This window comes from Bordetella genomosp. 13, from assembly GCF_007679965.1.
GTDB lineage: Bacteria > Pseudomonadota > Gammaproteobacteria > Burkholderiales > Burkholderiaceae_B > Bordetella.
In genome coordinates this window covers 342761-423934 of the sequence record NZ_VEHL01000005.1, presented here as the reverse complement: position 1 = coordinate 423934, position 81174 = coordinate 342761, and the positions used below count along the sequence as shown (strand labels likewise).

General features: G+C 68.5%; 68 protein-coding genes, 6 tRNA genes and 2 pseudogenes (1 of these 76 running past the window's edge). 41 read left to right on the top strand and 35 right to left on the bottom strand.

What is annotated here, in order from left to right; translation table 11 throughout:
* Positions 1 to 195, bottom strand: a pseudogene (locus FS845_RS15215) (hypothetical protein); the annotation flags it as partial.
* 348 nt (positions 196 to 543) lie between these two features.
* The gene (locus tag FS845_RS15210; protein WP_144636733.1) at positions 544 to 1440 is read right to left on the bottom strand and encodes a hypothetical protein; all 897 of its coding nucleotides are present in this window, start codon (positions 1438 to 1440) and stop codon (positions 544 to 546) included.
* Positions 1441 to 1473: 33 nt separating this feature from the next.
* On the opposite strand from FS845_RS15210, the gene FS845_RS15205 reads away from it, so the two are divergent.
* Positions 1474 to 2628 carry a pyridoxal phosphate-dependent aminotransferase gene (locus tag FS845_RS15205; protein ID WP_144636731.1) on the top strand — a complete coding sequence of 385 codons (1155 nt, stop codon included), beginning with the start codon at positions 1474 to 1476 and terminating at the stop codon, positions 2626 to 2628.
* A 24-nt stretch (positions 2629 to 2652) separates the two neighbouring features.
* Here FS845_RS15205 and FS845_RS15200 read toward each other — a convergent pair whose 3' ends face one another.
* Positions 2653 to 3504, bottom strand: a complete 852-nt coding sequence (locus FS845_RS15200; protein WP_144636729.1) for a lytic transglycosylase domain-containing protein — start codon at positions 3502 to 3504, stop codon at positions 2653 to 2655.
* 87 nt (positions 3505 to 3591) lie between these two features.
* Here FS845_RS15200 and FS845_RS15195 point away from each other — a divergent pair, with 87 nt between their 5' ends.
* Positions 3592 to 5136, top strand: coding sequence for a UbiD family decarboxylase (locus tag FS845_RS15195; protein WP_144636727.1), 1545 nt, complete (start codon positions 3592 to 3594; stop codon positions 5134 to 5136).
* A 106-nt stretch (positions 5137 to 5242) separates the two neighbouring features.
* Here FS845_RS15195 and FS845_RS15190 read toward each other — a convergent pair whose 3' ends face one another.
* From FS845_RS15190 to FS845_RS15175, 4 genes are all read right to left on the bottom strand, one after another.
* Positions 5243 to 5653, bottom strand: a complete 411-nt coding sequence (locus FS845_RS15190; RefSeq protein ID WP_144636725.1) for a hypothetical protein — start codon at positions 5651 to 5653, stop codon at positions 5243 to 5245.
* Between the two features lie 3 nt (positions 5654 to 5656).
* The gene (locus FS845_RS15185; protein ID WP_144636723.1) at positions 5657 to 6076 is read right to left on the bottom strand and encodes a phage holin family protein; all 420 of its coding nucleotides are present in this window, start codon (positions 6074 to 6076) and stop codon (positions 5657 to 5659) included.
* 59 nt (positions 6077 to 6135) lie between these two features.
* On the bottom strand, positions 6136 to 6459 hold the full coding sequence (locus FS845_RS15180; protein WP_144636721.1) for a YqjD family protein: 324 nt from the start codon (positions 6457 to 6459) through the stop codon (positions 6136 to 6138).
* A 92-nt stretch (positions 6460 to 6551) separates the two neighbouring features.
* Positions 6552 to 7283: a hypothetical protein gene (locus tag FS845_RS15175; RefSeq protein WP_186332291.1), complete on the bottom strand. Its 732-nt coding sequence runs from the start codon at positions 7281 to 7283 to the stop codon at positions 6552 to 6554.
* Between the two features lie 263 nt (positions 7284 to 7546).
* On the opposite strand from FS845_RS15175, the gene FS845_RS15170 reads away from it, so the two are divergent.
* From FS845_RS15170 to FS845_RS15160, 3 genes are all read left to right on the top strand, one after another.
* Positions 7547 to 8641, top strand: a complete 1095-nt coding sequence (locus FS845_RS15170; protein WP_144636719.1) for a TRAP transporter substrate-binding protein — start codon at positions 7547 to 7549, stop codon at positions 8639 to 8641.
* A gap of 93 nt (positions 8642 to 8734) precedes the next feature.
* Positions 8735 to 9364, top strand: a complete 630-nt coding sequence (locus tag FS845_RS15165; RefSeq protein WP_144636717.1) for a TRAP transporter small permease subunit — start codon at positions 8735 to 8737, stop codon at positions 9362 to 9364.
* Positions 9365 to 9366: 2 nt separating this feature from the next.
* Positions 9367 to 11034, top strand: a complete 1668-nt coding sequence (locus FS845_RS15160) for a TRAP transporter large permease subunit (protein ID WP_144636715.1) — start codon at positions 9367 to 9369, stop codon at positions 11032 to 11034.
* Here FS845_RS15160 and FS845_RS15155 read toward each other — a convergent pair.
* The 5 genes and pseudogenes from FS845_RS15155 to FS845_RS15135 form a co-directional block, all read right to left on the bottom strand.
* Complete coding sequence (locus FS845_RS15155; protein WP_144636713.1) at positions 11027 to 13786, bottom strand: nitrate reductase; 2760 nt, start codon at positions 13784 to 13786, stop codon at positions 11027 to 11029. The genes FS845_RS15160 and FS845_RS15155 overlap by 8 nt on opposite strands.
* A gap of 26 nt (positions 13787 to 13812) precedes the next feature.
* Positions 13813 to 15009 (bottom strand): annotated as a pseudogene (locus FS845_RS15150) (NAD(P)/FAD-dependent oxidoreductase); the annotation flags it as partial.
* A 15-nt stretch (positions 15010 to 15024) separates the two neighbouring features.
* Positions 15025 to 15831 carry an ABC transporter ATP-binding protein gene (locus tag FS845_RS15145; protein ID WP_144636709.1) on the bottom strand — a complete coding sequence of 269 codons (807 nt, stop codon included), beginning with the start codon at positions 15829 to 15831 and terminating at the stop codon, positions 15025 to 15027.
* A gap of 4 nt (positions 15832 to 15835) precedes the next feature.
* On the bottom strand, positions 15836 to 16735 hold the full coding sequence (ntrB, locus tag FS845_RS15140; RefSeq protein ID WP_260986294.1) for a nitrate ABC transporter permease: 900 nt from the start codon (positions 16733 to 16735) through the stop codon (positions 15836 to 15838).
* 1 nt (position 16736) lies between these two features.
* The gene (locus tag FS845_RS15135) at positions 16737 to 18035 is read right to left on the bottom strand and encodes a CmpA/NrtA family ABC transporter substrate-binding protein (RefSeq protein WP_144636707.1); all 1299 of its coding nucleotides are present in this window, start codon (positions 18033 to 18035) and stop codon (positions 16737 to 16739) included.
* 441 nt (positions 18036 to 18476) lie between these two features.
* On the opposite strand from FS845_RS15135, the gene cysG reads away from it, so the two are divergent.
* Positions 18477 to 19874 carry a siroheme synthase CysG gene (cysG, locus tag FS845_RS15130; protein ID WP_144636705.1) on the top strand — a complete coding sequence of 466 codons (1398 nt, stop codon included), beginning with the start codon at positions 18477 to 18479 and terminating at the stop codon, positions 19872 to 19874.
* Between the two features lie 203 nt (positions 19875 to 20077).
* Here the strand turns inward: cysG and FS845_RS15125 are convergent, their stop codons facing one another.
* On the bottom strand, positions 20078 to 21139 hold the full coding sequence (locus FS845_RS15125; protein ID WP_144636703.1) for an alcohol dehydrogenase: 1062 nt from the start codon (positions 21137 to 21139) through the stop codon (positions 20078 to 20080).
* A gap of 272 nt (positions 21140 to 21411) precedes the next feature.
* Between FS845_RS15125 and FS845_RS15120 the strand changes: the two genes are divergently transcribed.
* Positions 21412 to 22719, top strand: a complete 1308-nt coding sequence (locus tag FS845_RS15120) for a PD-(D/E)XK nuclease family protein (RefSeq protein ID WP_144636701.1) — start codon at positions 21412 to 21414, stop codon at positions 22717 to 22719.
* Positions 22720 to 22756: 37 nt separating this feature from the next.
* Here FS845_RS15120 and upp read toward each other — a convergent pair whose 3' ends face one another.
* Together upp and dacB are read right to left on the bottom strand one after the other, a co-directional pair.
* Positions 22757 to 23395, bottom strand: a complete 639-nt coding sequence (gene upp, locus FS845_RS15115; protein ID WP_144636699.1) for a uracil phosphoribosyltransferase — start codon at positions 23393 to 23395, stop codon at positions 22757 to 22759.
* A gap of 845 nt (positions 23396 to 24240) precedes the next feature.
* Positions 24241 to 25656, bottom strand: coding sequence for a D-alanyl-D-alanine carboxypeptidase/D-alanyl-D-alanine-endopeptidase (gene dacB / locus FS845_RS15110; protein WP_260986293.1), 1416 nt, complete (start codon positions 25654 to 25656; stop codon positions 24241 to 24243).
* Between the two features lie 157 nt (positions 25657 to 25813).
* Between dacB and queA the strand changes: the two genes are divergently transcribed.
* The 5 genes from queA (at position 25814) to secF (ending at position 31612) form a co-directional block, all read left to right on the top strand.
* Positions 25814 to 26929 carry a tRNA preQ1(34) S-adenosylmethionine ribosyltransferase-isomerase QueA gene (queA, locus tag FS845_RS15105; protein ID WP_144636695.1) on the top strand — a complete coding sequence of 372 codons (1116 nt, stop codon included), beginning with the start codon at positions 25814 to 25816 and terminating at the stop codon, positions 26927 to 26929.
* Positions 26926 to 28062 carry a tRNA guanosine(34) transglycosylase Tgt gene (gene tgt / locus FS845_RS15100; protein ID WP_144636693.1) on the top strand — a complete coding sequence of 379 codons (1137 nt, stop codon included), beginning with the start codon at positions 26926 to 26928 and terminating at the stop codon, positions 28060 to 28062. The genes queA and tgt overlap by 4 nt, the downstream gene beginning before the upstream one ends.
* Before the next feature lie 262 nt (positions 28063 to 28324).
* Positions 28325 to 28669, top strand: a complete 345-nt coding sequence (yajC, locus tag FS845_RS15095) for a preprotein translocase subunit YajC (RefSeq protein ID WP_144636691.1) — start codon at positions 28325 to 28327, stop codon at positions 28667 to 28669.
* A 60-nt stretch (positions 28670 to 28729) separates the two neighbouring features.
* On the top strand, positions 28730 to 30661 hold the full coding sequence (gene secD / locus FS845_RS15090; RefSeq protein WP_144636689.1) for a protein translocase subunit SecD: 1932 nt from the start codon (positions 28730 to 28732) through the stop codon (positions 30659 to 30661).
* A gap of 18 nt (positions 30662 to 30679) precedes the next feature.
* Positions 30680 to 31612: a protein translocase subunit SecF gene (gene secF / locus FS845_RS15085; RefSeq protein WP_144636688.1), complete on the top strand. Its 933-nt coding sequence runs from the start codon at positions 30680 to 30682 to the stop codon at positions 31610 to 31612.
* Positions 31613 to 31703: 91 nt separating this feature from the next.
* Here the strand turns inward: secF and FS845_RS15080 are convergent, their stop codons facing one another.
* Positions 31704 to 32705 carry an NAD-dependent epimerase/dehydratase family protein gene (locus FS845_RS15080; RefSeq protein WP_144636686.1) on the bottom strand — a complete coding sequence of 334 codons (1002 nt, stop codon included), beginning with the start codon at positions 32703 to 32705 and terminating at the stop codon, positions 31704 to 31706.
* Positions 32706 to 32971: 266 nt separating this feature from the next.
* On the opposite strand from FS845_RS15080, the gene miaB reads away from it, so the two are divergent.
* From miaB to lnt, 5 genes are all read left to right on the top strand, one after another.
* Positions 32972 to 34435: a tRNA (N6-isopentenyl adenosine(37)-C2)-methylthiotransferase MiaB gene (gene miaB, locus FS845_RS15075; protein ID WP_144636684.1), complete on the top strand. Its 1464-nt coding sequence runs from the start codon at positions 32972 to 32974 to the stop codon at positions 34433 to 34435.
* A complete protein-coding gene (locus FS845_RS15070; protein ID WP_144636682.1) occupies positions 34432 to 35463 on the top strand; it encodes a PhoH family protein in 1032 nt (343 codons plus the stop codon). Before miaB ends, FS845_RS15070 begins: the two co-directional genes overlap by 4 nt.
* Entirely contained in the window at positions 35450 to 35932 is a 483-nt protein-coding gene (ybeY, locus tag FS845_RS15065) for an rRNA maturation RNase YbeY (protein ID WP_144636680.1), read from the top strand. The genes FS845_RS15070 and ybeY overlap by 14 nt, the downstream gene beginning before the upstream one ends.
* 66 nt (positions 35933 to 35998) lie before the next feature.
* Positions 35999 to 36889 carry an HlyC/CorC family transporter gene (locus tag FS845_RS15060; RefSeq protein ID WP_144636678.1) on the top strand — a complete coding sequence of 297 codons (891 nt, stop codon included), beginning with the start codon at positions 35999 to 36001 and terminating at the stop codon, positions 36887 to 36889.
* 120 nt (positions 36890 to 37009) lie between these two features.
* A complete protein-coding gene (gene lnt, locus FS845_RS15055) occupies positions 37010 to 38626 on the top strand; it encodes an apolipoprotein N-acyltransferase (RefSeq protein WP_144636676.1) in 1617 nt (538 codons plus the stop codon).
* A 165-nt stretch (positions 38627 to 38791) separates the two neighbouring features.
* On the opposite strand, the gene FS845_RS15050 is transcribed toward lnt, so the two are convergent.
* The 3 genes from FS845_RS15050 to FS845_RS15040 form a co-directional block, all read right to left on the bottom strand.
* A tRNA-Asp gene (locus tag FS845_RS15050) sits at positions 38792 to 38868 on the bottom strand.
* 45 nt (positions 38869 to 38913) lie between these two features.
* Positions 38914 to 38989 (bottom strand) — tRNA-Glu (locus tag FS845_RS15045).
* A 26-nt stretch (positions 38990 to 39015) separates the two neighbouring features.
* Positions 39016 to 39091, bottom strand: a tRNA-Ala gene (locus FS845_RS15040).
* A 322-nt stretch (positions 39092 to 39413) separates the two neighbouring features.
* Between FS845_RS15040 and FS845_RS15035 the strand changes: the two genes are divergently transcribed.
* From FS845_RS15035 to FS845_RS15020, 4 genes are all read left to right on the top strand, one after another.
* A complete protein-coding gene (locus FS845_RS15035; RefSeq protein ID WP_144636781.1) occupies positions 39414 to 40424 on the top strand; it encodes an aldo/keto reductase in 1011 nt (336 codons plus the stop codon).
* A 139-nt stretch (positions 40425 to 40563) separates the two neighbouring features.
* Positions 40564 to 40639: transfer RNA gene (locus FS845_RS15030), tRNA-Ala, on the top strand.
* Between the two features lie 28 nt (positions 40640 to 40667).
* A tRNA-Glu gene (locus tag FS845_RS15025) sits at positions 40668 to 40743 on the top strand.
* A gap of 45 nt (positions 40744 to 40788) precedes the next feature.
* Positions 40789 to 40865, top strand: a tRNA-Asp gene (locus FS845_RS15020).
* 110 nt (positions 40866 to 40975) lie between these two features.
* On the opposite strand, the gene FS845_RS15015 is transcribed toward FS845_RS15020, so the two are convergent.
* Positions 40976 to 41230 carry a hypothetical protein gene (locus FS845_RS15015; protein WP_144636674.1) on the bottom strand — a complete coding sequence of 85 codons (255 nt, stop codon included), beginning with the start codon at positions 41228 to 41230 and terminating at the stop codon, positions 40976 to 40978.
* Between the two features lie 251 nt (positions 41231 to 41481).
* On the opposite strand from FS845_RS15015, the gene FS845_RS15010 reads away from it, so the two are divergent.
* The 3 genes from FS845_RS15010 (at position 41482) to FS845_RS15000 (ending at position 45889) form a co-directional block, all read left to right on the top strand.
* Positions 41482 to 43500 carry a bifunctional metallophosphatase/5'-nucleotidase gene (locus FS845_RS15010; protein ID WP_144636672.1) on the top strand — a complete coding sequence of 673 codons (2019 nt, stop codon included), beginning with the start codon at positions 41482 to 41484 and terminating at the stop codon, positions 43498 to 43500.
* 509 nt (positions 43501 to 44009) lie between these two features.
* Complete coding sequence (gene bioB / locus FS845_RS15005) at positions 44010 to 45029, top strand: biotin synthase BioB (RefSeq protein ID WP_144636670.1); 1020 nt, start codon at positions 44010 to 44012, stop codon at positions 45027 to 45029.
* On the top strand, positions 45020 to 45889 hold the full coding sequence (locus tag FS845_RS15000) for an EamA family transporter (RefSeq protein ID WP_409929301.1): 870 nt from the start codon (positions 45020 to 45022) through the stop codon (positions 45887 to 45889). The genes bioB and FS845_RS15000 overlap by 10 nt, the downstream gene beginning before the upstream one ends.
* Before the next feature lie 201 nt (positions 45890 to 46090).
* Here the strand turns inward: FS845_RS15000 and recQ are convergent, their stop codons facing one another.
* Complete coding sequence (recQ, locus tag FS845_RS14995) at positions 46091 to 47905, bottom strand: DNA helicase RecQ (RefSeq protein WP_144636668.1); 1815 nt, start codon at positions 47903 to 47905, stop codon at positions 46091 to 46093.
* A 137-nt stretch (positions 47906 to 48042) separates the two neighbouring features.
* Positions 48043 to 49242 carry a fimbrial protein gene (locus FS845_RS14990; protein WP_260986291.1) on the bottom strand — a complete coding sequence of 400 codons (1200 nt, stop codon included), beginning with the start codon at positions 49240 to 49242 and terminating at the stop codon, positions 48043 to 48045.
* Positions 49243 to 49470: 228 nt separating this feature from the next.
* On the opposite strand from FS845_RS14990, the gene FS845_RS14985 reads away from it, so the two are divergent.
* Together FS845_RS14985 and FS845_RS14980 are read left to right on the top strand one after the other, a co-directional pair.
* Positions 49471 to 50172: a response regulator gene (locus FS845_RS14985; RefSeq protein ID WP_144636666.1), complete on the top strand. Its 702-nt coding sequence runs from the start codon at positions 49471 to 49473 to the stop codon at positions 50170 to 50172.
* Positions 50173 to 50184: 12 nt separating this feature from the next.
* Positions 50185 to 51570 (top strand): ATP-binding protein, encoded by a 1386-nt coding sequence (locus tag FS845_RS14980; RefSeq protein WP_144636664.1) that lies wholly within the window; start codon positions 50185 to 50187, stop codon positions 51568 to 51570.
* A 39-nt stretch (positions 51571 to 51609) separates the two neighbouring features.
* On the opposite strand, the gene FS845_RS14975 is transcribed toward FS845_RS14980, so the two are convergent.
* Both FS845_RS14975 and FS845_RS14970 read right to left on the bottom strand, forming a co-directional pair.
* Positions 51610 to 52665 (bottom strand): cytochrome d ubiquinol oxidase subunit II, encoded by a 1056-nt coding sequence (locus FS845_RS14975; protein ID WP_144636662.1) that lies wholly within the window; start codon positions 52663 to 52665, stop codon positions 51610 to 51612.
* Positions 52662 to 54002: a cytochrome ubiquinol oxidase subunit I gene (locus FS845_RS14970; protein WP_144636660.1), complete on the bottom strand. Its 1341-nt coding sequence runs from the start codon at positions 54000 to 54002 to the stop codon at positions 52662 to 52664. Before FS845_RS14970 ends, FS845_RS14975 begins: the two co-directional genes overlap by 4 nt.
* Before the next feature lie 279 nt (positions 54003 to 54281).
* Here FS845_RS14970 and FS845_RS14965 point away from each other — a divergent pair, with 279 nt between their 5' ends.
* The 6 genes from FS845_RS14965 (at position 54282) to FS845_RS14940 (ending at position 60619) form a co-directional block, all read left to right on the top strand.
* Positions 54282 to 56042, top strand: coding sequence for a glutamine--tRNA ligase/YqeY domain fusion protein (locus FS845_RS14965; RefSeq protein WP_144636658.1), 1761 nt, complete (start codon positions 54282 to 54284; stop codon positions 56040 to 56042).
* 8 nt (positions 56043 to 56050) lie between these two features.
* Positions 56051 to 56947, top strand: a complete 897-nt coding sequence (minC, locus tag FS845_RS14960) for a septum site-determining protein MinC (protein WP_144636656.1) — start codon at positions 56051 to 56053, stop codon at positions 56945 to 56947.
* A 107-nt stretch (positions 56948 to 57054) separates the two neighbouring features.
* The gene (gene minD / locus FS845_RS14955) at positions 57055 to 57870 is read left to right on the top strand and encodes a septum site-determining protein MinD (RefSeq protein WP_144636654.1); all 816 of its coding nucleotides are present in this window, start codon (positions 57055 to 57057) and stop codon (positions 57868 to 57870) included.
* A gap of 3 nt (positions 57871 to 57873) precedes the next feature.
* Positions 57874 to 58137, top strand: a complete 264-nt coding sequence (gene minE, locus FS845_RS14950; protein WP_144636652.1) for a cell division topological specificity factor MinE — start codon at positions 57874 to 57876, stop codon at positions 58135 to 58137.
* Between the two features lie 282 nt (positions 58138 to 58419).
* Complete coding sequence (locus FS845_RS14945) at positions 58420 to 59385, top strand: tripartite tricarboxylate transporter substrate binding protein (protein WP_144636650.1); 966 nt, start codon at positions 58420 to 58422, stop codon at positions 59383 to 59385.
* Between the two features lie 112 nt (positions 59386 to 59497).
* Positions 59498 to 60619 (top strand): AraC family ligand binding domain-containing protein, encoded by a 1122-nt coding sequence (locus FS845_RS14940; RefSeq protein WP_144636648.1) that lies wholly within the window; start codon positions 59498 to 59500, stop codon positions 60617 to 60619.
* Positions 60620 to 60656: 37 nt separating this feature from the next.
* On the opposite strand, the gene FS845_RS14935 is transcribed toward FS845_RS14940, so the two are convergent.
* Entirely contained in the window at positions 60657 to 61559 is a 903-nt protein-coding gene (locus tag FS845_RS14935) for a LysR family transcriptional regulator (RefSeq protein ID WP_144636646.1), read from the bottom strand.
* A 156-nt stretch (positions 61560 to 61715) separates the two neighbouring features.
* Here FS845_RS14935 and FS845_RS14930 point away from each other — a divergent pair, with 156 nt between their 5' ends.
* Both FS845_RS14930 and FS845_RS14925 read left to right on the top strand, forming a co-directional pair.
* Complete coding sequence (locus tag FS845_RS14930) at positions 61716 to 62576, top strand: TauD/TfdA dioxygenase family protein (protein ID WP_144636644.1); 861 nt, start codon at positions 61716 to 61718, stop codon at positions 62574 to 62576.
* A gap of 67 nt (positions 62577 to 62643) precedes the next feature.
* Positions 62644 to 63624, top strand: coding sequence for a tripartite tricarboxylate transporter substrate-binding protein (locus FS845_RS14925; protein WP_144636642.1), 981 nt, complete (start codon positions 62644 to 62646; stop codon positions 63622 to 63624).
* A gap of 89 nt (positions 63625 to 63713) precedes the next feature.
* On the opposite strand, the gene FS845_RS14920 is transcribed toward FS845_RS14925, so the two are convergent.
* The 3 genes from FS845_RS14920 to FS845_RS14910 form a co-directional block, all read right to left on the bottom strand.
* A complete protein-coding gene (locus FS845_RS14920) occupies positions 63714 to 63935 on the bottom strand; it encodes a glycine zipper 2TM domain-containing protein (protein WP_144636640.1) in 222 nt (73 codons plus the stop codon).
* Between the two features lie 180 nt (positions 63936 to 64115).
* Positions 64116 to 64658: an isochorismatase family protein gene (locus FS845_RS14915; RefSeq protein ID WP_144636638.1), complete on the bottom strand. Its 543-nt coding sequence runs from the start codon at positions 64656 to 64658 to the stop codon at positions 64116 to 64118.
* A gap of 129 nt (positions 64659 to 64787) precedes the next feature.
* Positions 64788 to 65693, bottom strand: a complete 906-nt coding sequence (locus FS845_RS14910; protein WP_260986290.1) for a LysR family transcriptional regulator — start codon at positions 65691 to 65693, stop codon at positions 64788 to 64790.
* Between FS845_RS14910 and FS845_RS14905 the strand changes: the two genes are divergently transcribed.
* The 3 genes from FS845_RS14905 (at position 65692) to FS845_RS14895 (ending at position 68349) form a co-directional block, all read left to right on the top strand.
* Positions 65692 to 66636 carry an NADPH-dependent F420 reductase gene (locus FS845_RS14905; RefSeq protein WP_144636636.1) on the top strand — a complete coding sequence of 315 codons (945 nt, stop codon included), beginning with the start codon at positions 65692 to 65694 and terminating at the stop codon, positions 66634 to 66636. The two genes, FS845_RS14910 and FS845_RS14905, sit on opposite strands and share 2 nt — an antisense overlap.
* 188 nt (positions 66637 to 66824) lie before the next feature.
* A complete protein-coding gene (locus FS845_RS14900; RefSeq protein WP_144636634.1) occupies positions 66825 to 67523 on the top strand; it encodes an NADPH-dependent F420 reductase in 699 nt (232 codons plus the stop codon).
* A gap of 58 nt (positions 67524 to 67581) precedes the next feature.
* On the top strand, positions 67582 to 68349 hold the full coding sequence (locus FS845_RS14895) for an SDR family NAD(P)-dependent oxidoreductase (RefSeq protein WP_144636632.1): 768 nt from the start codon (positions 67582 to 67584) through the stop codon (positions 68347 to 68349).
* A 164-nt stretch (positions 68350 to 68513) separates the two neighbouring features.
* Here the strand turns inward: FS845_RS14895 and ettA are convergent, their stop codons facing one another.
* Positions 68514 to 70187, bottom strand: a complete 1674-nt coding sequence (ettA, locus tag FS845_RS14890) for an energy-dependent translational throttle protein EttA (RefSeq protein ID WP_144636630.1) — start codon at positions 70185 to 70187, stop codon at positions 68514 to 68516.
* Positions 70188 to 70348: 161 nt separating this feature from the next.
* Here ettA and FS845_RS14885 point away from each other — a divergent pair, with 161 nt between their 5' ends.
* Together FS845_RS14885 and FS845_RS14880 are read left to right on the top strand one after the other, a co-directional pair.
* Positions 70349 to 70861: a hypothetical protein gene (locus tag FS845_RS14885; RefSeq protein ID WP_144636628.1), complete on the top strand. Its 513-nt coding sequence runs from the start codon at positions 70349 to 70351 to the stop codon at positions 70859 to 70861.
* Positions 70862 to 71035: 174 nt separating this feature from the next.
* Complete coding sequence (locus FS845_RS14880; protein WP_144636626.1) at positions 71036 to 71629, top strand: M23 family metallopeptidase; 594 nt, start codon at positions 71036 to 71038, stop codon at positions 71627 to 71629.
* Positions 71630 to 71641: 12 nt separating this feature from the next.
* Here the strand turns inward: FS845_RS14880 and FS845_RS14875 are convergent, their stop codons facing one another.
* Complete coding sequence (locus FS845_RS14875) at positions 71642 to 72568, bottom strand: glycosyltransferase family 2 protein (RefSeq protein WP_144636624.1); 927 nt, start codon at positions 72566 to 72568, stop codon at positions 71642 to 71644.
* 105 nt (positions 72569 to 72673) lie between these two features.
* Between FS845_RS14875 and FS845_RS14870 the strand changes: the two genes are divergently transcribed.
* On the top strand, positions 72674 to 73633 hold the full coding sequence (locus tag FS845_RS14870) for a LysR family transcriptional regulator (protein WP_144636622.1): 960 nt from the start codon (positions 72674 to 72676) through the stop codon (positions 73631 to 73633).
* 13 nt (positions 73634 to 73646) lie between these two features.
* Here the strand turns inward: FS845_RS14870 and FS845_RS14865 are convergent, their stop codons facing one another.
* From FS845_RS14865 to FS845_RS14850, 5 genes are all read right to left on the bottom strand, one after another.
* A complete protein-coding gene (locus FS845_RS14865; protein WP_260986289.1) occupies positions 73647 to 74123 on the bottom strand; it encodes a DUF1330 domain-containing protein in 477 nt (158 codons plus the stop codon).
* Positions 74124 to 74135: 12 nt separating this feature from the next.
* Positions 74136 to 74789, bottom strand: coding sequence for a DUF2239 family protein (locus tag FS845_RS14860; protein WP_144636620.1), 654 nt, complete (start codon positions 74787 to 74789; stop codon positions 74136 to 74138).
* A 244-nt stretch (positions 74790 to 75033) separates the two neighbouring features.
* On the bottom strand, positions 75034 to 75162 hold the full coding sequence (locus FS845_RS26840; RefSeq protein ID WP_019936597.1) for a hypothetical protein: 129 nt from the start codon (positions 75160 to 75162) through the stop codon (positions 75034 to 75036).
* A gap of 169 nt (positions 75163 to 75331) precedes the next feature.
* Positions 75332 to 76258 carry a sugar kinase gene (locus FS845_RS14855; protein ID WP_144636618.1) on the bottom strand — a complete coding sequence of 309 codons (927 nt, stop codon included), beginning with the start codon at positions 76256 to 76258 and terminating at the stop codon, positions 75332 to 75334.
* Positions 76251 to 76898 (bottom strand): bifunctional 4-hydroxy-2-oxoglutarate aldolase/2-dehydro-3-deoxy-phosphogluconate aldolase, encoded by a 648-nt coding sequence (locus FS845_RS14850; protein ID WP_144636616.1) that lies wholly within the window; start codon positions 76896 to 76898, stop codon positions 76251 to 76253. The genes FS845_RS14855 and FS845_RS14850 overlap by 8 nt, the downstream gene beginning before the upstream one ends.
* Before the next feature lie 225 nt (positions 76899 to 77123).
* On the opposite strand from FS845_RS14850, the gene uvrA reads away from it, so the two are divergent.
* Positions 77124 to 81174: the 5' portion of an excinuclease ABC subunit UvrA gene (gene uvrA, locus FS845_RS14845; protein ID WP_144636614.1), read on the top strand. It continues 1751 nt past the right edge of the window; 4051 of the gene's 5802 nt are visible here — the first part of the coding sequence; it begins with the start codon at positions 77124 to 77126; its stop codon lies beyond the right edge, outside the window.

Sequence of the window (81174 nt, the reverse complement as noted above, 5' to 3'; positions counted from 1 at the left end):
GTTGCCGCGGCCGGTGTAGCGGAACGCGTTGGCCGCGTCCTCGACGATCTCCTCGCACGCGGCCGCCACGCCGGGCGAATAGGCCAGCGCCAGGTCGCGCTGGTTGGAGAGTTGCTTGGTAGGCGTGACCGAGATCTTTCCCGGGCGGCCATGCTCGTGGTATTCGAGCGCGGCCTTGCGAAAGTTGGCGTCCATGTGGGGCAGGCGTGTCCGACAAGGTTGAAAGGAGGATGCGGCGATTCTTGTCTCGAGTCCGCGCGGGGCATGGGCCGCCTGGCGCGGTTTCCGCAAGGGCGGCACGGGATCCGCCGGGCCGGCACGGAAAAGATGGGCGTCTTGGGTGCGACGCTCGTGAATCTGGCGCTATCTTACTCCCGCCTTTCGTTACGCTTGCGATGCTGCAATGCACTTCGCCGCAAACGGCCTGTGCCTGGGCCGCCGCGTCCGGTGACCGCGATGGACGGGTGGCCGAAGAGCTGCCCGTGCCTTGCAGGCCGCGCCTTGCAGGCCGCACCGTGCAGGCCGCGCCTTGCAGGCCGCCATTCAATACGATCCGTAGAGCCCCGCGGGATCGAAGCATTCGGCGATGCGCAGGTCGAGCCGCCGGGCGGACGATGCCCGGGACGCCGCGTCCGCGTCGCCCGCCGGCGGCCGCGTGCTCGGCAGCGCGTCCGATGAAGGCACGCCGCCAGGTGGCGGCGCCAGCACCGCGCCCTCGACCCACGCCAGCGCCCCGCCATGCCCCAGCAGCAGCTGCGCCAGGTTGACGGCGTGCGGCTCGGCGGGCCGCAACGCATCCAGCCGATACCGGCCCGGCCAACGCGGCGCGGCCAGGCAGGCTGCCGCGTCCGCGCTGCCCGCCAGTTGGAACAGCGCCGGCACCAGCCGCTGCACGGTGGCCGTGCGCAAGGGCCGCACGTCATCCTGGCCGAACGGGCCCAGGCTCTCGGCGCTGCCGTCGGCCAGCAGCAGGTCCAGTTCGCGCACGCCGCTGGCCGCCGTGGCGCCGGTGGGCCAGGCACCCTGCTCGGCCAGCCACAGCGCCAGTGTCTGCATGGGCGGCGCCTCGGCGAATTGCGGCAGGCCGGCCCGGGCCAGGTCGCCTGCCAGGCAGCCCGGCTGGGCGCGCCAGCCGGAGCCGGCACGCGTCAACGCATTCATCGCGGCGGGGTCCACCACCAGCACCGGCGGCAGGGCGCCGTCGCCGTCGATGCGCTGCGCCAGCGCCGTGCCCGCCAGCGCCAGCACGGCGCCGTACTCGGCGCACAGCGCGCGCGCCTGGCGCACGTCGGCCGGATCGCGCGCCGCCAGGCATGCGATGCGCGGCCCGGCGTCTTGCAGCGCGCCCGCGGCCACGCGCGCCAACCGCAGGCGTAGTTCATCCCAGGCCGTGCGGGCCGGCCGTCGTCCAAGCAGGAAAGCACGCCGCGTGGGCTGCATGACTACAATCCTTTTTTCGCCGGGAAACCTTCCATGCCACGCCTCGCCTCACGCACCCAAGACTTCCGGACCTTCCACGTCGTCGAGCTGTTCAAGGAAGCCCAGGCGCTGATGGCGGCCGGCCGCGACATCGTCAGCCTGGGCATCGGCGAGCCCGATTTCACCGCGCCGCCCCAGGTGCTGGAAGCCCTGCAGCGTGCGGCCTCGGCGGGCCAGAGCGGCTACACGGCGCCCGGCGGCTTGATGGCGCTGCGCGAGGCAATCGCCGCATTCTACGCAAGCGAGTTCGGCGCGAACATCCATCCGTCGCGCGTCATCGTCACCGCGGGCGCCTCGGGCGCGCTTGCCCTGGCCTGCGCGGCGCTGGTGAACCCGGGCGCCGAGGTGCTGATGCCCGATCCTTCGTATCCCGCCAACGGCAACTTCGTGCTGTCCGCCGGCGGCCTGCCGCGCCTGATCCCCAGCTCCGCGGCCAAGCGCTTCCAGCTGTCGGCGCAGGACGTGCGCGACCATTGGGGCGCGGCCACGCAGGGCGTGCTGGTGGCCTCGCCCAGCAATCCCACCGGCACGTCCATCGCCCCGGCCGAACTGGCCGAGCTGCTGCAGGCCGTGCGCGAACGCGGCGGCTACGCCATCGTGGACGAGATCTACCTGGGCCTGACGTACGACGGCCAGCCGCGCTCGGCGCTGACGCTGGACGACGACGTCATCGTCATCAACAGCTTCTCGAAGTACTTCCACATGACCGGCTGGCGCCTGGGCTGGATGATCGTGCCGCAGGCCATCGCCGCGACCGTCGAGAAGATGGCGGCCAGCCTGGCGATCTGCGCGCCCACGCTGGCGCAGCATGCCGCCCTGGCCTGCTTCGCGCCGGCCACGCTGAAGATCTACGAACAGCGCCGCGAGGCCTTCCGCCAGCGGCGCGACTACCTCTTGCCGGAATTCGAGCGCATGGGCCTGCCGGTGCCGGCGCGCCCGGACGGCGCGTTCTATATCTACGCCGACCTGACCGCGCTGGGCGTGGACAGCATGGCGTTCTCGCGGCGCCTGCTGCACGAAGCAGGCGTGGCCGCGGTGCCCGGCGTGGACTTCGGCCCGGCGCACGGCGCGCACACCATGCGCTTCTCCTACGCCACCGGGCTGGACCGCCTGCAGGAGGCGGTCACGCGCATCGGCCGCGTGCTGTAGGGACCTGGCGCCGACCGCGCGGGATCAATCTCGCGCCAGCGCGATGCCCGAGGCCAGCGCCAGGCGGCGGCGTTCGGCCTGCACCTTGGCGCCGTAGCCGTTGTCGTCCAGGCCGGACGCGCCGACGTAGCAGGCCAGGCCGCCGCTGACGGAGCCGCGGCGGTCGATGCAGTCGCGCAGGATCGTGGTGCCCACGTGGATGTTGGCCACCGGATCGAGCGCCGTGCCCTTGCGGCCGCTGTCGGCCAGGGCGTCGAACTTGTCCTGGTGCACGCGCGTCATGACCTGCATCAGGCCCTGCGCCCCCACCGCGCTTTCGGCGAAGGGGTTGTAGCGCGACTCGATGGCGATCACGGCCAGCAGCAGCAGCGGGTCGACCCGCTGCTCACGGCCCACGCGATACGCGGTGTTCACCAGCACGCCGGTGGCGTCGTACGCCACCTTGTACTTGCGCGAGATATAGTTGCGCAGCGCTTCCACTTGCGAACCGGACGTGCCGGGCGGTGTGTTGCGCTTGGCTGCCGCGGCCTTGACCGCGGCGGGTTTGTCGTTCCCCAGCGGGCCCAGCAGGCCGGTGGCATTGCTGGCGGGCGCGGCGGGTACCGCCATGGCGACGGCGGTTGCGGCTTCGAGTCCCGTTTCGGGGCTCGGGTCGGACTCCAGAGCGATTTGCGCGGATGTAGGAGCCAGGGCGGTCAGCAAGGCTTTGTGCACCTGCAATGCCTGGTCTCGCAGACCGGGCAACGCGAATCCCATGCTGACCGTGACGATGACCGCGATGCCCAGATATACGGAGCAGATGCGCAGCCATTCGGCCATTTGGCGGTGCACTCCTTGGGCCAGCCGGTGTACGGCGGCCACTGACGCATCGGGCATGACGACCTCCTGCGTAAAGAAGTGAAGAGGTGGATGTTAACCTCTCATCATGGACACATATGTAACCAAATTGCCGGGGCGCCAGCAGTGAAATACCGAGACTTGCGAGATTTCATCGATCAACTGGACAAGCGCGGCGAGCTCAAGCGCATCGCCGCGCCCGTGTCCACGCGGCTCGAGATGACCGAGATCGCCGACCGCGTGCTGCGTGCCGGCGGTCCCGCCCTGCTGTTCGAGAACGCGCGGCACGGCGACGCGCCCGCCGGCATGCCGGTGCTGGCCAACCTGTTCGGCACGCCGCGCCGCGTGGCGTGGGGCATGGGCGCCGAAGACGTCGGCGCGCTGCGCGAGACGGGCGAGCTGCTGGCCTCGCTGCGCGAGCCCGAGCCGCCGCGCGGACTGCGGGACGCGTTCGCCAAGGTGTCCATGCTGAAGGCCGCGCTGTGGGACATGGCGCCCAAGCGCGTGCGCAGCCCCGCCTCCCAGGAGATCGTCTGGGAAGGCAACGATGTCGACCTGTCGCGCCTGCCCATCCAGACCTGCTGGCCCGGCGACGTGGCGCCGCTGCTGGCCTGGGGCCTGGTGATCACGCGCGGGCCCAACGCGCGCCGCCAGAACCTGGGCATCTACCGGCAGCAGCCCATCGCGCGCAACAAGCTCATCATGCGCTGGCTGTCGCATCGCGGCGGCGCGCTCGATTTCCGCGACCACGCGCAAGCGCATCCAGGCACGCCCTTCCCCGTCGCGGTGGCGCTGGGCGCCGACCCGGCCACCATCCTGGGCGCCGTCACCCCGGTGCCCGACACGCTGTCCGAATACCAGTTCGCCGGCCTGCTGCGCGGCTCGCGCACGGAAGTGGCGCAGGCCCTGGGCAGCGAGCTGTCGGTGCCGGCCTGGGCCGAGATCGTGCTGGAAGGCCACCTGCTGCCGTCTGGCGATCCGCGCGCCGTGGCGCCCGCGGTGCCCGACGGCGTCAGCCCGCCGCCCGATACCGGCTACGAAATGGCGCTGGAAGGCCCGTACGGCGACCACACCGGCTACTACAACGAGCAGGACTGGTTCCCGGTGTTCACGGTGGACCGCATCACCATGCGGCGCAAACCCATCTATCACTCCACCTACACGGGCAAGCCGCCGGACGAGCCCGCCGTGCTGGGCGTGGCGCTCAACGAGGTATTCGTGCCGCTGCTGCGCCGCCAGTTGCCCGAGATCGTCGACTTCTACCTGCCGCCGGAAGGCTGCAGCTACCGCCTCGCGGTGGTGTCCATCCGCAAGCAATACGCGGGCCACGCCAAGCGCGTGATGTTCGGCCTGTGGAGCATCCTGCGCCAGTTCATGTACACCAAGTTCATCGTGGTGGTGGACGAGGACATCGACCCGCGCGACTGGAAGGAAGTGGTCTGGGCCATGACCACCCGCATGGACCCGGTGCGCGACACGGTGCTGGTCGACCGCACGCCCATCGACTACCTGGATTTCGCCTCGCCGGTGTCGGGGCTGGGGGGCAAGATGGGGTTGGACGCCACCAACAAGTGGCCCGGCGAGACCGACCGCGAATGGGGCACGCCGATCCGCATGGATGACGACGTGAAGAAACGGGTCGATGCGATGTGGGGCGACCTGGGGCTGTAGATCCCCCGCGAATACGCGCCTGTCCCGCGCGCCTGCGGGACGGGAAAACGGCGACCCTCGCGGGCCGCCGCTCTTGGTTCGGAGACGAGAAAAGCAGCGCCGCGAACTAACGGCGCGACCTGGATGCGGCCTCGTGCGCCGCGACTTCCTTCTCGTGCTTCGCGTTGCGCCAGGTCTTGAACAGCTGCCAGCCTGCCAGGCCGGCGCCCGCCACCTTCAGCAGGCCGCGGCGTTTGCCCCCGCCCATCAGGACGGAGGACACCGTGGAGCTGACGATGGGATAGCGCCGGGCCAGCGACACGGCCTGCCACAGCATGGACGCGCCGCTCTTGGCGCCGCCGCCCGCCATCAGGCCCGCGACGCTGGCGGGCAGCATGCTGCGGATGATGTTGGACGGCGCCAGGTCATGGCCGGTTTCGATAAGGCGCTGGGCCAGGGTTTCACGTTCGAGGGCTGCGCGGGCGCGCAGCATCTCGATGCGCACCTGGCGTTCGACGGCGGGAGTGGTGCGGGCCATGGCTCAACGCTCCTGCGCACGGCCGGGGCCGGGCGCGTCGTAGTCATCGTCGTCGACCCGCACGCGCTCGAGCATGGCCACGTCCTGCTGCAAGGCATCGAGCGTGGCCGCGAAAGGCGCCGGATCATGGACCAGCAGACGGCGCACCGTCATCAGCAGCCCCACGCCGATCAGGGCATACACGCCAGCCAGACAACCGAGCGCCAGATAGCGCTGCTCGGTGGGCCAGACGGCCACGGCAATGGCGATGGTGATCACCAGTACCGCCAGCGTCAGGAACAACAACGAGGCGAACGCCATGGCCAGCAGCTTGACCAGGCGCGACTTCTCTTCGGCCGCTTCAAGGCCGAACAATTCGAGGCGCGTACGCAGCAGTCCGACCAGACTGGACGCCACACCGATGACGGATCTACGCAAACTCATGAGTGGGCCACGGTTGGACACGCGGCCGGCTAGGGCGCCGGCCATGCGCCCCAGCCAGCCTAGCGGCGGCTGATCAGCAAGCCCAACAGCAGGCCGGTCACGCCCGCGATTGAAATGGCTTGCCAGGGATTGTCGTGGACGTAGTCGTCGGTGGCGCGCGCGGCGCGGCGGCCGCGCTCCAGCACGGCGTCCTGCGCGTCGTACAGCGCTTCGCGGGTACGCTTGAGCGAGGCCATGGCGCGGTCGCGCAGTTCGGCGGCCTTGTCGCCGGTCGTGCCGGCGGCTTCACGCAGCAGATTCTCCGCGTCGTTCAGGCTGGTCTTCACGCTGTCGATCAGCTTTTCCTTCTCTTTCGCGACTTCTTCGGATCTTCTCGAAATCATGGCTGGGCTCCTCGTTATGAGTCAAAGGGCAGAATCGATGATACCAGTGGCGTGCGCAAAAGCGGGGACAGCCTTGCTACGGTGTGCTACCGCTACTTCATTTGCGTAATCTCGACGGTGGACTTCAGGTTTCCGGGTTGCTCGATGTCCTGGCGCATCACCATGTCGACCTTCGGGCAGAACCAGTCGGTGACGGTGGTGTTCAGGCCCGGAATGGGCAAGGTCAGGCCCTTGAAGGTGGCCATGGTCGGATCGGTATCGCGCGTGTAGGTGATGGGCCAGCACGAATAGCTGCCCAGCGGCGTGTCCAGGTTCTGGCGCTTGCCCACCCGCTTCTCGCCGATGCGCACGGTGGTGCTGGGGCGGCCGCCCACCGGTGCGTCGCGGCCGATGTTCAGGCGGTAATTGGCGCCGGGCAGGCGCTGGCCCTCGCTGCCGACGCGGTCGTAGGCGAACAGCCCCAGCATGCGCAGGTCGAACTGGCCCTCTTCCTGCGGCTGCTCGCCCGCCTTGTCGTAGCGCACGAACGTGGCCTGCCCGTTCTTCACGGTCATCAGGTAGTCGAGCTTGGACTTGCCGGGCGGCAGGCCCGCGTAGCCGAACGAGGCGGTGCCGGTGATGCGCGCGCGGCACTGGCTGCCGCTTTGCTTGGACACCTCGGCGAACGCCAGATCGGCGCCCAGGGCGATGTTGCCCTTGCCCGTCAACTGCACCTGGCCGCCGTCATGCATGAAGGGAGCGTCGCACACGCCGGCCTGCGCCGTACCGGCCGCGGCGGCCAGCACGAAGGCCACCGGGAAAAAGGGACGAAATGACTTGGTCAACGCCACGGAGACTCCCTGCTGTGTAGAAGGCCGTTCCGCCTCGCGGACGGCTGACCCGATACTACACCCCACGGTCTGGCAAGGGCGTTTCAGAAGCCTTCAAAGACAAGGGTTTACCCGATTCGCTGCGACAGATTTTCTCTATATATTCCAGCCCACAACAAAACAGCCGCCTTTCACCACCCTGAACGTCGGCATAGTGTCTACCACCAACGTCGACATCAAACCGGGCCTACCCAAGCCCTCCAGGAGACTATCCCAACATGCAGCGCCGCTCGTTCCTCAAAAAAGCCACCCTTGGAGCCGCAGCCGGCGGCGCCACCCTCGCCGCGCCGGCCATCGCCCAGGACGCGCCGACCGTCGCCTGGCGCCTGGCGTCCAGCTTTCCGCGCAGCGCCGACGCCATCTACTCGGGCGGGGAAAGCGTGGGCAAGTACGTCTCCGAGGCGACCAACGGCAAGTTCACCATCCGTACCTTCCCCGCCGGCGAGATCGTCCCGGCGCTGCAGGTGCTGGACGGCGTGCAGAACGGCACCGTCGAGGCCGGCCACAGCGCGTCCTATTATTACTACGGCAAGGACCCCGTCCTGAGCTTCGACGCCGCCGTGCCGTTCGGCCTGAACACGCGCCAGATGAATGCCTGGATGCGCCACGGCGACGGCCTGTCGCTGATGCGCGAAGTCTTCAAGACCTACAACATCGTGAACTTCCCCTGCGGCTACTCCGGCACGCAGATGGGCGGCTGGTTCCGCAAGGAGATCAAGAGCGTCGAAGACCTCAAGGGCCTGAAGTTCCGCGTCAGCGCCTTCGCCGGCGCGGTGCTGTCGCGCCTGGGCGTGGTGCCCCAGCAGATCGCCGGCGGCGACATCTATCCCGCCCTGGAGAAAGGCACGATCGACGCGGCCGAATGGATCGGCCCGTACGACGACGAGAAGCTGGGCTTCAACAAGGTGGCTCCGCACTACTATTTCCCGGGCTGGTGGGAAGGCACTCTTCAGGTGTCGCTGTACGTCAACCAGGACGCCTACAACAAGCTGCCCAAGCAGTACCAGGCCGTGCTGGCCCAGGCCTGCGCCGCGGCCACCAACGACATGATCGCCAAGTACGACGCCGAGAACCCGGCGGCGCTGCGCCGGCTGATCGCGGGCGGCGCCCAGCTCAAGCCGTTCCCCAAGTCGGTGCTCGACGCCTGCTATGCCGAGTCGGTCAAGCTCTATGACGAACTGAGCGGCAAGAGCCCGATGTTCAAGAAGGTCTACGAAAGCATGCGCGACTTCCGCGACAACGAACTGCCCTGGTTCCGTGTCGCCGAAGGCAGCTACGACAGCTACATGGGCACCATCAATCGCGGCAAGTAAGCCTCGCCGCGAGGCGCCGCCGTGCCGCGGCGGCGCCTGGTTTCCCCCGCTCATCCCTTCTCCCTTCGTCCGCGACGCGGACCGGATCGCATCATGAACGCCCTGCTTGCCCTCTCCCGGTTGATCGACGCGATCAACACGGCGGTGGGCCGCGCGGTGACGTGGCTGACCTTGATCGTCGTGCTCGTCAGCGCCGGCAATGCCGTCGTCAGAAAAGTCTTCAACACCAGTTCCAATGCCTGGCTGGAACTGCAGTGGTACCTGTTCGGCGCGCTGTTCCTGCTGGCCGCCGGCTACACGCTGCTGCGCAACGAACACGTGCGCGTGGACGTGCTGGCCTCGCGCCTGTCGCGCCGCGCCCAGATCTACATCGAGATCTTCGGCGTCGTCTTCTTCCTGATGCCGGCCTGCCTGCTGATCCTGTGGCTGTCCTGGCCGATGTTCATGGACTCCTATCTCACCAACGAGCAGTCCTCCAATCCCGGCGGCCTGGTCCGGTGGCCCGTCAAGCTGCTGATTCCCGTGGGTTTCGCGCTGCTGGTGCTTGCCGGCCTGTCGCACCTCATCAAATGCGTGGGTTTCCTGATGGGCCGCTGCGCCGATCCGGGCGCGCGCGAAGACGGCGTATCCGCCGAAGAGGCGCTGGCCCAGGAAATTGCCGAGGAGGCCCGCGCGCGCGAAGCCCAGGCCCTCGCCGACGGAAGCGCAGGGAAAGGACGCTGATCATGGAATTCTTCATCGCCAACATGGCGCCCATCATGTTCGCCACCCTGGTGGTGTTTCTGCTGCTGGGCTTTCCGGTGGCCTTCGCCCTGGCCGCCAACGGGATCCTGTTCGGCCTGATCGGCATGGAACTGGGCCTGCTTAACGCCTCGCTGTTCCAGGCGCTGCCGCAGCGGGTATTCGGCATCCTCGCCAACGACACGCTGCTGGCCATTCCATTCTTCACGCTGATGGGCCTGATCCTCGAGCGCTCCGGCATGGCGGAAGACCTGCTGGAGACCATCGGCCAGCTGTTCGGCACGGTGCGCGGCGGGCTGGCCATCGCGGTCGTGTTCGTGGGCGCCATGCTCGCGGCCACTACCGGCGTGGTGTCGGCGTCGGTCATCTCGATGGGACTGATCTCGCTGCCCATCATGCTGCGCTATGGGTACGACAGGCGGCTGGCATCGGGCATCATCGCGGCGTCCGGCACGTTGTCGCAGATCATCCCGCCCTCGCTGGTGCTGATCATCCTGGCCGACCAGCTGGGCCGCTCCATCGGCGACATGTACCGCGGCGCCATCCTGCCCGGCTTCCTGCTGGCAGGCACCTACGTCGTGTACGTGGTGCTGATGTCGTACCTGAAACCGGGGTCGGCCCCGGCGCTGCCCGAGTCGGCCCGCGCCTTCCGCGAGCCGAACGGCCGCCGCGGCGACCGCTCGCTGGGGGTGCTGATGGCCATCTCCGCGTTGTCTGCGTACCTGCTGACGGACCTGATCGAGTCGGAGGCCGCCCCGGTCGACGAGAAGATCGTGCTGTCGCTGCTGATCTGGGGCGCCACCGCCTTCGTCATCGCCGGCACGAACAAGGCGCTGAAGCTGGGCCTGCTGTCCAAGCTGGCGGAGCGCGTCACCTTCGTGATGATCCCGCCGCTGTTCCTGATCTTCCTCGTGCTGGGCACTATCTTCATCGGCGTGGCCACGCCGACCGAAGGCGGCGCCATGGGCGCGGTGGGCGCGATCGTGATGGCCCTGATGCGCGGGCGCCTGAGCCTGGCCCTGCTGAAGCAGGCCATGGACACCACCACCAAGCTGTCCACCTTCGTGGTGTTCATTCTGGTCGGCTCCACGGTGTTCGGCCTGACCTTCCGCGGCGTCAACGGCGACCTGTGGGTGGAACACCTGCTGGTGGGCCTGCCGGGCGGCGAGCTGGGCTTCCTGATCGCCGTCAGCGTGCTCACGTTCGTGCTGGCGTTCTTCCTGGACTTCTTCGAGCTGGCCTTCATCATCGTGCCGCTGCTGGGGCCGGTCGCCGACAAGCTCGGCATCGACCTGATCTGGTTCGGCGTGCTGCTGGCCGTCAACATGCAGACGTCCTTCATGCACCCGCCGTTCGGCTTCGCGCTGTTCTACCTGCGCTCGGTCGCGCCCAAGAGCCGCTATCGCGACCGGGTCACCGGCCAGACCATCGAGCCCGTGACCACCGGACAGATCTACAGGGGATCGGTGCCGTTCATCGTGATCCAGCTGGCCATGGTGGCCGCGGTGATGGCCTTCCCCGGACTGGTGATGCACTACAAGGGCGATGCGCCGGAGGTCGACGCCAGCAAGGTCAAGATCGAGGTGCCCGCGAGCGACTACGGCAGCGGCGGCCTGTATGGCGGCGGCGACCCCGCCGCGGACTTCAAGTAGCGGCTGGCGGCTGCCCGGCATGTCCTGCGGTCCGGCGCTGCAGCATGCGCCGGACCTCGGGCACGCACGAGCCGCAACCCGTGCCGCAACGCAGTCCGGCCTTCAGGCCGTCCAGGTCCAGGCCGGCCGCGATGCCGGCCTCGATGGCGGCATCGGTGACGCCCATGCACGCGCATACGGTGCGCGCGCGCGGCGCCGTGGCGCCGCGTCCCATCAGCAGGCTCGCCAGGCCGGCGGGCGCCAGGCCGCCGTCGGCCCAGGCCAGCATGCCCGCATGGGCGCGCGCGTCGCCCGCCAGCAGGAAGGCATCGGGCCGTCCCGCCCCATCCAGCCCGGCGCGGCGCAGCAGGCCGCGCGCGGGGTCGTCGAAGGCGGCCTGCGGTCGGGCCAGGCGTAGCGCATCCGCCAGTTCGTCCAGCATCGATATATCGGGCACCGCCTCGGCGGCCGCGCGCAGCCGCAGGCCGCCCCCGCCCAGCGCGGACGGCAGCAGCACCGCATAGGGAAAGCGCGCCAGCCACGGCATGAGCGCGCGCCGCAGCGCGGCGGCGTCGCCGCGCACCCAGGCCATCGCCTGCCACGGCAGCGCCGCGGCCGCCACGGAGATGGCGCTGTGCTTCAGCTCTGGCTGGTGCGACACGGGATCGCGCGCCGAGTTGGTCAACGCGTTGACGCCGTCGCCCGCCATGAAACCGCTGCCCCAATGCATGGGCAGGAAGGCATGGCCGGGCAGCAGGCCCGCGTCCGCGCGGGCGGGCAGCACGATGCCGCCGCGCCGGGAACGCACGCGCACCAGAGCGTCCTGCGCCAGGCCCAGGGCCTGCATGTCTTGCGGATGCAGCGAAATCCAGGGTTCCTCCACGTGCTGCACCAGCGTGGTGGACAGGCCCGTGCGGGCCATGGTGTGCCAATGGTCGCGCAGCCGGCCTGTGGTCAGGCGCAAGGGGAACGCCTCGCAGACCGCGTCGGCCACCGGCGCGTGTCCCACGTCGATGAAGCGCGCGCGCCCGTCCGGCGTCGGAAAGCGGCAGTCGCCATACAGCCGCGCCGTGTCGCGGCCCTCGCGCACCGGCCATTGGCGCGGCCCCGCCTCCAGCGCCGCGTAGTCCAGCGCGCTGTAGTCCAGGTCGCGGCCGGCCGTCAGGCGTGCGTGCTCGGCGAACACGTCGGCCTCGCTCGCGTAGTCGAACAACGCGGCCTTGCCGGGCGCGATGCGCGCGGCCAGCCGACGCGCCACGCCGCAGGCCAGCCGCCAGTCGGGCTGCGCGATGCCGGGCGGCGCGATGGCGGCGCGCACGCGGCTGATGCGCCGCTCCGAATTCGTCACGGTCCCATCCTTCTCGGGCCAGGTGGCGGCCGGCAGCACCAGGTCCGCATAGGCCAGCGTCTCCGTGTCGGCGTAGGCTTCCTGCACGATGACGAATTCGGCGGCCCGCAGCGCGCGCCGCACGCGCGCCTGGTCGGGCAGCGACTGCGCCGGGTTGGTGGCCGCTATCCACAAGACCTTGACGCGCCCGTCCAGCACGGCGTCGAACATCTGCAGCGCCGGCAATCCGGGCGCATGCGGCAAGGCGTCCACGCCCCAGGCCGCGGCCACCTCGGCGCGGTGCGCGGCATCGGCGGGGTCGCGATGGCCGGGCAGCAAGGTCGCCATGCCACCCGCCTCGCGCCCGCCCATGGCGTTGGGCTGGCCGGTCAGCGACAACGGCCCGGCCCCCGGCCGGCCGATCTGTCCGGTGGCCAGGTGCAGGTGGATCAGGGCCGCGTTCTTGGCCGTGCCGATGGACGACTGGTTCAAGCCCATCGTGTACAGCGATAGCGCCGCGCCGGCGCGGCCGAACCAGCGCGCGGCCTGCTCGATCTGTCCGGCCGGCACGCCGCAGAGCTGCTGCGCCGTTTGCGGGGCGTATGCCTGCACGCGCGCGCGCAGCGCATCGAAGCCCTCGGTGTGGCGCGCGATGTAGTCGTGGTCGATCAGGTCCTCGCGCACCATCACGTGCAGCATCGCGTTGAACAGCGCGACGTCGCTGCCTGGCGCGATGGCCAGGTGCAGGTCGGCCAGGTCGGCGGTGTCGGTGCGGCGCGGGTCGACCACCACGATCTTCATGTCCGGCCGCGCGGCCCGCGCGGCCTCCAGCCGGCGAAACAGCACCGGATGCGCATAGGCCATGTTCGATCCGGCGATCAGCACCACGTCCGCGTGGTCGAGGTCGTCGTAGCAGGCCGGCGGCGCGTCCGCGCCCAATGTCTTCTTGTAGCCCGACACCGCGCTGGACATGCACAGCCGCGAATTGGTGTCGATGTTGTTCGTGCCCACCAGCGCGCGCGCCAGCTTGTTGAAGACCGCGTAATCCTCGGTCAGCAGCTGGCCCGACAGGTAGAACCCCACCGAATCGGGACCGTGCCGGGCGATGCTCTCGGCCAGGCGCCGCGCGGCCAGGTCCAGGGCATCGTCCAGCGGCAGCTGCGCGCGCGCCGCCTCGCGGTTCGGCCGCCATTCGGCCCCGCGCACGCGGGCCGCGTCGCGCCGCACGGTGTCGGCCAGCGTGCGGCCCTTGCTGCACAGCATGCCGCGGCTGGAAGGATGTTCGGGGTCGCCCGTGACGGACAGCACCTGCCCGGCCTGGGCCTGGACGCGCACGCCGCAGCCCGTGCCGCAATAACAGCAGATCGACGAGACGATGCGCGGATCGCCGCCCGGACCGCCAACGTGCGGCGCCGGCCCGGGTTCCAGGGAGACGACGGCGTTCATGCGGCGCTGGCCTCCCGCGTCGTGTCCTCGCCGTACATCAGCGCATCGCGCAGCGCACCAATGGGCCGGCCTTCGCGGATGAGCCTGAAGTACCACGCGCCGTCGGCGGTATCGCCGTACAGGCAGGCGCCCACCAGCCGGTCGTCCCGCACCACCAGCTTCTTGTAGATGCCGGTGGTGGTGTCCGACAGCGTGATCAGCTCGGCGCCGGCGCAGCCCGTGAAGTCGCCCGCCGAGAACAGGTCGATGCCGGTCACCTTCAGCCTGGTCGACGTCACGCTGCCCGGATAGCGGCCGGTGCCGTGCAGCGCCAGGTGGTTGGCGGCCACGCGCGCCTGCTCGTACAGCGGCGCGACCAGGCCATAACATGCGCCGCGATGGCTCGCGCATTCGCCCACGGCATAAATGCGCGGATCGTAGGTCTGCAGCGTGTCGCTGACCCGCACGCCGCGATCGACCTGCAGGCCGCACTGGCGGGCCAGGTCGGTATCGGGCACGATGCCGGCGGCCATCACGACCAGGTCCGCGGGAATCTCCTGGCCATCGGCGAAGCGCACGCCGCGCACGTGTCCCGCGCCGTCGTCAAGCAGGGCATCGGTCCGCCTGCCCAGCAGGAAGTCCAGTCCTCGCGCCTGCAGGCTGTTCTGCAGCAGCCCGGCCGCATGGCCGTCCAGCTGGCGGTCCAGCAGCGCGGGGCCGAGGTGGACAACCGAGACCCGCATGCCGCGCCGCGCCAGGCCGTTGGCGGCCTCCAGCCCCAGCAGCCCGCCGCCGATCACCACGGCATGCCCGCCGCGCTCGGCCGCGGCGATCATGCGCCGCACATCGCCGATGTCGCGAAAGCCGACCACCCCGCGCAGGTCGCGTCCCGGCACGGGCAGCATCACCGGCCGCGAGCCGGTGGCCAGCAGCAGCCGGTCGTAGGGCGCCCGCGAGCCGTCCGCGCCGTGCACCACGCGGCGCGCGCGGTCGATGCGCACGGCCGGACAGCCCAGCCGCAGGTCGATGCCGTGGCCACGATACCAGTCGAGGTCGTTGAGCACGATGTCCTGGAACGCCTGCTCGCCCGCCAGCACCGGCGACAGCAGGATGCGGTTGTAGTTGGGATGCGCCTCGGCGCCGAACACCGTGATGTCGTACAGGTCCGGCGCCTGCTTCAGCAGTTCCTCCAGCGTGCGCGCGCCGGCCATGCCGTTGCCGATCACCACCAGCCGTTGTCTCATCGCCGCGCCTCCCGGTCAGGCGTGCGCCGCCTGGTGCGCGGGATGCGCATGGCGCCGATACAGGAAGTCCACCACCGCGGCGCGGCACGCCTGGTAGCCCGGGTCGCCGGCCAGCGCCACGCGGTCGCGCGGCCGTGGCAGCGTCACCGGCAGAATGTCGCCGATGGTGGCGGCCGGGCCGTTGGTCAGCATGACGATGCGGTCGGACAGCAGCACCGCCTCGTCCACGTCGTGGGTCACCATGACGACGGTGCTGCGCGTCCTGGCCACGATGCGCAGCAGCTCGTCCTGCAGATGCGCGCGCGTCAGCGCGTCCAGGGCGCCGAACGGCTCGTCCATCAGCAGCACGCGCGGCTCGATGGCCAACGCGCGGGCGATGCCCACGCGCTGCTTCATGCCACCGGAGATCTCGCGCGGCAGCTTGTCGCGCGCCGCCGTCAGGCCGACCAGTTCGAGCGCGGCCTGCGCGCGCTCGGCCAGTTGCGCCCGGCTCTCGCGCGCGCCGTAGACGCTTTCCACCGCCAGGTGGACGTTCTGCAGGCACGTCAGCCACGGCAGCAGCGAATGATTCTGGAATACCATCGCGCGGTCCGGGCCGGGGCCGGTGATCTCGCGCTCGGCGCACAGCAGCACGCCCGACGTGGGCCGGGCCAGGCCGGCGATCAGGTTCAGCAACGTCGACTTGCCGCAGCCGGAATGGCCGATCAGCGTGACGAACTCGCCGGCGTCGACGGTCAGGTCGACGTCGCGCAGCGCCACGAAGGGCTTGCCGCGCGCCGTGAAGACCTGCCCGACGTTCTCGATGCGCAGGGATTTCTGCATGGGATCACTCCTCGTACGTGAAACGGCGCGCGATGCGCAGCAGCGCCAGCTCCAGCAGCAGGCCGACGATGCCGATGACGAAGATGGCGACCACGATGTGCTCCACCTTCAGGTTGTTCCACTCGTCCCACAGCCAGAAGCCGATGCCCGTGCCGCCCGTCAGCATCTCGGCGGCCACGATCACCAGCCACGCGGTACCGATGGACAGCCGCACGCCGGTCAGGATGTAGGGCAGCACGGCGGGCAGCAGCACGCGCGTGATCACCTTCCATTCGGACAGGTTCAGCACGCGCGCCACGTTCAGGTAGTCCTGCGGCACGCGCGCCACGCCGGCCGCCGTGTTGATCACCATGGGCCAGATGGAGCAGATGAAGATGGCCCAGATGGCCGCGGGATCGGCCGCCTTGAACAGCAGCAGTCCCAGCGGCAGCCAGGCCAGCGGCGATACCGGGCGCAGCAGGCTGACGATGGGCGAGGCCATCGCGCCGGCCATGGCATAGCGGCCCATGATGAAACCGGCCGGGATGCCCACCAGCGCGGCCAGCCCGAAGCCCAGGCCCACGCGCCGCAACGAGGCCAGCACGTTCCAGCCCACGCCCTTGTCATTGGGGCCGTTGTCGTAGAACGGATCGGCGAACAGTTGCGCCGCCGCATGCCAGGTCTTGCCGGGCGTAGGGATCTCGGGCACCAGCAGCGCGATGCACTGCCACGTCAGCAGGAAGACGAAAAAACCCGCCAATGCTCCGATGGCCTTGCGGGCGGCGGGTTCGCAGGCCTCGCGCAGGAACGGCGTGCGCGTGGCGGAGGCCGGCGACGGCGGGACTGTGCGGGACGCGTCCGGCGCGGACGGCCCCGGCATCGCCAGGCCTGTGGAGGAAGCAGGATGCGGTACGGTGGTGGACATGTCAGGCCGCCTTTATCTTGAAGCCATCGGCATAGGCCGCGGGATTGCTGCCGTCCCACTTCACGCCGTCGATCAGGGTGGACGCGCGCATTTCGGACGACGGCAGCGCCGCGCCGGCCGCGGCCGCCGCCTGCTTGTACACGTCCAGGCGGTTGACCTGGCGCGCCACCGCCAGGTAGTCGGGATGGTCCTTCAACAAGCCCCAGCGCTTGTGCTGGGTCAGGAACCACATGCCGTCGCTCAGGTAGGGGAAGTTGGCCTGGCCGTCGCCATAGAAGCGCATGGCATGCGGGTCGTCCCACTTCCTGCCGGCGCCGTCGTCGTACTGGCCCAGCATGCGGCCGACGATGCCATCCACCTCGGTGTTCACATACGCCCGGGCGGCGATGGTCTCGGCGGTCTTGCGGCGGTTCTCGGGCGAGGCGTCGATCCACTTGCCCGCCTCCAGGATCGCGGCGGTGACGGCGCGCGCGGTATTGGGGTTGCGCTGCACGAATTCGGACGTGGCGCCCAGCACCTTCTCGGGATGATCCGTCCAGATCTGCTGCGTGGTGCAGGCGGTGAAGCCGATCCTGTCCAGGATGGCGCGCGCGCCCCAGGGCTCGCCCACGCAGAAGCCGTCCATGTTGCCCACGCGCATGTTGGCCACCATCTGCGGCGGCGGCACGGTGATGGCGCGCGCATCGCGCAGCGGATCGATGCCATAGGCGCCGAGCCAGTAATAGAGCCACATCGCGTGCGTGCCGGTCGGGAACGTCTGAGCGAAGGTGTAGTCGCGCTTGTCCTTCGCCATGACCTTCGCCAGCGACTCGCCGTCGCGCGCGCCCGCCTCCAGCAACTTGCTGGACAGGCTGATGGCCTGGCCATTCTGGTTCAGGCTCATCAGCACGGCCATGTCCTTCTTCGGCCCGCCCACGCCCAGGTGCAGCCCGTACACCAGGCCGTACAGCACGTGCGCCATGTCCAGCTCGCCGTTGGCCAGCTTGTCGCGCACGGCGGCCCACGAGGCCTCCTTGGTCGGCACGATCTTCACGCCGTGCTTCTTGTCGAAGCCCATGACCGAGGCCATCACCACCGAGGCGCAGTCGGTCAGCGGGATGAAGCCCACGCGCACCTCGGGCTTCTCGGGCGCGTCGCTGCCCGCGGCCCAGGCGCCTGCGCGCACCAGCGGATCGACGAGCGTCAGCAGGCCCGCCCCCGCGCTCGCACGCGCCGCGCGGACTAGCCAGCGGCGGCGCTGCGGATCCGCGGCCGGCGGAACGAGAGGGAACGTCTCAGGAGGAGTGCGGGAAGCAGGCATCGTCGGGGCTCCGGAAGTAACGCCGCAAAAAAAAGCGTCCCGCACGCCGCGGGCTCTGTCGCCTGCGGCCTTGCGGAACGCCGTTGTTCCTAATGCATTGCAAGAATGGCGGGCATCGCCCTGCCATTGACCATCAAGCAATCGCCATGCCAGTTTTTAGAGGATCGTCTTTTCCTTTGTATTCATGAACTTGCGCGATATGGCCCACGGTCGTCGACGTAGCCGGCCAGGACCGCGCACACAAGCGGTGCCTGGCCGCCGTCGACCCGCACCGTTTTCGTGCGGCATCGCAACAATGCCGACGCCGGCAATCCATTCCCGCCGCGTTAATAGCCAAAGGAAATATCAATCCAATAAATCAGACGTTGTAGGGATGTAGCCAGGCTTTCTATGATCGCGGGTATCCTGCGGGCTGCTGTAGCCCGCCCCTGGTCATTTCCGATGAAGCTCTTTCCGATATTTGCCGACCTGAAGGGCCGGCGCGTGCTGGTGGTAGGCGGCGGCAGCGTGGCCGCCCGCAAGGTCCTCGCGCTGCAAGAAGCGGGCGCCGCCGTACGCGTGGGCGCTCCCGAGCTGGAACCCGCGCTGGCGCAACAGGCGGCCCAGGGCCGCATCGATCACGTATCCGGCCATTTCGCGCCGTCGTGGCTGGACGACGCCTGGCTGGTGGTGGCTGCCACCGACGACCGCGAAGTCAACGCGGCGGTCGAAGCCGCCGCCAACGCGCGCCGCATCTTCTGCAACGTGGTCGACGTGGCCGAGCTGTCCTCTTTCCAGGTGCCCGCCATCGTCGATCGCTCGCCGCTGGTGCTGGCCATCTCGTCTTCCGGCGTGGCGCCGGTGCTGGCGCGCCGCCTGCGCGAGCGCCTGGAATCGCTGCTGGACCACACGCTGGGCCCGCTGGCCGAGCTGGCCGCGCGCCACCGTCCGCGCATCCGCGAGGCCCTGCCCGACCTGAGCCGCCGCCGCCGCTTCTACGACTGGCTGCTGGACGGTCCGGTGGCCGGCTGGCTGCGCCAGCAACAGCCTGTCCAGGCCGAGGCCGAGCTGACCCAGGCGCTGGACCGCGGCTGGCCGCAGGAGGCCGGCAGCGTGGTGCTGGTGGGCGCGGGGCCGGGCGATCCGGGGCTGCTGACGCTGAAGGCGCTGCGCGCCTTGAACGAAGCGGACGTGATCCTGTACGACCGCCTGGCCAGCCCCGACGTGCTGGCGCTGGCGCGCCGCGACGCCGACCGCATCCCGGTGGGCAAGCTGCCGGGCGAGAACCACGACGCCACGCAGGCGCGCATCCATCGCCTGATGGCCGAACATGCGCAGGCCGGCCGCCGCGTGGTGCGCCTGAAGGGCGGCGACGCCTTCATCTTCGGCCGCGGCGGCGAGGAACTGGAATACCTGCGCGAGCAAGGCGTGCGCTACGAAGTCGTGCCCGGCGTCACCGCCGCGCTGGCCTGTGCGGCCTATGCGGGCATTCCGCTGACGCATCGCGACCACGCGCAGTCCGTGCGCTTCGTGACGGCGCATTGCCGCCAGGACGAGGACACGCTGGACTGGAACGGCCTGGCGCGCGGCGGCCAGACGCTGGCGTTCTACATGGGCGTGGGCCAACTGGAGTATCTGTCCGAGCGCCTGGTCACCCATGGCCGCTCGCCCGACACGCCGTTCGCGCTGGTCGAGAACGGCAGCCGGCCCGAACAGCGCGTGGTGACGGGCACGCTGGCCAACCTGGCCGAACGCGCCCGCGCGCACGGGATCCACGCGCCGGCGCTGCTGATCGTGGGCGAAGTGGCGGCGCTGGGGCCGAAGCTGCATTGGTTCGGCGAGTCGCTGGATACGCGGTGACGGTGGAATCGCCCGGCCGCTGAACCGTCGACGCAGTCAGGCCGGGCTTCGTGCCCGGCCTTTTCGTTCCTGCGAAAACGCAGCTCGTGAACAGCGAGCCATGCGCGTCACCAGCGCCGGCCGCCCCATGTCGACACTCGAGAAACGCAGCCCCGCCCCGCGGCATCCCTATCGACACGCCGTTCAGCGGCCTGCCGTCGAATCTACCCCGCCGTCAGCACCGCGCGCCCGACAACCTTGCCGCCACGCAATGACGCCAGCACGCTGTCCGCCTCGGCCAACGGATGGCGCGTCACGGGCATGGGCGCGACCTTGCCGGAGCGCACCAGGTCCATCAGTTCCCGAAGCTCGGCCAGGTTGCCGACATAGCTGCCGATGATGGACAGTGCCTTCAACGGAATCAGCGCGATCGGCCATGACGACCCGCCGCCGAACAGCCCCACGATGACCAGCTTGCCGCCCTTGGCCAGGAAGTCGAAGGCCAATGCCGTGGTGGACGGCGCGCCGACCAGGTCGATCGCGCCCGCCAGCGGCTGGCCGCCCGCGGCCCGGATGATCTGTTGCGCGGCATCGGGCGCCGCGCCGTCGACCGCTGCCAGCGCGCCCGCGTCCAGCGCGGCCTGCCGCTTGGCCGGGTCGATGTCGACCACGATGGCGCCCGCGCCGCCCTGCGCCTTGAGCAGCGTCAGGCACATCAGCCCCAGCCCGCCCGCGCCGAAGACGACGATGGGCCGCTGGGTGTAGGTCGCGGCGCCGATCTTCTTCAGCGCGGAATACGTGGTCAGGCCGGAGCAGGCATACGGCGCGACCTGCGCGGCGTCCAGGCCGCCGATGTCGATCAGGTAGCGCGGATGCGGCACCACGATGTAGTCGGCATAACCGCCCGGCCGGTGGATGCCCAGGCAGGCGGGCGCCGGGCAATGGTTTTCCTGGCCCGACGCGCAGGCCGGGCACGTGCCGCAGCCGATCCACGGATACACCAGATACCGCCCGCCGGGCGCCAGACCCTGGACATCGGGGCCGGCGGACACCACCTCGCCCACGGTCTCGTGGCCCATCGTCAGCGGCAGCGTCACGCCGCGCTCCTTCAGCGACAGCGTGCGGCCCTGGCCCAGGTCGTAGCCGCCTTCCCACAGGTGGATGTCGCTGTGGCACACGCCCGCGGCGCGCACTTTCAGCAAGACCTGGGTGCCTTGCGGCTCGGGCGTGGGCTGCTCCAGCGCCTGCAGCGGTTCACGAAAATCGACAACGCAGTAGCACTTCATCGAAAAGTCTCCTGGCCAGACAAATACCCTGCGACGACTGTAGGACGGGGGAATAAATAAAGTCAACGGCGGGAATATCGGCGCGGTTCCACTGGAAGACAAAGCGCCGCCAAATAGCGCTTGCCAAGCGACATTGCTTTTTAACGCTGCCGTTCTATATTCGCGGACCGACGGCGTTTCGGCTTGGGACTCTTCTTCCATGTCCGAATCGATCGTCGCGAATTCCGAATACGGATAACCCGCCCTCCAGCATAGAGACCCCTCAGCACGCAATGGATACTCAACAAGAAAAATCCAATCTATTCCAGAATCTCGTCAGTGATCCACGCTTCGGCAAGGCAGTGGAGCAACTGAAGAGGTCCAATGACATCTTCAACATCATCTCGCCAACCGAGAACCAGCACTCCGAGATACTGCAATGGCTGTTCAATCCCCGTGAAGGCCATGGCCAGGGCGATGCGATCCTGAAGGATTTCCTCACCGCAGCCTATTGGGCATCGGACGACAATGTCTATGCCAATAAGGAATTCTTTGAGCACTGGACGCCGAGCCGGATCGCCAAGACAGGATTCCACGCCGTGATCCTAGCCCGGGAGCATGTTTTAAGCACCAACAAACGCCTCGATCTCCTGATGATCGACACCACCAACAAAATCATTGTGGTCGTGGAGAACAAACACGGCGCCAGGTTCGGGGACGAACAACTCAAGGAGTACTACGAAGGCGTTGCCAGCGACATCAGGCGGCGACCTGCCTACAGGGATTACTTGACGGCATACATCGCCCTGGATAGAAAATACTCCCAGGCCGCGCGGGAGAATGGGCAGGGAAAGACCTACTCCAATCGCTGGGCGTATCTCGACTATCAATGGCTTGAAGCCGGCGCCCAGCGCGCGGAGCTTCAGATACGCCGTGGCAACCAGTCGGCATCCCTGGTGATCGCGTATTGCCAACGGCAAACGGACTACACGCCGCAGGAAGAAAAAGACCTGGACGACACGCTCGCCTTGCTGGCGCAAGAGTACCGGCCGCTGCTGGAAGATTTCGCGTCGGTCAGACGAAAATCGCTGGCCGACATGACACCGTCGGAGCTGAACGGCGACTTCGGCGAGATATGGACGTTTGCCAACCACCATGCGGAGATCGTCGGCCGGATGTCCGACATGGAGTCGCTGGCGTTCATCGAGACGGGCTTCAAGACACGCCGCCCGGGGCTGAACATTGAGACGGAATACGGCAAGCGCTACATGCGCATGTGGGATCGGGCATGGCAACCCCTGATGAATTCGGAGACTAGCTGGCCTATCTACATATCGACATGGAGAACGCCCAGGTCCAAGCACTCGCCTACCTACGGATTAGCGGCTTATTATTTTCCGCAGCATGCGCACGATGGTTTGGCGAGCCCGCTGCACGATGAACTCTGCACCGCGTTTCCGGAATTGAAGAAATATCGCCAGAATGCTTCTTATCGCACGTTGGGCCAGAGCCGATATCTTTCCGAATCGGAACTCGAAACCGCCTTGGACAAGCTGTATGAGCGAACCGCCGGGGCCATCAAGGCGGCATTGAACAGTTGAGCAGACTGACGGGGGGCGTCCCCTCCCCCCGGGTCTCTCATTCGCTTTTCTGCTTGGTGCCGAAGATGCGGTCGCCCGCGTCGCCCAGGCCGGGGATGATGTAGCCGTCTTCGTTCAGGCGTTCATCGATGGACGCCGTGTAGATGTTGACGTCGGGATGCTTGGCCAGCACGGCGTCGATGCCGACCGGCGCGGCCACCAGCACCAGCGCGCGGATCTCGCGGCAGCCGGCGCGCTTGAGCATGTCGATGGTGGCCAGCATCGATCCGCCGGTGGCCAGCATCGGATCGACGATCAGCGCCAGGCGCTGGTCCAGTTCGCCGACCAGTCGCTCGACGTAGGTGTGCGCTTCTAGGGTTTCCTCGTTGCGGGCGACGCCGACGACGCTGACCTTGGCGCCCGGGATCAGGCTGAGCACGCCGTCGAGCATGCCGATGCCGGCGCGCAGGATGGGCACGACAGTGACTTTCTTGCCGGCGATCTTCTCGACCTTGACGGTGCCGCACCAGCCTTCGACTTCGGCTTCGGTCAGCGGCATGTCCTTGGACGCTTCGTAGGTGAGCAGCGCACCCACTTCCTGCGACAGTTCGCGAAAGCTCTTGGTGCTCAGGTCGGCGCGCCGCATGATGCCCAGCTTGTGGCGGATCAGCGGATGACGAATTTCATGCACAGGCATGACGGGGATCTCCAGGGAATACAAACACGTCTTGTCGCCGCCGGCCGGCGCTTTCTCTGTCTCGGAATATCGTAGCGTGTTCCTGGGGACTGAGGGTGGGGCGGCTGCAGGCGAGCGGGCGGGATGTTAACCCGTTGGTGGAGGGGCCTCTCTCGCCGCTGTCTTGGGCTGTGCTGCGTGACGTTGTCTGCAAGCGTGTGGATGCTGCTTCGAAGCCGTCCTCTGCGCGGGCTTCGGGGCTGTGACGGCCAATTGGAGGAGGGGAAGCCGCGCAGCGGCCGAGGGCGCCTGGTGGCGCGCCCGAGCCCGACGACTTGGCCGGCACGGCCCCGAAGCCCGCGCAGAGGACTCATTCCAGCGTCATGCGACTCGCGTTGCGGCGGCGGCATGCCGATGGCGGTGCGGATTGCGGATGTTTTTTCTCTCTCTTGCACCCACCGCAAGCGTTCTCTCCCCTATTCCACTTGCCGTCCCGCGCCGCAACTCGCGCTGACCTGCATGCGCAGACGGCACGCGTGCCGAGCGACGCAGGACGTGCGATGCGGCCGACGCAATAGGTGAAAAGTTCGTATTCCAGCTGTCGCAGGAGAGAAAAAACAAAGAGAGGCCCACTGCAGTACGGGGCATTTCACGTTGCGCGAACGCCAGCCTCTGCGTGGGGTTCCCGCTCGTGCCGGCCAATTGGAGGAGGGGAAGTCGCCGAAGGCGACCGAGGGCGCCTGGGGGCGCGCCCGAGCCCGACGACTTGGCCGGCACGAGCGGGAACCCCACGCAGAGGCGACTTCAGAACCCAAATACGCCCAACGAAGAACACACCGCCCATGCGAATGCTCACCGAACCTCGCCTAGTTGCGATCCACCAGCCAGGCAATCAACGCATCATCGAACTGCCGTACCGCCCCTGCCTGCTCATGGTTGACGATGCTGACGATCACATAACGCTTGCCGTTGCTTCCCAACACGTAGCCGGCGATGGCGCGGACGTCGCGCAGCGAGCCCGTCTTCAGGTGGGCCATGCCTTCCGCGTCCTTGCCGCGCAGGCGGCGGCGGACGGTGCCGTCCACGCCCGAGATGGCCAGCGACGACATGTATTCGGGCATGTAGGGCGAGGACCAGGCCAGCGTCAGCATCGAGGCCAGGCTCTCGGCCGAAACGCGGGCCTCGCGGGCCAGGCCGGCGCCGTTGTCGATGACCAGTTCCGGCATCTTCAGGCCCTGCGCGGCCAGCAGCGATTGCGCCACCATGTCGCTGCCGGCCACCGTGGCCGGACGGGAGCCGCGCTCGGCCCCCAGCGTCAGCAGCAGCGTGCGCGCCATCACGTTGTTGCTGCGCTTGTTGATGGTGCGGATCACCTCGCCCAGCGGCGCGGAGTCGTGGCCGGTCAGCAGCACCGCGTCGGGCGGCACGCGGCCCGAGCGGACCTGGCCGGTGAACTTGCCGCCCAGGTCGGTCCACAACTGGCGGAACACCGCCTGCGCATACTCGGGCTGCGACAGCGCCAGGCGATACAGGCTGAACTCGCCGCACGAGCCCGCCACCGTGCCGCCCAGGCGCAGCGACACGCCCTGCTGAGTCATCACGGGATCCGTCGTCACCACCGGGGGACCGGGGCAGCGCGCGTCGCTCCATTGCACCTTGCCTTCCACGCGCACGCCGGGCAGCGGCGGGTCGATGTACGGCACCCACTGGCGCGTGGCCGGATCGGGCACGAACAGCAGGCGCACCGCGCCGAAGCCCACCATCAGCGCGTCGGGACTGGCGTTGTAGGCGCGGTCGGGCGCGCCGTCGAAGGCGCCCGGATCGATGGACACCTGGCCGAAGATGCTGCGGTCGATCACCAGGTCGCCGATCTGCTTCACGCCGCGCAGGCGCAGGTCGCGCAGCAGCGTCCACAGGTCCTGCAGCATCAGTTGCGGATCGCCGCCGGCGCGCAGGTACAGCGGGCCGGGCAGCACGCCCTTTGCATCGGGGCGCACGCCGGGATCGGCCAGCAGCTCGGTGCGCCAGATGTAGTTCGGGCCCAGCTCGGACAGGGCCGCCCAGGTGGTGACCAGCTTCATCACCGAGGCGGGGTTGCGCGGCGTGCCCGCGTTGATGGCCGCCAGGCGCGGACCGCCGATTTCCTGCACCACCAGAGACAGCGAGTCGTCGGGCAGGCCGCTTTTCTTCCAGATGGCCGACAGCTCGGGCGGCAGCGCCTGCGCATGCCCCTGTGCCGCCGCCAGGACCAGGCCGGCCGCCGCCAGCCACCGTTTCAACATTCCCGTTCGCTTGACCGCCATACCCGCCGCGCCGCCATGTTCCAGAAAACCGTGAGCATACCGAATCAAGCTTGCGGGCAGCCCACGGCCGGGCTTTGCCGGGCCGGTGGGCGGTGTTTTCGCGCCGTCATACAATAGCGGGTTGTCCCGCGGCCCGATGCCGCGTCAATCTTTTCGGCAGTGCTCTCGCGTGTCCGCCCCGCTCACTCTCTCCGATTTCGACTACGAACTGCCCCCCGAGCTGATCGCGCAGCATCCTGCCGCGCAGCGCGGCGGCAGCCGCCTGCTGCACCTGGATGCCGCCAGCCAGTTGCACGACCGGCAGTTTCCCGACCTGGCCGGCCTGCTGCGCGCGGGCGACCTGCTGGTCTTCAACGACACCCGCGTCATCAAGGCGCGCCTGGCCGGCCACAAGGCCGGCAGCGGCGGCAAGGTCGAAGTGCTGGTCGAACGCCTGGTCGAACCCACTCGCGCCCTGGCCCACGTACGCGCCAGCAAATCGCCCGGCCCAGGCACCGTGCTGCGCCTGGCCGATGCCTTCGACGTCGAGGTGCTGGGCCGCGAGGGCGAACTGTTCGACCTGCGCTTTCCCGCGCCAGTGCTCGACCTGCTGGACGCCCATGGCGCCACGCCGCTGCCGCCCTACATCACGCACGCCGCCGAAGAAACCGACGACAGCCGCTATCAAACCGTCTACGCCCGCGAGCCGGGCGCGGTGGCCGCCCCCACCGCCGGCCTGCACTTCGACGAACCCATGCTGCAGAAACTGGCCGGCATGGGCGTCGAGCGCGCCTTCGTCACCCTGCACGTGGGCGCCGGCACCTTCCAGCCCGTGCGCGTGGAAAACCTGGCAGAACACGTCATGCACGCCGAGTGGTACACGGTGCCGCAGGCCACGGCCGATGCCGTGGCGGCCACCCGCGCCCGCGGCGGCCGTGTCGTGGCCGTGGGCACCACCAGCGTGCGCGCCCTCGAATCCGCCGCCGCCCAGAACGATGCGGCGGCCAGTGCGGCGGCCAGCGCGGCGGCCGGGACTCGACCCATCGAGGCCGCCCAGGGCGATACCCGGCTGTTCATCACGCCGGGCTACCGCTATCGCGCGGTGGACGCGCTGCTGACCAACTTCCACCTGCCCCAGTCGACCCTGCTGATGCTGGTGTCGGCCCTGGCCGGCATGGAACCCATCCGCCGCGCCTACGCGCACGCGGTGGCCCAGCGCTACCGCTTCTTCAGCTATGGCGACGCAATGTTCATCGAAACCCCCCGCCCATGACCGGACTGCGCTACGAACTGCTGGCCACCGACGGCGCCGCGCGCCGCGGCCGCATCACCCTGAACCACGGCACGGTCGAGACACCGATCTTCATGCCCGTGGGCACCTACGGCAGCGTCAAGGCCATGCTGCCGCACGAATTGAAAGAGATCGGCTCGCAGATCGTGCTGGGCAACACCTTCCACCTGTGGCTGCGTCCCGGCACCGACATCATGCAGAAGCATGGCGGCCTGCACGGCTTCATGCAGTGGGACAAGCCCATCCTGACCGACTCGGGCGGCTTCCAGGTGTTCAGCCTGCAGGGCATGCGCAAGATCACCGAGGAAGGCGTGAAGTTCGCCTCGCCCATCGACGGCGCGCGCCTGTTCCTGACGCCCGAAGAGTCGATGCGCATCCAGCGCGCGCTGAACTCCGACGTGGTCATGGTGTTCGACGAATGCACGCCCTACGAGATCGACGGCCGCCCGGCCACCGCCGAGGAAGCCGCGCGCTCGATGCGCATGTCGCTGCGCTGGGCGCGCCGTTCGCGCGACGAATTCGACCGGCTTGAGAATCCCAACGCCCTGTTCGGCATCGTGCAGGGCGGCATGTACGAATCGCTGCGCGACGAGTCGCTGGCCGGCCTGCGCGACATCGGCTTCCACGGCTACGCCATCGGCGGCCTGTCGGTGGGCGAGCCCAAGGAAGACATGCAGCGCATCCTGGCGCACGTGGCGCCGCGCCTGCCGGCCGACGCCCCGCGCTACCTGATGGGCGTGGGCACCCCGGAAGATCTGGTCGAGGGCGTGGCGCGCGGCGTGGACATGTTCGACTGCGTGATGCCCACCCGCAACGCCCGCAACGGCTGGCTGTTCACGCGCTTCGGCGACCTGAAGATCCGCAACGCGCGCTACCGCGACGACACCCGGCCGCTGGACCCGACCTGCGGCTGCCACACCTGCGGCAATTTCTCGCGCGCCTACCTGCACCACCTGCAGCGCGCCAACGAGATCACCGGCGCGCGCCTGAACACTTTGCACAACCTGCATTTCTACCTGGACCTGATGCGCCAGATGCGCGAGGCGATCGCCGAGGGCCGCTTCGACGCCTGGCGCGCCCAGTTCGCCGCCGACCGCGCCCGAGGCATCGATTAGCGCCGATCCGCCCCCGCGAAGGGGGTGCGCGCGCCCTCCGGACTCCTGTCGCGCGGCTGCCAGGCAACCCCGCTACAATAGCCGGCTTGCCCTGTTCAAAGGCTCGCGCGGGGACAGGGCGCGATGAGATGTGGGGACGGTATACCGGGAAAATCCCGGAACCCGGCACGGCCAGGCGCCGTGCCGGCCAGAGTCGGCCTCGAAGCCGGCCGGGCCCGTCACCCGCCAACCCAAAAACACTGATATTTGCAGGAGTACAACCATGTCCGCAATCGACACCGCCGGCCTCGTCCTGGCCCAGGCCGCCGCTCCGGAAGGCAACGCGCTGATGGGCATGCTGCCCATCGTGCTGATGTTCGTGATCCTCTACTTCCTGATGATCCGTCCGCAGATGAAGCGCCAGAAAGAACACCGCAACATGGTGGCCGCGCTGGCCAAGGGCGACGAGGTCGTCACCGCCGGCGGCATGCTGGGCAAGGTGTCCAAGGTCACCGACAGCTACGTCACGGTCGAGATCTCCGACCTGGCCGACAAGCCCGTCGAGGTGATCATGCAGAAGACCTCGGTCACGACCGTGCTGCCCAAGGGAACCATCAAGGCCCTGTAAGCATCTGATCAGGCCCCGTACGCGGGGCCTTTCGTCTTCTTTTCGCATCATTCGCCGGCAATGAACCGCTATCCTCTCTGGAAATACATCACGGTCCTGGTCGCGGTCGTGATCGGCCTGCTCTACACGCTGCCCAACTTCTACGGCGAGTCCCCCGCCGTGCAGATTTCCAGCGCCAAGGCCACCACCAAGGTCGAGCCCGCGCTGCTGGAGCAGATCCAGCAGATCCTGGCCAATGCCAAGATCGAGCCCACCAGCGTGTACTACGAATTGAACGGCACGCTGGGCACCGTGCGCGCCCGCTTCGCGTCCACCGACGTGCAGTTGCAGGCCCGCGATGTCATCGACCACGCCCTGAACACCGATGCCGGCGACCCCCGCTACACCGTCGCACTGAACCTGCTGCCCGCCTCCCCCACCTGGATGCGCTGGCTGGGATTCTTCGAGCCGCGTCCCATGTACCTGGGCCTGGACCTGCGCGGCGGCGTGCACTTCCTGCTGCAGGTCGACATGCAGGGCGCCCTGACCGCCCGCTACGACTCGCTGTCCGCCGACGTGCGCAGCGTGCTGCGCGACCAGAAGATCAACGTGTCCGGCGTCGAACGCGCGGGCATGTCGGTGGTGGCCACCTTCGCCAACGAAGGCGACCGTTCGCGCGCCCATGACGCGCTGCGCAGCCGCCTGACCGAACTGACCTACACCGAGAACAGCGACGGCGGCCGTCCCCAGCTCACCGGCCAGCTCAGCCCCGCCGCCGTCACGCGCGTGCAGGACAATGCGCTCAAGCAGAACATCAACACCCTGCACAACCGCATCAACGAGCTGGGCGTGGCCGAACCGGTCATCCAGCAGCAGGGCGCCGACCGCATCATCGTCCAGCTGCCCGGCGTGCAGGACGTGGCCAAGGCCAAGGAACTGCTGGGCCGCACCGCCACCCTCGAGATCCGCATGGTCGACGACTCGCCGGCCTCGATGAGCGCGCTGGCCAACGGCACCGTGCCCTTCGGCCTGGAACGCTACACCGACCGCAACGGCGGTCCCGTGCTGGTGCGCCGCCAGGTCGTGCTCACCGGCGAGAACCTGCAGGATGCCCAGCCGGGCCGCGACCAGCAGACCCAGCAGGCCGCCGTGCACCTGACGCTGGACAGCAAGGGCGCGCGCATCTTCCGCGACGTCACCCGCGACAACGTCGGCAAGCGCATGGCCATCCTGCTGTTCGAGAACGGCAAGGGCGAAGTGGTCACCGCGCCGGTCATCCGCGGCGAAATCGGCGGCGGCCAGGTGCAGATCTCCGGCAGCATGACCGCCGAGGAAGCCGCCGACACCGCGCTGCTGCTGCGCGCCGGCTCGCTGGCCGCGCCGATGTCCATCATCGAGGAACGCACCATCGGCCCCAGCCTGGGCGCCGACAACATCGCGAAGGGCTTCGACTCCACGCTGTACGGCTTCCTGGCCATCGCCGTCTTCATCATCCTGTACTACCACCTGTTCGGCGTGTTCTCCACCGTCGGCCTGACGATGAACGTGCTGTTCCTGCTGGCCCTGCTGTCCATGCTGCAGGCCACGCTGACCCTGCCCGGCATCGCGGCCATCGCGCTCACGCTGGGCATGGCCATCGACGCCAACGTGCTGATCAACGAGCGCATCCGCGAGGAACTGCGCAACGGGGCCACGCCGCAGCAGGCCATCCACCACGGCTTCGAACGCGCCTGGGGCACCATCCTCGACTCGAACCTCACCACGCTGATCGTGGGCCTGGCCCTGCTGGCGTTCGGCTCGGGCCCCATCCGCGGTTTCGCGGTGGTGCACTGCCTGGGCATCCTCACCTCGATGTTCTCGTCGGTGGTGGGCGTGCGCGCCCTGGCCAACCTGTGGTACGGCCGCCAGCGCAAGCTGACCAGCATCTCGGTCGGCACCGTGTGGCGTCCGGGCACCGATGCCCCCGCCTCCAAAGGCAAGAACGGCAACGGCGACGCGCCGGCCGTCAAGTAACCCCTAGGGCGAAGCAACATGGAATTCTTCCGGATCCACCGCACCATCCCGTTCATGCGCCACGCGCTGGTGCTGAACGCCATCAGTCTGATCACCTTCCTGGCCGCGGTGTTCTTCATCCTCACGCGCGGCTTCCACCTGTCGATCGAATTCACCGGCGGCACGGTCATGGAAGTCAGCTACGCGCAGACCGTGCAGCTTGAGAACGTGCGCGGCGCGGTGTCCAAGCTGGGCTACACCGATTTCCAGGTGGCCAACTTCGGCACCTCGCGCGACGTCATGATCCGCCTGCCGGTGAGCCAGGGCCAGACCTCGGCCACGCAAAGCGAATCGGTCATGCAGGCGCTCAAGGCGGCCGACCCGTCGGTCGAGCTGCGCCGCGTCGAGTTCGTCGGCCCGCAGGTGGGCGAGGAACTGCTGCACAACGGCCTGATGGCCCTGCTGGTGGTGGTGCTGGGCATCATGGTCTACCTGGGCTTCCGCTTCGAATGGAAGTTCGCGGTGGCCGGGGTCATCGCCAACCTGCACGACGTGGTGATCATCCTGGGCTTCTTCGCGTTCTTCCAGTGGGAGTTCTCGCTGGCGGTGCTGGCCGGCGTGCTGGCGGTGCTGGGCTACTCGGTGAACGAATCCGTGGTCATCATGGACCGGATCCGCGAAAACTTCCGCAAGTATCGCAAGGCCAACACCCAGGAAGTGATCAACAGCGCCATCACGCAGACCATCTCGCGCACCATCATCACGCACGGTTCCACCACGATGATGGTGCTGGCCATGCTGTTCTTCGGCGGCCCGACGCTGCACTACTTCGCGCTGGCGCTGGTCATCGGCATCTGGTTCGGCATCTATTCGTCGGTGTTCGTGGCGGCCGCGCTGGCCATGTGGATGGGCATCAAGCGCGAAGACATGGTCAAGCCCGTCAAGAAGGACGAGGACGTCGAGGTCGCCTGACAGGTCGCCTGACAGGTCGCCTGAAAAGGCCGCCTGATCCGACACCCCGGGGCCGCATCGCGCGGCCCCGTTTCATTTCATCCGCAGCGCGTCAGCCCGGCACCGTACGCTCGGCGCTCCGGGGAAAGCACCCCAGGCTGGCCAGCGTCGTCTGCACCGCCTCGTCCCACGGGGTGTGCGGCTCTCGTCCCAGCAGGCCCAGCAGCCTGGCGTTGTCCAAGCGCACAGGCGTGCGCCACAGATAGCGCAGTTCGCCCATCTCGCGCAGTGTCTGCGAGAACGGCGCGCCGACCCGGCTCAGCCACCACGGAAACCGCGCCACGCGCGGCGCCCGGGCGCCGTGCTGCACCATGGCCGCGCGGATCGTGTCGGCCATCCGGGTGCCGTCCTCGTCCCAGTGACCGCCCATGTGATAGCGGGCGAACGGCGCCAGCTGCTCGCGGCGCGCCAGCAGCTCGACCATGGTGCGCGCCACGTCGGGCAGGTAGGACCACTGGTGGCCCACGCCGGGCTCGCCCGGCAACGCGATGCGCGACACCGTCCGACCCGGCTTGACCAGGGCCTGCGAAAACCAGTTGTTGCGCGCGCCCGGCCCGAAGAAATCGCCGGCCCGCACGATCAGGGCGCGCATGCCGCCGCGTTCGGTCTCTTCCCGCAGACGCTGCTCCATGCGCACGCGTATCGCGCCCTTTCGGGTGGGGGGATTCTGCGGCCCATCCTCGTCTGGCGTCGGAAAGGCATCGGGACCGTAGTTGTACAGCGTGCCCGGCAGCACCACCGTGGCGCCCTCGCCGCGGGCGGCCGCCAGGGTATGTCCCAGCATGGGCAGGACCAGTTCGCCCCAGCGCCGGTAGCCCGGCGGATTGACCGCGTGCACGATGACGGAACAACCGCGTGCCGCCAGGGCGATCCCTTCGGCGTCCATGGCGTCCCCGCGCAGCCACAGCATGCCGTCGCGCGGCTCGGACGCGGGCACGTCGCCACGCCGCAGCGCGCGCACCTGCCAGCCCGTATCGCGCAGCTGGCGGGCCACTTCACCGCCTATGCCTCCCTGCGCGCCCAGCACCAACACCGTCTTGTTGTCGTCCGCCATGCGGGACTGCCCCTCTGCGATGACCTGGATCGATTATGGGAGGGGCCCGGCGGAATTTCATGGCCGAATGGCAACGAGGGTTGCTGAATGTTGATGGGAACATTTCTGTCACGTTGGCAAGCGGGCGCCAGCGGCGGCGGACGGCCCCGCCGGCAACGCGCCCGCGGCCGCTTCGGGCGGCCCCCGTGCCCGCGAAGGCGGCACACGTTAAAATGCTCGTTTTTCCTTGGCGCCCCCGGGATCTACACCCGTCACGGCGAACCCCGATGCAAGAAACCCTGCTCAAGCGCGCGCCGGCCCCGGCCGACGCGACCGTTCCCACCGCGGCGCCCGATGCCGCCGGCCCCCGCAAGCTCTATATCCGCACCTTCGGCTGCCAGATGAACGAGTACGACTCGGACAAGATGGCCGACGTGCTGCGCGCCGACCAGGGCCTGGAGCTGACCGACACGCCCGAGGACGCCGACGTCATCCTGTTCAACACCTGTTCGGTGCGCGAGAAGGCGCAGGAGAAGGTGTTCTCCGACCTGGGCCGCGTGCAGCACCTGAAGAAGCTCAATCCGCGCCTGGTCATCGGCGTCGGCGGCTGCGTGGCCAGCCAGGAGGGCGAGGCCATCGTCAAGCGCGCGCCCTACGTCGACGTGGTGTTCGGCCCGCAGACCCTGCATCGCCTGCCCGAGCTCATCGCCCGCCGCCGCGCGCAGGGCCGCTCGCAGGTCGACATCAGTTTTCCCGAGATCGAGAAGTTCGACTCCCTGCCGCCGCCGCGCGTGGACGGGGCCACGGCCTTCGTGTCCATCATGGAAGGCTGCAGCAAGTACTGCAGTTTCTGCGTGGTGCCGTACACGCGCGGCGACGAGGTCTCGCGCCCGTTCGACGACGTGCTGGTCGAGGTGGCCGACCTGGCCGACCAGGGCGTGAAGGAAGTGACGCTGCTGGGCCAGAACGTCAACGCCTACCGCGGCGCCATGGGTGACTCGGGCGAGATCGCCGACTTCGCCACGCTGCTGGAATACGTGCACGAGATCCCCGGCATCGAGCGCATCCGCTACACCACCTCGCACCCCAAGGAAATGACCCAGCGCATGGTCGACGCCTACGCGCACCTGCCCAAGCTGGTGTCGTTCCTGCACCTGCCGGTGCAGGCCGGCAGCGACCGCGTGCTAGCCGCCATGAAGCGCGGCTACACGGCGCTGGAATTCAAGTCGGTGGTGCGCAAGCTGCGCGCCGCGCGCCCTGGCCTGACGCTGTCGTCCGACTTCATCGTGGGCTTTCCCGGCGAGACCGAGGAAGACTTCGAAAAGACCATGAAGCTGATCGAGGACGTCGGCTTCGACACCTCGTTCTCCTTCGTCTATTCGCGCCGCCCCGGCACGCCGGCCGCCGACCTGCACGACGACACGCCGCAGGACTTGAAGCTGCGCCGCCTGCAGCGCCTGCAGGCCCTGATCAACGAGCAGGCCGCCGCCATCGCCCAGGGCATGGTCGGCACGCGCCAGCGCGTGCTGGTCGAAGGCGAATCACGCCGCGACGCCAGCGAGCTGATGGGCCGCACCGAGAACAACCGCATCGTGAACTTCGCCGCGCCTGCCCGCCTGATCGGGCAGATGATCGACGTCGAGATCACGCATGCCAACACCAACACCCTGCGTGGCCGCGTGGCCCTGAGCGAAAGCCGCGGTACGCGGCACGAGGGCGCCGCCATGCCCGCTGGACAGGATACCGAATGAGTACAGCCCCCCGCAGCCGCGCCAAGCGGCAGATGCCCATGATCGTCACGCTGGATGGCGACAACACCCACCTGGCCAACCTGTGCGGCCCGCTCGATGAAAACCTGCGCCAGCTGGCCGACGGCATGGGCGTGCGCCTGTCGCGGCGCGGCTCGCGCGTCACCATCGAGGGCGAACAGGCCGAGCTGGCCGGCCGCGCGCTGCGCCGCTTCCACGATCAGGCCACGCATCGCGCCCTGTCGATCGACGACATCCAGCTCGGGCTCGTGGAGATCGGCGTCGGCCGGCCCTCCGAGGTGCAGGCCGACCCGCGCGAACTGGGCGCCAACGGCCTGCCCGGCCCCGACAACGACGACGGCGCGCCGCTGCTGCGCACCCGCCGCTCCGACCTGCGTCCCCGCACGCCGCGCCAGCGCGACTACCTGGAAAACATCCTCAAGCACGACATCACCTTCGGCGTGGGTCCGGCCGGCACCGGCAAGACCTGGCTGGCGGTGGCGTGCGCCATCGACGCCATGGAGCGCGAGACCGTGCAACGCCTGGTGTTGACGCGCCCGGCCGTCGAGGCCGGCGAACGCCTGGGCTTCCTGCCCGGCGACCTGGCGCAAAAGGTCGACCCGTACCTGCGTCCGCTGTACGACGCCCTGTACGACCTGATGGGCTTCGACCGCGTGCAGCGCCTGTTCGAGAAGCAGACCATCGAGATCGCCCCGCTGGCCTACATGCGCGGCCGCACGCTGAACCACGCCTTCGTCATCCTGGACGAGGCGCAGAACACGACGCCCGAACAGATGAAGATGTTCCTGACCCGCATCGGTTTCGGCAGCAAGGCCGTCATCACCGGCGACCCGTCGCAGGTCGACCTGCCGCGCGGCCAGCGCAGCGGCCTGGCGCACGCGGTACAGGTGCTGGAGCAGGTGCAGGGCATCGCCACCACCCGCTTCACCAGCCGCGACGTGGTGCGGCACCCGCTGGTGGCGCGCATCGTCGACGCCTACGACCAGGCCGCCGCCGATGAAGAGTCCTGAGCTGTCCCTGGCCGTGCAGTACGGCGTGGCCGAGCCGCGCCTGCCGCGCTGGCGCCTGCGCCGCTGGGCGCAGTACGCCCTGGCGGGCGCGGCCGATGACGGCATGGTCGACTTCCAGGCCGCGGAACTCAGCCTGCGGCTGGTGGGACAGGCCGAGGGCCGGCGCCTGAACCGCGAATTCCGTGGACGGGACTACGCCACCAACGTGCTGACCTTCGAATACGGCATCGGTCCCGACGGCGCCGCGCGCGGCGACATCATCGTCTGCGTGCCGGTGCTGGCCCGCGAGGCACGCGAGCAACGCAAGTCCCTGCTGCACCACGCCGCCCACCTCACCATCCACGGGGTGCTGCACGCGCTGGGCTACGACCACATCCGCGCGCGCGATGCCAAACGCATGGAAGCACTGGAGACCGCCGTGCTGGGCCGCATGGGCATCGATGACCCCTATATCGCGCCAGCCGGGTAATCACGTAACAAACCTGCAGCCGGGATTCGGTTATGCTGGCCCTTCCCCAACCTGTCCGCTTGGACGATGTCCGACCCTTACCCTGCCACCGACGCCCCCGCGCGCAACGCAAAATCCTCCAAGTCCCTGCTCGACCGCGTCCTGGGCCTCGTCCGACGCGAGCCTGAAGACCGCGAAGGCATCAAGGCCGTACTCGAAGCCGCGCACGACCGCGAGCTGATCGACGCCGAATCCTATTCCATGATCAAGGGCGCGCTGGCCGTGTCCGAGCTCACCGTGGCCGACATCATGGTGCCGCGCGCGCGCATGGACCTGCTGGACATCGCCCAGCCCCTGCCTCAGTTGCTGGCCATCGTCATCGAGACGGCGCACTCGCGCTTCCCCGTCTACGAAGACGACCGCGACAACATCATCGGCATCCTACTGGCCAAGGACCTGCTGCGCTGCATGCTCGAGCCTGGCATCGAACTGCGCGCGCTGGTGCGCCCCGCCGTGTTCATCCCCGAAGCCAAGCGCCTGAACGTGCTGCTGCGCGACTTCCGCGTCAGCCGCAACCACCAGGCCATCGTCATCGACGAACACGGCGGCATATCGGGCCTGGTCACGATGGAAGACGTGCTGGAGGAAATCGTCGGCGACATCGAGGACGAGTACGACGAGGACGACGACGCCTCGATCATCCCCGAGGGCGAGAACCAGTGGCGCCTGCTGGCCGCCACCGAGATCAGCCACTTCAACGACACGTTCCACACGGAGCTGCCCGACGACGACTACGACAGCGTCGGCGGCTGGCTGGGCGGCGAACTGAGCCGCATCCCCAAGCGCGGCGACAGCGCCGTGCACGGCGACCTGCGCATCGAGGTCATCCGGGCCGACGCGCGCCGTGCGCTGTGGCTGCGGGTGCGCCGCCTGCCGCAACGCCAACCGTCCGAATCCGTCACGCCCGACGAGCAATGACCGCGCAGGGCCGCAGGGCGCGCGCCTCCCGCAGGCACGCACCAGGCGGCGGCCCTGGACCACCGCAATGAGCGCGCCCTCCCATCCGGGAAGGCCGCAGCGCGACCGAAGCACGCACCCATGACTACCTCGACCCGCGCCCAGTCGCGCCTGATCTCCGCCGCCACGCTGGCGCTGGCCGGCGGCGTGCACGCCCTGGCCTTCGCCTCCGATCCCCTGCCCGCCTGGTCGCTGGCCATCGTCCAGGTGCTGGCGCTGGCGGTGCTTGCCCGCAGTACCGCCAGCGCCACGCGCGCCTGGCACGCCTTCGCGCGCGGCTGGTGGTTCGGGCTGGTCAGCTTCGGCATCGGGCTGTATTGGCTGTTCATCAGCATGCACCAGTACGGCGACCTGTCGGCCCCGCTGGCGGTGGCCGGCGTGGTGGCGCTGTCCGCCTTCCTGGCGCTGTTCGGGGGATTCGCGGGCGTGCTGTCGGTGTGGCTGCGGCCGGTGGGCAGGCCGGCCACGCCGCTGGCCCATGCCCTGACCTGGGCCGCCGCCTGGGCGGGCCTGGAATGGCTGCGCAGCGTGCTGTTCTCGGGCTTTCCGTGGCTGAACATCGGCTACGCCCACATCGACAGCCCGCTGGCCGGCTGGGCGCCGCTTTTGGGCGTGCACGGCATCGCGCTGCTGGCGGCGCTGGCCGCCGCCGCGCTGGCGTCGATTCCGCTGCCCCCCGCGGGCCGCCTGCGTCCCGCCCTGCCCGTGCTGGGCACGGCGGCGGTGCTGGCCGTGGCCGGCTGGCCACTGGGCCGCATCGACTGGTCGTCGCCCGAGGGCAAGCCCCTGAACCTGCGCCTGGTACAAGGCAATATCGGACAGTCGCAGAAGTTCGACCCGGCCCTGCTGGAAGAAGGCATCATCAGCCACATGCGGCTGGCCGTGCAGGCGCCCGCCGCCGGCGATCCCGCACCCGACCTGATCATCCTGCCCGAGACGGTGCTGCCGCTGTTCCAGGACCAGCTCGACCCGCAGGTCTGGGAAACCTGGCGCAAGCTGGCCGAACGCCAGAACAGCGCCATCGCCATGGGCGCGCCGCTGCACACCGTCGAGGCGGACGGTACCCAGCGCTACACCAACAGCGCCATCGGCTTCGACGCCACCACGCCGTTCGAGCAGATCGCGGCCGGCACCATGCCGCAGCGCTACGACAAGCGCCACCTGGTGCCCTGGGGCGAATACGTGCCGCCCGGATTCGGCTGGTTCGTGCAGATGCTGAACATCCCGCTGGGCGAGTTCGATCGCGGCCCGGTGCGCCAGCAGCCATTCGACATCCGCGGCCAGCACCTGGCGTTCAACATCTGCTACGAAGACCTGTTCGGCCCCGAGCTGCTGCCGGCCATCCTGCCCGGCCCCAACGGCGAGCCGGGCGCGACCCTGCTGGTCAACCTGAGCAACCTGGGCTGGTTCGGCAACAGCTGGGCGCTGCGCCAGCACCTGCAGATCGGCCGCCTGCGCAGCGCCGAGACCGCGCGCCCGATGGTCACCGTGACCAATACCGGCATCACCGCGTCGATCGACGCGCATGGGCGCGTGCAGGGCATGCTGGCGCCGCACACGGCCGGCGTGCTGCCCGTGACGGTGCAGGGCATGACCGGCCTGACACCTTACACGCGCTATGGCGACGCGCCCCTGCTGCTGCTGTCCGGCGCCCTGCTGATCATTGCCGCCGCGCGGCGCGGACGCAAGCCGCGTTGATGCGGGCGATGCGCCTGGGCGGCGGGTCGCCGCCCAGCGCGGCGCGGCCCAGGCCGCTTGTGCAGTGCGGCTGCCCACGCAAAAGCAAAAGTGCGCCCCGGCCCCCACGCGAATGACACGCAAAGCAAAAAGCCCCGATTTCTCGGGGCTTCAGCCTGAATCTTGTGGCGGAGCGGACGGGGCTCGAACCCGCGACCCCCGGCGTGACAGGCCGGTATTCTAACCAACTGAACTACCGCTCCGCAGCGGTTTATGTCACCGTACTAACTGTGCAGAAGCCAGCAAGCTGGCGTCCCCTAGGGGATTCGAACCCCTGTACTCACCGTGAAAGGGTGATGTCCTAGGCCTCTAGACGAAGGGGACTTGGACTGCACATTTCTTCGCTTTGGTGGTGGAGGTAAGCGGGATCGAACCGCTGACCTCTTGCATGCCATGCAAGCGCTCTCCCAGCTGAGCTATACCCCCCCGAGACCCAAACAGCGCCTTGCTTTTGCTGTTTGCTTCGTGCCGTTGGCGAAGAAACGAGATTATGCAGAAGTTTTTGGCCTCGTGCAAGTCCACTGCCAAAAAAATCCAATTTTTTTGTCATGCGACTGCCATGCAAGCGGTGACCGGCACCCACCGATCGCGGATCTGTGAACAATGCCCGAATCAAATCAACGACTTGCGCGCGGCGCGCTTTCGGTGCATCTTCGATGGAGAGACGATCGCGACCCCGCTTCCAAGGAGACGACCAGACATCATGGCCACTACATCCTTTCCAACCCGGCGCCTGGGGCGCACCGACATGCACATCACCCGCGTCGGCTTCGGCGCATGGGCCGCCGGCGGCGGCAACTGGGCGGTGGGATGGGGATCGCAGGACGACGGCGAGTCCATCGCGGCGATCCGCCATGCGGTGGATCGCGGCATCAACTGGATCGACACGGCGGCCGTCTATGGCCTGGGGCATTCGGAAGAGATCGTGCGCCAGGCGCTGGCGGACATGCCGGCGTCGCAGCGGCCCTATGTGTTCACCAAAGGCGGCCTGACCTGGTCCGAGGACGACGATCCCCATGCCATGCCGCGCCGCAATGGCTCGCCCGACAGCCTGAAGCGCGAAGTCGACGCCTCGCTGCGCCGCCTGGGCGTCGAGCGCATCGATCTCTACCAGATGCACTGGCCGGCCGGCGACGGCACGCCGCTGGACGACTACTGGCGCACGCTGCTGGAACTGAAGCAGGCGGGCAAGCTGCGCGCCATCGGCCTGTCCAACCACAACCAGGCGCAATTGCAGGCCGCGCAGGCGCTGGGCCGCATCGACACACTGCAGCCGCCCTTCTCCGCCATCCGGCGCGAGGCCGCGGCCGACCTGCTGCCGTGGTGCGCCGAACACGACGTCGGCGTGATCGTGTACAGCCCGATGCAATCGGGCCTGCTGTCGGGCAAGTTCACCGAGGCTCGCGCGGCGGCGCTGCCGAAGAACGACTGGCGCTCGCGCCATGCGGAGTTCACCGCGCCCCTGCTGGCCCGCAACCTGGCCCTGGCCGACGCGCTGGCGCCCATCGCGGACCGCCACGGCACAACCGTCGGCGCCGTGGCCATCGCGTGGACCCTGGCCTGGCCCGGCGTCACCGGCGCCATCGCGGGCGCGCGCAGCGCGGCGCAGGTCGACGGCTGGCTGGCGGCCGCCACGCTGGAACTGGACGAGGACGACATGGCGGACATAGCGCGAGCCATCGAACGCAGCAGCGCCGGCGCGGGACCGGCGTGGCCGCACGAGGACGACGTTCCGCTGACCGAGCGGCTGCGGCGCTGACCCGCTTCTTGCCGCTTTTCGACCCCGTCTGACAACGGCAAAAAAATAGTGCATAATTCGCCCCCGTTCGCCGAAACGACTACACGGCAAAACGCAAAGCGACACCACCCAGGCATCGCAATGCGCAGTGAAGGTCATCGGGGGTATAGCTCAGCTGGGAGAGCGCTTGCATGGCATGCAAGAGGTCAGCGGTTCGATCCCGCTTACCTCCACCAGTCCAAGCGAACGGAATGTGCGGTTCAGGTCCCCTTCGTCTAGAGGCCTAGGACATCACCCTTTCACGGTGAGTACAGGGGTTCGAATCCCCTAGGGGACGCCAGCTTGCTGGCATCTGCACAAGTAGTACGGTGACGTAAACCGCTGCGGAGCGGTAGTTCAGTTGGTTAGAATACCGGCCTGTCACGCCGGGGGTCGCGGGTTCGAGCCCCGTCCGCTCCGCCAAAAATCCAAAGGGTTGGCCCGATTCGATCGCGCCAACCCTTTTTCATTTGCGCCCGGCAAAGAATGCCAGGGCGGACGCGAGGCCCGCTTCTGTCCCCGGGCTCGCTCGTTTATTCGGCGTGGTCGATACGCAGGCGGTACTTCGCCTGCGCGTCGCGCACGGCGCGCGCCACCACTTCGGTATAGAGCTTGTCGCCGCTGTGCGGCGGGACCTCCCAGTTGGTGCCGTTCTTGTCTTCCTCGAGCAATTGCGGCGTCGGGATGACGATCTCGACGTTGCTGCCGGCTGGCCGCGTCTGGCTGTCCACGGCCTGCTGGATCAGCAGGCGGATCTCTTCGGCGGTGCGTTCTTCTTTCTGGGCCATCTTGGTCTCCCGTTCAACGTAATGGCTTCATGGTAGGCAGGTTGCCCCGGGCGTGGGGTCACGATCCATGACGTATGTGAGCAGAACGAACATTGCGTCCCCCATATCCATGACACCGGCGTGACCACCCAGCACTTTCATACACCCTGTTTCAGGAAAGCGACAGACGGTCTATTCGTTCAGTAAATTAACAGCTTCGTAATTACGCCCGTCGACCATGACGCCTCTTTAGTCGCATCGAGGAGAGCGTCATGCACATCGAGCCGTCCGTTGGCCGCCCGGGACCCGAACCCCGCTGGAACCATCGCCTGAAAATCATCGCCGCGGCCCTGGCCGCCGCCGGTCTGGTCGCCGCCTGCGGCGGCAGCGACCACGACGACGATGACCAGGCCACCACGCCCCCCGTCGAGACGCCGGTCGCCGGCGAGCCGATGGACCTGACCATCCTGCACATCGACGATCATCACTCGAACCTGGATTCCAAGGCGCGCACGCTGAAGCTGCTGAACGCGGCGGGCACCCGGGTCACCGTCAACGTGGAAGCCGCCGGCTTCCCGCGCGTGACCGCCGCGATGCAGGAGCTGTCCGCGGGCGTCACCAACGTGCTGAAGCTGCACGCGGGCGACGCGCTGACCGGCACGCTTTACTACAACCGCGCCGGCGCGCTGGGCGAAGCCGATGCCGCGATGATGAACACGGTGTGCTTCGACGCCTTCACGCTGGGCAACCACGAATTCGACAAGGGCGACACAGAGCTCAAGGGCTTCATCGACCGCCTGCACGCGGGCACGTGCCAGACGCCGGTGCTCAGCGCCAACACGAAGTTCGGCGCGAACTCCGCGCTGAATCCCTCGCGCGCGCCGGGCTACGTCAATCCGTACACCATCGTCGAACGCAGCGGCCAGAAGATCGGCATCGTCGGCCTGACCATCGCCACCAAGACCAAGAGTTCCTCGAGCCCCGACGCCGACACGACGTTCGAAGACGAGACCGTCGCCGCGCAGCGTTCGATCGACGCACTGAAGGCCCAGGGCGTCAACAAGATCGTCGTCATGAGCCACATCGGCTACGAGTACGACAAGCAGGTGCTGGCCGGCCTGAGCGGCGTGGACGTCGTGGTCGGCGGCGACTCGCATACGCTGCTGGGCCCGGATTCGATGGCCACCTACGGCGTGGGCACGCCCGCCGGCAAGTATGCCGAACAGCTGGCCGACAAGGACGGCAGCCCCGTGTGCCTGGTGCACGCGTGGGAATACTCGCAGGTCGTGGGCGAGCTGAAAGTCTCCTTCGACAAGGACGGCAAGGTCACGCAGTGCAGCGGCACTCCGCACGTGCTGATCGACCAGGATTTCAGCCTGCCCGGCGCGACCTCCGGCGCGCCCCCGGTCGTGGCCAGCGCGGCCGACCAGCGCGCGTTCCGCGCCGACGCCGCCAGCATCGGCTACCTGCGCATCACGCAGCCCGACGCCGCCGCGGAAGCGACGCTCAAGCCCTTCAAGGCCTATGTCGACGAATTCCGCGCCAAGGTCGTGGCCACCGCCACGCAGGAGATGTGCCGTCGCCGCGTGCCCGGCACGCCGGGCGTCGGCGGGGCCCCCGCCACGCCGCCCATCGCGGACACCAGCAACAGCAGCGGCACGTGCAACACCGAAGGCCTGGTCTCGCAGCGCGGCGGCGACATCCAGCAGTACGTGGCCCAGGCCTTCCTGGAGATCGGCAACAGCGACTACGGCGGCGCTGACATCTCGCTGCAGAACGGCGGCGGCGTGCGCGTGGCCCTGCCGGTCGGCAACGTGACGGCCGCCGACGTGCAGACGGTCCTGCCCTTCAGCAACATGCTGTGGCGCCTGGAGCTGACCGGCGCCGAGGTCAAGACGATGGTGGAAGACGGCCTGGAAGCCGTGTTCGGCGCCACCGGCTCGACGGGCCCCTACCCGTACACGGGCGGACTGCGCTTCGACGTCAACTACGCCCAGGCCTATGGCAGCCGCGCCCGCAACCTGGAAGTGCGCAACCGCGACACGGGCGTATGGGAAGCCATCGACCCCGCCAAATCCTACAAAGTCTTCACGCTGAGCTTCGCCGCCCAGGGCGGCGACGGCTACAAGGTCCTGGCCACCATTCCGGCCGAGCGCCGGGAAGACATCGGCGTGCTGGATGCCGACGCTTTCCAGACCTACATCGATCGCCAGATCGACCCGGTCACGAACGCGCCGGTCATCGAGCGCCTCGACGCTTCGCTGTACAGCACGAAGTCGTTCAACCCCTGACCGGCGGCGCGGCCGGCCCGTCCCGGGCCGGGCCGCGACGCCCGACGTGCGCCCGCGTCGCGGAGCGGCCAGGCATGGCCGTTTCACGATGCGGGCGCATTTTTTGGGCCTGCGCACCCGCGGCCGCAGGGATGAGGGTTTTGGGGAATGCCGTCCTGCAAAGGAACGCACATCGCCCCCCCCGACGCGCTGGCCGCCGGGCTGCGCGCCTTGGCGGATGCCGATCCTGGCAACCATGGCGCATGATTCGACGCTACTGAATGGGCTTCCACCGTGCACGGACAGCCCCGATATTGAATTACTTTTTGATACAACAATTAAGACGCACGGGCCGCTTGCGAGATGCCTGCGAGATACACGCAGCGCCTGGACATTTTCTGGCATGTGCCCCGTTACTGCGGGCATCACTCGCCCAAATCTCCCCTCTCAGCGGGAATTGCATGCGGACCCATGGCGTTCTTACGATGCGCCTGCCACCGCTTCCGTAGTGGCCCGAAGAAGGAGCCCCCATGCATATCCAGCCCGTGGCCGCCCCGGTGCGCCCGCAGCCCGCCCCCGCGGCCGATGCCGCCTGGCAGGTCGACGACATCCTGGCGCTGTATGACCTGCCGCTGCCCGAACTGCTGCACCGCGCGCAGTCGGTGCATCGCCGCCATTTCGCCGCCGACACGGTGCAGTTGTCCACGCTGCTGTCGATCAAGACCGGCGGCTGTCCCGAAGATTGCGGCTACTGTCCGCAGTCGGCGCGCTACGAGACGGGCGTGCCCGCGCAGCCCCTGCTGCCGCTGGAAGACGTGCTGCAGGCGGCCCGCGCGGCCCGGGACAGCGGGGCGCGGCGCTTCTGCATGGGCGCGGCCTGGCGCAGCCCCAAGCCGCACCAGCTGGACGCCGTGGCCGAAATGGTCGCGGCCGTGAAGGCGCTGGGGCTGGAGACCTGCGTGACGCTGGGCATGCTGCGCGCCGGCCAGGCCGAACAGTTGAAGCAGGCCGGCCTGGACTACTACAACCACAACCTCGACACCTCGCCGGCCTACTACGGCGAGATCATCTCGACCCGCACTTACCAGGACCGCCTGGACACGCTGCGGCGGGTGCGCGGCGCGGGCCTGTCGGTGTGCTGCGGCGGCATCGTCGGCATGGGCGAGTCGCGCCGCGAGCGCGCCACGCTGATCGCGCAGCTCGCCGACCTGCGGCCGTATCCGGAATCGGTGCCCATCAACAACCTGGTCGCCGTGCCCGGCACGCCGCTGGCGGACGCCGAGCCGCTGGACCCGTTCGAACTGGTGCGCACCGTGGCGGTGGCCCGCGTCACCATGCCGACCGCCATGGTGCGCCTGTCGGCCGGCCGCGAATCGCTGAACGACGCCGAACAGGCGCTATGCTTCCTGGCCGGCGCCAACTCGATCTTCTACGGCGACGTCCTGTTGACGGCCGCCAATCCCCAAGCCGACGCCGACCGCCGCCTGCTGGCGCGCCTGGGCATGCGCGCCGGCGACGCCCTACCCCCCATGGAGGCAGCATGCCCTTGACTCCCGGCCTGATCCTGCTGGCCATCAGCGTGATGTGCAGCGTCACGGTTTCCGTGCTGCTGAAGCTGGCCCGCCGCCACGACGTGGACGTGCGCCAGGCCTTCGCGGCCAACTACGCGGTGGCGGCCGTGCTGTGCTGGGCGATGCTGGCGCCGCAGCCGGCCCAGGCGCTGTCCACGCCGGGCGCGTGGTGGCTGCTGGCGCCGTTGGCGATCCTGATGCCCACTGTCTTCATGGCGATGGCGCAGTCGGTGCGGCACGCCGGCATCGTGCGCAGCGACGCGGCGCAGCGCCTGGCGCTGTTCATTCCCCTGCTGGCGGCCTTCGCACTGTTCGGCGAGCAGTTGACGACGCACAAGCTGGCCGGCATCGCCCTGGCCTTCGGTGCGCTGGCCTGCCTGCTGCGCCGGCCGCGCAACGATGCCGCCGCCCCCGACGCCACGCGCGGCGCGTGGCTCTGGCCGGTGGCGGTGATGGTGGGCTACGGCGTGATCGACGTGCTGTACAAGCAGATGGCGCGCGCCGGCTCGGCCTTTCCGGGCACGATGCTGGTGGTGTTCATACTGGCCGGCCTGGTCACCACGCTGTACCTGCTGGCGCGCCGCGTGCAATGGCAATGGCGCAGCCTGGGCGCGGGCGTGATCCTGGGGCTGTTCAACTTCGCCAACATCATCACCTATATCAAGGCGCACCAGAGCCTGCCGGGCAACCCGGCTCTGGTGTTCGCCTCGATGAACATGGGCGTGATCACGCTGGGCACCGTGGTGGGCGCGCTGGTGTTCCGCGAACGCCTGAGCGCGCTGAACCTGTTCGGCCTGGTGCTGGCGCTGAGCGCCATCGTGGTGATGATGCCGCGCTGAGCGCGGCGAGGCAGCGGGCGTGTGTTGCGGCGCAGCCTGGCCGTGCGTGCCTTCCGGGCGGCGGGGGTTCGCGGCGGTCCTGCGCGGGCTCGCCCAACCGCGGGTCCGCCCGGCGCATCGTCAGTCCTGGTCCAGGCAGGCCGCCGCGCCGGATCAGCCCTGCGCCAGGTCAGCCCTGCGCCAGGTCAGCCCTGCGCCAGGCTAGCCCTGCGCCACGTGCCGCAGGATGTCCTCGCCGTAGGCGTCCAGCTTGCGCGCGCCCACCCCGCTGATGTGCCCCAGGTCTTCCATCGTCTCGGGCCGTGCCTGGGCAATCTCGCGCAGCGTGGCGTCGTGGAAGATGACGTAGGCCGGCACGCCGTGGTTCTTGGCGACCTCGCCGCGCCACGCGCGCAGCGCATCGAACAGCGGCTTGGCCTCGGGCGGCAGCTCCACCGCCTCGGCGCGGGCGCGCTGGGTGCCGCGCGAGCGCTCCTTTTTCTCGGATTCGCGGCGCAGCATCAACTGGCGCTCGCCCTTGAGCACGGCGCGGCTGTCTTCCGTCAGCGCCAACGTGCCGTAGCCCTCGTGGTCGACCATCAGCAGGCCCTGCGCCAGCAGTTGCCGCAGCACGCCGCGCCAGGCCTGGTCCGACAGGTCGGAACCGATGCCGAACACGCTGAGCGATTCGTGGTCGTGCTGGCGCGTGCGCTCGGTGCTCTTGCCGCGCAGGATGTCGATGATGTGGCCGGCGCCGTAGCGCTGGCCGCGCTGCTGCAGCCGGTACACGGCCGACAGCACCTTCTGCGCGGCCACCGTGCCGTCCCAGGCCTGGGGCGGATCCAGGCAGACGTCGCAGTTGCCGCAGGCGGTGATGGTCTGGCCGAAATAGGCCAGCAGCCTTACGCGGCGGCATTCCACCGTCTCGCACAGGCCCAGCATGGCATCCAGCTGCTGTCCCAGGCGGCGGCGATAGGCTTCCTCGCCCGGCGACTCGTCGATCATGCGGCGCTGCTGCACCACGTCCTGCAGGCCATACGCCAGCCAGGCCGAGGCGGGCAGCCCGTCGCGGCCGGCGCGGCCGGTTTCCTGGTAATAGCCTTCGACGGACTTGGGCAGGTCGATGTGCGCCACGAAGCGCACGTCGGGCTTGTCGATGCCCATGCCGAACGCGATGGTGGCCACCATGACGATGCCGTCCTCGCGCAGGAAGCGCGACTGGTTGGCCGCGCGCACCTGCGCGCCCAATCCAGCGTGATAGGGCAAGGCATTGACGCCGTTGTTGCACAGGAACTCGGCGGTTTCCTCGACGCGGGCGCGCGACAGGCAATAGACCACACCTGAATCGCCCGCGTGCTCGGTGCGGATCAGGTCCAGCAACTGGCGCCGCACCTCGTTCTTCTCGACGATGCGATAGCGGATGTTGGGCCGGTCGAAGCTGGCCACGAAATGGCGCGCCGTATCCAGCGCCAGGCGCTGCGCGATCTCGTCGCGCGTGGCCGCGGTGGCCGTGGCCGTCAGCGCGATGCGCGGCACGTCGGGCCAGCGCTCGTGCAGCATCGACAGTTCGAGGTATTCCGGCCGGAAATCATGGCCCCACTGCGACACGCAGTGCGCCTCGTCGATGGCGAACAGGGCGATGCGCCCGCGTTCCAGCATCTCGAGGCAGCGGTCGGTCATCAGGCGCTCGGGCGCCACGTACAACAGGTCGAGCTCGCCGGCCAGGAAGGCCTGCTCGACCTCGCGGGCCACGCGCCACTCCTGCGTCGAGTTCAGGAAGGCCGCGCGCACGCCCAGTTCGGTCAGCGCGTCGACCTGGTCCTGCATCAGCGCGATCAGCGGCGACACGACCACGCCGGTGCCTTCGCGCACCAGCGCGGGCACCTGGTAACAGAGGGATTTGCCGCCGCCGGTGGGCATCAGCACCAGGGCATCGCCGCCGTCGATGACGTGCTGGACGATGGCCTGCTGGTCGCCGCGGAAGGATTCGTAGCCGAAGACGCGCTGCAGTACGGACAAAGCGCGCGGGTCAGACATGGAGAGCAGCCGAAAGCATCATGCCGAGGATTTTAAGCCCCATTTGCGCGGCGCCTCGCGCACCGTGGCGAATCCGCGCGCCGCCATGCCGTCTGCCGCGTGCATGCGCGGTCCGTGGCCCGCGAACGCGGCCGGCCTCAGCGGCTCCACCAGCGCCCGCGCATGAAGGTGTCCACCGGCATGCTGAGATTGGCGCGCACGTCGTAGTCGCCCGTGACGATGTCGCGGTCGGCGCCCAGGGCGAACTGCACGCTGGGTGCCAGGGTGACGCTCTGCACCAGGCCGATGCGGCGCTCGTCGTCGGCCGGCGTGAGCCCGTTGCCCAGCGTATACGTGCCGCTGAGGGTACCGATGCCCGAGACCGGCAGGCCGGCGCTGTAGATGTTGCGGCTGTACGGAGAGGCGCCGCCCGACTGGTAGGTGGCCAGGTCGCTGAAGCCGTTCTGCGTGCGCTCGGTGGTCAGGCCGACCGTCAGGTCGTCGATGATGTTGACGCTGTAGCCCAGCCGGTAGCGCCGCGCGCCGACCGTATCGTAGGTACTCTGCGTGACGCCAGCCTGCACGCTGCCGTATTCGCCCGCGGAGTAGGTGGTGCCCACGCCGCGGGCCGTCAGCGACGGAGCGCTCTGCACCTGCCCTTCCAGCGTGACGTCGGAGGTGACGCCATAGCGGAAGCTGCCGGTGCCCACCGACGGGCCATAGACGACGGCGCCCGACGTGGCCGACATGTCGGTGTTGTTCAAGCGGCCGATGGAGGACGTGTAGCCGAACTCGCCGGGCTCGAGCGTGCCGGCGGACGTCGTGGTGGGGCTGGGGCTGGACAATTGCAGCCCGCCGATCGCGAAGGCCGAACTCCCCCACGCCAATGGCGCCGTGTTGAGATTGCCCACGGCCACGGACGGACCGTCGGCTTCGCGGTAAGTCCAGTTGCGGTCGCCGTAGACCATGCCGGTCTGGGAGCCGACCGACGCGAACCAGCGCTTGCGCGGCTTGGCGATGCCGTAGACCACCTGCACCTTGGTGCCCGGGCCGAAGTCGGCGGGCTCGAGACCCAGTGCATAGGACGGATCGGGCTCGGGCGGGCCGGCGTTGGGATCGGCCAGCGCGGTGGCGCACAGCAGGCCGACCTCGTCGTCGTCCAGGCAAGGATCAGGCGGTAGCGCCTGCGCCTCGAGCCGCGCGGGAGGCGCCACCCGCATCGGCAAGGCGGGAGCCAGTACGCCGATGCCGTAGCGGGCCACGTCGCCCTCGGTGGCCCATCCCTGGCCCGCCGCCGCCGCGCAGGCACCCAATATGCTGATGCCCGTGAAACCCAGGACGGCGACGCGCGCCGCCATCGCCCGGCGAGAGCGGGCGAACGCAGGCCTCCAGCAGAGGGAACGGTGGCACGACATAGGGGATGGGCGTCCTGAGTACTGCCGCGTCCAGGCGCGACGGACAAGTTCGATTTTAAGTCCCTCCGCGGGTTCCCTTGAAAGCGGGGACATAGCAAAATAATGGCGCAGCATATTTCAATTGATTTCCACCCCTTGCCGGCCGTCCCGCGCCCAGTCACTATGCCGTCCATGGATCAGCCCCACACCAAGCTGTTGGTCGTCGACGACGATCCCGCATTGCGGCAATTGTTGGCCGACTACCTCAACCGGCACGGTTACGACACCCTGCTGGCGCCCGACGCCAACGATCTGGCCGCGCGCATCACCCGCTATGCGCCCGACCTGCTGGTGCTGGACCGCATGCTGCCCGGCGGCGACGGCGCGGACGCCTGTCGCAAGCTGCGCGAACAGGGCGAAGACCTGCCCGTCATCCTGCTGACCGCGCGCGACGAGGCGGTCGACCGCATCATCGGCCTGGAGGCCGGCGCCGACGACTACCTGGGCAAGCCTTTCGATCCGCGCGAGTTGCTGGCCCGCATCGAGGCGGTGCTGCGCCGCAAGCGCGGCCCGTCGGCGCTCACCAAGGATTCCCCCGTCTCGTTCGGCCCGTTCGTCTTCGACCCGGCCACGCGCCAGTTGCTGCGCGACGGCACGGCCGTCAAGCTCACCGGCGGCGAGATCAACCTGCTCGAGGCGCTGGTGCGCAATGCCGGCAAGCCGCTGTCGCGCGAACGCCTGCTGTCGCTGGCCCGCGACGACGACGGCGGCGAGCGCAACGACCGGGCCATCGACATCGCCGTCCTGCGGCTGCGCCGCGCCATCGAGGAAGACCCCAAGCAGCCGCGCTGGATCCAGACGGTGTGGGGCATCGGCTACCGGTTCTCGCCTTAAGGCGGCGCGGTCATGCGCCTGCACCCTCGCCTGCTGCTGCCGCGTTCGCTGCGCACGCGCCTGATCCTGCTAGTGTTGGGCGCCGTGCTGCTGGCCCAGGCGGCCACACTGACCAGCGCCGCGTACTTCCGCGACAAGTTCATCGAGAACGTCGGCATCGACTATCTCACCACCACCATCCGCACGCTGCGCGCGGCCCTGTCGCAGGTGCCGGCCGACGACCGCCAGGATTTCGTGCGGGTGGCGTCGCAGAACCAGTGGCGGCTGTGGTCGCGCGTGCTGCCGGCCGAGGCGCGGCTGCAGCGCCGCGAACACCTGCCGCCGCGCCGCGAGCCGCCCGATACCGACGACGTGCGGCGCAACCTGCGCGGCCTGGTCCGCGAACTGAACGACCGGCTGAACGACGGCACGCGGGTGGCGCTGTCGCGCGGCCCCGATCCCGAACTGTTCATCTCGCTGGCGCCCAATCCGGCCACCGAAGACGCGCCGCTGCTGCGCGAATGGCTGGTCATTCCGCTGGAACGCCTGGATCCGCCCGTATCCACGCCGCTGCTGGCCATCTGGCTGGGCGGCCTGGGCGTGGTGCTGCTGCTGGCCGCCGGATTCTCGTGGCACATCACCCGGCCCATCACCCGCCTGGCGGACGCCGCCGACCGGCTGGCGGCCGGCCAGCCGCAGCGCGTCGAACCTTCCGGCCCGCACGAGACGCGCGTGCTGGGCGAGCGCTTCAATGCCATGCTGGACGCGCTGGCCGAGTCCGACTCGGTGCGGCGCACCCTGCTGTCCGGCCTGCCGCACGACCTGAAAGGCCCACTGTCGCGCATGTGGCTGCGCATCGAGATGGCCAGCGATCCCACGCTGAAGGACGGGCTGCGCAAGGACCTGCAGGACATGCAGCACATGGTCGACCAGTTCATCGGCTTCGTGCGCGGCACCGACCCGGCGGCCTACCATCGCACCCCGCTGTCGCTGACCGAATGGATCGAAGACCGCGTGGGCGCCTGGCAAGGCGCGGGCACCGACGTCACGCTGCAGTCGCCCGACGATCCCAACCTGGTGGTGAATGGCGACGCGGTCGCGCTGGGCCGACTGCTGGACAACCTGATCGGCAATGCCCTGCACCATGGTGCGCTGCCCATCGACATCGCGCTGCGCCGCGACGGCCAGCATGCGGTGCTGGACGTCGCCGACCATGGCCCGGGCATCGCGCCCGCGCGGCGCCAGGAGGCCCTGCGCCCCTTCGCCCGGCTGGACGACGCGCGCACCCGCACCGGCAACGTGGGCCTGGGACTGGCCCTGGCCGACTCCATCGCCCGGGTGCACGGCGGCAAGCTGGAACTGCTGGATGCGCCGGCAGGCGGGCTGCTGGTGCGAATCTCGCTGCCGCTGGCGGCATGAGAAACGGTCAAGCCCGGGCCGCCATGCGGGCGGGGCGGCCTACTGAGGCAGCCCCGGCGGCGCCACGGTCGCGCGCCGTTCGCGCCCGAACACCGAACGGTAGGCCAGCACGTTGAAGATCAGCACCACCGGCACGCCGATCACGGCGCCGGCCAGCACCAGGCGCATCGAGGCCACCGCGCCCGAGCCGTCCCAGATGGTCAGGTCGTCCAGGATCAGGTACGGGAAGAAGCTGTAGGTCAGGCCCGCCAGCATCAGCACGTACAGCAGCACGCACAGCACGAAGGGCAGCCAGTCGAAGCGGTCGGCGCGGCCGGGCAGGCGCGCCAGCAGCATCTCGATGCCCACGAAGCACAGCAGCATCGCCACCCACACGGCCACGGCCAGGCCCAGGTGCGCATCGTCGCTCCAGCGGTAGAACACGCCGGAGTTGGCCAGGCCCAGCGCCACGGCCACCGCCACCATGCCGACCGAGGTCCAGCGCGTGGCGTGGCGGGCCCAGCCCACGGCGCGGCGCTGCAGGTCGCCGTCGACGCGCATCACCAGCCAGCATGCGCCCAGCAGCGCATAGGCGGCGATGGCGCAGGCGCCGGTGAAGATCGAGAACCAGCCGTAGCCGGCGTCGCTCTGGTAGCCCGTGGCGACGCGGCCCAGCACCGCGCCCTGCCCCACGGCGGTCAGGACCGAGCCCAGCCAGAAGCCGGCGATCCAGCGCGGCTTGTGCTCGTTGCGGGCCCGGATGCGGAACTCGAACGACACGCTGCGCAACAGCATGCCGAAGCCCATGCAGGCCAGCGGCCCGTAGAGCTTGCTGAACACGGAGCCCCACGCGAATGGGAAGGCTGCGCAGAACAGCCCGATGCCCAGCAGGGGCCAGAACTCGTTGGCGTCGCGCCAGGGGCTCAGCAGGCCCATCATGCGGCCGCGCATCTCGGACGGCGCCACCTGCAGCAGCACGCCCACGCCGATGTCGAAGCCATCCAGCACGATGCCGGCCACGATCAGCAGCAGCAGCAGGCCCATGAAGACCATGGGCATCCAGAACGCGGGATCGTTGGGCGTGAGCCCCAGCGAGGCGGCAAGGGTATCGATCATGCGGCGCCTCCGGCCGTTTTCCGCACGGGCACCACGCCATAGCGCGCGGCGTGCAGCAGCATGCCGACGAAGGCCGCGCCCAGCGCCACGTAAAGCAGCACGTAGGCCGCCAGGCCATAGGTGAGCGAGGTGTGCGAGGCCCCGCTGAGGATCTCGGATTGCGTGACGCTGCGGTTCACCGCATAGGGCAGCAGGCCCAGCAGCGACACCCACCAGCTGGCCACCGCGCCCAGGCCGCCCGCGAAGGTCATGCAGGTCAGCCCGCGCAGCCACCAGGCCGGCAGCGCGCCGGGATCGAGATTGCGGCGCCAGCCCAGCAGCAGCGTCAGGCAGGCCGCGCCCAGCATGGCCAGGCCCGCCAGCACGGCCACGCGCGCGGACCAGAACACCAGCGCCACGGGCGGCTGCATGCCGGCGAAGCGGTCCAGGCCCACGAACTCGCCCTGGGCGGTGCGCGCCAGCAGGCGCGTGCCGGTCTGCACGGTCCACGAGTACAGGTTGCTCTGGCTCTGCGCGTCGGGCCAGCCGACCAGCGCCAGCTCGGGCGCCGGGCCGGTATGCCAGTAGCCCGCCAGCGCCGCCGCCTTGGCGGGCTGGTGCCGCGCCATCACTTCGGCCATGCCGATGGCGGCCGGCGCCTGCAGCAGGGCGGCCAGGGCGGCCACGAGGGCCGCGGCCTTGAAGGCGCTGCGTTCGCCGTCACCGGGCGGGCGGCGCAGGGCTTGCAGGGCGATGACGCCCATGATGAGGAAGGCGGCGGCCAGCAAGGCCCCCAGCACGGTCAGCGCCATGCTCCAGCCGAACGACGGATTGAATACCACGGCGGGCCAGTCGTAGACCTGGTAGCGGCCCTCGATGAGGGCCGCGCCGTCCGGTGTCTGCATCCAGGAATGCAGCGCCACCAGCCAGCCCACGGCGATCAGCTGGCCCACGGCCACCATCAGCACCGCCAGGGTGTGCGCGGCGTCCGACACGCGGCGCTGGCCGAACAGCATGACGCCCAGGAAACAGGATTTCAGCACGAAGACGGACAGCACGCCGTAGCCCACCAGCGGACCGGCCACGTTGCCGATCTTGTCCATCACCCCGCCCCACAGGCTGCCCATCTGCACCAGCACCGGCAGCGCGGACCCCAGGGCCAGCACGAAACTGAGCGCGAAGATGCGGACCCAGAAGCGGTAGGCGGCCGTCCAGCCGGCCAGCCCCGTGAGGCGCGCGCGTATCTTGAAGAACAGCAGCATCCAGGCCAGCGCCAGCGCCACGGCCATGAACAGCGCGAGGAAACTGAAGCTGGCCATGAACTGCGCGCGAGCCAGCAATAGCGAGGGGATTTCCATGATGGCCGGTAGTGTAGAACGGATTGACCCACCCGAATGGAATCCACCCCTACGCGCTGCGCGCGCCCCTCAAGGGGCGGCACTGGCGGACCGGCGGAGCCCGGATCCGCTGTGCCCCGGGTTCGGCGGCAGCGGCGGCATGCGTAGAGCGGCGTGCGCGCCGCCATGGCGGAACGCCCGGCCGGCTGTGGAAAACCGAAAACGCCCCCACCTCATGGGCAACGGCCGCGAACGTGGCAAAATTGACGCTTTGCCGCTGCCCATCCGCCTCTCTCCAGAATGACCACTGCCCCGACGCCGCCCGCCGCCAGCAATTATCTGCGCAACATCATCGAGGACGACCTGGGCTCCGGTCGCTTCCAGGACAAGCGCTGGGCTGGCCGGCCCGGCCCGGCGGCCATCCAGCAGCAGGGCAACCTCGACCCGGCCCGCATCCGCACCCGGTTCCCGCCGGAGCCCAACGGCTATCTGCACATCGGCCACGCCAAGAGCATCTGCGTCAACTTCGGCATGGCGCGCGAGTACGGCGGCGTCTGCCACCTGCGTTTCGACGACACCAATCCCGAGAAGGAAGAGCAGGAATACGTCGACGCCATCGCCGAGGCCGTGCAATGGCTGGGCTTCGACTGGCGCGCCGACGGCAACGACAACAAGTACTTCGCCAGCGACTACTTCGGCTACATGTACGAGTTCGCCGAAGCGCTGATCGAGGCCGGCCACGCCTACGTCGACGAACAGAACGCCGACCAGATCCGCGCCAACCGCGGCACGCTGACCGAGCCCGGCATCGACTCGCCGTGGCGCGACCGTCCCGCCGCCGAGTCGCTCACGCTGCTGCGCGAGATGCGCGACGGCAAGCATCCGGACGGCAGCCTGGTGCTGCGCGCCCGCATCGACATGGCCTCGCCCAACATCAACCTGCGCGACCCGGTCATGTACCGCGTGCGCCACGCCACCCACCACCGCACGGGCAACGACTGGTGCATCTATCCGATGTACAGCTGGGCCCACCCGGTGGAAGACGCGCTGGAAGGCATCACGCACAGCATCTGCACGCTGGAGTTCGAAGACCAGCGGCCGTTCTACGACTGGATCCTGGCCCGCCTGGCCGAACTGGGCAAGCTGGCCGCGCCGCTGCCGCACCAGTACGAATTCGCGCGGCTCAACCTCACCTACATCGTCACCAGCAAGCGCAAGCTGCTGCAGCTGGTGCGCGAGGGCCACGTGTCGGGCTGGGACGACCCCCGCCTGCCCACGCTGTTCGGCCTGCGCCGCCGCGGCTACACGCCCTCGGCCATCCGCCTGTTCTGCGACCGCACCGCGGTGTCCAAGTCCGATTCGCGCATCGACTACAGCCTGCTGGAGCAGGCCGTGCGCGATGACCTGGATCCCGTCGCACCGCGCGCGGTGGCCGTGCTGGACCCGCTGAAGCTGGTCATCACCAATTACCCCGAGGGGCAGACCGATATCTGCACCGCCCCGCGCAACCCGCACGATCCCGAAGCCGGCCACCGCGAGTTCCCGTTCTCGCGCGAACTCTGGATCGAGCGCGACGACTTCCGCGAGGAACCGCCCAAGAAATACTTCCGCCTGTTCCCGGGCAACCAGGTGCGCCTGAAGTACGGCTACGTCGTGCAGTGCACGGGTTTCCGCAAGGACGAGTCCGGCAACATCGTCGAAGTGCATGCCGAATACCTGCCGGAAACGCGCAGCGGCACGCCGGGCGCGGACAGCGTCAAGGTCAAGGGCACCATCACGTGGATCAGCGCGGCGCATGCCGTGCCCGCGCAGGTGCACCTGTACGACCGCCTGTTCGCCGATCCGCACCCCGATGGCGGCGACAAGGATTTCCTGACCTGCCTGAATCCGAACTCCAAGCAGACGGTGCAGGCCTGGCTCGAGCCGGGCACGCAGGCCGAACCGGGCGCCACCTGGCAGTTCGAGCGCCTGGGCTACTTCACGGCGGACCGCGTCGACTCCACCGCCCAGGCGCCGGTGCTCAACCGCGTGGTCACGCTGCGCGACTCCTGGGCGGCCTGAGCATCACCATGAACACCGAATCGCTTGCCCTGGATTTCAAGAGCGCCACGCTGTACGCGGTGCGCGTGGTGCTGCACAGCGCCGACACCGACCGGCTGGCCGACGCGCTGGCCCAGCGCATGGCGGACGCCGGCAGCTTCTTCGAGCACGAGCCCGTGGTCATCGATGCCAGCCGCCTGGAGCAGGCCATCGACTGGCCGCGCCTGCTGGACGCGCTACGCCAGCACAACCTGCCGCCCATCGGCGTGGTGGCCGAGGGCGCCAACCTGGACGCCGCGCGCGCCGCGGGCCTGACCGCCGTCGACCTGTCCACGGCCAATGCGCGCCCGTCGGCACCGGCCGACGCGGCCGCCGCCGTGCGCGCCGCGGAATTCGCACAGGTGCCCTTGCCGGCCGCGCCGTCGGCAGTTGCCGCCGCGGCGGCGCCCGAGGCGGCGGCGCCCACGGCATCGACTGCGGCGGAACCGACTGCCGCCACGTCGAAGGCCGCCGCATCGAAGGCCACGCCGGAACCGGCGCCCAAGGCGCAGCCGGAGCCCGCCGCGGCGGCGCCCGCGCCCGCCCCGGCCGCCTCGGCCATGGTCATCAACCGGCCGCTGCGGTCCGGCCAGCGCGTGTATGCTCGCCAGACCGACCTGGTCGTCATCGGCATGGTCAGCCAGGGCGCTGAAGTCATCGCCGACGGCAACGTGCACGTCTACGGTCCGCTGCGCGGCAAGGCCATGGCCGGCGCGCGCGGCGACACCAACGCGCGCATCTTCACCACGCAGCTGGACGCCGAACTGCTGGCGGTCGCGGGCGTGTACCGGGTCGTGGAGGCCAAGCTCGACCCCAGTCTGCACAACCAGCCGGCGCTGGTCTGGCTGGACGGCGAGGCATTGCGCGTCGAAGCGCTGAAGGGCTGAGAAAACGACATTGGCGGACGCCGTCCGCCTACATCTTGCAATAAGCCTTACACGGGCTTTTTGCTTTACGATAACGCGATTTATTCGAACATAAGGGTTTCACGGTCATGACACGTATCGTTGTGGTGACTTCCGGCAAGGGCGGGGTCGGCAAGACGACCACCAGCGCGAGCTTCTCTTCCGGACTGGCGATGCGGGGGCACAAGACGGCGGTCATCGACTTCGACGTCGGCCTGCGCAATCTCGACCTCATCATGGGTTGCGAGCGGCGCGTCGTGTACGACTTCGTCAACGTCATCCAGGGCGAAGCCAGCCTGAAGCAGGCGCTGATCAAGGACAAGCAGCTCGAGAACCTGTTCGTGCTGCCCGCCTCGCAGACCCGCGACAAGGATGCCCTGACGCAGGAAGGCGTGGGCAAGGTCATCGAAGACCTGAAGGAAATGGGTTTCGACTACATCGTCTGCGATTCGCCAGCCGGCATCGAGACGGGCGCGCTGCTGGCAGCCTACTACGCCGACGACGCGCTGGTCGTGACCAATCCCGAAGTGTCGTCGGTGCGCGACTCCGACCGCATCCTGGGCATCCTGGCCGCCAAGTCGCGCCGCGCCATCGAAGGCGAGGACCCGGTCAAGGAATACCTGCTGCTGACGCGCTACAACCCCAAGCGCGTCAACGACGGCGAAATGCTGTCGCTGACCGACATCGAGGACATCCTGCGTATCAAGCTGATCGGCGTGGTGCCTGAATCCGAGGCCGTGCTGCAGGCGTCCAACCAGGGCCTGCCCGCCATCCACCTGAAGGACACCGACGTGTCCGAGGCCTACAAGGACGTGGTGGCGCGCTACCTGGGCGAAGAGCGTTCCCTGCGCTTCACCGACTACAGCAAGCCGGGGCTCCTCAAGCGTCTTTTCGGAGGAAAGTAGACGATGTCGTTCCTGTCGTTCCTTCTGGGCGAAAAGAAGAAGACGGCCACGGTGGCCAAAGAGCGCCTGCAGATCATCCTGGCGCACGAGCGTTCGGGCCGCGGCGATTCGCCGGACTACCTGCCGCAGCTGCAGCAGGAGCTGGTCGCCGTCATCTCCAAGTACGTGAAGATCAATCCCGACGACATCAAGGTAAACCTCGAACGCCAGGACACCCTGGAAGTGCTCGAGGTGAAGATCGAGATTCCGCAGCCCGAGACCACCTGAAGCGGCGCCTGCCGTTTCAATGAAAAGCCACCTATCGAACTGACCTCCGGACCCCGGACGGTCGGAAGCCAGCGCCCCAAGGCCTGAACACGGTATCGAACCGCGCTCAGGCCTTTTTGCATGGGTCCGCGCGATCCTCGATTAATTTCATGCATCTTCAACCTTAATCGAATTCAGTTGATGCATCGGTTGCTTGCTTGAATACTACGGATACGCCGGACATGGCGTCGACCAGGCCGCTGCCATCGCCAGGGCGGGTCCGAACGATTCGAGGAGACAATCATGCGAGCCATCCCACGCTGGGTCCGCGGCGTATTCATCTGCGTTGCGGCGCTGGCGGCCCCCGCCGCACAGGCATGGCCCGACAGGCCGGTACGCATCGTGGTGCCGGCATCTGCCGGCACGGCGCCGGACGCGGGCGCGCGCCTGATCGGCGAGCGCATGGCCGCTGCCCTCAAGCAGCCCGTCATCGTCGACAACCGGCCCGGCGCGGGCGGCGTGGTCGCAATGAATCATGTGGCGTCGTCCCGGGACGATCACACGCTGCTGCTGGTGATCACCTCCACGATCGCGATCGCGCCCCTGACGATCAAGGCGGCGGCGTCCTTCGACTATCTGCGCGATCTCAAGCCGGTCGTGCGCCTGGCGCAGACGCCGCTGATGATCGTGGCGAACAACGACGCAACGGGCGGGCTCGGCGCCGCCCTGGACCGCGCGCGCCGGGAGCCGGGCAAGGTCGCCTTCGGCACGCCGCCCGCCAGCACGATGGGCGCGCTGGCCGTCAGCTGGATAGGCAGATCCGCGGGGGTCCAATTCAACGCCGTGCCGTTCGTGCGCCCGTCCGAGGCGCTGGCTGCCGTGGTGTCAGGTGATCTGCAATACCACATCGACGGGATATCCGTCGCACTGCCTTTCGTGCGCGCCGGCAAAGTGAAGGCGGTGGCCGTGCTCTCCGACAAGAAACTTCAGGGCCTGGAAGCCTATCCCCTTGGGGTCGACACCCTTGCCGGGTTTGAAATGGTAGGCCGCTTCGGCCTGATGGGCACCAGGGAACTTCCGACCGAAGCCATCGCTTCCATCCAGGACGCCGTCCAGGACGCCCTGTCGCACCCCGACGTAGTGGCCAAGCTGACCAACCTGGGCCTGTACCCGGACTTCGCAACAGCCGATGCCTACGAAGAGGGCCTGAAGGACGAGCGCGAATTCTGGCGTGGCGTCGTGACGACGACGGGCGTCTCGCCCGACTAGCGCCTGCGTGCTCGCCGCACATTCGGTGCGTGACCGCCGGACGCACACTGCGTGGGTCACGCGCCGGCAATCGATCCATCCAAACGACCGTACCTCTTCAAGGAGTTCTTCCATGCACGCCAGTTCCCCGGAACGCCAGGCCCTGCCATTCCTGGACCAGTCGGGGCTTGCTCCGCGGAGCCCGGAAATCTGGGAGCCGTTGCTCGTCCCGCGCGAGTCCATCGAGGCGGAGGTCGAGCGCCTGTGCAGGCTTGCGCCTCCCGCCAACGGCGTGCGCGCCGCGGCCATCGTGCACCCCTCCTCGCGTACGGCCAACGGCTTCACGCCCGGCACCTCCGTGACCATCGGCGTGCTGCTGCCCGGCGAACGAACCGTCGCGCGAAAGAGCAACGCGAACCTGCTGGAGATCGGCATCCGGGGACACGGCCGGGTCACGGTGGATGGCAGTTTCGATACCGCGCTGAACGACGTCTGGACCATCCCGTCGATGCGCGGCCACATCCATGAAAACACGGGGTCCGAGCCTTGGGTGCGATTGAGCTACAGCAACGCGCCCTTGCTGGAACTGCTGGGCGTGCTGTACGAAGAGGAAGGCGTGGCCGTGCTGGACGACCGCCGCCCCGAGGACGGCCTGAGCGAGCGGCAGAAGCGCCAATACGCCTGGGAGAATTCCCCTGACCTGGAACTGACGGACGCGGGCGCGCGTCTGCGCGGCTACGAGTACCTGACCGATATTCCGGTGGTTCCCAATCCCGCCCTGCACTGGCCGTGGAAAAAGGTGTGGCCCCATCTGGCGCAGGAGCCCGACGATGGCCGCCGCCGCATCTGGCTGCTCTACCATCCCGCCACCGAGCGCCGCAATGGAACCACGGGAAGCTATTTCGCCACGATAGGCGGCTGCCCGGCCGGCACGCCCGTCTACACGGGCAGGCATGGACACCGCCATACGTCCGCCTCGATCAACTATCACATATCCGGCCACGGCTACAGCATGGTGGACGGCGTGCGCGTCGACTGGAAGGCGGGCGATCTGCTGCTGTCGGCGCCGGGCTGGTCCGAGCATGCGCACTACCATGGCGAGGACGGCTGGCGCGTGCTTACCGTGCAGGACCATCCCCTGCACATCGCCATGGGCTCATTGCTGTGGCAGGAGAAATACGACGGCCCGATCCTGGCGCTGGGCAGCGAAGCGGGCCAGAAGGGCTACACCGCGCCGCGCTCCGAAGGCAAGTGAGACGACGGGCCTGGGCGCTGCCTGCGCGGCGACGCGCTCAGGTGCCGAATTGTTCCGCCATCACCCGCCTCAGCCACTGATGGGCAGGGTCGGCATCCTGGCGCGCATGCCAATACATCGAGACTTCGAGCGCAGGCATCGCGAAGGGGACGTCGCAGATGAGCAGATCCTCGACGTTGCGAATGTTCCGCGCCACCGAGCGAGGCACCGTGACCAGCAGGTCCGTCGAGAGCAGCACGCTGGGGACCGCGAAATAGTGCGGCACATGCAGGACCACCCTGCGCTGCTTGCCGAGCGCCTCCAGCGCGGTATCGACAGGCCGCCGAATGGATCCCGGCGGGTCTACCTCGACATGCACGGCGCTGACGTACTGGTCCAGCGTAAGGGAACGCCGCCGCCGCGCGGCGGTCCTGGCGCGGATCACCACGTAGTCGTCGCGCAGCAGCAGGCGATGCTTCAGCGTGGCGGGCAGGTTCGGGAGATGCCCGACGGCGATGTCGGCGCCACGGTCGCGCAGCAGGGCCTCGTACTGCACCCGTGAAGCCTGCACCACCGCGAGCGATGCACGGGGCGTGTGCTGGCGCAATTGCTTCAGCAAGCGGGGCAGGAACACCAGTTCGCCCAGATCCGAGAGCAGCAGCCGGAACTCCCGTGCGCATTCCGCCGGCTCGAAGGTGGAGCTGCTGTTGATCGTGTCCTCGATCAGCCTCAGGGAAAGGCGGATGGATTCGATCATCTGCTCGCTGCGTGGCGTGGGCTCCAGGCCATTGACGGTGCGCACGAACAGCGGGTCACCCAGGCTATCCCGCAGCCTGCGCAACGCGTGGCTTACGGCGGGCTGGGTGAGATGCACATGCTGCGCGACGTCGGTGAGGTTGCGCATGCGGTAGATGGCATCGAAGACCTTGAGCAGGTTCAGGTCGAGGGATTGCAGGGTCATGGCCAGGGCTTCACGGCGGCTCGATAAGTTTGCTGCATTTTAATACTAAACAACATTCATTGGATTCAATTTGGTATTTGCCGAATACTGCCTCCACAGCATTCCCCACGCCGCTTCGCGCGGCGGCTGACTACACCCAGAAAGAGGAGACAACCCATGAAAGGCTCGAACACCAGGCCCGCCGTCATCCCCACGCTTACGCCGCTGACCGATCATCTGGGCTACGAAGTCCAGGGCATCGACATCTCGATGCCGCTCGCGCCGCGGCTGCGGGAACTGCTGCGCGGCGCCCTCGCCACGCGCGGACTCCTGCTGTTTCGCGGCCAGGAGCTGGACGAAGCGCAGCAGATCGCCTTTGGCCGCGTCTTCGGCGAGCTTGCCAGGCAAGGGCCCCTGCAGGGCATCTCCAACGATGTGACCTACGTGTCGAACGCGCGCAAGGACGGCACGTTCGGAGACGTCGAACTGAGCTTCCATTCGGACCAGGCCTACTTCGAGTTTCCGATGAAGGCCATCCTGCTGTATGGCGTCGAGGTCCCATCCGCGGGCGGCGAGACCCTCTTCAGCAGCACCGTCGTGGCTTGCAACGCCATGGACGAAGATCTGATCGCGCAACTGCGCGACAGGAAAGTGCGGAACCGCTTCGAGTACGGAAGGATCTCCCTGCCGCACCATTTGCACCAACGGCTTGCCGACCAGGTGCAGGAACATTGGCACCCCGTGGTGGCCACGCACGTCGATTCGGGACAGCGCATCCACATGGTCAACGTCGACCACAGCATGCAGCTGGAAGGCGTGGACGAAGGCGTATCGCAAGAGATTATCCGCAAGGTCAACGCCGTCATGACCCGCCCGGAAGTCATCTACAGGCACCGCTGGAGCGTAGGCGACCTGATCGTCTGGGACAACACGCTGCTTCATCACGCCCGCACGCCCTTTTCGTCGAGCGAACGGCGAACGTTGCGGCGCTGCGTGATCGGCCACGAGAACGAAGTGCCCTACACCGCCGCGGCCTGAATCATCGCAAGACCATGCTCGGGGATACCGGAGCGCCCGTTCATGGACAAGAATACCTGGAGACGAAATGATCGACCGACGGACTTTCATGGGCGCTTGCTGCGCGCTCGCATCCACGGCCACGTTCGCCGGCCCCGCCGGACCTGCGCCGCTGCGCAGCGCGCGCATCCTGTGCGGCTTCCCCCCGGGCGGTTCCGCGGACATGCTTGCCCGCCGCATCGGGGAGTATCTGCAAGGGAAATATGCGGATTCGGTGGTGGTCGAGAACAAGACGGGAGCGGCGGGCCGCATCGCCATCGAAGAATGCAAACGGAGCGCACCGGACGGCTCGACGCTGCTGCTCACGCCCGCAAGCACCATCCTGTTGTTCCCGTTCCTCTACAAGGACATCACCTATGGATCCGAGGACTTCACCTCCGTCAGCACGGTGGCGTGGATACAGTCGCTGTTCGGCATCGGCCCCGCGGTGCCCGGCACCGTGCAGGACCTGCCCTCCTATCTCGAGTGGGCTCGCGCCCACCCGGCCGATGCCAACTACGCCACGCCAGGGACAGGGTCGATGCCTCACGTATTGAGCCTGCTGCTGGCGCGACAGAGCGGAACGCCCCTGCAGCACATTCCCTACCGGGGATCGGCACCCGCGGTCGTGGATCTGCTCGGCGGGCAGGTATCGGCCTATTGCGGACCGGTCGGAGACCTGCTGCCGCACATGAAGTCCGGCAAGCTGCGATTGCTCGCGACATCCGGGCAGAGCCGTTCCGCCCTCACTTCCGGGGTGCCGACATTTGCGCAGTGCGGATTTCCCGACCTGGTGATGTCGCAGTGGCAAGGCGTTTTCATGCCGCGGAATGTGCCTTTGCAAAGAGTTCGGGTGGCAGCGGACCTCATCACCGAGGCAGTCCGCACGACGGCATTCGCGACTGCGCTCGAACAGATGAGCATGGAGCCGGGTGGGTCGACGCCCGCCGAGACGCTCGCCTTCGTGCAACGAGACAAGGCGAGGTGGAAGGCAACCGTGAATACCCTGCAGATCGAGCTGGAGCAATAGCTGGCGTTGATCGGAGCCGGATACAGAACGCCCGGTGGTCAACTCAGTACGACCCCGGGCGTTTCGGGCGGCCTCGGTTGGCGACCGCGCTACTTCGCGACCTGGTCGCCGATGATGCCGCCCAGCGCCGCGCCGCCCACCGTGCCGAGCACGCCGCCGTTGGTGATGACGGCCCCTGCGACACCGCCCAGCGCGGCGCCGCCCACCGCGCCCTTCTGGCGGTGGCTCATGCCGTCCCACGTCGAGCAGCCGGCCATCGTGGCGACCAGCGCGGCGGCAACACAAGCTTTCGTAAGGGTCTGGATCTTCATGGCGAGACTCCTGATTCTCGTGCGGAGAACTCGCATCGCGCGTTTCGTGAAATCCGCGCGATGCGCGCTCGTTTCCGGAGCCTTCAGAATCGCAGAACCGCAAGCGCTCGAGTGTGAGGTTTGCCCAGGATTTGTGTCAATGGTTTGACACCTGGCTGTCATCGCACGGCGGGTTGAATCTTATTTGACCAGGCGTAACACGTCGCGGAATCGCGGGTGCTCGCATGTCTCCATAAATTCGAATATCGCCATTTCGGCGCTGACGATGTCCGCGCCCCCGGACCGCGCACGGCGCGAAGCCGCGTGATGATCGGACGGCCTGCGCGAGCCGGTGGCGTCGGAGACCATCAGCACCTGCCAGCCGCGCTGGCGCAGGTCCAGCAGCGTCTGCAGCACGCACACGTGAGCCTCGACACCCGCCACCAGCACGGTGCGCCGCGCGGGCGGCAGCCATGCCTCGAAGCCGGGTTCGCGCGCCGCCGAGAAGTGCGTCTTGGCGTAGACCGCGCGCAGTTCCGCGGCCAGTTCGGGCACGGTGGCGCCCAGCTTGTCGGGCTGCTGCTCGGTACCCACCACCGGGATGTCCAGCAGGCGCGCGGCGCGCGCCAATTTAAGCGTGTTGGCCAGCACCGCATCGCCGTCATGGATGGCGGGCAGCAGCCTGGCCTGCATGTCGATGACCAGCAGGGTGCAGTCTTCGGCTTTCAACGCAATGGCGGGCATGGGAGGCTCCTTGTGGCGACGACCGCAGGCGGATGCGCCCGCGGCGGTCGACGAGTCTGGGGATCGATCTTCAAGTGCCTGGCGGGTCAAGCACCAGGCGGCAACATGCAAGCATAGCGGCAGCGCCCGCTAAGGGCGACCGCCGTTGCCCCTGAACGCGCTCACGCTCAGATCCACGAAACCGCGCACCTTGGGATCCATGTAGCGGCTCGAAGCGAATACGGCATGGACGGGCGCCGGCGCCTCCGCCCAGCCGGGCAGCACGCACGACAGCGAGCCATCGTCTACGTGAGGCTGCGCCATGAACCGCGGCAGCTGCGCGATCCCGATCCCCGCAAGCGCCAGGTTCTTCGCCGCGATCGTGCTGTTGACCGCGCAGCGCGCGGATGCCGTGACCTTTTCCGTGTCCGCGCCGTTGAGCAGCGTCCAGTGGGACCGGCCACGCGTCGTCTTCATGATCAGGTCGTGGCGCCGCAGATCGGCCAGCGCGCCCGGCGCCGGCCGGCGGCGCAGGTAGTCGGCGGACGCATACAGCCCGTAGGCCACCTCGCCGAGCTTGCGGGCCGACAGGCCGGAATCCTCGAGCGTGCCCACGCGGATGGCCACGTCGAATCCCTCGTGGATGATGTCGACGAGCCGGTTGGTGTATTCCGCCTCGACCGTGACTTTCGGCGCCTGCCGCAGGAACGCCGCGATCCACCCGTCCACCACCATCGTCCCGAACTCGGAACCGGCCGTGAGCTTGAGCAGGCCTTTCGGTTCCTTGGTCTGCTGCGCCACCGCCGCCTGGGCGGCGTCGGCGGCGGACAGGATGGACACGGCGCGTTCGAAATAGTCGCGCCCCACTTCGGTCACGTTGAGGCGGCGGGTCGAACGGGTAAGGAGCTGCGCGCCGAGCTTTTCCTCCATGCGGCTGACGATGCGGCTGACGCGCGCCTTGTCGGTGCCCAGCCGATCCGCGGCCGTGGTGAAGGAGCCGTCGGTCACCACCGCCACGAAGACCCTCATCTCGGGCAGGTCGATTGATGTGTTCATGGACAACAGTATTTGCCTTTCGAAGCGCTTTATCAATACGGACGCCAAACCTACAGTGGCTCTCCTGCAGCAGCAATCAGCGCGGCTCACCCGAAACCTGCTGGCGGACGCCGCCAGCGCTCATCGAAGGAATACGTACATGGCTCAAACCATTGGAATCGTGGGCTCCGGCCTCGTCGGCAAGGCCGCCGCACACCTGGCCGTCACGGCGGGATACCACGTCGTGATCAGCAATTCGCGCGGTCCCGGCACGCTCGATGCGTTGATCGCGGAACTCGGGCCCCGCGCGCGCGCGGGCACGGTCGAGGAAGCGATCGCGGCGGCGGACATCGTCTCGATCGCCATTCCGCTGGCGGCGTTCGAGGCGCTGCCGAGGGACGCGTTCGACGGCAAGATCGTGCTGGACCAGAGCAACTACTACCCCGGCATGGGCGATTTCCGCCGCGCGGATCTCGACGGCGGCGAACTGACGTCCAGCGAACTCATGCAGCGGCAACTGCGCGGCGCCAGGCTGGTCAAGGGGCTGCACAACCTCAGCTGGATCCACATGCGCAGCAATGCCCGGCCCAAGGGCGATGCGGCCCGGACGACCCTGCCGATCGCCGGCGACGACACGGCCGCGAAGGAAGCCGTGACGCGCTTCCTAGAGGCCGTCGGCTACGACGTGGTGGATGCCGGCTCGCTGGCCGACAGCTGGCGCATCGAACCCGGCACCCCGATCTACTTCTGGCGCTACGCGCCCGTCGTGCCGCAAGACGCGTCCGACGATGAAACCAAGCGGATCTACCAGCAGCGCGGGGTGCCCGTATCGCCCGACGAAGCCCGTCGGCTCGTCGCGCAGGCGGTGCGTCCGTCCCCGATCGGAGGAACGCTGGAAGGCATGCCGCAGGTGCACGTGGACCTGTTTCTCGAACAGGCCAGCGCCGACACGGTCAAGCGATAGCGCCCTTGGCGTTCGGCGTCCGATTCCGGAGCGCCGACGGAGATGGCGCCCCCCGAGGCCGGTCTCGCCCAGACCTGCCCTATTGATGCCTTTCCAGACAACAGTATTTAGTTTTCTGCACTATTTATCATTGCTCCGATCGTCCCTACAGTGACGTTTCACGCTACGAATGGGACATTGAAAACGCCATGAAAATAGGCATCCTGAACACCGGCAATATCGGCAGCCGCCTCGCGCGCGCCTGGGCGGCCGCGGGGCACCAACTGACACTGGCCAAGGACGGCGAAGACCGCAAGATCGCGCCGCTGCTGTCCGAACTGGGCGGCAGCGCCCGGCCCGGCACTTTCAGGCAGGCGGCGGACTTCGGCGACGCGGCCCTGTTCTCGGTCTACTGGCCCCGGACGGACGCCATGATCGAGGCCGTGGGCGACGCGCTGGACGGCAAGGTCGTCATCGAGACCATGAATCCGCTGGGCGTCACCGGCGACTTCGTGCACTTCCACGATCACGCCTTCATGCGCGACGACTCGACCGCCGAATACCTGCAGCAACGGCTGCCGCGCGCGCGGGTGGTGAAGGCGTTCAGCCTGCTGGCCGCCCCCGTGCTGGAAGCGGACGCCTGGGCGAAATCCGCGTCCCGGCCCAACGTGTTCTACGCGACGGACGATCGCGACGCGGGCCAGCTCGTGCGCGGGCTGATCGCGGATGCCGGCTTCATCCCGGTCAACGCAGGTCCGCTGCGCGCCGCACGCCAGCTGGAACAGTTGGGCGTACTGCTGCATCACATTGCAGATCACGAATACGGCGGCGATGCCGACCTGGTCCGCCTGGGCATCTCGGTGACCACGGCGAACCCGGGTCCCATCGTGCGCGAACGGATCGCCTGAGATCCGCGGACCCGCTTCGGGATTCCCGATGGGGATCCCGCATCAACCAGGAATACCCATGACAAAATCACTGGCTGGAAAGACCGCCCTGATCACGGGCGGATCGCGCGGCATCGGCCGTGCGATCGCGCAACGCCTCGCACGGGAAGGCGCAACGGTAGCGCTGACCTACAACGCCAGCAAGGCCGGGGCCGACGAGGCGGTCGAGGCCATCGAGCAGGCCGGCGGCAAGGCCTTCGCCCTGGGGGCCGATCTGGCCGATGCCCGGGCCATCCCGGCGCTGTTCGAGGCGCTCGACGGCGAGCTCGCCAGGCGCAACGGCGGCAAGGCGCTCGACATCCTGGTGAACAATGCCGGCAATGCCGGCTGGGGCGGCCTGCCGGATGCGACGCCGGACAGTTGGGACACGATGTTCGCGGTCCACGCCCGCGCGCCCTTCTTCGTCGTCCAGTCCGCGCTGGGCCGCCTGCGCGATGGCGGACGCATCATCAACATCTCGTCCGGCCTGGGTACGCGGCCATTGCCGATGGTGCCTGTCTACTCCATGGCCAAGGCGGCCATCAACAACCTGACCCATGCGCTGGCCATGGAACTGGGCCCGCGCGGCATCACGGTGAATGCCGTGTCGCCGGGCTGGGTGCGGACCGACATGAACGCCGCCGTCCGCGGGAACGCCGACATGGTGAAGACCATCGAAGCCGACACGGCACTGGGGCGCTTCGGCGAGACCTCGGACATCGCCGCGGTGGTGGCGTTTTTGGCCTCGGATGAAGGCCGCTGGGTGACCGCCCAGGTGATCGAGGCCAGCGGCGGATACAAGCTCTGATCCTGGTCCGCGGGACGCGCGGCGCATCTCAAGGCTGCGCGACGCCGGACCTCGCCTGGACCAAGAGCACGCGGCATCGCAAATGAAAATGGACCGCCCGAAGGTCGATCCATTTTCGTCGGTGCAGGCCCGAGCCATGCCGCCCGCGGCATGGCGAGCAGCGCTTACTTCAGCGCCTTGTAGCGCAGGCGCTTGGGCTTGGCGCCCTCTTCGCCCAGGCGCTTCTTCTTGTCGGCTTCGTATTCCTGGTAGTTGCCGTCGAAGAACACCACCTGCGACTCGCCCTCGAAGGCCAGGATGTGCGTGGCGATGCGGTCGAGGAACCAGCGGTCGTGGCTGATGACCATGACGCTGCCGGGATACTCGAGCAGCGCGTCTTCGAGCGCGCGCAGCGTTTCCACGTCGAGGTCGTTGGACGGTTCGTCCAGCAGCAGCACGTTGCCGCCGGCGATCAGCGTCTTGGCCATGTGCAGGCGGCCGCGTTCGCCGCCGGACAGCTGGCCCACCACCTTGTTCTGGTCGCCGCCCTTGAAGTTGAAGCGGCCCAGGTAGGCGCGCGACGACATCTCGAACTTGCCGACGGTGAGCATGTCGGCGCCGTCGGACACGGCGTCGAACACGGTCTTCTTGTCTTCCAGCGCGTCGCGCGACTGGTCGACGTAGGCCAGCTTGACGGTCTGGCCGATGACGACCTCGCCCGAATCGGGCTGCTCGCGGCCCGCGATCATGCGGAACAGCGTCGATTTACCGGCGCCGTTGGGGCCGATGATGCCGACGATGGCGCCGGGCGGCACCTTGAAGCTGAGGTTGTCGATCAGCAGGCGATCGCCGTAGGCCTTGCTGACGTTGTTGAACTCGATGACCTCGTTGCCCAGGCGCTCGCCCACCGGAATGAAGATTTCCTGGGTTTCGTTGCGCTTCTGGTATTCGTAGGAGGACAGCTCCTCGAAGCGGGCCAGGCGGGCCTTGGCCTTGGCCTGGCGGCCCTTCGGGTTCTGGCGCACCCATTCGAGTTCTTTCTTGATGGTTTTCTGGCGCGCGGACTCGGAGGCCTCTTCCTGCTTCAGGCGCGCGTCCTTCTGTTCGAGCCAGGTGCTGTAGTTGCCCTTCCAGGGGATGCCGTGGCCGCGGTCCAGTTCGAGGATCCACTCGGCGGCGTTGTCCAGGAAGTAGCGGTCGTGGGTGACGCCCACCACGGTGCCGGGGAACTTGTGCAGGAACTGTTCCAGCCACTCGACGGATTCGGCGTCCAGGTGGTTGGTGGGCTCGTCCAGCAGCAGCATGTCGGGCTTGGACAGCAGCAGGCGGCACAGCGCCACCCGGCGCTTCTCGCCGCCGGACAGCTTGCCCACGTTGGCCTCCCAGGGCGGCAGGCGCAGCGCGTCGGCGGCGATCTCCATCTGGTGCTCGATGTCGTCGGCGCCGCTGGACGCGGCGGCTTCGATGACCGCCTCGAGTTCGGCCTGCTCGGCGGCCAGCGCGTCGAAGTCGGCGTCGGGCTCGGCGTAGGCCGCGTAGACCTCGTCCAGGCGCTTCTTGGCGGCCATGGCGGCGCCCAGCCCTTCCTCGACCGCCTGGCGCACGGTGTGCTCGGGGTTCAGCTGCGGTTCCTGTGGCAGGTAGCCGATGTTCAGGCCGGGCATGGGAATGGCTTCGCCCTCGATCTCCTTGTCGACGCCCGCCATGATCTTGAGCAGCGTGGACTTGCCCGAGCCGTTCAGGCCCAGCACGCCGATCTTGGCGCCGGGGAAGAAGGAAAGCGAGATGTCGCGCAGGATCTGACGCTTGGGCGGCACGATCTTGCCGACGCGATTCATGGTGTAGACGTATTGGGCCATGGATGCGGGGAATCGGGGATGCGGGTTGCAGAAGCATCGATTGTAGGCCCTTCGCCGCCGGCCCGCCGCCGCGCGGCGCCGCTTCGCGGCCGCCGTCATGCAACCGTATCCGGATCGCGCGACAATAGCGGTCCTTCCGATTCCTCTACCAGGCCGCAGCCATGTCCGCCTCCGCCACGCCGCCCGCCTCGCTCGCCCGATTCAGCCCCTCCGAAATCGACATGCTGGCCAAGACGGCCGATGCCATGAGCGCCTACCTGGGCCAGCCCGTGCTGGCCGAAGTGGGCACCGACGAAGCCGGCCTGGAATGGGTCAGCTTCGGCATGCCGCTGGCGGAAGACGACGACGCCGAAGAACAGCCGCTGCACGTGCAGCTGGGCGGCACGGGCACGCGCCTGCTGGGCCAGCGCGGCGGCCTGCCGGAAAGCGCCGACCCCTACGACTGCCTGTTCCTGTGGGCCATCCAGATCTCGACCAACGAAGGCGAACGCTTCGTGAAGATCGACCAGGACGGCGAGGAATCCGCCTGGTCCGACGAACTGGTCGACGTGCTTCCCTTCTCGCTGCAGGACGAAGCGCTGCCGCCGGACGACGAGGACTACGACGACGAAGACGAGGACGACGAGGACGACGACGAGGACCTGCGCGACCACGTGCCGCCGTCCCGCTCCTGATCCGTCGGCAAGCCGCGGGCGCGGCGTGGGGCCCTTTTGCCGCCGGGCCGCCCCAAGGCAAAAGCGCCCCCTCGGGGGGCAGCAAGCCGAAGGCGCAGCGTGGGGGCCCCTCCCCGAGGAACCCTGCCCGCCTCGCGGGGTCCAACCGTCTTGCAGACGGACAGGACCTCGCCCATGACCGACGTCGCCACTCCCGTTCCATCCCGCACCTTCGGCCGCCGCCTGCGCGGCCTGCTGCTCTGGCTGGTGGTCCTCGCCCTGCTGGGCGCGGCCGGCTGGTGGAGCTGGCCGCGCATCCCGCCCGCCTGGCGCGCGCCCTGGCACGTGATGCGGCTGGCCCTGAAGCCCATTCCCGTCTCGCTGCCCGTGCCCGTGGCCGGTGTCTCGTCGCGTCAGTTGGCCGACACCTGGGGCGCCGCGCGCAGCCAGGGCCGCACCCACCAGGGCATCGACATCTTCGCCAGGCGCGGCACGCCGGTGGTGACCAGCACCGAAGGCGTGGTCACGCAGGTCGGCACCAACAACCTGGGCGGCAAGGTGGTGTGGGTCGTGGGGCCGGGCCGGCAGATGCACTATTACGCGCACCTCGACGACTATGCCGAGATCGCCCGCGGCGACCTGCTGAAGGCCGGCGACAAGGTGGGATACGTGGGCAATACCGGCAATGCGCGCGGCACGCCGCCGCACCTGCACTACGGCATCTACCAGACGGGCGGCGCCATCAATCCGTATCCGCTGCTGACGGCGCCCGCACGGGCCGGCAAGTGACCGCGGCGACGCCTACTGGCGGCGCCGGTCGCGCCGGTACAGCGCATAGCCCATCGGCCACAGCAGCCACACCAACGCCAGCGCGGCCGGATTCGTCAGCCGGTATCTGCTGACCGCGCTGGGCAGGCCCGAGCGCTCGAGGTACAGGCGGAAACGCGTATAGCGCGCCGCCGCCATCAGGAACACGCGCGGACGGCGGCCGATCATCGACATGTGGTGCTGCAGCGTGTCCCACGCCAGCAGATACAGGCCCTGCACGTTGCTGCCCGACACGCCGCCGCGCGTCAGGCTCTCGGCCGAATCGTGATAGATGCGCACCACGCGGTTGATGAAGCGCTGGCGGTAGCCGGCGCGCGCCACCGCCCACCACACCAGGCTCTCGGGCACGAATCCCGCCACGTCCTCGGGATACGGGAACCGGCGCAGCACGTCGGTGCGCATGCAGCTGAACTTCTCGCCGCGCACCTTGTGATGGAAGTACATGTCCAGCGCCGTGCCGTCGCGCAGCGCGTCGGGATACCTGTCGCCGACGATGTTGCCATCGGGCCGCGCGCACAGCCCCGTGACGGAGACGTAGCGGTCGCGCTGGTCCGCGGGGATCGCGTCCCATTCGTCTCGGAAAATCTGCAGCGCGTCGGGCGGCATCTCGTCGTCGCTGTCCAGCGCCACCAGCCACTTCCCCTGGGCCTCGCGCACGCCGCGGTTGATCGCGGCCTTCTTGTGCTGGTTGCGCTGCCACACGTACCGTATGCGAAAATCCGCACGGGCTTGCCACGCCTGCACGATCTGGTGCGTGGCGTCGGTCGACCCGTCATCCACGATCAACCATTCGAAATCGCGATAGGTCTGCCGGCTGAGCGATGCATAGACGCGCGGCAGGGTATCGGCACGGTTGTAGGTGGGGGTGACCACCGTGATGGCACAGTGTTGATCCGTCATGCGCAATGCCGTGTAGCAGGCGGTCTGGCAGGGGTGGAGAGGCTTTCAGTTTATGGGATACGTGTCTCAGGCAAGTATCAGAATTTCCGGATTTTGCAATCGAATATGACATCGCAATCCAGCGCCTCCGACGCCGACGCCGACGCGCACAACGTGCAGCTGAACGATATCGCCCTGTTCGTCGAGGTGGCGCGGCGCAAGAGCTTCAGCCTGGCCGCCCGCGCGCTGGACATGCCGACCTCCACGCTGTCGCGGCGCATCAACCAGCTGGAACAGGCCATCGGCATGCGGCTGATCAACCGCAACACGCGGCGGCTGGAACTGACCGACGCAGGCACCGTGTACCTGCAGCGCTGCCAGGGCCTGGTCGACGAGGCGCGGCTGGCGCACGAGCAGTTGCTGGCCCTGTCCGACCGTCCCAAGGGCCGGCTGAGCATCTCCATGCCGTACAGCCTGGCCATCTGGCTGCTGCCCGAGGCGCTGCGCGGCTTCACCGACCGCTATCCCGAACTGGACTGCGAGTTCGACCTGAGCATGCGCTCCAGTTCCGACTCGCACGGCACGCCGTACGACGTCATCCTGCGCTTCGGCCACGACCACAGCGACGCGGGGGCCGATGCCAACGCCGTCATCCAGGAAGTGCAGACGCTGGACAGTTACCTGTATGCGTCCACCGAGTATCTGGCGCAATACGGCCAGCCGCGCTCGCCAGCCGACCTGGCGCAGCACCAGTGCCTGCGCACGGCCATCGACGAGGCCTATTCGCACTGGAACCTGCATGACGGCGTCAGCAACATGCGCGTGCACGTTGATGGCCACGTGGCGGGCAACAACATCAGCGTGATGGGCACGCTGGCCGGACTGGGCATGGGCATCACACGGCTGCCCTACTGCCCGGCGCTGGACCCGGTGATCAAGCGCAACTCGCTGCAGCGCGTGCTGCCCGACTGGAAAGTGGACCCGATCTCGGTCTACGCGGTGTTTCCGTCGAACCTGCTGCCGGCCAAGACGCGCGCCTTCATGGAATTCATCCTGCCGATGCTCAAGCCGGCGGACGCGGCATAAGCCCCGTCGCCGCTCAAGCCGGCAAAGGCTGGCCCACCAGCGGCAGCAGGCGGGAATCCTCCAGCGCGGCGGTGCGGTGCCCGATACCGCACAGGTATTCGCGATGGCCGGCGAACGCCAGGAACGACGCGACGCTGTCCTGGCGTACCAGCATGGCCAGATCCCAGCGTTCGCCAGCGGGGCCGATCAGCCACGGGCCGCCCGCGCCCAGCATCATCAGGTCGCCGCCGCTGTCTCGCAGCAGCGGCAGCGTATGCGCGACATAGCGGTCGAAGGCCTGCGCCCCGCTGATGGGCTGCGCGGGCGCCAGCGCGGGATGCGCGGAATAGTCGGCGACCGCCCGGAAACGCAGCAGGTTCAGCATGATGACCGGGCCTTCGATGCCGCGCTGGATGAAGCGCCGGCCCGCGTCCTGCGTCGGTTCGAGATGGCGTATCGGGTTCGGCATGATGACGCCTTGCACGTCGAGATGGCGGGTCGGATTCGACATGATGTCCGCTGCTCACTGAGCGGCAGGCGCCGAGGCCGCGTCGGCCAGGCGCAGCACATAGGCCCGCACGTCTGCCGGCCATTGCGCGATGCATGCCTCCAGCCGCGCGCGGTCATCCGCGAACAACGCGCGCGTCGCTTCTTCGTAGCCGGGCAGGTTGCCGCCGATGGCCAGCATGACCTGGTAGGCCGCCTCCTGGGCGGCGCGCCGGCGCTGCTTCTGCCGCGACGCCGCGTCGTTGCGGGCCTGGTCGACCAGCCGGCGCAGCACCGCGGAAGCGCCGCCGGGCTGCGCGGACAGCCATTCCCATTGGCGCGGCAACAAGGTCACCTCGCGCGACACCACGCCCAGCTTGGGGCGGCCGCGGCCGCGCGGCTCGGACGATGCGCCGTCCTGCTCCGCCGCGCCGTCGTCCTGGACCTTGGAAGCGTAGCGGCCGCGTGGCAGCTCGACCGGCTGCGCCAGGCGCTTGACCACGTCGGCCTTGGTGCCGCGCAGGTCCAGGTCGATGACGCGGCCCGTGGCGTCGTCGAAGACCAGGACCGGATCGGGCGTGCCCATGTCCGTGGCGGTTTTCACGGCCAATGCGACTTCGACCAGTTCGCCCGCGGACAGCAGGCGGTGGCCGTCGAACGCGGTGACGGGCTTGGAAAGCGGATCGGACATGGAGGACTCCTGTTGAAGAGCCCAAATTATACCCAGGTAAATTAATTCAAATCAATATGATCCGGGTAAATTAAGCAATGCCGTCGTGGCATGGCCACGGCGCGTCTCATGCCGAGGCTTGCGGCCGCTGCCAGGTTCCGCCCGCGCCCAAAACAAAAAACCCCTCCGTGGAGGGGTTTCTGGCGTCGTCCCGAGGGGACGAGGAAGGGGCGGCCGGCTTCACGCCTGGCCGCGATCAGCGCAATTACACGCGCTTGACCTTCTCCAGCATCTTGAACACGCCCTTGGGCGACTTGACGAAGAGGCGCTTGAAGGCCTTGCCCAGGCAGCGGCGTTCCAGGGTGTTGCGACGGACGCGTTTACGTTCGGCCATGACTAATTCTCCGGTAGAGGTTCTATTCGGTTTGTTTCGGGTCTGGCCGAAAAGGCGGACGGCGAAATCAAGGATAACTCGGGATTCTAGCCCTGGACCCGGCCCCAAGGCAAATGGGCAGCGGCACGAAAAATAGGGACGTTAAAACGGCGCAACTGCGAGCGATGCGTCAACGCCGTGCCAGGAGTTGCCGCACCTGATCGGGGCGCGGCAGCGGATCGACCGCGCCATATCCCAGCGTGGACAGCGCCGCCGCCGCATTGGCATAGCGCACGGCATCCGGCCACGCGTCGCCGCGGCAACGCCGCGCCAGCAGGTTGCCGGCGAAGCAGTCGCCCGCGCCGGTGGCGTCCACCGCCTGCACGCGGTGGCTGGCGATGGGCGTGCGAACGCCGTCCTCGTCCAGCATCGAGCCGTCCTTGCCCAGCTTCAGCACCACGGCGCCGGGCGCGCCGGCCTGGCGGATCCAGTCCAGCGTACGGTCCGGGTCTTCATGACCCGTGAAATGCCGCAGATCGTCCATGCTGGGCAGGAACAGGTCGGCGTGGCACAAGGCTTCGCGCAGGATGGCACGGGCGCGGTCCAGCGGCCACAGCCCCAGCCGCAGGTTGGAATCCAGGCTGACCTGCACGCCCGCCGCGCGGGCCCGCGCGACGGCGGCGAATACCGTGTCGCAGGCACTGTCGCTGATCGCCAGGCTGATGCCCGACACGTGCAGGAAACGGGCGCGCTCGACCAGGCCGGCATCCAGGCCGTCGGGCCGCATGCGGGCCGCCGCGGAGTCGCGCCGCAGGTAGCTGAACGCATGTCCGTCCGGACCGTGCTGTACGAAGTAGACCCCGGTGTGCGCATCGGCGTCTACCCCCACGCCCGCGGTATCCACGCCTTCTGCGCGCCACAGGTCCAGCAACTGCCGTCCGAACGCATCGTCGCCCACGCGCGTCAGGTACGCGCAGCGCGCGCCCTGGCGAGCCGCCGCGATCACCGCATTGGAAGTATCGCCGCCGTATCCCTGGCGGTAATCGGGCTGGCCGGGGCGCGTCTGGTTGAATTCGATCAGGGCTTCGCCCAGTCCGACGACGTCGAACTCAGCCATGGCGCGCCTCCTGCCGGATCTGGCCGATCTGACCGACCAGCGCGGCGGTGTCGCGCGCCGCGAAGGCGGCCTTGTCGTACAGGGCGCCGCCGATGCCCACCAATGCCGCGCCGGCCGCGAAATACGCGGCCATGTTCTGGCGCGTGACGCCGCCCGTGGGGCAGAAGTCGGTGTCGGGAAACACGGATTTCAGCGCCGCCAGGTGGCCGGGCCCGCCCGTCTCGGCGGGGAAGACCTTCACCAGGTCGGCCCCCGCCGCGCGCGCGGCCAGCACCTCGGTCGGCGTGAACGCGCCCAGCAGGCACAGCGCGCCGGCCGCGTGGGCCATCTCGACCAGGCCCGGCGTGTGGCCCGGCGACACCAGGAAATCGGCGCCCGCCACCAGCGCGTCGCGCGCCTGGTCTTCGTCCAGTACCGTGCCGACGCCCAGCATCAGGGCATCGCCGTGCTGGTCGCGCAGCACGCGCACCAGGTCGGCCACGCCGGGAATGGTGCAGGTCAGTTCCAGGGTGTCGCAGCCGGCCGCGACGGCGACCTCGACGGCGTAGGCGGCCTGGGCCGCATCGGCGTAGCGCAGCACCGGCACGACGCGCGCGGCCAGCAGCCGGGCACGCAGGGAGACGGGATCGGAGCGGGTCATGGCACCTCTGTGGGCAAGGGCGTCCCGGCGGGACGGATAGCCGGTGCGTGTGTAAAACAAGGGCGCCGGCCTGGATTCCTGCTTTGATTATGCGCGTCCGTCCCCATGTGTGGCGTAAGACCATGTGAATCTGAGATACTGTTCATATATACAGATATCTCCGCGCCCCTCCCCTATCCGCCCCTTATTTCCGGCGCCCTGCCGGACACAGGCTACGATTACCCCATGAGCTCCGAAATCCGCATCGTTGGCGCCCGCCAGAACAACCTGAAGAACCTGGACGTGACCATCGCCACCGGCGAGCTGGTCGTCGTGACCGGCGTCTCGGGGTCGGGCAAGAGTTCGCTGGCCTTCGACACGCTGTACGCCGAAGGCCAACGCCGCTACGTCGAAACCTTCTCTCCCTATGCGCGCCAGTTCCTGGACCGCATGGACAAGCCGCAGGTCGACCGCATCGAGGGCATCCTGCCCGCCATCGCCATCGACCAGACCAATCCCGTACGCAGCTCGCGCAGCACGGTCGGCACCATGACCGAGCTGAACGACCACCTGAAGCTGCTGTACGCGCGCGGCGCCACACTGTTCTGCCGCTGCTGCGGCAAGCCGGTGCGGCGCGACTCGCCCGACTCCATCCACCGCGCGGTGGCCGAGCAGGCGCAGGCCGCGGGCGATCCGCGCCTGGTCATCACCTTCCCGCTGCCCGTGCCCGCCAACTTCACCGAAGACGAAGTGCGCGGTTTCCTCGAGCAGCAGGGCTACACCCGCGTGCACGCCGAGACCGAGCCCCGCGAAGGCGCGGTCAAGCAGGTCTCGCGCGGCAAGGGCAAGGGCAAATCCGCCGAACCGGTGACGGCGCGCCGCATCCTGCACGTGGTGCAGGACCGCCTGCGCTTCTCCAGCGCCGAACGCGAGCGCGTGATGGAAGCGCTGGACACCGCGCTGCGCATGGGCGCTGGCCACCTGGCCGTGCACGTCGTGGACGACGAGGGCCAGGACAGCGCCGTCTGGAAATTCAGCGACCGGCTGCACTGCGCCGACTGCGACATCGAATACAGCGATCCGCTGCCCAGCAGCTTTTCGTTCAACTCGCCGCTGGGCGCGTGCGAAAGCTGCCGCGGCTTCGGCCGCGTCATCGGCATCGACCTGGGCCTGGTCATTCCCGACGAGAACAAGACCCTGCTGGAAGGCGCCATCAAGCCCTGGCAGACGCCCTCGTTCAAGGAATGCCAGGACGACCTGGTGAAGTACGCGCCGCGCGCGGGCATCCCGCTGGGCGTGCCCTGGAAGAACATGTCGCAGGACCAGCGCGACTGGGTGCTGAACGGCGCCGCCGATTTCAAGGGCGGCAGCCAGGCGTGGAAGACGCAGTGGTACGGCGTGCACCGCTTCTTCGAGTGGCTGGAAAGCAAGGCCTACAAGATGCACGTGCGCGTGCTGCTGTCCAAGTACCGCAGCTACACGCCCTGCCCGACCTGCCTGGGCGCGCGCCTGAAGTCGGACGCGTTGTTGTGGCGATTGGGATCGAAGGCGGACGCCGATGCCGTGCTGCCGCCTGAAGATGGACGGTATCGACGCTTCCTGCCCGCCGGCGTCAGCTGGAGCCGCGAACTGCTGGATTCGCTGGACGGCCTGTCGGTGCACGACATGATGCTGCTGCCCATCGAGCGCGTGCGCAAGTTCTTCGACGGGCTGCGCCTGGAAGGCGTGATGGACGCGGCGTCCGACCTGCTGCTGACCGAGGCCCGCGCGCGCCTGCGCTTCCTGTGCGACGTGGGCCTGGGCTACCTGACGCTGGACCGGCAGAGCCGCACGCTGTCGGGCGGCGAGGTGCAGCGCATCAACCTGACCACCGCGCTGGGCACCTCGCTGGTCAACACGCTGTTCGTGCTGGACGAACCGTCCATCGGCCTGCACCCGCGCGACATGCATCGCGTGGTCGAGGTCATGCACCGCCTGCGCGACGCAGGCAACACGCTGGTGGTGGTCGAACACGACCCGCAGGTCATGGTGGCGGCCGACCGCATCATCGACATCGGCCCCGGCCCCGGCGAGCGCGGCGGGCAGATCGTGTTCGACGGCACCCCGCAGCAGCTGCGCGCGTCCAGTACGCTGACGGGCGACTACCTAGGCGGCCGCCAGCGCGTCGAAGCGCCGCGGCCCATGCCGGTGGCGGCCAACACGCCGAAGCTCATCCTGGAAGGCGCGCGCGCCCACAACCTGCGCGACGTCTCGGTCGAACTGCCGCTGGGCCGCCTGGTGTGCGTCACCGGCGTCTCGGGCTCGGGCAAGTCCACGCTGGTGCAGGATGTGCTGTATCCCGCGCTGCTGAAGTACCAGGGCAAGCCGACCGAGGCGCCGGGCGAGTTCGACCGCCTGCTGGGCGCCGAACAGATCGCCGACGTCGTCATGGTCGACCAGACGCCCATCGGCAAGACCGCGCGCTCCAATCCGGCCAGCTACGTCGGCGCGTTCGACGCCATCCGCAAGCTGTACGCGCAGGCGCCGCTGTCGCGCGAGCGCGGCTACACCGCGGGCATCTTCAGCTTCAACAGCGGCGACGGCCGCTGCCCCACCTGCGGCGGCACGGGCTTCGAGCACGTCGAGATGCAGTTCCTGTCCGACGTGTACCTGCGCTGCCCCGACTGCGACGGCAAGCGCTTCCGGCCCGAGGTGCTGGAAGTGCGCGTCGAGCACCTGGGCCGGAGCGCGTCCATAGACCAGGTGCTGGACATGACCGTCAGCGAGGCGCTCGAGTTCTTCAAGGGCCTGCGCGACGTGCAGACGGGCCTGGCGCCGCTGGCCGACGTGGGCCTGGAATACGTGCGCCTGGGCCAGCCCGTGCCCACGCTGTCGGGCGGCGAGGCGCAGCGCCTGAAGCTGGCCGGCCACCTGGCCGAGGCCGCGCGCAGCGGCATCTCCACCGCCAAGGTCGCCAAGAAAGGCAGCCTGTTCCTGTTCGACGAACCCACCACCGGGCTGCACTTCGACGACGTGGCGCGCCTGATGCGCGCCTTCCGCAAGCTGCTGGCCGCCGGCCACACGCTGCTGGTCATCGAGCACAACCTGGACGTGATCCGCGCGGCCGACTGGCTGATCGACCTGGGTCCGGACGGCGGCGACGCCGGCGGCGAACTGGTCGGGGTGGGCACGCCGCAAGACCTGATGGACAATCCGCGCTCGCACACCGGCCAGGCGCTGCGCGAATACGAGGGCTCGGTGCTGCCCGCCTCGCCCGTGCCCGCCGACGTGGTGGTGCCCACCGACATGGACGCGCAGGAAGCCGAGCAGGCCGGCCTGGTGCCGGCGCTGGCCGAGCCCGGCGCGGCCTATGGCGACGGCGCCGCGCCGGCCACCGCCGGGGCAGGCACGCCGCTGCAATCGCTGATGCGCCGCCGCCGCAAGGCCAGCCAGGCCATCGAGATCCTGAACGCGCGCGAGCACAACCTGAAGAACGTCAGCGTGGAGATTCCGCGCGACAAGTTCACGGTGATCACCGGTGTGTCGGGCTCGGGCAAGTCGACCCTGGCCTTCGACATCCTGTTCAACGAAGGCCAGCGCCGCTACCTGGAATCGCTGAACGCGTACGCGCGCGCCATCGTGCAGCCGGCCGGCAAGCCGGACGTGGACGCCATCTTCGGCATCCCGCCCACCGTGGCCATCGAGCAGCGCACCAGCCGCGGCGGACGCAAGTCGACCGTGGCCACGATGACCGAGATCCACCATTTCCTGCGCCTGCTGTACATGAAGCTGGGCACGCAGTACTGCCCCGACTGCCACGTGGCCGTCGAGCCGCAGAACACCGACCAGATCGTGGCGCGCCTGCTGCGCGAGCACAAGGGCCAGCACATCGGCATCCTGGCTCCGCTGGTCACCGCGCGCAAGGGCTACTACACCGACCTGGCCAAGTGGGCCGCGGGCAAGGGCCACACGCACCTGCGCGTGGACGGCGCCTTCATTCCGGTGTCGCCGTGGCCGCGCCTGGACCGCTACAAGGAACACACCATCGAGCTGCCGGTGGCCGACGTGGTGGTCGACCCCGCGCGCGAGGACGAGCTGCGCGCCGCCGTCAAGAGCGGGCTGGAACACGGCCAGGGCCTGCTCAACGTGGTCTGGCCGGTGGACAAACTGCACGAGGCGCTGGACAGCGACCTGCAGCACCAGCATTTCTCGGTGAAGCGCGCCTGCCCGTCTTGCGGCACCAGTTTCCCCGAGCCGGATCCGCGCCTGTTCTCGTACAACTCCAAGCACGGCTGGTGCACCGGCTGCTTTGGCACGG

Excerpts from the sequence above, each read along its gene's own strand:
- ybeY (WP_144636680.1), top strand. The coding sequence starts at position 35,450 with ATGAAGAGTCCTGAGCTGTCCCTGGCCGTGCAGTACGGCGTGGCCGAG.
- FS845_RS15205 (WP_144636731.1), top strand. The coding sequence starts at position 1,474 with ATGCCACGCCTCGCCTCACGCACCCAAGACTTCCGGACCTTCCACGTC.
- upp (WP_144636699.1), bottom strand. The coding sequence starts at position 23,395 with ATGCCTGTGCATGAAATTCGTCATCCGCTGATCCGCCACAAGCTGGGC.
- FS845_RS15010 (WP_144636672.1), top strand. The coding sequence starts at position 41,482 with ATGCACATCGAGCCGTCCGTTGGCCGCCCGGGACCCGAACCCCGCTGG.
- FS845_RS14895 (WP_144636632.1), top strand. The coding sequence starts at position 67,582 with ATGACAAAATCACTGGCTGGAAAGACCGCCCTGATCACGGGCGGATCG.
- FS845_RS14970 (WP_144636660.1), bottom strand. The coding sequence starts at position 54,002 with ATGGAAATCCCCTCGCTATTGCTGGCTCGCGCGCAGTTCATGGCCAGC.
- FS845_RS15035 (WP_144636781.1), top strand. The coding sequence starts at position 39,414 with ATGCACATCACCCGCGTCGGCTTCGGCGCATGGGCCGCCGGCGGCGGC.
- FS845_RS15180 (WP_144636721.1), bottom strand. The coding sequence starts at position 6,459 with ATGATTTCGAGAAGATCCGAAGAAGTCGCGAAAGAGAAGGAAAAGCTG.
- FS845_RS14875 (WP_144636624.1), bottom strand. The coding sequence starts at position 72,568 with ATGACGGATCAACACTGTGCCATCACGGTGGTCACCCCCACCTACAAC.
- FS845_RS15080 (WP_144636686.1), bottom strand. The coding sequence starts at position 32,705 with ATGGCGGACGACAACAAGACGGTGTTGGTGCTGGGCGCGCAGGGAGGC.
- ettA (WP_144636630.1), bottom strand. The coding sequence starts at position 70,187 with ATGGCCCAATACGTCTACACCATGAATCGCGTCGGCAAGATCGTGCCG.
- FS845_RS15000 (WP_409929301.1), top strand. The coding sequence starts at position 45,020 with ATGCCCTTGACTCCCGGCCTGATCCTGCTGGCCATCAGCGTGATGTGC.
- secD (WP_144636689.1), top strand. The coding sequence starts at position 28,730 with ATGAACCGCTATCCTCTCTGGAAATACATCACGGTCCTGGTCGCGGTC.
- FS845_RS15145 (WP_144636709.1), bottom strand. The coding sequence starts at position 15,831 with ATGCAGAAATCCCTGCGCATCGAGAACGTCGGGCAGGTCTTCACGGCG.
- minC (WP_144636656.1), top strand. The coding sequence starts at position 56,051 with ATGAACACCGAATCGCTTGCCCTGGATTTCAAGAGCGCCACGCTGTAC.
- FS845_RS14915 (WP_144636638.1), bottom strand. The coding sequence starts at position 64,658 with ATGCCCGCCATTGCGTTGAAAGCCGAAGACTGCACCCTGCTGGTCATC.
- FS845_RS14880 (WP_144636626.1), top strand. The coding sequence starts at position 71,036 with ATGACCGACGTCGCCACTCCCGTTCCATCCCGCACCTTCGGCCGCCGC.
- FS845_RS15125 (WP_144636703.1), bottom strand. The coding sequence starts at position 21,139 with ATGAAGTGCTACTGCGTTGTCGATTTTCGTGAACCGCTGCAGGCGCTG.
- FS845_RS14935 (WP_144636646.1), bottom strand. The coding sequence starts at position 61,559 with ATGACCCTGCAATCCCTCGACCTGAACCTGCTCAAGGTCTTCGATGCC.
- queA (WP_144636695.1), top strand. The coding sequence starts at position 25,814 with ATGCCGCGTCAATCTTTTCGGCAGTGCTCTCGCGTGTCCGCCCCGCTC.
- FS845_RS14980 (WP_144636664.1), top strand. The coding sequence starts at position 50,185 with ATGCGCCTGCACCCTCGCCTGCTGCTGCCGCGTTCGCTGCGCACGCGC.
- dacB (WP_260986293.1), bottom strand. The coding sequence starts at position 25,656 with ATGTTGAAACGGTGGCTGGCGGCGGCCGGCCTGGTCCTGGCGGCGGCA.
- FS845_RS14885 (WP_144636628.1), top strand. The coding sequence starts at position 70,349 with ATGTCCGCCTCCGCCACGCCGCCCGCCTCGCTCGCCCGATTCAGCCCC.
- yajC (WP_144636691.1), top strand. The coding sequence starts at position 28,325 with ATGTCCGCAATCGACACCGCCGGCCTCGTCCTGGCCCAGGCCGCCGCT.
- FS845_RS15135 (WP_144636707.1), bottom strand. The coding sequence starts at position 18,035 with ATGCCTGCTTCCCGCACTCCTCCTGAGACGTTCCCTCTCGTTCCGCCG.
- FS845_RS15190 (WP_144636725.1), bottom strand. The coding sequence starts at position 5,653 with ATGGCCCGCACCACTCCCGCCGTCGAACGCCAGGTGCGCATCGAGATG.
- FS845_RS14900 (WP_144636634.1), top strand. The coding sequence starts at position 66,825 with ATGAAAATAGGCATCCTGAACACCGGCAATATCGGCAGCCGCCTCGCG.
- tgt (WP_144636693.1), top strand. The coding sequence starts at position 26,926 with ATGACCGGACTGCGCTACGAACTGCTGGCCACCGACGGCGCCGCGCGC.
- FS845_RS15185 (WP_144636723.1), bottom strand. The coding sequence starts at position 6,076 with ATGAGTTTGCGTAGATCCGTCATCGGTGTGGCGTCCAGTCTGGTCGGA.
- FS845_RS14975 (WP_144636662.1), bottom strand. The coding sequence starts at position 52,665 with ATGATCGATACCCTTGCCGCCTCGCTGGGGCTCACGCCCAACGATCCC.
- miaB (WP_144636684.1), top strand. The coding sequence starts at position 32,972 with ATGCAAGAAACCCTGCTCAAGCGCGCGCCGGCCCCGGCCGACGCGACC.
- FS845_RS15155 (WP_144636713.1), bottom strand. The coding sequence starts at position 13,786 with ATGAACGCCGTCGTCTCCCTGGAACCCGGGCCGGCGCCGCACGTTGGC.
- bioB (WP_144636670.1), top strand. The coding sequence starts at position 44,010 with ATGCATATCCAGCCCGTGGCCGCCCCGGTGCGCCCGCAGCCCGCCCCC.
- FS845_RS14860 (WP_144636620.1), bottom strand. The coding sequence starts at position 74,789 with ATGTCCGATCCGCTTTCCAAGCCCGTCACCGCGTTCGACGGCCACCGC.
- FS845_RS15120 (WP_144636701.1), top strand. The coding sequence starts at position 21,412 with ATGGATACTCAACAAGAAAAATCCAATCTATTCCAGAATCTCGTCAGT.
- FS845_RS15015 (WP_144636674.1), bottom strand. The coding sequence starts at position 41,230 with ATGGCCCAGAAAGAAGAACGCACCGCCGAAGAGATCCGCCTGCTGATC.
- FS845_RS15060 (WP_144636678.1), top strand. The coding sequence starts at position 35,999 with ATGTCCGACCCTTACCCTGCCACCGACGCCCCCGCGCGCAACGCAAAA.
- FS845_RS15170 (WP_144636719.1), top strand. The coding sequence starts at position 7,547 with ATGCAGCGCCGCTCGTTCCTCAAAAAAGCCACCCTTGGAGCCGCAGCC.
- FS845_RS15165 (WP_144636717.1), top strand. The coding sequence starts at position 8,735 with ATGAACGCCCTGCTTGCCCTCTCCCGGTTGATCGACGCGATCAACACG.
- FS845_RS14865 (WP_260986289.1), bottom strand. The coding sequence starts at position 74,123 with ATGTCGAATCCGACCCGCCATCTCGACGTGCAAGGCGTCATCATGCCG.
- FS845_RS14925 (WP_144636642.1), top strand. The coding sequence starts at position 62,644 with ATGATCGACCGACGGACTTTCATGGGCGCTTGCTGCGCGCTCGCATCC.
- FS845_RS26840 (WP_019936597.1), bottom strand. The coding sequence starts at position 75,162 with ATGGCCGAACGTAAACGCGTCCGTCGCAACACCCTGGAACGCCGCTGC.
- FS845_RS14850 (WP_144636616.1), bottom strand. The coding sequence starts at position 76,898 with ATGACCCGCTCCGATCCCGTCTCCCTGCGTGCCCGGCTGCTGGCCGCG.
- secF (WP_144636688.1), top strand. The coding sequence starts at position 30,680 with ATGGAATTCTTCCGGATCCACCGCACCATCCCGTTCATGCGCCACGCG.
- lnt (WP_144636676.1), top strand. The coding sequence starts at position 37,010 with ATGACTACCTCGACCCGCGCCCAGTCGCGCCTGATCTCCGCCGCCACG.
- FS845_RS15200 (WP_144636729.1), bottom strand. The coding sequence starts at position 3,504 with ATGCCCGATGCGTCAGTGGCCGCCGTACACCGGCTGGCCCAAGGAGTG.
- FS845_RS15210 (WP_144636733.1), bottom strand. The coding sequence starts at position 1,440 with ATGCAGCCCACGCGGCGTGCTTTCCTGCTTGGACGACGGCCGGCCCGC.
- FS845_RS14920 (WP_144636640.1), bottom strand. The coding sequence starts at position 63,935 with ATGAAGATCCAGACCCTTACGAAAGCTTGTGTTGCCGCCGCGCTGGTC.
- FS845_RS14930 (WP_144636644.1), top strand. The coding sequence starts at position 61,716 with ATGAAAGGCTCGAACACCAGGCCCGCCGTCATCCCCACGCTTACGCCG.
- FS845_RS14965 (WP_144636658.1), top strand. The coding sequence starts at position 54,282 with ATGACCACTGCCCCGACGCCGCCCGCCGCCAGCAATTATCTGCGCAAC.
- FS845_RS14910 (WP_260986290.1), bottom strand. The coding sequence starts at position 65,693 with ATGAACACATCAATCGACCTGCCCGAGATGAGGGTCTTCGTGGCGGTG.
- ntrB (WP_260986294.1), bottom strand. The coding sequence starts at position 16,735 with ATGTCCACCACCGTACCGCATCCTGCTTCCTCCACAGGCCTGGCGATG.
- FS845_RS14905 (WP_144636636.1), top strand. The coding sequence starts at position 65,692 with ATGGACAACAGTATTTGCCTTTCGAAGCGCTTTATCAATACGGACGCC.
- FS845_RS14945 (WP_144636650.1), top strand. The coding sequence starts at position 58,420 with ATGCGAGCCATCCCACGCTGGGTCCGCGGCGTATTCATCTGCGTTGCG.
- FS845_RS15160 (WP_144636715.1), top strand. The coding sequence starts at position 9,367 with ATGGAATTCTTCATCGCCAACATGGCGCCCATCATGTTCGCCACCCTG.
- minD (WP_144636654.1), top strand. The coding sequence starts at position 57,055 with ATGACACGTATCGTTGTGGTGACTTCCGGCAAGGGCGGGGTCGGCAAG.
- FS845_RS14985 (WP_144636666.1), top strand. The coding sequence starts at position 49,471 with ATGGATCAGCCCCACACCAAGCTGTTGGTCGTCGACGACGATCCCGCA.
- recQ (WP_144636668.1), bottom strand. The coding sequence starts at position 47,905 with ATGTCTGACCCGCGCGCTTTGTCCGTACTGCAGCGCGTCTTCGGCTAC.
- FS845_RS14870 (WP_144636622.1), top strand. The coding sequence starts at position 72,674 with ATGACATCGCAATCCAGCGCCTCCGACGCCGACGCCGACGCGCACAAC.
- minE (WP_144636652.1), top strand. The coding sequence starts at position 57,874 with ATGTCGTTCCTGTCGTTCCTTCTGGGCGAAAAGAAGAAGACGGCCACG.
- FS845_RS14940 (WP_144636648.1), top strand. The coding sequence starts at position 59,498 with ATGCACGCCAGTTCCCCGGAACGCCAGGCCCTGCCATTCCTGGACCAG.
- FS845_RS14855 (WP_144636618.1), bottom strand. The coding sequence starts at position 76,258 with ATGGCTGAGTTCGACGTCGTCGGACTGGGCGAAGCCCTGATCGAATTC.
- FS845_RS14990 (WP_260986291.1), bottom strand. The coding sequence starts at position 49,242 with ATGGCGGCGCGCGTCGCCGTCCTGGGTTTCACGGGCATCAGCATATTG.
- cysG (WP_144636705.1), top strand. The coding sequence starts at position 18,477 with ATGAAGCTCTTTCCGATATTTGCCGACCTGAAGGGCCGGCGCGTGCTG.
- FS845_RS15070 (WP_144636682.1), top strand. The coding sequence starts at position 34,432 with ATGAGTACAGCCCCCCGCAGCCGCGCCAAGCGGCAGATGCCCATGATC.